The sequence below is a fragment of the Asticcacaulis sp. genome (genome assembly GCF_035497195.1).
GTDB lineage: Bacteria > Pseudomonadota > Alphaproteobacteria > Caulobacterales > Caulobacteraceae > Asticcacaulis.
Genome location: NZ_DATJDZ010000014.1, coordinates 57,363 through 172,315, shown reverse-complemented (window position 1 = coordinate 172,315; position 114,953 = coordinate 57,363). Strand labels below are relative to the sequence as shown.

110 protein-coding genes and 1 riboswitch (2 of these 111 cut by a window edge) are annotated in these 114,953 nt (G+C 59.0%); of the genes, 71 read left to right on the top strand and 39 right to left on the bottom strand.

Annotation, left to right across the window (positions count from 1 at the left end; translation table 11 throughout):
• The 6 genes from VL130_RS04875 to VL130_RS04850 all read left to right on the top strand — a co-directional run.
• Positions 1-522 carry the 3' portion of a DUF3576 domain-containing protein gene (locus tag VL130_RS04875; protein ID WP_325361609.1) on the top strand. Its footprint begins 12 nt before the window's first position, so only the last 522 of its 534 coding nucleotides appear in the window; the start codon falls outside the window, past its left edge; it ends in the stop codon at positions 520-522.
• A 123-nt stretch (positions 523-645) separates the two neighbouring features.
• A complete protein-coding gene (leuS, locus tag VL130_RS04870) occupies positions 646-3,201 on the top strand; it encodes a leucine--tRNA ligase (protein WP_325361608.1) in 2,556 nt (851 codons plus the stop codon).
• Between the two features lie 5 nt (positions 3,202-3,206).
• Positions 3,207-3,806 (top strand): LPS assembly lipoprotein LptE, encoded by a 600-nt coding sequence (locus tag VL130_RS04865; protein WP_325361607.1) that lies wholly within the window; start codon positions 3,207-3,209, stop codon positions 3,804-3,806.
• 9 nt (positions 3,807-3,815) lie between these two features.
• Positions 3,816-4,868 carry a DNA polymerase III subunit delta gene (holA, locus tag VL130_RS04860; protein ID WP_325361606.1) on the top strand — a complete coding sequence of 351 codons (1,053 nt, stop codon included), beginning with the start codon at positions 3,816-3,818 and terminating at the stop codon, positions 4,866-4,868.
• The gene (locus VL130_RS04855) at positions 4,868-5,506 is read left to right on the top strand and encodes a hypothetical protein (protein ID WP_325361605.1); all 639 of its coding nucleotides are present in this window, start codon (positions 4,868-4,870) and stop codon (positions 5,504-5,506) included. The genes holA and VL130_RS04855 overlap by 1 nt, the downstream gene beginning before the upstream one ends.
• Complete coding sequence (locus tag VL130_RS04850; RefSeq protein ID WP_325361604.1) at positions 5,503-5,850, top strand: DUF4031 domain-containing protein; 348 nt, start codon at positions 5,503-5,505, stop codon at positions 5,848-5,850. Before VL130_RS04855 ends, VL130_RS04850 begins: the two co-directional genes overlap by 4 nt.
• A 54-nt stretch (positions 5,851-5,904) precedes the next feature.
• Here the strand turns inward: VL130_RS04850 and VL130_RS04845 are convergent, their stop codons facing one another.
• The 10 genes from VL130_RS04845 to hemE form a co-directional block, all read right to left on the bottom strand.
• Positions 5,905-6,813: a ParB/RepB/Spo0J family partition protein gene (locus VL130_RS04845; RefSeq protein ID WP_325361603.1), complete on the bottom strand. Its 909-nt coding sequence runs from the start codon at positions 6,811-6,813 to the stop codon at positions 5,905-5,907.
• A 20-nt stretch (positions 6,814-6,833) separates the two neighbouring features.
• Positions 6,834-7,670, bottom strand: coding sequence for an AAA family ATPase (locus VL130_RS04840; RefSeq protein WP_325361602.1), 837 nt, complete (start codon positions 7,668-7,670; stop codon positions 6,834-6,836).
• Entirely contained in the window at positions 7,660-8,286 is a 627-nt protein-coding gene (rsmG, locus tag VL130_RS04835) for a 16S rRNA (guanine(527)-N(7))-methyltransferase RsmG (RefSeq protein ID WP_325362369.1), read from the bottom strand. Before rsmG ends, VL130_RS04840 begins: the two co-directional genes overlap by 11 nt.
• A gap of 8 nt (positions 8,287-8,294) precedes the next feature.
• Positions 8,295-10,166, bottom strand: a complete 1,872-nt coding sequence (mnmG, locus tag VL130_RS04830) for a tRNA uridine-5-carboxymethylaminomethyl(34) synthesis enzyme MnmG (RefSeq protein ID WP_325361601.1) — start codon at positions 10,164-10,166, stop codon at positions 8,295-8,297.
• A gap of 56 nt (positions 10,167-10,222) precedes the next feature.
• Entirely contained in the window at positions 10,223-11,551 is a 1,329-nt protein-coding gene (mnmE, locus tag VL130_RS04825; protein WP_325361600.1) for a tRNA uridine-5-carboxymethylaminomethyl(34) synthesis GTPase MnmE, read from the bottom strand.
• Positions 11,552-11,576: 25 nt separating this feature from the next.
• Positions 11,577-11,837: a DUF6489 family protein gene (locus VL130_RS04820; protein WP_325361599.1), complete on the bottom strand. Its 261-nt coding sequence runs from the start codon at positions 11,835-11,837 to the stop codon at positions 11,577-11,579.
• 154 nt (positions 11,838-11,991) lie between these two features.
• Entirely contained in the window at positions 11,992-13,395 is a 1,404-nt protein-coding gene (rho, locus tag VL130_RS04815) for a transcription termination factor Rho (protein WP_325361598.1), read from the bottom strand.
• A gap of 261 nt (positions 13,396-13,656) precedes the next feature.
• Positions 13,657-14,106, bottom strand: a complete 450-nt coding sequence (locus VL130_RS04810) for a CopD family protein (RefSeq protein ID WP_325361597.1) — start codon at positions 14,104-14,106, stop codon at positions 13,657-13,659.
• Positions 14,103-15,125: a ferrochelatase gene (hemH, locus tag VL130_RS04805; protein WP_325361596.1), complete on the bottom strand. Its 1,023-nt coding sequence runs from the start codon at positions 15,123-15,125 to the stop codon at positions 14,103-14,105. The genes VL130_RS04810 and hemH overlap by 4 nt, the downstream gene beginning before the upstream one ends.
• Complete coding sequence (hemE, locus tag VL130_RS04800) at positions 15,126-16,163, bottom strand: uroporphyrinogen decarboxylase (protein WP_325361595.1); 1,038 nt, start codon at positions 16,161-16,163, stop codon at positions 15,126-15,128. It abuts the gene before it with no gap.
• Between the two features lie 465 nt (positions 16,164-16,628).
• Here hemE and VL130_RS04795 point away from each other — a divergent pair, with 465 nt between their 5' ends.
• From VL130_RS04795 to dnaQ, 5 genes are all read left to right on the top strand, one after another.
• Positions 16,629-17,480: a pyruvate, water dikinase regulatory protein gene (locus VL130_RS04795; protein WP_325361594.1), complete on the top strand. Its 852-nt coding sequence runs from the start codon at positions 16,629-16,631 to the stop codon at positions 17,478-17,480.
• A gap of 140 nt (positions 17,481-17,620) precedes the next feature.
• Positions 17,621-18,214 (top strand): Maf family protein, encoded by a 594-nt coding sequence (locus tag VL130_RS04790; RefSeq protein WP_325361593.1) that lies wholly within the window; start codon positions 17,621-17,623, stop codon positions 18,212-18,214.
• Positions 18,211-19,068 (top strand): shikimate dehydrogenase, encoded by an 858-nt coding sequence (locus VL130_RS04785; RefSeq protein WP_325361592.1) that lies wholly within the window; start codon positions 18,211-18,213, stop codon positions 19,066-19,068. The genes VL130_RS04790 and VL130_RS04785 overlap by 4 nt, the downstream gene beginning before the upstream one ends.
• The gene (gene coaE / locus VL130_RS04780; RefSeq protein ID WP_325361591.1) at positions 19,065-19,643 is read left to right on the top strand and encodes a dephospho-CoA kinase; all 579 of its coding nucleotides are present in this window, start codon (positions 19,065-19,067) and stop codon (positions 19,641-19,643) included. The genes VL130_RS04785 and coaE overlap by 4 nt, the downstream gene beginning before the upstream one ends.
• Before the next feature lie 39 nt (positions 19,644-19,682).
• A complete protein-coding gene (dnaQ, locus tag VL130_RS04775) occupies positions 19,683-20,381 on the top strand; it encodes a DNA polymerase III subunit epsilon (RefSeq protein ID WP_325361590.1) in 699 nt (232 codons plus the stop codon).
• On the opposite strand, the gene VL130_RS04770 is transcribed toward dnaQ, so the two are convergent.
• Together VL130_RS04770 and secB are read right to left on the bottom strand one after the other, a co-directional pair.
• A complete protein-coding gene (locus VL130_RS04770) occupies positions 20,378-20,773 on the bottom strand; it encodes a response regulator (RefSeq protein ID WP_325361589.1) in 396 nt (131 codons plus the stop codon). The two genes, dnaQ and VL130_RS04770, sit on opposite strands and share 4 nt — an antisense overlap.
• A 165-nt stretch (positions 20,774-20,938) precedes the next feature.
• On the bottom strand, positions 20,939-21,415 hold the full coding sequence (gene secB, locus VL130_RS04765; RefSeq protein ID WP_325361588.1) for a protein-export chaperone SecB: 477 nt from the start codon (positions 21,413-21,415) through the stop codon (positions 20,939-20,941).
• A gap of 217 nt (positions 21,416-21,632) precedes the next feature.
• Here secB and VL130_RS04760 point away from each other — a divergent pair, with 217 nt between their 5' ends.
• Both VL130_RS04760 and VL130_RS04755 read left to right on the top strand, forming a co-directional pair.
• Entirely contained in the window at positions 21,633-22,304 is a 672-nt protein-coding gene (locus VL130_RS04760; RefSeq protein ID WP_325361587.1) for a Tim44/TimA family putative adaptor protein, read from the top strand.
• Complete coding sequence (locus tag VL130_RS04755; protein WP_325361586.1) at positions 22,301-23,464, top strand: MltA domain-containing protein; 1,164 nt, start codon at positions 22,301-22,303, stop codon at positions 23,462-23,464. Before VL130_RS04760 ends, VL130_RS04755 begins: the two co-directional genes overlap by 4 nt.
• On the opposite strand, the gene VL130_RS04750 is transcribed toward VL130_RS04755, so the two are convergent.
• Complete coding sequence (locus VL130_RS04750; RefSeq protein ID WP_325361585.1) at positions 23,461-23,871, bottom strand: MAPEG family protein; 411 nt, start codon at positions 23,869-23,871, stop codon at positions 23,461-23,463. The genes VL130_RS04755 and VL130_RS04750 overlap by 4 nt on opposite strands.
• Positions 23,872-24,449: 578 nt before the next feature.
• Here VL130_RS04750 and VL130_RS04745 point away from each other — a divergent pair.
• The 19 genes from VL130_RS04745 (at position 24,450) to purU (ending at position 47,890) form a co-directional block, all read left to right on the top strand.
• The gene (locus tag VL130_RS04745) at positions 24,450-29,321 is read left to right on the top strand and encodes an NAD-glutamate dehydrogenase (protein WP_325361584.1); all 4,872 of its coding nucleotides are present in this window, start codon (positions 24,450-24,452) and stop codon (positions 29,319-29,321) included.
• Positions 29,322-29,429: 108 nt separating this feature from the next.
• On the top strand, positions 29,430-29,996 hold the full coding sequence (locus VL130_RS04740; RefSeq protein ID WP_325361583.1) for a NifU family protein: 567 nt from the start codon (positions 29,430-29,432) through the stop codon (positions 29,994-29,996).
• On the top strand, positions 29,997-30,656 hold the full coding sequence (tsaB, locus tag VL130_RS04735; RefSeq protein WP_325361582.1) for a tRNA (adenosine(37)-N6)-threonylcarbamoyltransferase complex dimerization subunit type 1 TsaB: 660 nt from the start codon (positions 29,997-29,999) through the stop codon (positions 30,654-30,656). It abuts the gene before it with no gap.
• 3 nt (positions 30,657-30,659) lie between these two features.
• Positions 30,660-31,103: a ribosomal protein S18-alanine N-acetyltransferase gene (gene rimI, locus VL130_RS04730; RefSeq protein ID WP_325361581.1), complete on the top strand. Its 444-nt coding sequence runs from the start codon at positions 30,660-30,662 to the stop codon at positions 31,101-31,103.
• Positions 31,104-31,155: 52 nt separating this feature from the next.
• Positions 31,156-31,569, top strand: coding sequence for a Fur family transcriptional regulator (locus VL130_RS04725; RefSeq protein ID WP_325361580.1), 414 nt, complete (start codon positions 31,156-31,158; stop codon positions 31,567-31,569).
• A gap of 174 nt (positions 31,570-31,743) precedes the next feature.
• Positions 31,744-33,093: a tRNA (N6-isopentenyl adenosine(37)-C2)-methylthiotransferase MiaB gene (gene miaB / locus VL130_RS04720; RefSeq protein WP_325361579.1), complete on the top strand. Its 1,350-nt coding sequence runs from the start codon at positions 31,744-31,746 to the stop codon at positions 33,091-33,093.
• A complete protein-coding gene (locus tag VL130_RS04715; protein WP_325361578.1) occupies positions 33,093-34,067 on the top strand; it encodes a PhoH family protein in 975 nt (324 codons plus the stop codon). Before miaB ends, VL130_RS04715 begins: the two co-directional genes overlap by 1 nt.
• On the top strand, positions 34,067-34,555 hold the full coding sequence (gene ybeY, locus VL130_RS04710; RefSeq protein ID WP_325361577.1) for an rRNA maturation RNase YbeY: 489 nt from the start codon (positions 34,067-34,069) through the stop codon (positions 34,553-34,555). Before VL130_RS04715 ends, ybeY begins: the two co-directional genes overlap by 1 nt.
• Positions 34,515-35,429: a hemolysin family protein gene (locus VL130_RS04705; RefSeq protein WP_325361576.1), complete on the top strand. Its 915-nt coding sequence runs from the start codon at positions 34,515-34,517 to the stop codon at positions 35,427-35,429. Before ybeY ends, VL130_RS04705 begins: the two co-directional genes overlap by 41 nt.
• A 49-nt stretch (positions 35,430-35,478) precedes the next feature.
• The gene (gene lnt / locus VL130_RS04700; RefSeq protein ID WP_325361575.1) at positions 35,479-37,104 is read left to right on the top strand and encodes an apolipoprotein N-acyltransferase; all 1,626 of its coding nucleotides are present in this window, start codon (positions 35,479-35,481) and stop codon (positions 37,102-37,104) included.
• 90 nt (positions 37,105-37,194) lie between these two features.
• Complete coding sequence (locus VL130_RS04695) at positions 37,195-37,614, top strand: helix-turn-helix transcriptional regulator (protein WP_325361574.1); 420 nt, start codon at positions 37,195-37,197, stop codon at positions 37,612-37,614.
• A gap of 187 nt (positions 37,615-37,801) precedes the next feature.
• Positions 37,802-38,974: a methionine adenosyltransferase gene (metK, locus tag VL130_RS04690; protein WP_325361573.1), complete on the top strand. Its 1,173-nt coding sequence runs from the start codon at positions 37,802-37,804 to the stop codon at positions 38,972-38,974.
• 74 nt (positions 38,975-39,048) lie between these two features.
• Entirely contained in the window at positions 39,049-39,738 is a 690-nt protein-coding gene (trmB, locus tag VL130_RS04685) for a tRNA (guanosine(46)-N7)-methyltransferase TrmB (protein ID WP_325361572.1), read from the top strand.
• An 85-nt stretch (positions 39,739-39,823) separates the two neighbouring features.
• Entirely contained in the window at positions 39,824-40,429 is a 606-nt protein-coding gene (locus VL130_RS04680; RefSeq protein WP_325361571.1) for a hypothetical protein, read from the top strand.
• Between the two features lie 121 nt (positions 40,430-40,550).
• A complete protein-coding gene (gene rimP, locus VL130_RS04675; RefSeq protein WP_325361570.1) occupies positions 40,551-41,171 on the top strand; it encodes a ribosome maturation factor RimP in 621 nt (206 codons plus the stop codon).
• Positions 41,172-41,191: 20 nt separating this feature from the next.
• Positions 41,192-42,895: a transcription termination factor NusA gene (nusA, locus tag VL130_RS04670; RefSeq protein ID WP_325361569.1), complete on the top strand. Its 1,704-nt coding sequence runs from the start codon at positions 41,192-41,194 to the stop codon at positions 42,893-42,895.
• Positions 42,819-43,607, top strand: a complete 789-nt coding sequence (locus tag VL130_RS04665) for an RNA-binding protein (RefSeq protein WP_325361568.1) — start codon at positions 42,819-42,821, stop codon at positions 43,605-43,607. The genes nusA and VL130_RS04665 overlap by 77 nt, the downstream gene beginning before the upstream one ends.
• Positions 43,608-43,788: 181 nt before the next feature.
• The gene (gene infB, locus VL130_RS04660; RefSeq protein WP_325361567.1) at positions 43,789-46,845 is read left to right on the top strand and encodes a translation initiation factor IF-2; all 3,057 of its coding nucleotides are present in this window, start codon (positions 43,789-43,791) and stop codon (positions 46,843-46,845) included.
• Positions 46,846-47,011: 166 nt separating this feature from the next.
• The gene (purU, locus tag VL130_RS04655; protein WP_325361566.1) at positions 47,012-47,890 is read left to right on the top strand and encodes a formyltetrahydrofolate deformylase; all 879 of its coding nucleotides are present in this window, start codon (positions 47,012-47,014) and stop codon (positions 47,888-47,890) included.
• Here purU and VL130_RS04650 read toward each other — a convergent pair whose 3' ends face one another.
• The 3 genes from VL130_RS04650 to VL130_RS04640 form a co-directional block, all read right to left on the bottom strand.
• On the bottom strand, positions 47,891-48,118 hold the full coding sequence (locus tag VL130_RS04650; protein WP_325361565.1) for a hypothetical protein: 228 nt from the start codon (positions 48,116-48,118) through the stop codon (positions 47,891-47,893).
• Positions 48,119-48,308: 190 nt separating this feature from the next.
• The gene (locus VL130_RS04645) at positions 48,309-48,545 is read right to left on the bottom strand and encodes a hypothetical protein (RefSeq protein WP_325361564.1); all 237 of its coding nucleotides are present in this window, start codon (positions 48,543-48,545) and stop codon (positions 48,309-48,311) included.
• A 330-nt stretch (positions 48,546-48,875) separates the two neighbouring features.
• Positions 48,876-50,081 (bottom strand): DUF418 domain-containing protein, encoded by a 1,206-nt coding sequence (locus VL130_RS04640; RefSeq protein ID WP_325361563.1) that lies wholly within the window; start codon positions 50,079-50,081, stop codon positions 48,876-48,878.
• Between the two features lie 93 nt (positions 50,082-50,174).
• Between VL130_RS04640 and rbfA the strand changes: the two genes are divergently transcribed.
• The 6 genes from rbfA to VL130_RS04610 all read left to right on the top strand — a co-directional run bounded on the left by rbfA (position 50,175) and on the right by VL130_RS04610 (position 56,613).
• Positions 50,175-50,651 (top strand): 30S ribosome-binding factor RbfA, encoded by a 477-nt coding sequence (rbfA, locus tag VL130_RS04635; protein WP_325362368.1) that lies wholly within the window; start codon positions 50,175-50,177, stop codon positions 50,649-50,651.
• 192 nt (positions 50,652-50,843) lie between these two features.
• Positions 50,844-51,794: a tRNA pseudouridine(55) synthase TruB gene (gene truB, locus VL130_RS04630; protein ID WP_325361562.1), complete on the top strand. Its 951-nt coding sequence runs from the start codon at positions 50,844-50,846 to the stop codon at positions 51,792-51,794.
• 22 nt (positions 51,795-51,816) lie between these two features.
• Positions 51,817-52,086, top strand: coding sequence for a 30S ribosomal protein S15 (rpsO, locus tag VL130_RS04625; RefSeq protein ID WP_325361561.1), 270 nt, complete (start codon positions 51,817-51,819; stop codon positions 52,084-52,086).
• 247 nt (positions 52,087-52,333) lie between these two features.
• A complete protein-coding gene (gene pnp / locus VL130_RS04620) occupies positions 52,334-54,577 on the top strand; it encodes a polyribonucleotide nucleotidyltransferase (protein ID WP_325361560.1) in 2,244 nt (747 codons plus the stop codon).
• A 252-nt stretch (positions 54,578-54,829) separates the two neighbouring features.
• Entirely contained in the window at positions 54,830-55,852 is a 1,023-nt protein-coding gene (locus VL130_RS04615; RefSeq protein WP_325361559.1) for a ParA family protein, read from the top strand.
• Positions 55,853-55,926: 74 nt separating this feature from the next.
• A complete protein-coding gene (locus VL130_RS04610) occupies positions 55,927-56,613 on the top strand; it encodes a pentapeptide repeat-containing protein (protein ID WP_325361558.1) in 687 nt (228 codons plus the stop codon).
• On the opposite strand, the gene VL130_RS04605 is transcribed toward VL130_RS04610, so the two are convergent.
• Both VL130_RS04605 and VL130_RS04600 read right to left on the bottom strand, forming a co-directional pair.
• Positions 56,610-56,894, bottom strand: coding sequence for an antibiotic biosynthesis monooxygenase (locus tag VL130_RS04605; protein ID WP_325361557.1), 285 nt, complete (start codon positions 56,892-56,894; stop codon positions 56,610-56,612). The two genes, VL130_RS04610 and VL130_RS04605, sit on opposite strands and share 4 nt — an antisense overlap.
• Positions 56,891-58,039 carry a sterol desaturase family protein gene (locus tag VL130_RS04600; protein WP_325361556.1) on the bottom strand — a complete coding sequence of 383 codons (1,149 nt, stop codon included), beginning with the start codon at positions 58,037-58,039 and terminating at the stop codon, positions 56,891-56,893. The genes VL130_RS04605 and VL130_RS04600 overlap by 4 nt, the downstream gene beginning before the upstream one ends.
• A gap of 284 nt (positions 58,040-58,323) precedes the next feature.
• Between VL130_RS04600 and VL130_RS04595 the strand changes: the two genes are divergently transcribed.
• From VL130_RS04595 to VL130_RS04575, 5 genes are all read left to right on the top strand, one after another.
• Entirely contained in the window at positions 58,324-60,672 is a 2,349-nt protein-coding gene (locus VL130_RS04595; protein ID WP_325361555.1) for a TonB-dependent receptor, read from the top strand.
• A gap of 63 nt (positions 60,673-60,735) precedes the next feature.
• A complete protein-coding gene (gene nrtS / locus VL130_RS04590; RefSeq protein ID WP_325361554.1) occupies positions 60,736-60,960 on the top strand; it encodes a nitrate/nitrite transporter NrtS in 225 nt (74 codons plus the stop codon).
• A 31-nt stretch (positions 60,961-60,991) separates the two neighbouring features.
• Positions 60,992-61,714: a tRNA (guanosine(37)-N1)-methyltransferase TrmD gene (trmD, locus tag VL130_RS04585; RefSeq protein ID WP_325361553.1), complete on the top strand. Its 723-nt coding sequence runs from the start codon at positions 60,992-60,994 to the stop codon at positions 61,712-61,714.
• A gap of 43 nt (positions 61,715-61,757) precedes the next feature.
• The gene (gene rplS / locus VL130_RS04580) at positions 61,758-62,201 is read left to right on the top strand and encodes a 50S ribosomal protein L19 (protein WP_325361552.1); all 444 of its coding nucleotides are present in this window, start codon (positions 61,758-61,760) and stop codon (positions 62,199-62,201) included.
• 168 nt (positions 62,202-62,369) lie between these two features.
• Entirely contained in the window at positions 62,370-63,629 is a 1,260-nt protein-coding gene (locus tag VL130_RS04575) for a hypothetical protein (RefSeq protein WP_325361551.1), read from the top strand.
• Here VL130_RS04575 and VL130_RS04570 read toward each other — a convergent pair whose 3' ends face one another.
• The 12 genes from VL130_RS04570 to rplU form a co-directional block, all read right to left on the bottom strand.
• The gene (locus tag VL130_RS04570) at positions 63,630-63,992 is read right to left on the bottom strand and encodes a DUF1428 domain-containing protein (RefSeq protein WP_325361550.1); all 363 of its coding nucleotides are present in this window, start codon (positions 63,990-63,992) and stop codon (positions 63,630-63,632) included. It lies immediately after the preceding gene.
• A gap of 108 nt (positions 63,993-64,100) precedes the next feature.
• Positions 64,101-64,592 carry an RNA pyrophosphohydrolase gene (locus tag VL130_RS04565; protein ID WP_325361549.1) on the bottom strand — a complete coding sequence of 164 codons (492 nt, stop codon included), beginning with the start codon at positions 64,590-64,592 and terminating at the stop codon, positions 64,101-64,103.
• Positions 64,589-65,818, bottom strand: a complete 1,230-nt coding sequence (locus VL130_RS04560) for a divergent polysaccharide deacetylase family protein (RefSeq protein ID WP_325361548.1) — start codon at positions 65,816-65,818, stop codon at positions 64,589-64,591. The genes VL130_RS04565 and VL130_RS04560 overlap by 4 nt, the downstream gene beginning before the upstream one ends.
• A gap of 134 nt (positions 65,819-65,952) precedes the next feature.
• Positions 65,953-67,431, bottom strand: a complete 1,479-nt coding sequence (locus VL130_RS04555; RefSeq protein WP_325361547.1) for a S41 family peptidase — start codon at positions 67,429-67,431, stop codon at positions 65,953-65,955.
• 133 nt (positions 67,432-67,564) lie between these two features.
• Entirely contained in the window at positions 67,565-68,704 is a 1,140-nt protein-coding gene (locus VL130_RS04550; RefSeq protein WP_325361546.1) for a murein hydrolase activator EnvC family protein, read from the bottom strand.
• A 140-nt stretch (positions 68,705-68,844) separates the two neighbouring features.
• Positions 68,845-69,336 carry a 23S rRNA (pseudouridine(1915)-N(3))-methyltransferase RlmH gene (rlmH, locus tag VL130_RS04545; protein WP_325361545.1) on the bottom strand — a complete coding sequence of 164 codons (492 nt, stop codon included), beginning with the start codon at positions 69,334-69,336 and terminating at the stop codon, positions 68,845-68,847.
• The gene (gene rsfS, locus VL130_RS04540) at positions 69,337-69,810 is read right to left on the bottom strand and encodes a ribosome silencing factor (RefSeq protein ID WP_325361544.1); all 474 of its coding nucleotides are present in this window, start codon (positions 69,808-69,810) and stop codon (positions 69,337-69,339) included.
• A gap of 142 nt (positions 69,811-69,952) precedes the next feature.
• Entirely contained in the window at positions 69,953-70,579 is a 627-nt protein-coding gene (locus VL130_RS04535; protein WP_325361543.1) for a nicotinate-nucleotide adenylyltransferase, read from the bottom strand.
• A 27-nt stretch (positions 70,580-70,606) separates the two neighbouring features.
• Complete coding sequence (gene obgE, locus VL130_RS04530) at positions 70,607-71,662, bottom strand: GTPase ObgE (RefSeq protein ID WP_325361542.1); 1,056 nt, start codon at positions 71,660-71,662, stop codon at positions 70,607-70,609.
• A 74-nt stretch (positions 71,663-71,736) separates the two neighbouring features.
• Positions 71,737-72,315 carry a GNAT family N-acetyltransferase gene (locus tag VL130_RS04525; RefSeq protein WP_325361541.1) on the bottom strand — a complete coding sequence of 193 codons (579 nt, stop codon included), beginning with the start codon at positions 72,313-72,315 and terminating at the stop codon, positions 71,737-71,739.
• Positions 72,316-72,545: 230 nt separating this feature from the next.
• The gene (gene rpmA / locus VL130_RS04520; protein WP_325361540.1) at positions 72,546-72,815 is read right to left on the bottom strand and encodes a 50S ribosomal protein L27; all 270 of its coding nucleotides are present in this window, start codon (positions 72,813-72,815) and stop codon (positions 72,546-72,548) included.
• A gap of 27 nt (positions 72,816-72,842) precedes the next feature.
• Positions 72,843-73,361, bottom strand: a complete 519-nt coding sequence (rplU, locus tag VL130_RS04515; RefSeq protein ID WP_325361539.1) for a 50S ribosomal protein L21 — start codon at positions 73,359-73,361, stop codon at positions 72,843-72,845.
• A 273-nt stretch (positions 73,362-73,634) separates the two neighbouring features.
• Between rplU and VL130_RS04510 the strand changes: the two genes are divergently transcribed.
• The 5 genes from VL130_RS04510 (at position 73,635) to VL130_RS04490 (ending at position 79,308) form a co-directional block, all read left to right on the top strand.
• The gene (locus tag VL130_RS04510) at positions 73,635-74,786 is read left to right on the top strand and encodes a GTP-binding protein (RefSeq protein WP_325361538.1); all 1,152 of its coding nucleotides are present in this window, start codon (positions 73,635-73,637) and stop codon (positions 74,784-74,786) included.
• Between the two features lie 206 nt (positions 74,787-74,992).
• Positions 74,993-75,985 (top strand): WD40 repeat domain-containing protein, encoded by a 993-nt coding sequence (locus VL130_RS04505; protein ID WP_325361537.1) that lies wholly within the window; start codon positions 74,993-74,995, stop codon positions 75,983-75,985.
• A gap of 117 nt (positions 75,986-76,102) precedes the next feature.
• The gene (gene mtgA / locus VL130_RS04500) at positions 76,103-76,786 is read left to right on the top strand and encodes a monofunctional biosynthetic peptidoglycan transglycosylase (protein WP_414636239.1); all 684 of its coding nucleotides are present in this window, start codon (positions 76,103-76,105) and stop codon (positions 76,784-76,786) included.
• A 16-nt stretch (positions 76,787-76,802) separates the two neighbouring features.
• Complete coding sequence (locus tag VL130_RS04495; RefSeq protein ID WP_325361535.1) at positions 76,803-77,357, top strand: hypothetical protein; 555 nt, start codon at positions 76,803-76,805, stop codon at positions 77,355-77,357.
• A 55-nt stretch (positions 77,358-77,412) separates the two neighbouring features.
• Positions 77,413-79,308 carry a M2 family metallopeptidase gene (locus VL130_RS04490; protein ID WP_325361534.1) on the top strand — a complete coding sequence of 632 codons (1,896 nt, stop codon included), beginning with the start codon at positions 77,413-77,415 and terminating at the stop codon, positions 79,306-79,308.
• 127 nt (positions 79,309-79,435) lie between these two features.
• Here VL130_RS04490 and VL130_RS04485 read toward each other — a convergent pair whose 3' ends face one another.
• Entirely contained in the window at positions 79,436-80,434 is a 999-nt protein-coding gene (locus tag VL130_RS04485; protein WP_325361533.1) for an alpha/beta hydrolase, read from the bottom strand.
• A gap of 91 nt (positions 80,435-80,525) precedes the next feature.
• Between VL130_RS04485 and VL130_RS04480 the strand changes: the two genes are divergently transcribed.
• The gene (locus VL130_RS04480; protein WP_325361532.1) at positions 80,526-81,290 is read left to right on the top strand and encodes a LytTR family DNA-binding domain-containing protein; all 765 of its coding nucleotides are present in this window, start codon (positions 80,526-80,528) and stop codon (positions 81,288-81,290) included.
• 66 nt (positions 81,291-81,356) lie between these two features.
• Positions 81,357-81,683 carry a hypothetical protein gene (locus tag VL130_RS04475; protein ID WP_325361531.1) on the top strand — a complete coding sequence of 109 codons (327 nt, stop codon included), beginning with the start codon at positions 81,357-81,359 and terminating at the stop codon, positions 81,681-81,683.
• On the opposite strand, the gene VL130_RS04470 is transcribed toward VL130_RS04475, so the two are convergent.
• Positions 81,680-82,633, bottom strand: a complete 954-nt coding sequence (locus VL130_RS04470) for an isopenicillin N synthase family dioxygenase (protein WP_325361530.1) — start codon at positions 82,631-82,633, stop codon at positions 81,680-81,682. The genes VL130_RS04475 and VL130_RS04470 overlap by 4 nt on opposite strands.
• Positions 82,634-82,836: 203 nt before the next feature.
• Between VL130_RS04470 and VL130_RS04465 the strand changes: the two genes are divergently transcribed.
• The 8 genes from VL130_RS04465 (at position 82,837) to pseI (ending at position 91,814) form a co-directional block, all read left to right on the top strand.
• Positions 82,837-84,636: a serine protease gene (locus tag VL130_RS04465; RefSeq protein ID WP_325361529.1), complete on the top strand. Its 1,800-nt coding sequence runs from the start codon at positions 82,837-82,839 to the stop codon at positions 84,634-84,636.
• Between the two features lie 231 nt (positions 84,637-84,867).
• A complete protein-coding gene (locus VL130_RS04460; protein WP_325361528.1) occupies positions 84,868-85,542 on the top strand; it encodes an OmpA family protein in 675 nt (224 codons plus the stop codon).
• A 52-nt stretch (positions 85,543-85,594) separates the two neighbouring features.
• Complete coding sequence (locus VL130_RS04455) at positions 85,595-86,377, top strand: WecB/TagA/CpsF family glycosyltransferase (RefSeq protein ID WP_325361527.1); 783 nt, start codon at positions 85,595-85,597, stop codon at positions 86,375-86,377.
• Between the two features lie 77 nt (positions 86,378-86,454).
• A complete protein-coding gene (locus VL130_RS04450) occupies positions 86,455-87,438 on the top strand; it encodes an SDR family oxidoreductase (RefSeq protein ID WP_325361526.1) in 984 nt (327 codons plus the stop codon).
• Positions 87,439-87,444: 6 nt separating this feature from the next.
• Complete coding sequence (locus VL130_RS04445; RefSeq protein WP_325361525.1) at positions 87,445-88,245, top strand: FkbM family methyltransferase; 801 nt, start codon at positions 87,445-87,447, stop codon at positions 88,243-88,245.
• Positions 88,246-88,334: 89 nt separating this feature from the next.
• Positions 88,335-89,387, top strand: coding sequence for a UDP-N-acetylglucosamine 4,6-dehydratase (inverting) (gene pseB, locus VL130_RS04440; protein WP_325361524.1), 1,053 nt, complete (start codon positions 88,335-88,337; stop codon positions 89,385-89,387).
• 196 nt (positions 89,388-89,583) lie between these two features.
• The gene (gene pseC, locus VL130_RS04435) at positions 89,584-90,768 is read left to right on the top strand and encodes a UDP-4-amino-4,6-dideoxy-N-acetyl-beta-L-altrosamine transaminase (RefSeq protein ID WP_325361523.1); all 1,185 of its coding nucleotides are present in this window, start codon (positions 89,584-89,586) and stop codon (positions 90,766-90,768) included.
• Positions 90,765-91,814 (top strand): pseudaminic acid synthase, encoded by a 1,050-nt coding sequence (gene pseI / locus VL130_RS04430; protein ID WP_325361522.1) that lies wholly within the window; start codon positions 90,765-90,767, stop codon positions 91,812-91,814. The genes pseC and pseI overlap by 4 nt, the downstream gene beginning before the upstream one ends.
• On the opposite strand, the gene VL130_RS04425 is transcribed toward pseI, so the two are convergent.
• Positions 91,811-92,431, bottom strand: coding sequence for a hypothetical protein (locus tag VL130_RS04425; protein WP_325361521.1), 621 nt, complete (start codon positions 92,429-92,431; stop codon positions 91,811-91,813). The two genes, pseI and VL130_RS04425, sit on opposite strands and share 4 nt — an antisense overlap.
• Positions 92,431-93,282, bottom strand: a complete 852-nt coding sequence (locus VL130_RS04420) for a pirin family protein (protein WP_325361520.1) — start codon at positions 93,280-93,282, stop codon at positions 92,431-92,433. The genes VL130_RS04425 and VL130_RS04420 overlap by 1 nt, the downstream gene beginning before the upstream one ends.
• A gap of 122 nt (positions 93,283-93,404) precedes the next feature.
• On the opposite strand from VL130_RS04420, the gene VL130_RS04415 reads away from it, so the two are divergent.
• Together VL130_RS04415 and VL130_RS04410 are read left to right on the top strand one after the other, a co-directional pair.
• Positions 93,405-93,956, top strand: coding sequence for a glycine zipper 2TM domain-containing protein (locus tag VL130_RS04415; RefSeq protein WP_325361519.1), 552 nt, complete (start codon positions 93,405-93,407; stop codon positions 93,954-93,956).
• A gap of 19 nt (positions 93,957-93,975) precedes the next feature.
• Positions 93,976-94,620 (top strand): trimeric intracellular cation channel family protein, encoded by a 645-nt coding sequence (locus tag VL130_RS04410; RefSeq protein WP_325361518.1) that lies wholly within the window; start codon positions 93,976-93,978, stop codon positions 94,618-94,620.
• Here VL130_RS04410 and pseF read toward each other — a convergent pair.
• The 3 genes from pseF to VL130_RS04395 are packed head-to-tail and all read right to left on the bottom strand — an operon-like array spanning position 94,617 to position 96,438.
• Positions 94,617-95,300, bottom strand: coding sequence for a pseudaminic acid cytidylyltransferase (pseF, locus tag VL130_RS04405; protein ID WP_325361517.1), 684 nt, complete (start codon positions 95,298-95,300; stop codon positions 94,617-94,619). The two genes, VL130_RS04410 and pseF, sit on opposite strands and share 4 nt — an antisense overlap.
• Positions 95,297-96,217, bottom strand: a complete 921-nt coding sequence (locus VL130_RS04400) for a phytanoyl-CoA dioxygenase (protein WP_325361516.1) — start codon at positions 96,215-96,217, stop codon at positions 95,297-95,299. The genes pseF and VL130_RS04400 overlap by 4 nt, the downstream gene beginning before the upstream one ends.
• Positions 96,217-96,438: a phosphopantetheine-binding protein gene (locus VL130_RS04395; RefSeq protein ID WP_325361515.1), complete on the bottom strand. Its 222-nt coding sequence runs from the start codon at positions 96,436-96,438 to the stop codon at positions 96,217-96,219. Before VL130_RS04395 ends, VL130_RS04400 begins: the two co-directional genes overlap by 1 nt.
• 180 nt (positions 96,439-96,618) lie before the next feature.
• Between VL130_RS04395 and VL130_RS04390 the strand changes: the two genes are divergently transcribed.
• From VL130_RS04390 to VL130_RS04360, 7 genes are all read left to right on the top strand, one after another.
• Positions 96,619-97,683, top strand: a complete 1,065-nt coding sequence (locus VL130_RS04390) for a ketoacyl-ACP synthase III (protein ID WP_325361514.1) — start codon at positions 96,619-96,621, stop codon at positions 97,681-97,683.
• Positions 97,670-98,806, top strand: coding sequence for an aromatic ring-hydroxylating dioxygenase subunit alpha (locus VL130_RS04385; RefSeq protein ID WP_325362367.1), 1,137 nt, complete (start codon positions 97,670-97,672; stop codon positions 98,804-98,806). Before VL130_RS04390 ends, VL130_RS04385 begins: the two co-directional genes overlap by 14 nt.
• Positions 98,803-99,573: an SDR family oxidoreductase gene (locus VL130_RS04380; protein ID WP_325361513.1), complete on the top strand. Its 771-nt coding sequence runs from the start codon at positions 98,803-98,805 to the stop codon at positions 99,571-99,573. The genes VL130_RS04385 and VL130_RS04380 overlap by 4 nt, the downstream gene beginning before the upstream one ends.
• Before the next feature lie 13 nt (positions 99,574-99,586).
• Complete coding sequence (pseG, locus tag VL130_RS04375) at positions 99,587-100,576, top strand: UDP-2,4-diacetamido-2,4,6-trideoxy-beta-L-altropyranose hydrolase (protein ID WP_325361512.1); 990 nt, start codon at positions 99,587-99,589, stop codon at positions 100,574-100,576.
• The gene (locus tag VL130_RS04370) at positions 100,569-101,141 is read left to right on the top strand and encodes a GNAT family protein (protein WP_325361511.1); all 573 of its coding nucleotides are present in this window, start codon (positions 100,569-100,571) and stop codon (positions 101,139-101,141) included. The genes pseG and VL130_RS04370 overlap by 8 nt, the downstream gene beginning before the upstream one ends.
• A gap of 78 nt (positions 101,142-101,219) precedes the next feature.
• Complete coding sequence (gene msrB / locus VL130_RS04365; RefSeq protein ID WP_325361510.1) at positions 101,220-101,711, top strand: peptide-methionine (R)-S-oxide reductase MsrB; 492 nt, start codon at positions 101,220-101,222, stop codon at positions 101,709-101,711.
• Positions 101,712-101,764: 53 nt separating this feature from the next.
• Positions 101,765-103,936, top strand: a complete 2,172-nt coding sequence (locus VL130_RS04360) for a putative bifunctional diguanylate cyclase/phosphodiesterase (protein WP_325361509.1) — start codon at positions 101,765-101,767, stop codon at positions 103,934-103,936.
• A gap of 69 nt (positions 103,937-104,005) precedes the next feature.
• Here VL130_RS04360 and VL130_RS04355 read toward each other — a convergent pair whose 3' ends face one another.
• Together VL130_RS04355 and VL130_RS04350 are read right to left on the bottom strand one after the other, a co-directional pair.
• The gene (locus VL130_RS04355) at positions 104,006-105,439 is read right to left on the bottom strand and encodes an aldehyde dehydrogenase family protein (RefSeq protein ID WP_325361508.1); all 1,434 of its coding nucleotides are present in this window, start codon (positions 105,437-105,439) and stop codon (positions 104,006-104,008) included.
• A 161-nt stretch (positions 105,440-105,600) separates the two neighbouring features.
• Positions 105,601-105,888 (bottom strand): hypothetical protein, encoded by a 288-nt coding sequence (locus VL130_RS04350; protein WP_325361507.1) that lies wholly within the window; start codon positions 105,886-105,888, stop codon positions 105,601-105,603.
• 42 nt (positions 105,889-105,930) lie between these two features.
• A riboswitch (SAM-I-IV-variant riboswitch) is annotated at positions 105,931-106,036 on the bottom strand.
• A gap of 165 nt (positions 106,037-106,201) precedes the next feature.
• Here VL130_RS04350 and VL130_RS04345 point away from each other — a divergent pair.
• From VL130_RS04345 to gltB, 4 genes are all read left to right on the top strand, one after another.
• The gene (locus VL130_RS04345) at positions 106,202-107,362 is read left to right on the top strand and encodes a DegT/DnrJ/EryC1/StrS aminotransferase family protein (RefSeq protein ID WP_325361506.1); all 1,161 of its coding nucleotides are present in this window, start codon (positions 106,202-106,204) and stop codon (positions 107,360-107,362) included.
• Between the two features lie 244 nt (positions 107,363-107,606).
• The gene (locus VL130_RS04340) at positions 107,607-108,911 is read left to right on the top strand and encodes an ammonium transporter (protein WP_325361505.1); all 1,305 of its coding nucleotides are present in this window, start codon (positions 107,607-107,609) and stop codon (positions 108,909-108,911) included.
• A 294-nt stretch (positions 108,912-109,205) separates the two neighbouring features.
• The gene (locus tag VL130_RS04335; RefSeq protein WP_325361504.1) at positions 109,206-110,678 is read left to right on the top strand and encodes an NAD(P)-dependent oxidoreductase; all 1,473 of its coding nucleotides are present in this window, start codon (positions 109,206-109,208) and stop codon (positions 110,676-110,678) included.
• A gap of 2 nt (positions 110,679-110,680) precedes the next feature.
• Positions 110,681-114,953: the 5' portion of a glutamate synthase large subunit gene (gltB, locus tag VL130_RS04330; RefSeq protein WP_325361503.1), read on the top strand. The gene runs 242 nt beyond the window's last position; 4,273 of the gene's 4,515 nt are visible here — the first part of the coding sequence; its start codon is at positions 110,681-110,683; the stop codon falls past the right edge of the window.

Here is a 114,953-nt window from a genome sequence, read left to right as displayed (position 1 = left end):
CGGAAATCCGGTCTGATGCGTTCCGGGCTGGCCCTGGCTGCGCTTGGCCTTTGCCTGTCCTTCAGCGCCTGCGCCAGCCTTGGCAGCAAGGGCGGCGCGGCCTCCGCCAACACCACCGCGCCTTCCGATGATGACAAGATCAGTCTCGGCAGCCTCTTCGGCGGCGGCAAGAAGCAATCGACCTATAACGAACAGGCCGGTATCGGCGTCAACGCCTATCTGTGGCGCGCCTCGCTCGACACCATCTCCTTCATGCCCCTGACCTCGGCCGACCCGTGGGGCGGCGTGATCATCACCGACTGGTACGCTAATCCGCAAACCCCGGACGAGCATTTCAAGGTCACCGTCTTCATCCTGGATTCGCGTTTGCGCGCCGATGCGTTGAATGTCTCGATCCAGAAGGAAGTCCGCGCCGGCGATCGCTGGGTGCCTGCCGATGTCTCACAGCAGACCCAGCTTGATATCGAAAACGCCATCCTGACCCGCGCTCGCGAGCTGCGCCTGTCCAACGTCAAGAACTAGGCATCATCACTGCTCTTTAAAAAGCCGTTGTGGTCGTCCACAACGGCTTTTTCTATGGTTTTGCGCCGCAACGCGCCTTATAAGCAGCCATCCCCTGTTTTCGCACACTCCGCACAAAGTTTTATGGCCCGTTATAATCCCAAAGAGACCGAACCCCGCCAGTTGCAGCGCTGGGACGAAGCGAACGTATTCCTGACCAAGCAGGATGCCGGTAAACCCAAATATTATGTGCTGGAGATGTTCCCCTACCCCTCCGGCCGTATCCATATGGGCCATGTGCGCAACTACGCGATGGGCGACCTGGTGGCGCGCTTCAAGCGGGCGCGCGGCTTCAATGTGCTGCACCCCATGGGCTGGGACGCCTTCGGGATGCCGGCGGAAAACGCCGCCATGGAACGCAAGATCCACCCCAAGGGCTGGACCTACGACAATATCGCCTCGATGCGCGCCGAGCTGAAGCGCCTAGGCCTCAGCATCGACTGGTCGCGTGAATTCGCCACCTGCGATCCGGACTATTACGGCCAGCAGCAAAAATGGTTCAACGCCCTGCTGAAGAACGATCTTGTCTATCGCCGCGAAAGCCAGGTCAACTGGGACCCGGTGGACATGACCGTGCTGGCTAATGAGCAGGTCATCGATGGCAAGGGCTGGCGTTCCGGCGCCGTGGTCGAGAAGAAGAAGCTGACCCAGTGGTTCATGCGGATCACCCGCTTCGCCGACGACCTGATCGAGGGCCTGACCGAGCTGGAACGCTGGCCGGAAAAGGTCCGGCTGATGCAGTCCAACTGGATCGGCAAGTCGCGCGGCCTGAAGATGACCTTCCCCTTCGCCGATAGTGACGGTGGAGTCGAAGTCTATACCACGCGCCCGGACACCCTGTTTGGCGCGTCGTTTATCGCCATCGCCGCCGATCATCCGCTGGCCCAGCAAGCCGCCGCGGCCGATCCGGAACTGGCCGCCTTCATCAAGTCCATCGCCAAGGGCGGCACCACCCAGGCCGAGATCGATACCGGCGAGAAGCAGGGCTTTAATACCGGCATCAAGGTCAAGCACCCCTTCAAGCCGGGCGATACGCTTGATGTCTGGGTGGCCAATTTCGTGCTGATGGATTATGGCACCGGCGCGATTTTCGGCTGCCCGGCGCACGACCAGCGCGACCTCGATTTCGCCCGTAAATATGATTTATCCGTCACCGAAGTCGTGCTGCCGCAAGGTGCTGATCCCGAAGCGTTCACAGTCGGCAACGAGGCCTATACCGGTCCGGGCCATATCTTTAACTCGGCGTTCCTCGATGGCCTGGACATCGAAGCCGCCAAGAACGCCGCGATCGACAAGATCGAAGCCATGGGCCAAGGCGAAGGCGCCACCGTCTTCCGCCTTCGTGACTGGGGCGTCTCCCGTCAACGCTACTGGGGCTGCCCAATCCCGATCATCCATTGCGACGACTGCGGCGTGGTGCCGGTGCCGGACGATCAGTTGCCGGTGGTCCTGCCGGAAGACGTCACCTTCGATATTCCCGGCAATCCCCTGGAACGTCACCCGACCTGGAAGCACGTCAAGTGCCCGCATTGCGACAAGAACGCGACGCGCGAAACCGACACGCTCGATACCTTCGTCGATTCCTCGTGGTATTTCGCCCGTTTCACCGATCCGAAATCGCCGACCCCGATCAACAAACAGGCCGCCGACTACTGGCTGCCGGTCGATCAGTATATTGGCGGCATCGAACACGCCGTCCTCCACCTGCTCTATGCCCGCTTCATCACCCGCGCCCTGAACCATTGCGGCTATCTGGAGGTCAAGGAACCGTTCGCCGGTTTGTTCACCCAGGGCATGTTGACGCATGAAACCTATAAGAACGCTGCCGGCCAATGGGTCGAACCCGCCGATGTCGAGGTCGCCAGCGAAGGCGGCGCCCGCAAGGCGACTCAGGTTTCCACCGGCGAAACCCTGTCGATCGGCGATATCGAAAAGATGTCAAAGTCGAAGAAGAACACCGTGGCGCCGGAAGATATTTTCAATACCTATGGCGTTGATTCGGCTCGTCTTTTTGTGCTGTCCGATTCCCCACCTGAACGCGATGTCCAGTGGTCGACCTCCGGCGTCGAAGGCTCTTGGCGCTTTACGCACCGCGTCTGGGATCAGTTCGATACCCTGCCGGAGGGCGATATTGCCTGCACCGATGAAACCGCCGCCGCCGACCTGCTGAAGGCCGCGCACAAGGCCGTCAAGTTCGTCACCGAAGGCTTCGAAGGCTTCCGTTTCAACGCGGCCATCGCCAAACTGTACGAATTCGTCACCATCGTCCGCAATGCCGATATCGAAAAGACCGGCTCCAAGGTCCGCCGCGAAGCCTTGACCCTCCTGGCCGGACTGATCGCGCCGGTGACCCCTCACCTCGCCGAAGAATGTTGGACGCGCCTGGGCCATGACGGCCTGATCGCCAATGCGCCGTGGCCGAAATTCGACCCGGCCCTGGCTCAGGATGACGCCTACATCATGCCGGTTCAGGTCAACGGTAAGAAGCGCGGCGAGATTTCGATCCCGGTCGGCGCTTCCGAAGAGCGGATCCGCGAGATGGCGCTTGCGGACGAGGGGGTTAAGCGGCATCTTGACGGCGTATCCATCCGCAAGATCATCATCGTGCCGAACCGGATTCTCAACTTCGTGGTGGGATAAGCGCAATGTCTAAAGTCTTTGGGCGTAAAGTTCTTGGAGTGCTTGCCGTCAGCGCCGTTATCGGCCTCTCCGCCGTCAGCCTGAGCGGTTGCGGGTTTGCGCCGCTTTACGCAAAGACAGGCCTGACCGCCAACCTGTCGCAGGTGGCGATCGAGGTCCCGCAAACGCGGACCGGCTATTTCCTTGAGCAGGACCTGCGCAATGGCCTCGGTGGCGATGACGCCTCACCCAAAGCCTTTCTGCTGACCATCGGCATGAAGGAACGGCATTACAGCGTCGGCTATAAGGTCGATGACACCTCGACGCGTTCCGAAATAACCTCAAATGTTGTCTACACGTTCAAAGACATGACAACCGGCAAGGTGCTTTATACAGACAGGTTCAGTGAAACCGTCACCTACGATACGTCGAAATCGCCCTTCACCGGCGTGATCTCGCAACAGGACGCGCAGAAACGCATCGCCACCAGCATATCGCAGCAGATTCAGCGTGATTTGGCGCTCTACTTCCATGGCGATCTGTTGCCGTCAGCTACACCGGACGCAAACGCCGCCGCCGATGCGGAGCTTTCCGCCGATTCTGAAACGGCTGCCTCCAGCCAATGAAACTGGCCCATGAAATTAGGTAAGCGCGCCGAGATCGATGCTTTCTTCGCCAGGCAACCCGCCAATGTGGTCGGTGCGCTGGTCTACGGCAAGGATCGCAGCCAGGTTATCGAACGCTGCACGGTGCTGGCCAAAAAGATCGTGCCGGATATCACCGATCCGTTCAATGTGTCGCTCCTCACCGATACCGACGTTGAGGGTGACGGCGGGCTGCTCGAAGGTGAACTTCAATCCCTGTCATTGATGGGCGGCAAGCGACTGATCCGGCTGAAGTTTTTCTCGGAAAAGGCCGCTTTGGACAAGGCGGTCGCCGCCACCTTGAAGGCCCATGCCGCCGGTGACTTCAACAAGGATGCCTTCATCATCATCGAGGCCGGTGGGCTGGGATCGGATTCTGCCCTGCGCCGGCTGGCCGACGCCGACAAGAACCTTGTCAGCATCGCCTGCTATGAAGACGAAACCGGCGATGTCGTTCGCATGGCGCGAGAGGCCCTGGCGGCCGATGGCGTTTCCCTCAGCAATGCCGCTATGGATATCTTCGCCCAGCGCCTGCCCAAGGAACGCGGTATCGCCCGGCAAGAGATCGAACGGCTGATCCTGTTTATCGGTCCGGGTTCACACAAAACGCTGAACGAGGTCGAGCTTCAGGAATTTCTCGGTGTCGAACCGGAAGCCTCTCTCTTCAAGGCGGCATCCGATGCCTTCGGCGGCCGCATGAAGCAGGCTCAGGCGGGTTTGCGCCGGGCCTTTGCCGAAGGTGAAGGCGGGCCTGATGCCCTGCGCGCCCTCAGTATGCAATATAACAAACTGAAATTACTCAAGAGTTATCTCGAAAAGGGTCTCGGCACCAAGGAGGCGACACGCAACGCCGGCGTCTTCTGGAAGGATGAGGACGATATGCTGCGTCAGGCGCGCACCTGGAATTTTCCGGCGCTGGACGCTTTGGCGCGCGATCTGATCGAGGCCGATAAGCAATGCAAATCGACCGGGATGCCGGACCTGCTGGTCGCCGAGCGCCTCTATTTGCAAATCGCCGGACGTGCCGCCAGGGCCGGCGCCTGATGCCGCCCGCCGGCGTCTTCGCGGCGGAATGGCGCGATCTGGCGCAGAGCCTGACCTTGCCGGCAACCTTATCGGAATCCATTCTGACCGAACTGCAAACCGGCTATGGCGACCCAGCCCGGCATTACCATACTCAGAAACACATCGTCAGTATGTTGAAACAGGCTGCGGACCTTGAACTAAAAGACCGTGATGTGGCGCGTCTCGCCATCTTTTTTCACGATCTCGTCTATGATCCGACTCGCAGCGACAATGAGCAGCGCAGCGCGGACCTGCTGAAACAGAGGCTGTCCGGTTTCATCCCGGCTGAGCGGCGCGAGCGGGCCGCCGCCATCATCGAAGCCACAGCCGGCCATCAGGCGACGGGTGATCACGATGCTGATCTGGTGCTTGACCTCGACATGGCCATACTGGGGCAAGCCTGGCCGGTATATCAGGCCTATGCCAAAAGTGTCATGGCGGAATACCTGCCCCATATTGGCGAGACGGCGTGGCGGCAGGGACGGATCAGCCTGTTTCTCGACCCCACCCTCGCCCGTGGTAAAATCTTTCTGACCGATCGTTTCAAGCCACTCAATGATCGCGCCATGGAAAATCTTCGGCGGGAAAAAGTCTGGCTGATCGGCGATAAATCATGACCGTTTATATCGACGACATGTATCGCTACGCCATTGGCCAGTTCAAGGGCATGAAGATGTCGCACATGATCTCGGACGATGAGGACGAGCTTCACGACATGGCTATGCGTCTGAGTCTGCGCCGCGCCTGGCATCAGGGCGATCATTACGATGTGCCGCTCGATGCGCGGGAAAAAGCGATCCGGTTCGGCGCAATCGTAATCAGCTACCGGCAGGCTTCGGCCATGCGTCGCCGGCAAGTTGTGGAGGGCGCTTGCGGTGATCCAGCGGAGGCGGTTGCCTGGCTCAGACGCTGGTTTGCCACCCGAAATTCGGGCCTCTCAGCCGCACCAGAACGTCCCTGAGTCCGACGTTTCGGGTCAAATTCGCGTGAGACGCCGTTCTTTGAAAATATTCAATTATTTCATCAACTTACGACACAGCTCATCGAGCTGTTCGAGGCTGGCATAGGCCAAACGCAGCTCGCCCTTGCCGCCGCGGTCATCGAGCTTCACCATCAGGCCCAGAGCTTCCTGTAAGTCCTGCTCAAGCGACAGAGTGTCGGCATTTTGCTGCGGCCGGGCTTTTGGCGCTGGCGACGTCTTCGGACCCGCTATTTCTTCACGCACCAGGGCTTCGGTCTGGCGCACCGACAAGCCCTTGGCGATAACCTCTTCGGCCAGGGCCTCGGCCTTGTCGGACGTAATCAGGGCCCGGGCATGGCCGGCAGACAGGCGGCTATGCAAGACGTGATCCTGCACACTTTCAGGCAAACCCAAAAGTCGCAGCATGTTGGCAATATGCGGGCGTGACTTTCCGACCACCTGCGCCAGGGCATCCTGGGTGCGGCCGAAGCGATCCTGCAAGACCTTGTAGCCACGCGCCTCTTCGATCGGGTTCAGATCGGCGCGCTGGACGTTTTCAATAATGCCGATTTCCAGCACATCGAGGTCGTCCATCTCGCGGATGATCACCGGTACGGTATGCAGGCCGGCTTTTTGCGCCGCCCGCCAACGGCGTTCGCCGGCAACGATTTGGTAATGCCCCGGCTGACCGGGGGCAGACCGGACGAGGATCGGCTGCAAGATCCCCTTCTCGCGGATCGATCCCGCCAGCTCATCAATATCGGCTTCCACGAATAAGCGACGCGGTTGATCCGGATTGCGCACCAGCAATTCGATTGGTTGTTCAAGACCGCGCCCGGTGTCAGGCCCGCGTTCAGCCGCGCGCGCCTCGGCGGCTTCGGCGCCGGTTCTGGGGCTGTTGGTATCCTGATCGCCGAGTAATGCGGCCAAGCCGCGACCCAAACCTCTTTGTTTTTCAGACATTTATCGCTTCTTTTCTTCTCTTATGCCGGAATTTTGGCCGCTTGCTTGCGGCGAGTACGCTCGCGCGTCACCAGTTCCTTAGCAAGCTTGATATAGGCCTGGCTGCCGGAACATTTCATATCGTAAATCAGGGCCGGTTTGCCAAACGACGGCGCTTCGGACACCCGCACATTGCGCGGTATGACCGTATCATAAACCAGTTGGCCAAAATGCGAACGGACATCACGCTCGACATGACCAGACAGGGCATTGCGCTTGTCAAACATGGTCAGAACGATACCCTGAAGGCTAAGCTTGGGGTTCAGGCTGCCCCGCACCAGATCGATGGTCCGCATCAACTGGCTCAGGCCTTCGAGCGCGAAAAACTCACATTGTAGCGGCACCAGAACGGCATCGGCCGCGCTCATCGAATTGACGGTCAGCAGGTTCAGCGACGGCGGGCAATCGATCAGGATATAGTCATAAGGCGGCTTGTTTTGATCCAGGCCATCCAGCGCATCGCGCAAACGGTAGGAGCGGCGCTCCGCCTGGCCCAGTTCGATCTCGACTCCCGACAGATCCGGGTCTGAAGGCAGCAACCAAAGCCCCGGCACCGCCGTACTAACAGCCGTATCACCAATGGGCCGGCGATCGACAATCACGTCATAAAGCGAGTTTTCGCGCTGCTTTTTCGGCACACCCAGACCTGTCGAGGCATTGCCCTGCGGGTCAAGATCAATCAACAGGACGCGCTCGCCGATAGCGGCCAGGGCGGTGCCGAGGTTGATCGCCGTCGTGGTCTTGCCGACGCCACCTTTTTGGTTGGCGATGGCCAGGACGCGGACCTTTTTATCGGGTGAAAAGGCATTATCGGGCACGGCGCAGCCTCCGGACATGGATCACGCGACCGCGCGGATCGCTAATGGACTCGTACTGTTCTACGTCAAATTTCCAGACTTTTCCAGCGTCCGCCAGTTCACTTTCCACGTTTTCCCCCTTTAAAAACCACGCATCGGCGCCTTTGTGGATAAAGCCTTCGGCAAAACCCAGAAGCTTCGTCATCGGCGCGACAGCACGGGCGGTGACCACATCAACCTTGAGGCGGACATTTTCGGCACGATCATTAATCACGGTCGCCGGCAGACCGAGATCGTCAACCACGGTTTGGAGAAAGCGGCATCGTTTAGCCAGGGATTCGACCAAATAAACTTGAGGCACCAGCCCCTCGGAGTGCTTTAAAAGAATACTGAGGACGATACCCGGAAAGCCGGCCCCCGCCCCCAGATCGGCCCAGGTTCGGGCATCCGGCCGGCGATCAAGCAATTGCGCGCTATCGAGCACATGGCGCGACCAGTAATCCGGCAAGGTGGCTGGGCCGACAAGGTTCATTACCTCGTTCTGGGTAGCCAAAACCTCGTAGAATTTTTGCAGGTCAGCGATCGCCTCGTGTTTCACGTGAAACATCAGCCTGGCGGACATTTCGTCAGCCGTCATAAATTCGGTCATGCGGTTAGTTTGGCCTGATTGCGCACATAGAACAGAAGCGTCGTCAGCGCCCCTTGCGTCATACCCTCGATACGGCCCGCCTGCCCCAGGGTTAGCGGACGAATACGGTGCAGTTTCTCCCGCGCCTCGTTCGACAAGCCGGGGATCGTCAGATAGTCGATATCAGCCGACAGAGCGAGTTTTTCATCCTTGCGGAAGCTTTCGATCTCGGCTTTTTGGCGCGGCATATAGCCGGCATAGAGGGCGTCGATCTCGACCTGCTCGTAAAGCGCATCCGGCCATTGTGTAATTTCCGGCCACAGGGTTTCCAGTCGCTCACGACTGCAGGAATCATAGGCCATAAGCTGGGTCACATTGCGCCGCTGGCCATCCCCATTGACCTGAATGCCCTGCGCCAAGGCCTCTTTCGGGGTGGCGATCAATTCAGCCGAACGGCCACGAATAGCTTCCAAGGCAGATTTCTTATCCCGCCAGGCCGTTTTACGTGTTTCACCGACAACGCCAAGCCCCAAACCCTTGTCGGTCAGGCGCTGATCGGCATTGTCCGTGCGCAGAGACAGGCGAAATTCGGCGCGGCTGGTGAACATGCGATAGGGTTCGGTCACGCCACGCGTCACCAGATCATCGATCATGACGCCGATATAGGCCTCATCCCGGCCGAGGACGGTCGGCGAATACCCCCCTGCCCGCGCGGCGGCATTGATGCCAGCCATCAGACCCTGGGCGCCGGCCTCTTCATAGCCGGTCGTGCCGTTAATCTGTCCGGCGAGAAACAGGCCCGGCAGAGATTTGAGTTCAAGCGTTGGGTGCAGTTCGCGCGGATCGACATAATCATATTCGATGGCATAGGCGTAACGCTTGATCACCACATCTTCGAGACCGACGATGGTGCGGATAAAAGCTTCCTGGGTTTCTTCCGAAACACTGGTGGAAATGCCATTGGGATAGACGGTATCGTCATCATAGCCTTCCGGCTCCAGAAAGATCTGGTGCGAGGTCTTGTCGGCGAACTTGACCACCTTGTCTTCGATGGATGGACAATAGCGCGGCCCCCTGCCCGACAGGTGACCACCATAGACGGCAGACTCATTCAGCCGATCAGCGATGATCTGGTGCGTCTTTTCGTTGGTGAAGGTGATGCCGCAGGCGATTTGCGCACGGTCGATCGATGGCGTCAGCATGGAAAACGGCTGGATCGGATCATCACCCAACTGTTGTTCGAGGCGATTCCAATGGATGGTTTTGCCATCAAGACGCGCCGGTGTGCCCGTTTTCAGGCGGCCCATATCCAGTTTGAGATCATAAAGCCGTTGCCCCAGGCCATTGGCCGGCGCATCGCCCCAGCGACCGGCCGCCATGCGCTTTTCACCAATATGGATGACGCCACGGAGGAAAGTGCCGGTTGTCAGAACGACAGCCTTGGTCAGGTAGGACTGACCCGTCCCATCAATTACGCCGGTGACGAGGCCATTATCGACGATCAGATCTTCGACCGCCGCTTCGATAATGGTCAGATTGGGAGTTTGAAACAGTTCCGCCTGAACGGCTTCACGATAAAGCCTGCGGTCGATTTGGGCGCGCGGACCCCGCACCGCCGGACCCTTGGACTTGTTCAACACTTTGAACTGCATCCCGCCGATATCGGCCATGCGCCCCATAATGCCATCGAGCGCATCGATCTCACGCACCAGATGCCCCTTGCCCAGGCCACCAATGGCCGGATTGCACGACATTTCGCCGAGCGTCTCCTTGCGATGGGTCAATAAAAGGGTTTTGGCGCCCATGCGTGCGGAGGCGGTCGCGGCTTCACAGCCGGCATGACCGCCACCAACGACGATGACATCCCACAATGTTTTGGGTTCAGACATTACAGCTCTCTAATTGGAAGGCGTGGCTATAACAGATCGACGCTAGCAGGTCGATTCTATTTGCCGATGCAGAAGCTGGAAAAGATCACATCCAGAACGCCCTCGACATCATAACGGCCAAAAAGTTGCTCGAAGCTATTGACCGCAGAGCGAATGTTTTCGGCTGACAATTCCGGTACAGCCAAATTAGAACGCGCAGCTATAGCCAATTGATCGCGGGCTTCAGTCAGGCGTTCGATATGGCGCAGACGCGTGGCAGCCGGAAAAGTTTGGGCGGAGAGTTGTTCGCCGACAGTATGCTCGACCGTTGCTACCATATCTGCCACTCCTTCACCCGTGGCTACACTTACAGCGAAGACGGATGTTTCACGTGAAACACGCAAGGCGGACACAGCTTGGCGCTCGGACTCTCCCGCCTCATCGATCTTATTAAAGACCATCAAATCGCCCTCGCGGAAATCTTCCGGCAAGGCGGGTGCGGTCGAGTCGATGACCCAGATACGCAGATCCGCTTCATCGGCCTTGGCGCGGGCGCGACGGATACCCTCAGCTTCCACGACTTCGTTGGTTTCCCGCAGACCGGCGGTGTCGTAGAGCAGAACCGAATAGGGGCCGATGCGTAATTGCGCTTCGATGATGTCGCGCGTCGTGCCGGCGATCGGCGTCACGATGGCGGCTTCGGCTTTCAGGAGCGCATTGAACAAACTCGACTTGCCAGCATTCGGTTCACCCAGAATGACAATCCGATAGCCTTCGCGGATTTGCCGGCCACGATGAGAATCGGCAATGGCCGCGTTAAGTTGTGCTTCCAATGCGCGGATACGGCCAAGAATGGAGTCGGTCAATTCCACTGGCAGGTCTTCATCCGGAAAATCGATATAGACTTCCAGCCGAGCCAGAATATCGATCAAGTCCGATCGCCAAGTTTCGTATTGTTGTTTCAGCCCGCCGCCCAATTGAGTCAGGGCCTGGCGTCGTTGAGCTTCGGATTCGGCATCGACCAGATCGGCGATGGCCTCCGCCTGGGTCAGGTCGAGCTTGCCATGCTCCAACGCCCGGCGTGAAAACTCACCCGGCGCCGCCAGTTGCAAACCCAGTTCGACCAGAATGAGATAGAGGCGATCGAGAATGGCTTTCGACCCGTGGACATGCAACTCAAGGCAGTCCTCGCCGGTGAAGCTATTCGGCGTCTTGAACCAGACAACCACCGCTTCATCGATCAGTTCATCCTGCCAGGTCAGCGACGTATAGGTCGCCACCCGGGGCGTCAGTGATTTCGATGTGAGTTGCTGGACTGCCCATAGCGCCTGGTCACCAGAAAGGCGGATGATCGACACCCCTGCCCGGCCCTGCGCCGAAGCCAGAGCGAAAATCGTGTGTTTCACGTGAAACACTCCTTAATACCTGGCTTTACTTTTTGTCGTTTTTACCGAAGGAACTCATGCTGGCCTGAGCCGCCGACTGCATCAGTTTGAAGAACTGATCCTGCGCCGTAACGCCCAGGCTCGACCAGTTTTTCATCATTTCTTCCGGCTGCATCGAATGGATATTCTGCGCCATCCGCTCTTTCATGGCGTTCATCATATAATCGTTCAACGGCTGAACATCGGGCAGGCCAAGAAAGGTGCGGGCCTCTTCCGGCGTGCATTCGACATTGACCGTGACTTTCATGATGATCTCCTAAACGAACCAACCCGATATGATCCTCTCATATCGGGTTGGCAAGAGCTAGAATAGATTGAACATTCCAAACACATAGTGTTTGGCTAGGCCAGGGGCCGCCGCGCACGTTTTGCGCGTAAGCCCTGCGGCGCTTGAGCACATATTAAGTGTTCATCGACTGGAAGAACTCAGCATTATTCTTCGTCTGGCGTAGTTTGTCGCTGAGGAACTCGATCGCATCCTGGGCGCCCATCGGGTTGAGGATACGGCGCAGGACATAGGTCTTTTGCAGATTCGACTTGTCGGTGAGCAGTTCTTCCTTGCGGGTGCCGGACTTGAGGACATCCATGGCCGGGAAGACGCGCTTGTCAGCGACCTTGCGATCAAGGACGATTTCCGAGTTACCCGTGCCCTTGAATTCTTCGAAGATGACTTCATCCATCCGCGAACCGGTATCGATCAGGGCGGTGGCGATGATGGTCAGCGAGCCGCCTTCTTCGATATTACGCGCGGCGCCGAAGAAGCGTTTCGGCCGTTGCAAGGCGTTGGCGTCGACACCACCGGTCAGCACCTTGCCCGATGACGGGACGACCGTGTTGTAGGCGCGGCCAAGACGGGTGATCGAGTCGAGCAGGATGACGACATCGCGTTTGTGTTCGACCAAGCGCTTGGCCTTTTCGATAACCATTTCGGCGACCTGGACGTGGCGGGTGGCCGGCTCATCGAAGGTCGAGGAAATGACTTCACCGCGCACGGTGCGCTGCATGTCGGTGACTTCTTCCGGGCGTTCATCGATCAGCAGGACGATCAGATAGCAATCCGGATGGTTGGCGGCGACCGATTTGGCGATGTTTTGCAGCATGACGGTCTTGCCGACGCGCGGCGGGGCGACGATCAGGCAGCGCTGGCCCTTGCCGAGCGGCGCCACGATATCGATGATGCGGCCCGAGCGATCCTTCAGGGTCGGGTCTTCGATTTCCATCCACAAACGCTGATCGGGATAGAGCGGCGTCAGGTTGTCGAAGTGGACCTTATGACGGATATTTTCCGGGTCTTCGAAATTGATGGTCTGGATCTTGAGAATGGCGAAATAGCGCTCGCCTTCACGCGGCGAACGGATCGGTCCTTCGACCGTATCGCCGGTGCGCAGGCCATGACGACGGATCTGCTGGGGCGAGACATAGATATCGTCTGGGCCAGGCAGATAGTTGGCTTCGGGCGAGCGCAGAAAACCGAAGCCATCTTGCAGGACTTCCATAACGCCGGAACCGGTGATTTCGACACCTTCTTCGGCCAGCGCTTTCAGCACGGCGAACAGCATGTCCTGCTTACGCATGTTGCTGGCGTTCTCGACACCCAGCGATTCTGCAAAGGTCAGCAGATCTGTCGGGGTCTTGTCCTTCAGGGTCTGGAGGGACATTTTCTGGCCGGTCATCGAGCCTTCAAGAACGTCCTCATCACCGTCTTCGTTTTCGAGATCGGCATCAAGCGTGTCTTCAGTCAGGTTTTCCACTGGCTGAATTTCGTTCTGGATTTCAGGCTCTGGCGTTTCGGTTTCATCGGTCATGGTAATCTCTTTGGTGAGTATGAGATACGCGCAAAGGGATTGCCGGGGCTTCTGGCCCTTAAGCAATTGCGATCGTATCCCCTGCCCCTTTTAGCTTAAACGCTTGAAAAGGCTGATAAATGTCTTTTGGAATGGCAATTCCACAGAACGTGGCGCCAACAGGAATGCCGCTTGGGCATATCTGGCGCGACCCTACACCAAGGAAATACGCGGTCAAGAATTTTTATGGGGTGTGGGGCCACGGACCCCATACCCCATAAATTATCGTGATCCGTATTCCAGCGTGACAGACAGCACCATGATGATCGCCAGAACGAACGGCACCTCGTTCATCTTGCGCCAGAAGCTCTCGGTGCCAATCGGTTCGCCACGTTGCAGCTTCTTGAAACGCACCGCCAGAAAATGGTGATACCCCGTCAGCAAAGCAACCCCGGCCAGCTTGACCAGAATCCATGTGCTCAACAACGACGCCCAGTGCTCATGAAAACGCAGCCAGATCAGGGTCAGACCAAACACATAGGCGGCGATCATCGCCGGATTCATGATGAGGCGCAGCAGATTGCGTTCCATCACATTGAACACGCTGGTTACGGCCGGTGTATCGGCGTTCTTGATATGATAGATAAATAATCGCGGCAGGTACAAAAGTCCGGCCATCCAGGCGATTACCGCCAGGATATGTAGCCCCCTTACCAAATCATACCAGTTCATGCGGCGCTCCTTGGACAAAAGCTGTGACATTTGGCGCAGTCATGATCGCCGATCACCGGCGCCTTCGAGCCGATCGCTTTCAGCACCTCGTCATTCAGCGCCTTGATATAACTTGGATTGACGCCCAATGCCGGCAAGCGAATATAATCCTTTACGCCCGCACTCGCCGCCAGATGGGCATATTCGATATCGAGTTCCACCAGGGTCTCGATATGTTCGGAGACGAAGGCGATGGGCACCAGGATGATCGACTTGCCATCCTTGCCGGCTTTCTGGATGCTGGCGTCCGTCGAAGGCCCGATCCATTTCATCGGCCCGACCCGGCTTTGATAACAGATGGCGTGTTCAATCGGATTGCCGAGCAAAGCCATGATTTTCGCCACGCCGCTCTCGACCTGTTCTTTATAAGGGTCACCGCGCGCGATGATGCTTTCCGGCAGGCCATGTGCAGAAAACAGCAGGCGATAACCGGCTGGGTCTTTCAGGGTTTTGATCCTGGCGGCAATGGCGTCCACATGCGCCTTGATGAAATGGTCATTATCCGAATAGCAGCAAACGCGTGTGACCTTTGCCCGCCCCCGATAAGCCTTCTCGAAAGCCTGGAAGGATGACAGGGTGGTGGTTGAGGAAAACTGCGGATAGAGCGGCAACAGCACGATCTCATCCGGCGCGTAGGCTTCAATCTCCCTGACCGCCGCCTCGATAAAGGGATGCCAGTAGCGCATACCGATAAAGACCCTTGCCTCGATTCCCTTGGTATTGGCGGCGATATAGGCTTGCAGTGCGTCAGCCTGCGCCTGCGTTTCCTTCAGGATCGGCGAACCACCGCCCATATAGGCATAGTTCTTTTTGGCCGAGGGCGCCCGCCGGCTAGAAATCAGCGAGGCTACGCCCTGGCGAAAGCCGAACGGCAGGTTGATGATATTCTTGTCAGCGAAGAGATTATAGAGAAACCCCTGCACATCTTCGGGATTTTTCGGCCCACCGAGATTGAATAACAATACCGCAACGCGCTTCATTTAAGCTCTGATCCGTTTCAGCGCCTGCTCGACATGAGGCATCGGCGTATCGGGGAAGATGCCGTGGCCCAGATTGAAGATCAAGGGCCCCTGCCCCCAGTTCTCCAGAATCAGATCAATCGCCTGATCGAGAGCCTTGCCGCCGGATCGCAGAACCACCGGATCAAGCGCGCCCTGGATCGGCGCCTTTTTCTGCAATTCGACGCCCAATTTCATCGGTGTCGCCGTGCCAAGCCCCATGCCCTGCACCGGCACATGGTCGATATAGTCATGGCAGCGGGCTTCGGCGCCGCGCGGAAAACCGATGATCGGGAGGGTGACGCCCAGTTCCCTCACCCGCTGGATCAGGCGAATATGCGGCTGGATGATCAGGCTGTTGAAATAGGGATCAGGAAAGCCTTCCGCCCAGCTCTCGAATATCTTCAGAACCTGCGCGCCATTATCGGCCTGCATTTTCAGATAGTGCGCCGAGGCCTCGATAACGATATCGATCAGGTCGAGCACCTTCTGATAGTCTTCATAGACGAAAGTGCGAATGAGACTGCGGTCGTGCGCCTTCTTGCCGTTGAGCATATAGGTCATTACCGTCCACGGCCCGCCACAAAAACCGATTAATGTGGTCTCCGGTGACAACTCCGCCTTCACGCGGGCAACGGTCTCACCCACATTCCTTAGCGCTTCCCCTGCTGAGCTAGCTTTTTCCCGCATGGCATCCAGCGCCGGTAATTCACCCAGGATCGGCCCTTCACCTACCGCAAAGGTCAGGTCCTGACCCAGGGCCAGGGGAATCATCAATATATCGGAAAAGAGGATGGCGGCGTCGTAACCAAAACGCCTGATTGGCTGCAAGGTGGCCTCGGCCGCCTTCTCCGGTGTGAGACAGAAATCAACGAACCCCTTGGTTGTAGCCCGAAGCTCCCGGTATTCCGGCAGGTAGCGCCCCGCCTGACGCATGAACCATACCGGAGGCACCTTGAGCGTCTGACCCTGGAGGACTGCCAGGATCGATGGATTGATGGGTGCCTGAATGGTGGTCATGAGTCAACCTGTGTGAAAGCGCCCCTTCCTTTGACCTACTCTAAAAGAAAAGAAAAGAGTTTGTAGAGGTTTATAGAGGCGGGGACAGTGCGCAAAAGTGTCGCAGATTTCGCCGGATTCACCGGTTCTTCACATCCCGTTAAGGATGATTAAGACTTCATTAACAGCCCTGTGAATGGCTTGGATAATTAATCAAACGTTAGGAAAGATTAAAACTTTCTTAAGTCGTATTTATGGATTCGTGTGAATGGTTAATGAAGAATTAACTTACACACAGAGAGCGATAATAATTTCATACAGAAACGCCAGGAGTCGATAAGCTGCGAGTAAAAACAGGTCTTTTGCAGCCTTATCCCCGGCCTTGCGGGGTCTGGCGAAATATCGGATGATTGTCCCCGGCCGGACCCGACTTATACAGTTGGCTTATCCCCGATTCGGCACACAGATTTATTTAACAGGCTATTCATGTCCTCGACATCCTTAAAGATCGGCAGCTACTTCCACGTTCATCTGGTATCGGACTCGACCGGTGAAACCCTGAACGCCCTGGCCAAGGCGGCGGCGGCCCGTTTTGAAGGTATTCTGCCGATTGAACATATCTATGTGTTAATCCGCTCCGAAAAGCAGCTTGAGCGCGCCCTGCTGGAAATGGAAAGTTTTCCGGGGATCGTGCTGCATACGATGGTCGATATGGAATTGCGTACCATGCTGGAAGCGCGCTGCCGTGAACTGGATATGCCGGCAATCGGAGTGCTTGATCCGCTGGTGGTGGCATTTTCGCGGCATCTGGGCGCGGCGGTTTCCAAGCGGGTTGGCGCCCAGCATAATCTCGATAATGAGTATTTCGAGCGTATCGAAGCGCTGAACTACGCCATCGCTCATGATGATGGCGCGGCGGCTGACCGGGTGAAGAACGCCGATGTGGTGTTGGTCGGCGTCAGCCGGACCTCGAAGACGCCGACCTGCATCTATCTGGCGCACCGGGGCATCAAGGCGGCCAATATTCCACTGGTGCCAGGCCGTGATCCGCCGGATGAACTGGACGATATGAATATTCCGCTGGTGGTCGGCCTGATCGCGTCGCCGGAGCGGTTGATTTCTATCCGCAAAAACCGTCTGCTGACGCTGAATGATGACCGGCCGTCTTCTTATACCGATCAGGAAGCGGTGCGGCAGGAGGTTATTCGTGCGCGCCGGTTGTTCGAGAAAAAAGGCTGGCCGGTGATCGATGTGACGCGGCGGTCGATCGAGGAGACCTCGGCGACTATTATCAGTCTGTTAAATGAAAAGCGGACCGGCAGGTTAGGCGGGATTTAAGACGCGGGGTCCCAAAGACGTTCTTTGGCCCCCGCACCCCATAACTCGACGGAGTTTAATCTCTAATAGTATTATGTAATTACTCGCTATCGTGTATCGGGGTGCAGGGGCCCCCGCCCCTGCAACTTACAAAGACCTAAATGACCCAGCTTATTCTCGCGTCCGCTTCCGCTTCCCGTTCCGCGCTGTTGACCGGCGCAGGTCTGACGCACACCAAGATCCCGGCCCATCTCGATGAAGACGCCATCAAGGACGAGTGCCTGCTGTGCGGGCACAGCCCGAAATCCGTGGCGCTGAAATTGGCCGAGGCCAAGGCGCTGCATGTATCCTCGCGGAATCCGGGTCTGGTGCTCGGTGGCGACCAGGTGCTGCAACTCGAAAAAGACCTGATCAGCAAGTCGCACAATATGGACGAGGCCCGCGTCTTGCTGAAACGCATGAGCGGCAAAACTCACTATCTTCACGCTGGCATGGCCCTGGCGGAAAACGGCATGATCGTCTGGTCCCAGGTCGAAACCGCCGAAATGACCGTCCGCACGCTGTCTGACGCCTTTATCGACAATTATCTGGCGCAAACCGGCAACAAAATCCTCTCCAGCGTGGGTTGCTACCAACTGGAAGGTGAAGGGGTTCACCTGTTCGAGGCGATCCGTGGCGACTATTTCACCGTTCTTGGCCTGCCCCTTCTCCCGCTTCTGGCACAGCTGCGTAATCTCAAGGTAGTAATGGCATGAGTGATCTTCCCATTGGTCTTCCTACAGGTGCGGCCATGGTCGCCGGCGTGGTCGGCCAGCCGATCCACCACTCCTTAAGTCCGTTTCTGCATACGGCCTGGCTGCGCGATCTCGGTTTGAATGGCGTCTATGCCCCGTTCGGCCCGAAGGACGAACATGGCTTCGACCGCCTGATCCTCTCTTGCCGCTCCAATGGCATTAAAGGCCTGAATGTCACCGCGCCTTTCAAGGAACAGGCCCTGGCCTTGGCCGACACGGTATCCGATACGGCGAAAAAGGCCGGTTCCGCCAACCTGCTGACCTTTGATGAGGAAGGCTATCTCCATGCCGATTCCACCGATGGCCACGGTCTGATCCGGGCCTTTGAACTTCAGGCGCCGGACTGCGACCTGTCATCGGCGCCGGTGGCGATCATGGGCGCCGGCGGGGCGTCACGCGCGGTCGTCGCCGCCTTACTCGACAAGGGTTGCCCGGAGGTGCGGATCATAAACCGGACAATCGCCCGTGCCGAAGAACTGGTGTTCGCCTTCAAGATCGGCGTCACCGCCTTTGACCTGACCCAGGTTGATCGGGCGTTTTCCGGCGCCATTGCCATTATCAACGCGGCCTCCGGTGGGCCGCACCCGTTGTTCGAAAACCTGACCGAAAACGCGGCGGTGATGGATATGACCTATCGGCCGCTGAAAACCGCCTGGTTGCAGGCGGCCGAAGCCAGGGGCCTGAAAACCGTCGATGGCCTGAACATGCTGATCGAACAGGCGCGGCCTAGTTTCAAGGCGTTTTACGGTATCGAGCCACGGCCTGATTATGATATCCGCAAACTGGCTCTGGATTTCCTGGGTGAAACAGCGTGATCAAGCTCGGCCTGACCGGTTCCATCGGCATGGGAAAGTCGACCATCGCGGCGATGTTCGCTGATGAGGGCGTGCCGGTGTGGGATGCCGATCAGGCCGTGCATCGCCTCTATGCCGAATTCGGCCCCCTCAAGGCAAAACTCGTCGAAACCTTCGGCGATATCCTGACGGACGGTGTGGTTGATCGCGTCAAACTATCGGTGGCATTGAAGGGCGAAGCGGCGAATTTCGAGACGCTTAACGCCATCGTCCATCCGGCCACGGTCGATGACCGCAATCGCTATCTGGCCGAACATGCCAGTGCGCCTCTGGTTGTCGCCGATATTCCGCTGCTCTATGAAACCGGTGCCGAAAACCAGCTCGACAAGGTTCTGGTGGTCAGCGCACCGGCCGATGTGCAGGCCGCCCGTGTCCTGGCGCGCGCCGGCATGACCGAGGCAAAGTTCGAGGCGATCCTGGCGCGCCAGATGCCGGATGCGGAAAAGCGGGCGCGGGCGGATTTCATCATCGATACTTCGAAAAGCCTCGATGATTGCCGCGACGCCGTGCGGGCGTTGATCGAAAAATTGCGCTGACCACTTTACAAATCACGCGCATCTCCGCACTTAAGAAACATGGCATTAGAAATCGTACTCGACACGGAAACCACCGGCATTGACCATAAAAAGGGTCACCGCCTGATTGAAGTCGGCTGCATCGAGATCGAGGACTTGTTGCCGACCGGCCGGACCTTCCATCGTTTTATCGATCCGGAGCGCGAGATCGAGCCTGACGCCATACGGGTTCACGGCATCACCAATGAAATGGTGCGTGGCAAGCCGAAGATGGAAGCGATCTGCGACGAGTTGATCGAGTTTCTCGGCGACCGTAAGATCATCGCGCACAATGCGTCGTTCGACCGGGGTTTCATCAATATGGAACTGGAGCGGCATAACCGCATCGCGCCGCCCACCGAACAGTGGATCGATACGCTGGAAATGGCGCGTTTGAAATTCCCAGGCGCGGCCAATTCGCTTGACGCTCTGTGCCGGCGCTTCAATATCTCACTGGCCGAACGCGACCTGCACGGCGCGCTGATCGACGCCCGTTTGCTCGCCAGTGTTTACCTGGAATTGCTCGGCGGCAAGGAACGTGGGCTTGATCTCGAAATGGTCGGTGCGCGTGCGGCGGCGGCGCAGACGGCCAATCATGTCAGCTACGGCGCGCGTCCGCGTCCGTTGGTTTCGCGCATCACGGCCGATGAAGCCGAGGCGCATGAAGCGTTTGTGAAAAAATACCTGAAAGAAAAGTCACTCTGGCCAACTGGTTCTTAAGCGGCTTGCCGGCCTGAACGCAGCAGCCACAGCATATCTTCGAGCACACGCGGATCGACGGGCTTGACCAGATGCAGGTCGAAGCCGGCGGAGGCCGTTTTCAGGCGCATCTGTTCGTCGCCCCAGCCGGTCTGGGCGATGATTTTCATCTGGCCCAGTTCGGGCATGGCGCGCAAGGCCTGGCAAACCTGAAGACCGTCCATGCCGGGCATACCTATATCAAGCAAAACAACGTCGGGTTTGAAGTCGGCAGCCAGTTTCAGCGCGCTTTGACCGTCATGGCAACTTTTCACTTCATCGCCGAACAGTTCGACTGTCCAGTGCAGGGTATCGGCGGAGGCCTGGTTGTCATCGACGACCAGAACGCGCAGGGAGGATTTTAGAGGCACCATTACACAAGCGAGCTTTAACAGGCGGGCGGATTTTCCGTAGGGCCGTTCTCCTAGCCGAGACGATATAAAAAATCGCTGTGGCTTTGCTTTGGATGCAAAAAGCCCGGCGTCACCACCGGGCTTCTTCAAATTTACGCGTGCAGAGGTTGTGCCTCTGCAACTTGCTTAAGCTTGCCCCACCGTCTGCTGCGACTGGATATTGCCTTTTTGCTGCATGTACAGCGCACCGAAATCGATCGGCTCCAGGAAGAAGGGCGGGGTGAAGCCGCCGTCGGCGGTCGCATCGGCGATGATGCGGCGGGCGAACGGGAAGAGATAGCGCGGGCATTCGACGAGCAGGGTCGGCTCGATCATCTGCTCAGGGATATTACCGAGCTGGAACAGACCGCCATAGACCAGTTCGATGGCGAACATCGCGCCTTCAGGCGTCGAAGCCTTCACGGTCAGCTTGATATCGACCTCGAACATGCCGTCCGGGCGGCCCTTGGCGCTCATTTCAACGCCGAGATCGACTTCCGGGCGCGAATCCATGCGCAGGGAATTGGGCGCGCGGGGATTTTCGAACGAGAAATCGCGGATAAATTGCGCCAGGACCTGCATTTGCGGGACGGGCGGTTGTTCGGGGGTAAAGGCGTCAGACATGAAAACAGGCTCCGGTAATTCATATTTGTAAGGCGGCGGAAACAGCCGCACCGACATGTGTGGAAATGCGACTATCAGATAAGAAAATTTTAAGCAATCAAACGAAGAGTTCCGTTTCCTTAAACTTATCCTATATAGTTACTGTGGCGGGCGTTCAAAGACGCCCAAAAATGACCTGCGGCCCGAAAGCCAGACTCGAAAACAGAAGAGACATTCCGTGAATACCCAAGTGATAGCCCTTATTGTTTTTGCCGTGCTGGCCGTGGTGATCCTGTTGCAGCTCTATAATGTGCTGGGCCGCAAGGCGGGTTTCCGCCCCGAAGAGAAGCCGGCCGGACCGAAAGGCGAGGAACTGGATGCCGCTGTGCGCGCCGAGCGCGTGCCGGAAGCCATGCGTATGCCCAATCTGGAAACGCTGAAAACCCGCGACACCAACTTCAACGAGATCAATTTTCTCGAAAAGGCCCGCGAAACCTATGAGCAGGTCGTGATTGCCTTTCACAAGGGTGAACTGGACGCCATTAAGGATAAGCTGTCAGAACGTGTCATGAGCAGTTTCAGCCAGGCGGTCAGCCAGCGCGCCAGCGCGTCGAAGGATACGGTCAGCTTCGTCGATGCGCCGAAGGCCGATCTCGACCTGATCGATTTCAAGGAAGACCTGGCGCAGATTCGTGTCCGTTTCCTGTCGGAACTGGCCTATGAAGACGTTGTTGTGCCCGGCGAAACGGCGGAAGCAGCGGTTCCCGTGACCGCTTCGGATAAAAAAGCGGAGCCTGTCAGGCCGCACCGCACCTATAAGCGGACCGCTGAATACTGGACCTTCCAGAAGGCGATGAAAAACCCTGCCAACCCCTGGTTGCTTACAAAGGTAGAGGCGGCCAAGGCGTGAGGTTGAGGCTTGGTTTTGCGCTTGTTCTGACGTTGCTGGTTGCGGCCTGCGCCGAAAGGCCCGCCACGCCGCCGGTGGTGACCCCGCCGAAGACGCCAACCGAAACAGGCCAGCCGCCGGTCTATTTGCCGACGCCGGTGCCGGAAGGCGCGCGCCTGTCTGATCTGCCGGGCTGGGAGAAAGCCGATCCGTTTATCGCCATCGAAGCCCTGCGCGCCACCTGCCAGTACAAGAAGGGCCGTCAGTACGCCGATATCTGCGCGGCCATGACCCGGCAGGATTTCGAGACGCCGCACCAGATTATGGCCTTTCTTAATGCGCATTTCCGTGTTGAGAAGGTAGAAGGTCAGGGTTTGCTGACTGGCTATTTCGTGCCGGACTACGAGGCGCAATTGGCGCCGGACGCGGAATTTTCGCAGGTCGTGCGCACCAGGCCCGCTGATCTTGTCACCGTGCCGGGTTCGCAGATGACGCCAGCCTCATCGGCGCCGAAAGCGGCGGCCCGCCGGCTGGGTGATCTTTATGTGCCCTATTTTACCCGCGCCGAAATTGAGCAAATGTCCGCATATAACGTTTCCGGGACGCAATATTACATGCGGCCGGAAGACTATTTCTTTATGCAGATTCAAGGGTCGGGCTTTCTCGACCTGCCGGATGGAAAGCGTGTCTATGCCGCTTATGCCGCCGATAATGGCTGGCCTTTTACCGGCATCGCCAAAACCCTGACCGATCGCGGCATCCTCGACAAGACCCAGACATCGGGCGATAATATCCATGCCTGGCTGGCGGCGCATCGCGGGGCGGAAGCCACCGAGATCATGAACACCAATGCGCGTTATATCTTCTTCGTCATTCAGCCTGAGCAATCCGAACCGGTCGGCGCGTCGGGCCTGGCCCTGCCGCCGGGGTCAGCCATCGCCGTTGATCCGTTACTGAATGATATGGGCGATCTGTTCTGGATCGACGCCGACGCCGGCGCATTGAAAGAGTCGTTCCCGACCTACCAGCGGATGGTGGCGGCGCTCGATACCGGCGGTGCGATCAAGGGCCAAATCCGTGCCGATCTTTATGTCGGTCACGGCCAGCGCGCTGGATCGGAAGCCGGCCGGATCAAGCATAGCCTGCGGATGTGGCGGATCGTGCCCTATATTGGGCATTAAAACCTAAACGTTATTCGCAACGCGTCAAAACACAACAGCCCCAATACGCCCGAACTCGCCAGGAACAGGCAGAAGCGGATGGTGGTGATATTGGCGGTCGATTGCACGACGGAGTGAATGATGCGCAGGGCCACATAGAGCCACGCCAGGTATTCGAGGCCGGGATTGGACAGGCCGCTGAGAAAGATGCCGAGACAGAGCGCGTAAAACAGCGTCGGCTGCTGCATCAGGTTGTTGTAATTGTCGGCGGCCCATTGCGCCTGCGGCGGCATCTGGCGGATCGCCTCACCGCTTTGCAGGCGCGCTTCCGATATGGCGTAACGGACAAGCGCCGGCAGCCTGCGGACATAAAGCCAGACAAGCATGATCATCGACCAGGCAACAAGCGCGAGTACGGGTTGTATCATAGTGCCTGCAACCTAACCGGCAAAAGCTAAATTAAGACTGAATAACGAGTCATTAGTCATGTTTTTTAACAATGACGAACACGCATTTCACACGTTTTCCGCACACAAAGTTGATGGTCGGGCCACTAGCTATGCAGGGTATGCAATGTTAAAAGTAGAGCCGTTGCTCAGGTTCGCCTGAGTGGCCCGCTGGAGCTAGGCTATGCCCCGCCCGGTCCGTGCGGAAAGGTCGAAAACGAGATGCGGCGCGCCATCCCCCGGCGCGTCAGCATCGAACCCGGGACGCAGGAGCCACTTCCCCCCCATAAAGAGGCTTTTACGCCCAAGCCGCCAATCCCCCGCCGGATTGGCGGCTTTTTATTGGGCGATAGTCCGGGCTTCTTTAAAAATGCGCGCCACCAGAACGGCAATAAAGTGATCACAAAATCGGTTTCGGAGGCAAGTTTGTAGTGAAACCGTTGCGCACTTTTGTTAAAGATTGTGTCACATACGCCAGTCCCATATTTCGGGACTCATAATAACGAACCGCGAACCGGCGCCACCCCGACACTCGCGGTCAGGATCAAGTGGAAATACGCATGGACACGCTCACGCCTGGCGAAAGCCAATCCCCCTCCAAGGACGCCCTGACAAAGGCTTTCATAACGAGCCGGGGGGCCAGGGATTTTCTCAGGCTCGATGAGTGCGAAAAAAACTTCCTGACCCAGATACTTGAGGATTTCGACGCCGATGAACTGGCCGACCTGACCGCCGGCGACCTTAATCGCGTTATTGCCGGCTTCTGGCAATATGGTGGTCAGCGAGACGGCGCCCAGACCTTGCGGCGCATAACGCCTGTACTGGATGATAAGGGCCAGCCGACCCCTTACGATGTGGTCGAGCTCATACAGGGCGACTCGCCGTTTATCGTCGAAACCGTCATGGGCGAACTGATCGATCAAGGCGTTTCCATCCGGTCGATGTTTCATCCGGTTGTCACCCCGCACCGTGATTCCGACGGCAACCGCGTCAAGACCGGTGAACCTTTGAAGGTCGGGGAAACCAGGGAATCGATGATGCTGGTCTTCATCGAGCGCCAAAGTGCCGAGCGCCATAAGCAGATTACTGAGGGCATCGACCAGAGCCTGAACGACCTCAAGCTGGCGGTGCGCGATTTTCCGCGTATGCAGAAGCTGCTGGCCGAAGAAATCGAAGCGCTCGATCGCCAGCGCGGCAATCCCGCCATCGATGCGGCGGCGCTGGACGAAAACCTCGCCTTCCTGCGCTGGGTCGATGAAAACCACTTTGTTTTCCTGGGCGCGCGCGGCTATGCCTATCCGCGCGAAAGCGACGGCGCCTATGCCCGCGAAGAGCCGCTGAACCAGATGCAGGAAGGCTTCGGTGTCCTGCGTGACTCTGGCCGCGCCGTGTTGCGCCGGTCCAGCGAGCCGGCGGTGCTCAGCAAGCAACTGATGTCGCAGCTTCAGAATTCGGAACCGGTGACGGTGGCCAAGGCCAATCTCAAATCCCGTGTCCACCGCCGCGTCTACATGGATTATATCGGCGTCAAACGTTATGGCGCCGATGGCAAGCCTTCGGGCGAGGTCCGTTTCGTCGGCCTGTTCACCAGCGAAGCCTACGATCGCCCGGCTTTCGAGGTGCCACTGATCCGAAAGAAGGCGGAGCATGTGCTGCATGAGGCGGCGGCGCTCGGCCTTCAGGGTGGATATAATGAAAAGCGCCTGAAGAATATTGTCGAAACCTATCCGCGCGATGAACTGTTCCAGATGACCGAGCAGGAATTGCTGCGCATCGCGCGTGGCATCCTGCACCTGTCCGATCGTCCGCGTGTGCGGCTGTTCACCCGCGTCGATCCGTTCGATCGCTTCATTTCGGTGATGCTGTATATTCCGCGCGAAATCTATCAGTCGCAGATGCAGAAACAGGCCGGCGAAATTCTTGCGGCCGCCTGGTGCGGCCGTGTTTCGGCGTCCTATTCCTACATCACGGAATCGCTGCTTTCCTGCATCCATTATATTATCGGCGTCACGCCCGGCGATCACTTCGATCCGAACATCGCTGATGTCGAAGCCGATATCGAGAACATCACCCGTTCCTGGCCCCAAAAGGTCGAGGCGCAGGTCGAAAGGCTCGACCAGACGCCGAAGGGCATCGACTGGATGACTTGGGCGGCGGCCTTCCCCGCCGGCTATCAGGAGCGTTACACTACCAATGAAGCGGTCATAGATACGGTCTGCCTGCAAGGGCTTTCCGCCGATGCGCCGGTCAATGTCAGGGCCTATCAGCGGCTGGAAGACGACGAAAACCACTTCTGTTTCAAGCTCTATACCCGCGCCGAAAAGGCCATTCCGCTATCGGATATCCTGCCTGTGCTCGGTAATATGGGTCTGAAAACGTTGGAGGAATACGGCTATCACGTCCGCTCCACGACGATCGGCACCTATTGGGTCCATGAGTTCATTCTCAAAATGCCCCGCGGTCACGTCAGCGCCTTTGCTGATTTCCGCGATGAGTTTGAGCAGACCCTGCTGGCCCTGTGGTACGGCAAGACGGAAGATGACGGTTTCAACGCCCTGGCCCTGACCGGCCAGTCGTGGCGCGAAGTGGCTTTGCTGCGCGCCTTCTGCCGTTATCGTGTCCAGTCCGGCCTCGATCCGAGCGCCGATATCCAGCAAGCCGCCCTGCGTGACAATCCGGCAGTAGTTAAAGCGCTGCTCGGCCTGTTCAATATCAAGTTCGCGCAGAAAGGTGGTAATGCCTCTGCGCGTGAAACGGCGGTCGAAGCGGCCACGGCTGATATCGAAACCCTGCTGCAAAAGGTCGCCAGTCTCGATCATGACCGCGTGCTGCGGCGGCTTTCGGCCCTGATCGGCGCAACGCTTAGGACAAACTATTTCCAGAAGGACAGCGCGGGCAACGACAAGGCCTATATCTCCTTCAAGATCGCCAGCCGCGAACTGGCCGACCTGCCTGAACCCAAGCCCTACCGCGAAATCTTCATCTGGTCGCCGGGCGTCGAAGGCGTCCACCTGCGCTTCGGCCCGGTGGCGCGGGGCGGCCTGCGCTGGTCGGACCGCAAGGATGATTTCCGCACCGAGGTGCTGGGGCTGGTCAAGGCGCAGCAGGTGAAGAACGCTGTCATTGTGCCGGTCGGGTCGAAAGGCGGTTTCTTCCCGAAGAAACTGCCGAAAAACGGCACACCCGATGAGGTGAAAAGCGCCGCCATCGTCGCTTACAAAACCTTCCTCTCAGGCCTGCTTGACCTGACGGACAATCTCGACGCCAAGGGTCATATCGTCCCGCCGGCCGATGTCGTCTGCTGGGATGATCCCGATCCGTATCTGGTGGTTGCGGCGGATAAAGGCACGGCCACTTTCTCCGATATCGCCAATGGCGTTTCGGCCGATTATAATTTCTGGCTGGGTGACGCCTTCGCCTCCGGCGGCTCGGTGGGCTATGATCACAAGGCCATGGGCATCACGGCGCGCGGCGCCTGGGAAGCGGTCAAGCGCCACTTCCGCGAAATCGGCAAGGATATCCAGACGCAATCTTTCACTGCCGCCGGTGTCGGTGATATGTCGGGCGACGTCTTCGGCAACGGTATGTTGCTGTCGAAGGAAACCCTGCTGGTCGCCGCCTTCGATCACCGCGATATCTTCATTGACCCCAATCCCGACGCGGCCAAATCCTTCGCCGAGCGTGAGCGCATGTTCGCCCTGCCCCGCTCTTCCTGGCAGGATTACAATAAGGAATTGATCTCGAAGGGCGGCGGCATTTTTCCGCGCAGTCAGAAATCGATCCCGCTGTCGCCGGAAATCAAGGCTTTGCTGGATCTGGAAGCCAATGAAGTGTCACCATTCGAGCTGATGCAGGCCATCCTCAGGGCACGCGTCGAGCTGCTCTATTTCGGCGGCATCGGCACCTATATCAAATCGCCGGCGCAAGGGCATCTCGATGTCGGTGACAAGGCGAATGACGCCATCCGTATCAATGGTTCTGAAGTGCGCGCGAAAGTGATCGGCGAAGGCGCCAATCTCGGCATTACCCAGGCCGGACGGATTGCCTGCGCCGAATCCGGCGTGCGGCTCAATACCGACGCCATAGATAATTCCGCTGGCGTCGATTGCTCCGACCACGAGGTCAATATCAAGATCCTGCTTAGCCAGGTGATCGCCTCCGGCAAACTGAGGGCCGAGGCCCGTGACGACCTGCTGGCGAGCATGACTGATGATGTGGCGCGGCATGTGCTGAAACACAATTACGACCAGACCCTGGCGCTTTCGCTTCAGGAAGCCACCTCGGCGGAAGATAATTCCGCGCAGCAGGCCTTTATGTCGGGTCTGGAAAAACGCGGTCGCCTCGATCGCAAGGTCGAAGGGCTGCCGTCCAATTCGGTGCTCGAAGCGCGCAAGGTTGGCAATCACGGGCTTTTCCGGCCGGAACTGGCGGTCATTACCGCCTATGCCAAGCTGGTCCTGTTTGATGATATTGTGGCCGGGACGGCGCCGGATGATGCCGGGCTTGCGCCGGTGCTGGTGCGGTATTTCCCGCCGGCGCTGCATGATTACAGGGACGCTATCCGCAAGCACCGTCTGCATCGTGAAATCATCGCTACGGTGGTGAGCAACGAGATCGTCAATGTGTGCGGACCGAGCTTCGCCATGCGGGTGACGCGCGGGGCCGGGGTTGATACGTCTGCGCTGGTCCGGGCATTCGAGGCCACGCGCCAGTTGTTCGATATCAATGCCCTGTGGAGCGAGGTCAATGCGCTCGATAACATGATACCGGCCGAAGCGCAGACGGCGCTTTACAGCGATCTGGCCAGCTTTGTCCGCCACCAGACCTACTGGATCATGCGGCGTAATGCCGGCCAAACCGTTGATCTCGCCGCCATGCTGAAGCCTTATGCAGAGGGTGTTTCTAGTCTGCTCGCCCAGGGTGATGCGGCCTTTACCGGCTTGGCGAAGGCGCGTCTCGCCGATCGCGTGGCCGAACGGGAAGCCCTGGGTTGTCCCGCCGATCTGGCGGCGCGAATTACCCGCCTGAGCGCTTTCCATCATGCTGCCGATATTATCGACCTGGCGTCCGAAAAAAAGAAGCCGCTCGACAAGACGGCGGAACTCTATTTCCTCACCGGCGCGCATTTCGGCTTCGATGGCCTGCAAGCGGGGGCTGGCGATCTGGCCTCCAGCGATCCGTGGGACCGTATGGCGACCCGTCGCCTGATCGAGGATGTGCTGTCTGAACAGAAGACGGTGGTGAAAACCATGATGGCCCGTATGTCGCCATCGGAAAGCCCGGCGGAAATTATCGAAAACTGGGAAGCCGAAAACAAGACCTTGATCGAGCCGTTGCAGCAGATGATGACAGACATGGAAACGGGCGGCTGGAGTTTCGCCAAGCTGACGATTGTGAATGCGCTGATCCGGGAGTGGGCGGGTAAGTTGTAATAGCTCTCCTCCCCATTTAAGAAATGGGGAGGAGAGGTTGTAACATGCCTCTTGTCTTGGAACTGCTTTAGGCCCATTTACAGCGCAGTTACAGTTTAAGGCGCTGCCATGTTTATCCAGACCGAATCCACCCCGAACCCCGATGTCATCAAGTTCATTCCCGGTCAGGAGGTGCTTGATACCGGTACGAAGGAATTCCGCACGGCGGAAGAAGCGCAGGTCTCTCCGCTGGCTGAGAGCTTGTTCGCGCTCGATGGCGTGGCTGGGCTGTTCTTCGGTAATGATTTCCTGACTGTCCGCCGTTCGCCGGATTCGGACCTGATCTGGGCGCAACTCAAGCCGCCAATCCTGGCCGCCATCATGGATTTTTATTCCAGTGGCCAACCCATCCTGCGCGAAGCGGAAGTCAAAAACGACATCGTTTATGAAGGCGAACTCGGTCAGATCGTGGCCGAGATCAAGGATCTGCTTGATACCCGTGTCCGTCCGGCCGTGGCCCAGGATGGCGGCGATATCGAATTCGACAGCTTCGACATGGATAGCGGCACGCTCTATCTGCATATGCGCGGCGCCTGTTCAGGTTGCCCGTCGTCTTCGGCCACCTTGCGCCAGGGCGTCGAAAGCCTGATGAAGCACTATGTGCCGGAAGTGAAATCCATCGAGCAGGTTCTCTAGTTGAGCCTGCGTCTGGTCATTGATACCTCCCTGAACGCCTGTGGTCTGGGGCTGTTCGATGGCGAAACCTGTCTGTTTCAGATCACTGAAGGTATGACGCGCGGTCAGCAGGAACGCCTGCCGGTCATGGCGCTGGAAGCCTTTCAGGCGACAGGGATCAAGCCGAAAGCCCTTGATATTATTGGCACCACACTGGGGCCGGGTTCCTTTACGGGTGTGCGGGTCGGCTTGTCCTTCGCCAAGGGTCTGGCGGCGGGCGCCGGTGTGCCATTGAAGGGGATCGGTACGCTGGAAGCCCTTGGCCATCATGCGGAATTGCTCAATAAAAGCCGCCTGGCGGTGGTGAATGGCGGTCGTGGCCAGATTTACGTTCAGCCTTTTCCCGGCGGATCAGCCGTGACCCTCGATGTGAACATGCCGGAAGCCATAACCGAATTTGCGTCGGCCAATCCGGTTGAAATCCTGACCGGCCCGGCCGCGGCGCTCCTTGCCGGCTATTGGCCTGATGCCAGCGAATTCCCCCAAACGTGGCCAGCGCTTGACGCGCTTTCCAGGCTGACCGTAGATGTGGGTCACGATGATTTGACCCCGCTCTATATGCGCGAAGCCGATGCCATTGCCTCGACCCGCGGTATTATCAGCCTGAACGAGCCTGCCTGACCCATGCCCCTGATCCGCCAGCTCGACACGCCTTCCATGCAGCTTGAGCACATCCATACGCGGTGCTTCGATTATGGCTGGAGTGAAGGGGTTTTCGCCGATCTGCTGATCAAGCCGCACCACCGCACCTATGTGTTCGAGGTCGAGGGCGAGATTGTCAGCTTCGTGGTGATGACGGTGGTGGCCGGCGAGGGCGAGATTCTGACCATCTGCACCGATCCGGACTTCCAGAAGCGCGGCCTGGCGCGGATGCTGCTGGAGCAGGTCATCAAGGCCCTGCGCGGCGAGGGCGCGGAATCGCTGTTTCTGGAGGTGGCCATCGATAATCCGGCAGCGCTGCGGCTGTATGAAAGTGTAGGCTTTAAAAAGACCGGACGGCGCAAGGCCTATTACAGTCGCAAGGGCAAGCCGCCGGCGGACGCCTACATCTTGAGGCTTGCACTCTGAGGCGCAACACCATACATTTGCGGGACTTTTTGCCTATACCGGAGTGCAGGTCATGGATCGCATAGAACAACAATGTATCGAAAAAGGTATGCGGATGACTGACCAGCGCCGGGTTGTGGCGCGTGTCCTGTCGGCGGCCGAGGATCATCCGGATGTAGAAGAACTGTACCACCGGGCCGCGGCGGTCGATCCCAATATCTCGCTGGCGACGGTATATCGCACTGTGCGCCTGTTTGAAGAGGCCGGTGTGGTCGAGCGCCATGATTTCGGTGATGGCCGATCGCGCTATGAACAGGCGGGAGACGATCACCACGATCACCTGATCAATATCAAGACCGGTCAGGTTGTTGAATTCTTCGATGAGGAAATCGAGAAACTGAAGGAGAGCCTGGCGGAAAAGCTGGGCTACAAGCTGGTCGGTCACAAGCTGGAGCTTTATGGCGTGCCGCTTGGGGAAGAGAAATAAAGGTTTTGCAGGGGACACAGTCCCCTGCACCCCGGAACATGTCCTTCATAATAACAAAAGACCGGACCCCTAAGGGCCCGGTTTTTGTTATTTTCAAAGAATAGTTATGAGGTGCAGGAGGCTGTGCCTCCTGCATACCTTGAATTTCTGTCCACAAACGACCATAACCGCCTGATGAACGATCACGTCCCCCTAAAGAAGCTCCATATCAAGACTTACGGCTGTCAGATGAACGTCTATGACAGCGAACGCATGGTCGATATCCTGCGTCCGCTGGGTTATGAGGTGTCTGACAAGGCCGAAGGGGCCGATCTGGTTCTGCTCAATACCTGCCATATCCGCGAAAAGGCGGCCGAAAAGGTCTATTCCGAGATCGGCCGGCTCAAGGAGATGCGCGAGGAAAAGGAAGCGCGTGGCGAAGGCCGGATGACCATCGCCGTGGCCGGTTGCGTGGCGCAGGCCGAGGGCAAGGAAATCATGAACCGCGCCCCGGCTGTCGATCTGGTTGTCGGGCCGCAGGCCTATCACCAGCTTCCCGAACTGATCGCCCGCACCCACCGTTCCAAGGGTGAGCGCCTGTCCGCCGATTTCGCGCCTGAAGCCAAGTTCGATGCGCTGACTATGGATCGTGCCGTTTCCGGGCCGACCGCCTTCCTCACCGTGCAGGAAGGCTGCGACAAGTTCTGCACTTTCTGCGTCGTGCCCTATACGCGTGGCGCCGAATGGTCGCGCCCGGTCAAATCGATCCTGGATGAAGCCCGCGCCCTCGCCGCCAAGGGCGTGCGTGAACTGACCCTGCTCGGCCAGAACGTCAACGCTTACAATGGCCTGGATGCTGATGGCCTGGAATCGACCCTGGCTAAACTGATGTATGCTTTGGCCGATATCCAAGGCATGGATCGTCTGCGCTATACCACCTCGCACCCCAACGATATGGGCCAGGACCTGATCGACGCGCACCGCGACCTGCCCGCCGTCATGCCCTACCTGCACCTGCCCGTGCAGTCCGGTTCTGACAAGATCCTGCGCGCCATGAACCGCAAGCATGGCCGGCAAGCCTATTTCGACCTGATCGAGCGCATCAAGGCGGTGCGGCCGGATCTGGCGATTTCCGGCGATTTCATCGTCGGCTTCCCCGGTGAGACCGACAAGGATTTCGAGGACACGCTCGATCTGATTCGCCGGGTCGGCTATGCCTCGGCCTTCTCGTTCAAATATTCGCCGCGTCCGGGTACGCCGGCTGCTGGTATGCCCGGTCAGGTGCCTGACGACGTGGCCGATGCTCGCCTGCAAACCCTGCAAGCCCTGATCATCGAACAACAGCAGGCCTTCAAGGAAAAGCTGATCGGCCAGACGCTCGATATTCTGTTTGAAAAGCCGGGCCGTCTGGTGGGTCAGGCCATTGGCCGCTCGCCTTACCTGCAATCGGTCTTCGTTGAAGACGCCGCCCATTTGATTGGTCAGATTCACAAAGTGAAAATCATCGCCAACAGCAATAATAGTCTCAAGGGCGAGTTAGCCTGATGGCCGCTGTAAAAGACGACTTTATCAACCTGACGGACCCGTGCGTTATGGCTGTGGTCGGACCTTCCGAACGCTATCTCGCCATGATCGAGGGGGCGTTCAAGGTGCTGGTTGAGATGCCGGGCGGTGGTCTGGTGATCTCCGGTGATGCCCGTGCGCGTCAGAAAGCCAGGGCCGTGATTGTTACCCTGGCTGATATGTACGACCAGGGCGTCGATATCGCCGAGGCCGATGTCCGACGCCTGATCAATGAGCCACATCTGACGGGTGGAAAGGCGGAAAAAGCGAAGACGGCCGTACCGCTCGACCAGCGCAACACCATCGTCATGGGCCGGCATGGCGCCATCGCCGCGAAAACGGCCGGCCAGGCCGCCTATATCCATGAACTGGCATCGAACGACCTCGTTTTCGCGTTGGGGCCGGCAGGCTCCGGCAAGACCTTCCTGGCCGTGGCGCATGGCGTTTCCCTTTTGCTCAAGGGCGCGGTCGACAAGCTGATCATCACCCGTCCGGCGGTCGAAGCGGGTGAACGGCTGGGCTTTCTGCCGGGTGATCTCAATGAAAAGATCGATCCGTATCTGACGCCGATCTGGGGCGCGCTCGATGATATCCTGGGGCCGCAACTGCTTGCCAAGAAGCGCGAAACCAGGGAGATCGAGGTCGCGCCGCTCGCCTATATGCGCGGTCGCACCCTCTCCTATGCCTATGTCATTATCGATGAAGCGCAGAACACCACGCGGATGCAGATGAAGATGATCCTCACCCGCCTCGGCGAAGGCTCGAAAATGGTCGTCACCGGCGATCCGTCGCAGATCGACCTGCCCAATCGTGGCGACTGCGGTCTGGTCCATGCCGTCCATCTGCTCGATAAGGTCGAGGGCGTCGGCAAGGCGGAACTCAAGGCCGAGGATATTGTGCGTCACGAACTGGTGGCGCGCATCGTCCGGGCCTACGACAATGAGTTCAAAAGCTGATGGCGCACGAAGACACGCATCTTATTGATATCGAGGTCGAGGCAGAGGGTTGGCTGGATGCCCTGCCGGACGTGCAGGCAGTCGTTCAAACCGGTATATTGGCAGCGCTTAAAGCCGCCGATGTGACGGAGCAGGCGGATATTGTCGTGCTGTTGTGCGACGATGCCGAGATGAAATCGCTCAACACCGAATACCGCCAGAAGAACGCCCCGACCAATGTGCTGTCCTTCCCGGCGCCGAAAATGCAGGGCATGGCGCACCTCGGCGATATCGCGCTTGGGCTGGAAACCTGCGTCCGTGAAGCCGCCGAACAGCAGAAGACACTGAAAAATCATGTCCTTCATCTGTCTGTGCATGGCGCTTTGCATTTATTGGGTTATGATCACATGACCGACGAAGAGGCGGAAGAGATGGAAAATCTCGAACGCGATATTCTGAAAAGCCTCAATGTCGCCGATCCTTATGGACCTGAACACACCCATGGCTGAGCCAGACGACGCGCCCCGCAAGTCTTTTCTATCCTTCTTCGGATTCAAGCCGAAACCGGCGGAAAAATCCGGACCCGACTCTCATGACGCCGAGGATGGCGCGGCGGCGGCAGCCAACCTGATTGACCACGCCCGCGCTTTCCAATCTTTAAGCGTCGCCGATGTCATGACGCCGCGGGTCGATATCGTCGCGGTCGAACTGTCGAGCACCCTTGCCGATGTCGTGCGCATCTGCGTCGAAAGCGAACATTCGCGCCTGCCGATCTATCGTGATGGGCTGGATGATCCGGTTGGCGTGGTTCACATCAAGGATATCCTCAAGCTGCTGTCACCGGAGCCGGGCCGCGCCGCGCCGAACTGGGCCGAACCGGTGCTGCACCGTATCCGCCGCGAACTGCTTTACGTCCCCTCCTCCATGACCACTTCCGACCTGATGCTGCGGATGCAGGCCCAGCGCATCCATATGGCGCTGGTGATCGATGAATTCGGCGGCACCGATGGCCTGGTGACCCTGGAAGACCTGATCGAGGCGGTGGTCGGTAATATCGACGATGAATACGATGAAGCCGGCGACGAGGAAATGCGTGAACTACCGAATGGTCAGTATGAAATCGATGGTCGCGTCGAGCTGACCACACTGGAGGAAAAGCTCGGCCTCAAGCTCTATCCGGAGGAATCCGAAGAGGAAATCGACACCCTGGCTGGTCTGGTCTCGGTGCTGGCGGGACGTGTGCCCCAGCGCGGCGAGGTGGTGCCCTACGCCGATGCCGGTTTCGATATCGAAGTGCTTGATGCCGATGCCCGCCGCATAAAGCGCCTGCGTCTGCATCGCCGGACTCCGGAGCTGGCGGATATCACGGCCGCCGATGACTAATCTGGCAGGATTTCTGAAACACCCGCTTCTGGCGCCGGTGGTGACCTTCATGGGTGACCCCCGTAAGCGCCCGCGTATGCTGGCGGCTATATCCGGGCTGCTGATCGCTTTCGCCCAACCGCCATTCGGCTTCCTGCCGGGCCTGCTTGGCTATGGCCTGTTGCTCTATGCGTTGGAATGTCACCTGGGCAACTGGCCAAAGCGGACCGCCTTCTTCATGGGCTGGCTGGCGGGTTTTTGCTACTTTCTTGTTTCATGTTTCTGGGTGGCGGAGGCCTTTCTGGTCGATGCGGAAACCTATGGCTGGATGGCGATTCCGGCCGCCACCCTGCTGCCCGCCGGCATTGGTTTGTTCTGGGGCGGGTTCGGGGTGCTTTATTTGAAACTGGCCCCCAAGGGCTGGGTTCGCTTCGTTTTCTTCGCCGCGCTGTTTTCTTTGTTTGAAATAACGCGAGGCTCGGTGCTCTCCGGTTTCCCATGGAATCCGGCGGGCTCGACCTGGAAGGCCGGCAGCGCCTTGTCGCAGATGGCGGCTTATGTTGGAGTCTATGGCCTCGGTTTCGTTACCGTACTGGCCTTTTGCAGCACGGGCGTTATCCGGCGGGGAAAAGGCGTGGCGGGCTATGCGCCGGCGATTTTTGGAGTCTTGACGCTTCTCGGCTGTTTCATCGTCGGAGAAACGCGATTGCAGACAACACATATCGCCGATACCGGCTATGCCATCCGTTACGTGCAACCGGCGATCAGTCAGGAAGCCAAGTGGGACAGCAACAATTTCAGCCACCTGTTCTTTTCATATATCGGTCTCAGCAAGGCGCCGCCGAAGCCCGGCCATCGCGCCCCCGACCTGATTATCTGGCCGGAAGGCGCTCTGCCGATCATGTGGGAGCAATTGATGGACCCGCGGACCGGCACGGTCGAGGACATGGCCGATCTGCTGACTGATAACCAGTCCCTGCTCATTGGCACCTCTCGCGAGGAAGGCAAAACCTCGGCAGGCAAGCCGATCTATCGTAATTCGATGCTGGCCCTGCACCGCCAGGACGGCCAGACGCGGATTATCGGCGCCTATAACAAGTTCAAGCTGGTGCCGTTCGGCGAATTCACGCCCTATCAGGATATTCTCAACCCGCTCGGCATGTCGGCCCTGACGCATTTCGATGACAGCTTCACGCCCGGCGAACGGACACGCCCGCACAGCTTTCCCGGCATTCCACGGGTTTTGCCACTGATCTGCTATGAGGGCATATTCCCCGCTCTGGACATGACCAGTTACGGACCACATGACACATTAAGGCCCAAATGGATTATTAATATTTCAAATGACGCCTGGTTTGGCCCAACGACCGGTCCGGTGCAGCATCTCAACCTCGCCAGCTTTCGCGCGATAGAGGAAGGGTTGCCCATGGTCAGATCAACCCCCACGGGAATATCCGGCGTCATTGATCCCCTGGGACGCGTTGTTCCAGGCACGGAAATAGGTTTAGGCGTAGCTGGATACATGGACGTAACTTTACCGGGCGAGGCATATGTTACCGCCTTCGCACAACAGAGATACGCTTATCTTGTGTTTGTTATCTTGCTTTGCTTCGGACTAATTGTCGTTGGCAGGGGCTATTCTGTCAAAAACTGGCTTTTTCTGCGAAAAAACAGGCCTGTTTTCAAAAAAATGTAGCCCAATGTGAACAGTTTCGCTATTCGATAACGTATAATATACAGTTCGGCCGGTTTTCCCCCACCGGCCTGTAAAAGTAAGAGGCATAAGTTGGACGATAATTTGAAGGCTGAACGCGGCCCAAACCCCGTCGATCTGCACGTCGGCGCCCGCGTCAGAATGCGCCGCAAGTTCCTGGGCATGAGTCAGGAAGGCCTTGCCGAGACCATCGCACTGACATTCCAGCAGGTACAGAAATACGAGCGCGGTTCCAACCGGATCAGCGCCTCGAAGCTGTACGAAATTTCCAAGGCCCTCAAGGCGCCGGTGGCCTACTTCTTTGAAGGCTATGGCGAAAACGAAGCAGTCGAGGGTTTTTCGGAATCGGAATCGGAGCAGTTCGTCCACGGTTTCCTGATGACGACCGAGGGCATCGAGCTTGCCGAAGCCTTCCCGCGCATCAAGAACGCCAAGCATCGCCGCCGTATCCTCGAACTGGTGCGCGCACTGGCCGAAGACGACGACGCGTAAGCTTTTCTGATCTGATTAAATTCAAAGGCCCTGCTTTTCCGGAAGCGGGGCTTTTTGCTCTTTTTGGTGCGTCATTCGGCCCAAATGACGTATACGCCAATGCAAGACACAAAAAGTCACTTGATCATATAAACATATCTTTATATGGTTATGGGGAAGCCGATTAAGTTTGCGAAAGTTCCAAACCATGCGCCCCAACTATATCTTCACCAGCGAAAGCGTTTCCGAAGGCCATCCCGATAAGGTGGCCGATCGTATTTCGGACGTCGTTGTCGACGCCTTTCTGGCGCGTGACCCGGAAGCGCGCGTGGCGTGCGAAACCCTGGTGACGACCAATCGTATTGTCCTGGCCGGTGAAGTCCGCGCCGGCGATGATCAGATCGAGGAAATCATCAGCGGCCTGGAAGAAAAAGTTCGCCATGCCGTCAAGGATATCGGCTACGCGCAAAAAGGCTTCCACTGGGCCTTGGCCGATTACGCCTGCCACCTTCATGCCCAGTCGGCGGATATCGCCCAGGGTGTCGATTCCGGTGACAACAAGGACGAAGGCGCCGGCGACCAGGGCATCATGTTCGGCTACGCCACCGATGAAACCGCCGAACTGACCCCTGCTCCGCTGCAATGGTCGCACAACATTCTGCACCGTCTGGCGCAGGCGCGTCATGGTGGTGAGCATCGCCTGGAGCCGGACGCCAAGTCGCAGGTGACCGTTCAATACGAAAATGGCGTACCGTCGCGTATCCTGAAAATCCTTGTGTCTCACCAGCACCAGGACGGTCTGACGCCTTCCGAGGTTGAGGCCATCATCAAGCCCTACGCCCTCGAAGTCCTGCCCGCCGGCATGGTGACGGCTGACACCGAATGGCTGGTCAACCCGACCGGCAATTTCGTCATCGGCGGTCCGGATGGTGACGCCGGACTGACCGGCCGCAAGATCATCGTCGACACCTACGGCGGCGCGGCGCCCCACGGTGGCGGCGCCTTCTCCGGCAAGGACCCGACCAAGGTGGACCGTTCGGCGGCTTACGCCCTGCGCTATCTGGCGAAGAACGTCGTGGCCGCCGGTCTGGCGAAAAAATGTACGCTCCAGGTCTCCTACGCCATCGGCGTGTCGCGTCCGCTGAGCTTCTATGTCGATACCCACGGCACCGGCCTGGTCGATGAAGAAAAGCTGGAGGCCATCCTGCCGGAACTGATCGGCGGTCTGACGCCGAAGGCGATCCGCCTGCACCTTGGCCTTAACAAGCCAATCTATGAACGCACCACGGCCTATGGCCACTTCGGCCGCGCGCCGGACGCCGAGGGCGGTTTCTCGTGGGAAAACACCGACCTGGTTGAGGCGCTCAAGGGCGAATTCTGATCAATTTGCTTTGGCAAAAATAAAGAGGGGGTTATACGGCGCGTATAATCTCCTCTTTTGCATTTCAGAGCACCATGTCCGAAGAAAATTCCACCGTGCCCGTCGAATGGGGGCCTATGCGCTCTTTCGGGCGGATCAAGTCGCGCAAGCTGAAACCCTTGCAGGCGACTCTGTTCGATACGCTTTTGCCTGAAATCGAAGCGACCGGCGCGCGCGTAGACGCGGCCCTGGCCTCCGGGCGTGAGCTGTGGCTGGAAATCGGCTTCGGGGGTGGCGAACATCTGGCGGCGCAGGCGGCTAAAAATCCGGACGTTACCTTTATCGGCTGCGAACCTTTCCTCAATGGTGTCGGTTCGGCCCTGCGTCATATCGAAGATGGTGGGCTGAAAAACGTGCTGATCCTGCCCGGCGATGCGCGGCCCTTGCTCGATAATCTGCCCGAGGCGGTTTTGAACCGGATATTCATCCTGTTCGCTGATCCGTGGCCCAAGGCGCGGCACAACAAGCGCCGGTTTATCCAGCCGGAAACCATCGCAGCCTTCGCCCGTGCGCTCAAGCCGGGCGGCACGGTCCGCTTCGCCACCGACTGGGCGGACTATGCCGACTGGGCCTTGGAACGTTTTCTCGCCAGTCCGGACTTTGACTGGCCGGCGCTAAGCCAGTCCGACTGGAATACGCCGCCGGCGGATCACATTACCACGCGCTACGAAACCAAGGGCCTGGGCGACTGCGAGCCGGTGTTTTTCGATTTCGTACGTAAATAGGCCCCTTCACAACCGTGTGATGTGCGCTCTGGTCAAACGCCAAAAAGTAAGACATGGTTAACCCCTTCACCGGGGGGCGTTGTGTATGGAGCGTTTGCATAAGGTATCGGCGGGCTTTGTTTTCGCCTTTCTGTGTCTGCATTTTGCCAATCATTTTGTCGGTTTGCTGGGTGTCGAGGCTCATGCGCAGTTCATGGATGCGGCGCGTCTGGTCTATCGCCACCCCATTGTCGAAATGGCGGTGATGCTGGCCTTCTTCGTGCAGATCCTGACCGGCATCCCGCTGATCATCGAAATCTGGACACAGAAAAAAGATTTCATCCATCAGCTTCAGGCGCTGTCCGGCCTGATCATGGTGGTATTCATTTGTGTCCATGTCGGCTGGATCGTGGTGGCGCGGATGGTCTTCAGTCTCGACACCAATTTCGCCTTTGCCGCCTCGGCTTTTGTCGTGCCTTTCACCTATGCCGCCTATGGCTTTTACGGCGCTGGCGTTTTCGCCCTGTTCACCCACATGGGCTGCATTGTTTATGATATCTTCAAGAAGACCAATAAACCGGTTGGCTGGCTGTTGTTGCTGGCAACGCTGGGCGTTGGCGGCTATGCGACCTATTTGCTGCTGATGATGTATGCCGGCCATTTGTACCCGGTCATCATTCCGCAAGAATATCTGCATTTGCAGCGACTCTAGATTCTCCTTGGCAAACGGATATTGCGGGACTATATAGCTTGCCAACATGTCCGATTGCCGCCAGGCAACGGCGGCGGCCACCAAGGCCCGCCGCCTTTTTTATTGCTTAAAGAAGTGAAAATTGCGCGCCAAGACCCCTGAAGAACGCAAGCTGCTGGAAGTTTTCGATGCGATCGCCGAAACGATGGCGCTCAATATCGTACGCGTACGCCTGCAAGGCTCGCGGCAGCCCGGCGGTTCGCGCTTTTTGCAGATCATGGCCGAGCGCAAGACGGACGGCGAGATCAACGTTACCCAGTGCGCCCGCCTGTCGCGCGCCATTTCGGCCTATATCGACGAGGCCGACCCTATCGAAGGCGAATTCACTCTTGAAGTCTCCTCGCCCGGTATCGACCGGCCGCTGACGCGCCTGTCGGATTTCGTAACCTATGAAGGCCTTGAAGCCCGCATCGAGCTGGATCGCCTGGCAGAGGGCCGCAAGCGTTTCCGCGGCATCCTCGCCGGTATCGAGGATGATCACATCGCCATCGACCTTGAAGGCGAGGCCGAAACCGCCCTCATGCCGTTCGACTGGGTGATCGACGCCAAGCTGATCCTCAATGACGAACTTCTGAAACGCGGCGCCGAGGCCAAGGCCGCGCGCGGTGAAGAAGAAGACGATGAGGAAGACGAAGATTTTGACGACGCCGAATTCGAGGATGAAGATGACCTCGACGACGATGCCGCCAACGACGACAAATAAATAAACAGAAGGACTCACCAATGAGCTTCACCGGAATCAGCGCCAACCGTCAGGAACTGCTGCAAATCGCAGAGGCTGTCGCGCGCGAAAAGTCGATCGACAAGTCCGTGGTCATCGCCTCCATCGAGGAAGCGATCCAGAAGGCGGCCCGTTCGCGTTACGGCGCCGACCACGACATCCGCGTCTTCATCGATCCGCGCACCGGCGAAATGGCCATCACTCGCCACGTCACCGTCGTGCCGGACGAAGAGCTGGAAAACGAATACGCCCACAAGAGCCTGACCGAAGCCCTCAAGGAGGACAAGGAAGCTTTTGTCGGCAAGGAATATTCCGAAATCCTGCCGCCGTTCGAGCTGGGCCGCGTCCAGACTCAGATGGCCCGCCAGGTGGTGACGCACAAGGTACGCGAAGCGGAGCGTGAAAAGCAGTTTGACGAGTACAAGGACCGGGTTGGCGAAATCGTCAGCGGCACCGTCCGTCGCGTCGAATACGGCAATGTTATCGTCGATCTCGGCAAGGGCGAAGGCATTATGCGCCGCGACCAGTCGATCCCGCGCGAAGCCTTCCAGGTCAACGACCGCATCCGCGCCTATATCTATGACGTCCGCCGCGAAACCAAGGGGCCGCAGATCATGCTTTCCCGCGCCCACGGCGGCTTCATGGCCAAGCTGTTCGCCCAGGAAGTGCCGGAAATCTATGACGGCGTGATCGAAATCAAGTCGGTCGCCCGCGATCCGGGTTCGCGCGCCAAGATGGCCGTGCTGTCGAATGACAACTCGATCGATCCGGTTGGCGCCTGCGTCGGTATGCGCGGCTCGCGCGTTCAGGCCGTCGTCGCCGAACTGCAAAACGAAAAGATCGACATCATCCAGTGGTCGCCCGATGAGGCCACCTTTATCGTCAACGCCCTGGCGCCGGCCGAAGTGTCCAAGGTCGTGCTCGACGAAGAAGAAGACCGCGTCGAAGTGGTGGTGCCCGACGAACAGCTGTCGCTGGCCATTGGCCGTCGCGGCCAGAACGTCCGCCTCGCCTCGCAACTGACCGGCTGGCAGGTTGATATCATCACGGAATCGCAGGACTCCGAGCGCCGCCAGAAGGAATTCGCCGAACGCACCGCCCTGTTCCAGGAAGCGCTCGACGTCGATGAAGTCATCGCCCAGCTGCTAGTCACCGAAGGCTTCACCTCGATCGAAGACCTGGCCTTCGTCGATGAAAACGAAATCGCCGTCATCGAAGGCTTCGACGAAGACACCGCTTCGGAACTGCAAGCCCGGGCCCGTGACTATCTGGAACGCGAAACGGCCGAACAGGACCGCAAGCGTACTGAGCTTGGCGTTGAAGATGCAGTGCTCGACATCCAGGGCGTCACCATGCCGATGGCGGTTGCCTTAGGTCAGGCCGGCGTCAAGACGGTCGAAGATCTCGCCGACCTGGCTACCGATGAAATCCGTGGCGGTTTCGAACAAAAGGGCGGCGAACGCGTTCGCGTCCCTGGCGCGCTGGAATCGTTCAACCTGTCGGTGCCCGACGCCGAGGCCTTGATCCTCAATGCCCGCGTCGCCGCCGGCTGGATCGAGGCGCCGGTTGTCGAGGAAGCCGAGGAAGAGGCTTACGAAGAAGCCGGTCTCGAAGACCTGGCTGAAGACGATGTGGCTGAAGATGAAGCGGCCGGCCTTGAAACGGAAGGGGGCGAAGCTGATGCAGACGCCACCACAGAACAATGAGTTCGCGCCGTTAATCCATAACGACCCTATCGCTGCTGACTCTGCCTCGGATATCGAGGCAGAGAATGCGATCCTGTGTGAAGATTCCAGGGGTCGCCTCCAGCGCCGGGATATTTCCAGCGGTGAAACCGTCTCTTCGGACGGCCTCATCCGCTTTGTCGTGTCTCCCGAAGGCATGCTGACACCGGATATCGCCCACAAGCTGCCCGGTCGTGGCCTGTGGATCGCTTCCGAGCGCGCCGCTCTTGAAATCGCGCTGAAAAAGAACATATTCAGTCGGGCGGCCAAGCGGCAGGTCAAGACTGATCCAAATCTCATTCCTCTGGTGCATGATCTGCTGCGCCGCCGCTGCCTCGATCTTCTCGGTCTGGCGCGGCGCGAAGGCGGCATCGTCAACGGCTTCGAAAAAGCGCTGGCATCCGTCAAATCGGGCAAGGCTGGCTGGATCATCGAAGCCTCGGATGGCTCGGAAGACGGCCGCAAGCGCATTTTATACGCTGGCAACCAGCAAACCCCCTCGCCAAACGTCTGCGGAAGCTTTAGTAACGCCGAATTAAGTTTGGCTTTGGGCACAGAAAATGCCATACACGTCGCACTCCTGTCGGGGCGGCGCGTGAAGCGTTGGTCTTTAGAGATGAAAAGACTGTCGGGATTCGAACCCCTTGTGCCGCAAGGCTGGGGACGAAGACCGGAGCCTGAGGCGTCTGGCTAGTTATGGGCGCGTGACTGTGAGTGTTGGTTCTTCTGCCTTGACTGTATACGGCCACGGTAATGATCGAGCGCTCGATTAAGACGGCTGATCTGTGATTGGACGTTTAAAGACGACGATATATTTTTGAAACAGAAGGCTGGCACTAGGGTCAGGCTTCGCAAAAGGTTAGTAGACAAGCCGGATGAGCGACGGAAAAGACGACAAGAATAACGACCAGCCAGCCAACCGTGAGCGCGCGCCGCTGACGCTGAAGCCGCGTGTCGGTGGCAATGTTTCGACGGGCACCGTCAAGCAGAGCTTCAGCCACGGCCGTTCCAAGACGGTGGTGGTGGAAACCAAGCGCCGCATCGGTGCGCCGCCCGCCGGCGCGCCCGGACATGTGCGCCCCGCAGCCCCTGAGATCAATCGCCCGCAGCCATCCCAGGCTCCGCGTCCGGCGCAAGGCGCCCAGCGTTCGCAAGGCGCCGGTGGCAACCTGCGTCAGGAAGAGCAGGACGCCCGCCAGCGCGCTATCGCCGCCGCCCTCGCCGATCAGGAACGCAAGGCCGCCGACGCCCGTGCGGCTGCCCAGAGCGCCGCCGCTCAACCCGCGCCCGCACCGGTCGTGCCACAAGCGCCGCAACCTGCCGCCGCTCCGGCCACCGAGGCCCGCGTCGAGGCTGCACCTCAGCCCGCCGTGACGCCTTCGGCGCCGCAGCCCGCTCCGACCCCTGCTCCGGCCCCGGTTCGTGAAGCCGCGCCGCAGCAACCGGCCTTCCGCAACGAACGCGCCCCGCGCTTTGAAGCGCGTCCTGCCAGCGACCGTCCCCGGACCGAAGGGTCTTCGGGTGGCTATCAAGGCCAGCGCAGCGATGCCCCGCGCGGTGATCGCCCCCCCTATCCGACGCGCGATCCGAATACCGCCCGCGCGCCTTACCCACCCCGTGATGGCGCGCCTCGTGGCGATCGTCCGCAAGGTGACCGCCCGTCCTATCCGCCGCGTGATCCGAATGCGCCGCCGCGTCCGCCGCGCGATCCCAATCGTCCGTTCACGCCGCGCGACCCGAACGCCCCGCGCACCCCGCGTGATCCGAATGCGCCGCCGCGCGCTGATCGTGGCGAAACCGTTCGCTACAACGTCAATTCGCCGCGTCCGCCGCGTCCCGGTCAGGGCGTTTCGGCCAATGCACCGGCGGCACCGGAAGTTGATCGTATCCGCTCGACCCGTGGTGCCACCGGCGTCACCAGCAAGGCAGCCGACACCCGCAAGGCGGATGACGATGATCGTGGCAACAAGCGCGGCAAGGCCGGCGCGCCGGTCAAGGCCGTGTCGCAAACGCGTGGCGAGCCCAAGCGCCGCGAAGGCCGCCTGACCCTGCAAGCCGTTGTCGGTGACGACGAGGGCACCGCCGACCGTATGCGTTCGCTGGCTTCGGTGAAGCGCGCCCGTGAACGTGAACGCGAAAAGCGCAAGGGCAACACGACCGAGCAGGCGCGCACCGCCCGTGAAGTCATTATTCCCGACATCATCACCGTGCAGGAACTGTCCAACCGGATGGCCGTGCGTGCCGTCGATATTATCAAGTTCCTGATGCGTCAGGGCCTGATGCTGAAGATCAACGACGTAATCGATACCGATACCGCCGAACTGGTAGCCTCGGAATTCGGTCATACCGTCAGGCGCGTGTCGGAATCCGACGTTCTGGAAGGCTTTATCGACGCCGAGGATCACAGCGACGATACGCAGTCGCGTCCGCCGGTCGTGGCCGTCATGGGTCACGTCGATCACGGCAAGACCTCGCTGCTCGACGCCCTGCGTTCGGCTGACGTGGCTTCCGGTGAAGCCGGCGGCATCACCCAGCACATCGGCGCCTATCAGGTTCGCCTGCCGGCCGGTGAAAAGGTCACCTTCCTCGATACGCCAGGCCACGCCGCCTTCTCGGCCATGCGTGCCCGCGGCGCCAATGTCACGGATATCGTGGTGCTGGTGGTGGCGGCGGATGACGGCGTGATGCCGCAGACGATCGAAGCCATCAACCACGCCCGTGCGGCTCATACGCCGATCATCGTGGCCATCAACAAGATGGACAAGCCGGGCGCCAAGCCTGAGCGCATCATCAACGAGCTGCTGCAACACGAGATCGTCGTGGAAGCGCTTGGCGGCGATACGCAGGTGATTGAGGTTTCGGCCAAGACCAAGGCGGGCCTCGATAACCTGATCGAAGCCATTCTGCTGCAAGCCGAAGTGCTCGACCTGCGCGCCAATCCGGATCGTACGGCCGAGGGCATCGTCATCGAAGCCAAGCTCGACAAGGGCCGTGGTCCCGTGGCGACTGTCCTGGTCAAACGCGGCACCTTGAAGCGTGGCGACATTGTCGTCGCCGGTTCGTCGTTCGGTCGCGTTCGCGCTCTGATCAACGAGCGTGACGAGCAACTGAACGAAGCCGGCCCTTCGGAGCCGGTTGAGATCCTTGGTCTCAATGGCGCTCCCGATCCTGGCGAAGCCTTCGCCGTGGTCGAAAGCGACGCCCGTGCCCGTGAGATCACCGAGTACCGCGAACGTGTCCGTCGTGAAAAGACGCTGGCCCCGGTCGGCGCTGTTTCGCTCACCGACATGATGAGCAAACTGGCCGACAAGAAGGTCAAGGAACTGCCGCTTATCCTTAAGTCAGACGTTCAGGGTTCGGGCGAAGCCATTGTCGGCTCGCTGGACAAGCTGGCCACCGATGAAGTCCGTGCGCGGATCATTCACTCGGCGGCCGGCGCGATCACCGAATCCGACGTGCAACTGGCCAAGGGTTCCGGCTCGCCGATCATCGGATTCAACGTTCGTGCGTCCAAGCAGGCGCGTGACCTTGCCGAGCGTGAAGGCGTCGAAATTCGCTACTACGCGATCATTTACGACCTGATCGATGACATCAAGGGCGTGCTTTCGGGCATGCTGGCACCGATCCAGCGCGAAACCTTCCTCGGCAATGCCGAAATCCTCGAAGTCTTCGATATCTCGAAGGTCGGCAAGGTGGCGGGGTGTATCGTCAAGGAAGGCAAGATGCAGAAGGGCGCCCGCATCCGGATTATCCGCGACGACGTGGTTATTCAGGAAATGGGCCTTCTGTCAACGCTCAAGCGCTTCAAGGACGAAGTCAACGAGGTCCAGGTGTCGCAGGAATGTGGCATGGCGTTCAACGGCTTCCACGACCTCAAGAAGGGCGATTTCATCGAGTGCTTCACGGTCGAGGAAATCAAACGGACCCTCTAATCTCCAAACGCTTTTGGCCCGGATCATTCCGGGCCAAATTCGTTTTAGGGTTTGAGTTTGTTTGAATGCCTGAGACTGTTACGGGGTGTGGGGTCTGCGACCCCACGCCTTTTCTTTCTTTTGAAACCTTTGACTTTTTGCAAGGTTTATCGCCTATAACCTCCCCATGCTCGACACCACAGACTTCGACCCCGCCCATTATGTCCTGATCATCAAGTGCCCCGATACACGCGGTATTGTGGCCGCCGTTTCCGGCTATCTGTATGACAACGACATTTCGATCGTTGAATCGAACCAGTTCAACGATGCGATGGGCGATATGTTTTATGTCCGGGTCGTCTTCAAGCAAGCCGGTTCGCGGATGCCGCCGATGGCTATATTGCGCGAAGGCTTTCACCCGATCGCGCACCGCTTCTCGATGGACTGGGACATTTATAGTTTGTCCGACAAGCCGAAGGTGCTGATCGCCGTTTCCAAATTCGGCCATTGCCTCAATGAACTGCTTTACCGCTGGCGTTCGGGCCTGTTGCCGGTTGATATCGCCTGCGTCATGTCGAACCACGAGGACATGCGTTCGCTGGTCGAATGGAGCGGCATTCCTTACGTCTATTTGCCGGTCACGAAAGACAACAAGGCCGAACAGGAGGCGCAATTCCTCGGCCTGATCGATGAACACGGGATCGATCTGGTCGTGCTGGCGCGCTATATGCAGATTCTGTCGGATGAGCTGTCGGCCAAGGTGTCAGGCAAGTGCATCAACATCCACCATTCCTTCCTGCCGAGCTTCAAGGGCGCCAAGCCCTATCACCAGGCCCATGCGCGCGGCGTGAAGATCATCGGCGCCACGGCGCACTATGTCACGTCGGATCTGGATGAGGGGCCGATCATCGAGCAGGACGTCCAGCGCGTCCATCATGGCCTGACGCCGGAGCAGTTGGTGGCCATCGGCCAGGATATTGAAGCGCGGGTGCTGGCGCGCGCGGTGACCTGGCACGCCGAGCGCCGGGTGATTATCAACGGCACAAAGACGGTGGTTTTTAGCTGATCAGAAGATGATTTTGAAGACCGCGACCCAGAAGATCGAGCAGTAGACGGTCAGGCTGGCCAGCGTATAGATAAAGGGCATCTTGCGGTTATCGGCGACTGACTCACGGGTTTCCGCCGGGCGCAGACCAAAGAGGCGCTCAAAATCCTGCCGTGCCATGAAGCCGGAGATATAGGGCGCGGGAACGTAGCAAGCAACAGCTATAGATTGGCTGGACGAAGATTGCATGGTGCTATTGGCTCTATGAAAAAAGGGAGCAGCAACGAATATGCCCATAAAAGCTGCGGAATCCGGCTTTTTTGGGTTAAAAAAAGAAATTCTTCATAAGAACCTATAGCTACGCGCTGGTAAACCGCTGATCGTGGCCTGACTTAATCTTAAATATACTGAAGCGGGCTTTCCGGGAAAATGGCCCGGATCAATGACCCAGAAGCTTAAAGATAATGAAGGCGATTCCGGCCCAGGCCGCGCTGCACACGATAAACATGCCAGCGAGCGTGACGGCGAAGGGGATTTTCTTTTCGGTCGAGTCGGCCGGGCCTGTGTCTGCTTCGGATTGCGAAGGCAGGGGCGTGTAGCTTACCAGGTATGACGCTTCATTTTTCTTAACTGTATCGTCAAAAACGAAGGTGTCGTTCGGGACATATTTAGCCAAAACAGGTACTCCACTGATACTATAATACACCAAATACGCTAATTTTTCCCGAAAGTCAAAAAATTAACCCTATGAAAGCCGTTTTTCGGTAAATTTTGTCTTAACGGGTCGTGATGTCTGCGTAGGATAGTGGGTACTGATTCTGTGCGTTTCTGCTTAGACCTGTCCATGCACCAGCATCACTTTTTTGTGCATGGTAAACGCCGGTTGCGCTGCAATAAAGATCAGAAGCTCTTTATAATGCAGGCATTTTAAATACTATGACACTGCCGGAACGGGCAGGTTGATACTCAGATTATCGCAAAGCAACAGAATTTTTCACGTCGAAATTCAGACGACGGGCGCCTTGCGGATAAACGGCACCTTAACCGTGAGATAGGTTGCGGCGCGCCACAGCCATTCCAGCGGCCCATAGAGGAAAGCCCGGAACCATAGGTGAGCGAAAATGACCTGCGCGATAAAGGCCGGTATGGCGATCAGCACGGCAGTCGATTGCAGCATGGTGGCGTGCAGACCGAGACCGAAGCTGTAAAACACCGGCACGAAGATGATCGACTGCGCCACGTAAAGCGTCAGGGTCATGCGGCCAACCGGCGCCAGCAGGTTGAGCAGGCCGTGGGCGAAACTGTAATAGAGCGCCAGGAAGCCAAGCATCAGCACGGTCATCAGGCTGAGATCGAACCAGCCGGAAAGCATGGTGTCCCACAGGCTGCGCGGCATAAACATCGCTTCTGATGTGGGCATCAGCGCCACCAGCGCCGGCTTGCCGAACCACAGGCCGAGCGCAGCCACTGCTGCAATGACGAGACCGATCAGGCGGAACTGGATAAAGCGTTGCGGCTGGCCGAAGAAATGAACGCGGCCAAGCACCATGCCGATCAGCGACAGACCGAGGATTTGGCTCAGGCGGCCGGATTCATACATGAAGGACCATTTGAACGGGTGGCCATCGACCCAGTTCATGCGGATGGTTTCCAGCAGGCTCTTGCCGGTGAGATAGGCGTCCGGCGTGGTGGCGGTCCAGAATCCGGGCGCTTTATTGGCCCAGTCGGCGCCATTCAGCGCGCTGAATATCTGAAAGATCTGGAGCGGCTGGAGCAGGAAAAAGACGCCGAGCACGATCAGCAGGGTGTTCGATTTCAGGCGATAGAAAGGCACGAGGAAGACGCCCATCAGGGCTAGCACTTCGAGCACATCGCCGCGATACCACAGGCCGTGAATAATGCCGATCAGGCCGAGCAGGGCCAGCCGCCACAGGAAGCGGACAGTGAAATCGACCCCGCGTTTGGCGGCGCGGTCCATGATGATGAAGAAGGAGACGCCGAAGCACAAAGCCAGCAGGGAAAAGGACTTGCCGGCGAAGGTGATGAACATGGCGTTGTGCCACAGGAGCTGGGTCGGGTCGGTCGTCGGGTGCGCCCAGTAGAGTTCATAAAGTTCCGGCATATGCACCAGGAACAGGCCCATCAGGGCGAAGCCGCGCAGGGCGTCAAGCCCCTCCATGCGAGGGATGAAATCCGGTTTGAACGTCGCCATGTTTACCCCTGTTTATTGTAGGCTTTTACTCTGCATAGCGTACTCGTCGTATTTTTGAATAGAAAAATTATCAGAAACGCCTATATGGACCGGATGAAACAGAACTCTTTTAAAGGTAAAACCCACGGCCGGGCGCCGGCGGAGCTTGGCCCGACGCAGCGCCAGTTGCGCGCCGGTGAGCTGGTGCGCCACGCCCTGGTCGAAATCCTGCGCGAGGAAGACATTCACGACGAGGCTTTGGCGGGCGTTTCGATCACGGTCACCGAAGTGCGCTGCTCAAATGATCTGCGCCACGCCACCGTGTTTGTTGAACCGCTGGGGGCGGGACTCGCCAAGGGCGAAAGCGCCGTCACAATCACCCAGGCGCAGATTGGCCCGGCGATCGATGCGCTCAACCGGCATTCGAAATTCCTGCGCGGCGTTCTGGGCCGCCATATCGTGATGAAATTCACGCCGGAACTGCGTTTCCTGCATGATGAAAGCTTCAATGAGGCGGCGCGCATCGATGCGCTGTTCATGCGTCCGGATATCGCCCGCGACCTGCATCGTGATGATGAGGACGAAGAGTAGTTAAGTAAGAAACCCCACCGCCACGTCCTTTGGCGCGGTCCCCCTCCTCAAAAATCAAAGATTTTCAGGGAGGTATAAGAAGTCGTGTTTTCTTATACCTCCCTGAATTTGTCTTTAAATTTGGGGAGGGGGACCGCGAGTGAAACGAGTGGTGGTGGGGTATCTTGCTTGTTTTTCATATTAGGAAGCCGAATGGCCCGAAAGAAAAAAGGCGAAGCGATCCACGGCTGGATCTGTTTCGACAAACCCCTCGAAATGACCTCGACCTCGGCGGTCGGGAAAATCCGCTGGCTGTTCCAGGCGCAGAAAGCCGGCCATGCCGGTACGCTCGATCCGCTGGCGACCGGTATCCTGCCAATCGCGCTGGGCGAAGCGACCAAGACCGTGCCCTACCTGATGGAGGCCGACAAGGTCTACAGTTTCACCATCACCTTCGGCAAAACCACCGACAGTTACGACGCCGAAGGCCGCGTCACCGCTGAATCCGATGCCCGCCCCACGAAGGAAGCCATCGAAACCCTGCTGCCCAAGTTCATCGGCCTGATCGAACAGGTGCCGCCGGCCTTTTCCGCCATCAAGGTCGATGGCAAGCGCGCCTATGACCTGGCCCGCGCCGGCGTCGAGGTCGAGCTGAAGGCCCGTGAAATCGAGGTTTTTGACCTGACGCTGGATGCTTTCGATACCGAGACCGCCAGCTTCACGCTGCATTGCGGCAAGGGCACCTATGTCCGCTCGATCGCCCGCGACCTGTGCCTGGAGTTGGGCGTCTGCGGGCACGTCACCAGGCTTCGCCGGGAAGCGGTGGGCGCCTTTGAAACAAAAGACTCAATAACACTGGAAAAGCTTGAGGAATTAGTGCATAGGAACGCCCATCTTGAGGCTTTGCTTAGCGTAGAGACGGCACTGGACGACATCCCGGGCCTGCCTGTAACGCAAGATGAGGCCGCAAGATTGAAGCAGGGACGCGACCTTGCCCTTCTGCCCCGCCAGATTGAACCCCTGAAAGCGGCTCTGAAAGCCCGTCTCGATGACGGCTATCTTGAGTTTCCGGATACGGTTCAGGCGGTGTTTAACGGCCAGGTTCTCGCTCTGTGCGAACTGCGCGGCGGGATACTTCATCCCTCGCGTCTATTGAACCTATAGCTTCTCAATAAGGAGAAACCCGATGTCGATTACCGCTGATCGCAAGACAGAAGTCATCAAGACCCACGCCCGTACCGAAGGTGATACGGGCGGCGCAGAAGTGCAAATCGCAATCCTCACGGAACGCATTGCCAACCTGACCGAACACTTCAAGGAACACAAGAAGGACAACCACAGCCGTCGCGGCCTCCTGAAAATGGTGTCGCAACGTCGTCGTCTTCTCGACTACCTGAAGAACCGTCACGCTGACCGCTACACCGCTATCCTCGCCACGCTCAATCTGCGCCGCTAGGTTTCGGAAACTAAAAAGGGCTTGGGGTTTCACTCCAGGCCCTTCTACGCATTTAGACTACTCGCCATTCCGGCGGTTTTATACACCCCGGCCGAAGCTTTCGGCCTGCTTATACACCCCGCGAGGTGACTGCATCTCGCTTATACGCTGGGCTTGAACCGATAGCCCCTTACACGCGCCGCTTAAACATAAGCGGCCACCTCCCGAACGGCATGGGGCCGCTCCGGAGCCGAATGAAAGAAAACACATGTTTGATATCAAAAGAAAATCCATCGATTGGGCTGGTCGCAAGTTCACGCTGGAAACGGGCCGCGTTGCCCGTCAGGCCGACTCGGCCGTGCTGGCTACCTACGGTGAGACCACCGTCCTGGCCACCGTCGTTTACGCCCGCAAGCCGAAGCCCGGTCAGGACTTCTTCCCGCTGACCGTCAACTATCAGGAAAAGACCTTCGCCGCCGGCAAGATCCCCGGTGGTTACTTCAAGCGCGAAGGCCGCCCTTCGGAAAAAGAAACCCTGGTTTCGCGCCTGATCGACCGTCCGATCCGCCCGCTGTTCGTCAAGGGCTTTAAGAACGAAGTGCAGGTTGTCTGCACCGTCCTGTCGCACGACATGGAAAATGATCCCGATATCGTCGCCATGGTTGCCGCTTCGGCAGCCCTGACCTTCTCCGGCGTGCCTTTCATGGGCCCCATCGGCGGTGCTCGCGTTGGCCTGATCGATGGCGAATACGTGCTGAACCCGACCGTTGACCAGATCAAGGAATCGGATCTCGACCTCGTGGTCGCCGGCACGCAGGACGCCATCATGATGGTGGAATCGGAAGCCAAGGAACTGTCGGAAGACACCATGCTCGGCGCTCTGATGTTCGCGCATCGCGGCATGCAGCCGGTGATCGACGCCATCATCGAGATGGCCGAACACGTCGCCAAGGAACCCTTCGCGTTTGAAGCCGAAGATTTCTCCGCCGTCGTCACGAAGATCAAGGGCCTGGTTGGTCAGGATATCCGCGACGCCTACACCATCCAGGAAAAGCACCCGCGCCACGAAGCCGTTGGCGCTGCCAAATCCAAGGCCGCCGTTTCGCTGGTCAAGACCGAAGAAAATCCTGACGGCGTAGACGCTGCTATCTTCGGCGCCGCCTTCAAGGAATGTGAAGCCGACGTCCTGCGCCGCGACATCATCGAGCACGGCAAGCGTGTTGACGGCCGCGCCGTCGATAAGGTCCGTTCGATCGTGTCCGAAGTCGGCATCCTGCCACGCACCCATGGTTCGGCCCTGTTCACCCGCGGTGAAACCCAGGCGCTGGTCGTTGCCACACTCGGTACCGGCGATGATGAGCAGTTCATCGACAGCCTGGAAGGCACCTACAAGGAGAAGTTCCTTCTCCACTACAACTTCCCTCCGTACTCCGTCGGTGAAACCGGCCGCATGGGTTCGCCCGGCCGCCGCGAAATCGGCCACGGCAAGCTGGCCTGGCGCGCGGTGCGCCCGATGCTCCCGGCCCCGGAAGATTTCCCCTACACGATCCGTCTGGTCTCGGAAATCACCGAGTCGAACGGCTCGTCCTCGATGGCGACCGTCTGTGGCTCGTCGCTGGCCCTTATGGACGCCGGCGTGCCGCTGAAGTCGCCGGTTTCGGGTATTGCCATGGGCCTCATCCTTGAGCCGTCCGGCGAATACGCCATCCTGTCCGACATCCTGGGTGACGAAGATCACCTCGGCGACATGGACTTCAAGGTGGCGGGTTCGATCAACGGCATCACGTCCCTGCAAATGGACATCAAGGTGGCCGGCATCACCGAAGAGATCATGACCAAGGCACTTCGCCAGGCCAGCGCAGGCCGTCTGCACATCCTGGAAGAAATGAACAAGGCGATCTCCGGTGCGCGTGAAGAACTGGGCGAATTTGCACCCAAGATCGAAACCATCAAGATCCCGACCGACAAGATCCGTGAAGTGATTGGCACCGGCGGCAAGGTCATCCGCGAAATCGTCGAAAAGACGGGCGCCAAGATCGACATTGCCGACGACGGCACCATCAAGATCTCGGCTTCGGAACAATCGAAGATCGATGCCGCCCGCGATTGGGTGAAGTCGATCGCCTCGGAGCCGGAGGTCGGCGCCATCTACAAGGGCAAGGTTGTGAAGGTCGTCGATTTCGGCGCGTTCGTGAACTTCTTCGGCGCCAAGGACGGCCTCGTCCACATCTCGCAGATCAAGAACGAAAAGGTCGGCAAGACCTCGGACGTTCTTAATGAAGGCGACGAAGTGAAGGTGAAGTTCTTAGGGTTTGACGATCGCGGCAAGACGAAGCTGTCCATGAAGGTGGTCGATCAGGAAACTGGCGAAGACCTGACGGAAAAGCTGGCCGCAGAACGCGCTGCCCGCATCGCTTCGGGTGATGAGCCTGAGCTGGAAACGGCTGAAGGCGGCGATCGTCCGGACCGTGGCGAGCGTTCGAGCCGTCCGCGCCGTCCGCGCCGCGACTAGGTATGGGGTGAAGGGGCCTGTGGCCCCTTCGTCTTCTCTGAATAAAGAAAAAGGCGATCCCATTTATGGGGTCGCCTTTTTCTTTCTCAGGACAAGGTGAGGGGGCTCGGACCCCTCAACCCCATAACTCGACAGCGTGTGCGGTGATATAAAGCTAAAATTAGCCAACGGTCCTAAAAAGACTTGCAAAAGTCTAAAATAGACATTAAGCTGTCTAATTATGCCGTTTTTGGCAATTTAAGGAAATCAATCATGAAGCCTATATATGCTTTTTGGAATAATAAGGGAGGTACGGGCAAAACAAGCTTAGCCTTTCAATCCATCACTCTATATGCGGAAACTCATCCAAACAGTCGGATATTAGTTATAGATGTATGCCCTCAAGCAAATTTATCCGAACTTTTACTGGGCGGACTGCACAATAAGGGCAGTGAAAAATTGCTTTCACAACAAGGATTGACCCCACGTAGTAGTATTGGTGGTTATTTTCAGCTTCGTTTACCATCTCCATATAGCCCGCCTATATTCAGTGCTGTGGATTTTATAACTAAGCCTAGTAAGCACAACAAAAATATTTCTAACAACATAGATTTAGTGTGCGGAGACCCTTTGCTAGAACTGCAAGCAAACGCGGTTAATACGCTGGCAAACAATCAAATTCCTGGCTCGAATCCATGGATCGCAGTTGTAGATTGGATAAAAGATTTTATCGATCAAGTTAAAGACAATTACGATATTATATTTATGGATTGTAACCCCAGCTTTTCCCTTTACACGCAAATTGCACTTGCAGCATGTAATCGGATAATTTTACCGGTTATGGCGGACGATTCTTCTAGAAGAGCAATCCAAAATGCGTTCTCTTTGGTATATGGTTTAAAGCTACCTTCTGAAATTTATGCTGCCTATGCTTTTGCGACTAAGCTAAAATCTGCGGGAAGACCTTTGCCAAAAGTTCATTTAATTGCAAAGAATCGGATCACTCAATATATGGGGGCTGCGTCTGCATATGCAGCTGTCTTGGCCGAAATTGAAGACGATGTTGAAAAACTTTTGACATCAAACCCTGAAATCTTCAACTTTTCGACGACAGCACAAGGCTTTGTTGAAGTACGAGACTTTCAAACTACCGGTGTTATTGCATTTGCAAAGGGTTTGCCATTTTCGAAAGTGCAGGTTGGAAAGCAGTCAATTAATGGTCATCGCGTACAAGTAAAGTTGGATTACCTTACAAATGCGCGTACAACAATGGCATCTTTAGTGGCAAAACTGTAAAATTAAATATTATACTCGTTAAAGGGTGATTTCAGAAATGAACTCACCCTTTCCTCTATTGGGTGTAACCGTACATGACCACTGAACTCACCACCATCACTGACCAAATCCTTGACCGTAATGCCGTGCTGTTGCTGGCCAATAAGGGTGAACCTGTCACCCTGATCGGCTGCGAACTGGATGAGGTTGACTTGTCCGATATGATCCTCAATGGCTGGGTGTTCGATCAGTGTCTGTTCCGCAAGGCGAAATTCGTCAGCGCCAGGCTGGAGGGCGCGCAGTTTATCTCATGCAAAGGGCCGCACGCCGATTTCACTAGCGCCGATCTGGTCGAATCCCGCTTTACCGGCTGTGACTTCAACAACAGCCGCTTTCGTGGCGCCACGGTCTCCCAGGCGCAGTTCCGCCGCTGCAAGCTGACCGGCGCCAATTTCAATGACGCGAAGGCGCTCGATGTCATGTTTGAGGAAACGCGCCTGAATGACGCCAAGCTGCGCAATTTCGCCTTCAACAAACAGACGCTCAAGTCACTCGACATGACCAATAGTGAACTGCAACGCTGCGATTTTCGCGGCGTGGTCTTCGAGGATTGCAGCTTGCGTGACGCTATCCTGACCGATGCGCGTTTTGAAGGCGCTGATCTGCGCGGCACCGATATCGGCGGCGTCCGGCTGGAGGATGCCCGACGGTTCAAGGGCGCGACCATTTCTCGCGCCCAGGCGGCGGAATTGCTGTCAGAATTAGGACTGCACGTTCGTTAAAGACTGCCGCGCTCAATTTCTTCCAGATAGATGAAATCCGGCGCCTTTACGCCTGCCGCTTTTCGGATTTCCACCAGTTCCGGCGATTCAAAGAACTGACGCGCATCGGCCAGTGATGACCAGGCCGAGAAGTGAACGATCCGGTTGGCGTCGGTATCGTAGCGCAGCACCTGATAGCGGGTCTCGCCCGCTGCCTTGCGGATGCCGCCCGCCTGATCAAAAATGACTTTCCATGCCCGATAATCGGCGACCTCATGAATGATCAGGACATAGGGCGTCACTGGGCGCGATCCTTGCGGAACGGATAGATGAGCTGCCGCCAGTACCCCTTCGGCACCGGATGGCCGCCGATGCCGTAACCCGATGGCCAATGGCCGTCCTTCGGCAGGTAGTGCGTGCCGAAAATCTTGTCGATCCACGGGAAATGAACGGCGAAATTGACGTCGATCGCCTCTTTCTCGATTCCGTGATGCCAGTGATGGAAGCGCGGCGTCACCACGAAGGGCGCCAGCCATTTGTCATTGAAGCGCAGATTAGCATGGACATAGGCGGAGACGAGATAGACGAAGAAGATATAGGAATAGAGCGCGCCCTGGCTAAATCCGAGCAGGTACATAGGAATAATGGTAAAGCCGCGCAGCAGCAGGATTTCGATCAGGTGCATCCGCGAACCAGCCATCCAGTCCATAGCCTGCGCCGAATGGTGAACGGCATGAAAGCGCCACAGGAAAGGCACGGCATGGAACGAGCGGTGGAAGGCATATTGCATGAAATCCGAAATGATCATCAGTTCGATGACCTGGATAAGGAAGGGCTGGCTGGCCACCCCGGCGCGGAAGCCGGCCCAACCGCCGGTCTGTTCCATCAGCGCAAGGGTCGGCGCCAGTGACAGGAAGGCCATAGACTGTACGAACAGGCTGGAGATCAGGAAGTAGAACAGGTCCTCGCGCCATTCCGTGCGAAAAAGCGGTTGTTTGTGCGCCCCGCTGAACAGCTTTTCCAGCGGCACGAACAACATGCCCTTGAGCAGCAGATTGAGCACGAACCAGTCGATGCCGAGATTGAGCGCGGCCGCCGTTCCCGGCTGGCGGCTGCCCAGCGCGCCGATTGACAGAGTGGCCAGCACAAGGATGATCGCTGTAAAGCCAAGGATTTTATTGCGCCGCAGGACGAGGTTCAGGCAGGCGAGGCCGAAGCCCAGAAGCGTCAGGACCTGTACGACCGCCATATAGAAAGGGTGTTTGTGAACCGCGTCGAGTTCATTGACCGAGAACCACGCCGGATACTGTTGGCTAAGCAGCAGGAGCAGCGCCGCCCCACTGAGCGCCAGGCCGAGCACGCCGCTGATCCAGCCAGAACCAAAGGCGCGGGCCTCTTCGGCGGCTTCCAGGTCGTTACGGATAGCGAGGCGCAATTTGCTGATCATGTGATTTCCCCCTTTGGTCACAACCCTGGCCCGCAATTTGGCAAGCATAGCTTAACTTAAGGTTTCGGCAGGCGTTCGGTAACAGGACTGTCTTTTCCGGACAACAGTCGCGGAAAACCGTCTTTTTCGTTTAAAGCGCGATTCCTGTATGCGCAAGGTTTTGCAAACTTACCTAACGTAAAGAAATAGAGAGCACACTTTTATGCGCTTGCGAAGGCATCGCAAAAGGCTTAGGGCGGCGGGGCAATAGACCCCAAAAATGGGGCTATCAAAAGAGGCCAAATATGATTTCAACATTATCGTGCCGTCTCCTGACGGGCACGGCGCTCGCCGGCGTACTGCTGGCGGGGCTGAGTTTCCCTGCGTTTTCACAAGAGTCCGAACCCGAACCTACCGAAATAATCGTCACCGCGCAAAAGAAGGCCGAGCCTTTGAGCCGCGCCCCCATCGCCATGTCGGTGGTTTCCGGCGATCAGATACAAAAGGCTGGCGCGCATGACCTGAGGGACATGCAGACCCTGACGCCTTCGCTGCTGATTACCTCGACCGCCAATGAGGCCCAGACCACGGCCCGTCTGCGCGGCGTCGGCACGGTGGGCGATAATCCCGGTCTCGATTCTTCGGTCGGTGTGGTGATCGACGGCGTGTCGCGCGCGCGCACGGCGACAGCGATGAGCGATCTCGGCGTACTCGACCGCATTGAAATCCTGAAAGGTCCGCAATCGGATATCTATGGCAAGGGCGCGTCGGCCGGCGTGATCCAGGTGGTCAGCAAGCTGCCGTCGTTCACGCCCTATTCGTCACTTGAACTGACCGCCGGTGACCAGGGCACGCTTGGCGCTAGCGGATACATCACCGGCAAGCTGGCCGATAAATGGGCTGGCTCGCTGTCGCTGGTGAAGCGTCAGCGCGACGGCCAGTACAAGGTCCATGTCGGCGACGGGCCGCGCACTCAAACTGACGACGGCGACCAGAACTACTGGTCGGCTCGCGGTCAGCTTCTGTATGACGGCGATGGCTGGTCGCGCCTGCGCATCATCGGCGATTACACGAAGCGCGATGAATCGTGCTGCGTCGGTACGGCCATCGCCATCGGCGGCACCCGCCCCTATATCGATCAACTGGCGTCCGATGACGGCACGGCTCCGGTGGTCGATCCGAAAGGCCGAGAAGCCTGGTCCAACCGCCGGACCGACCAGAAACTGGTCGATTCCGGCCTGTCGGCGCAATGGGACCTGCGCCTGGCCAATAATGTCCAACTCACCTCGATCACCGCCTATCGTCACTGGGATCACACCAATGGTTATGACGGCGATTTCACCTCGGCAGATGTCTATTACCGCGATCCCAACGGTGGTTTCGGCAACCGGATCGATACCTGGTCGCAGGAAATCCGCCTGAACGGCAAGAGTGAGCGGTTCGAATGGATGGCCGGCTTGTACGCCAATTCGGAAGACCTGACGCGCCATGACGAAACCCTCTATGGCGCCGATTATGAATCCTATCTTGGCCTGCTGCTGAGCGCCGGCGCCAATATCAACCGCGTGTCGGAACTGACCGGTCTGCCGGTGGGGCAATCCTTCGTGCAAGGGCAGGGCAATCACGACACCTACCGCCAGCGTGAACGCAACACGGCGATTTTCGGTCATGCCGAATGGTTCATCAGCAATACCGTCTCCCTGCTGGGTGGCCTGCGCTATAACCACCAGACCAAGAACCTGACTTCGGTCTTCACCAACAGCGATGATGGCGTCGCCTGCGCCAACACAACGGGATCGAAAAGCGTCATCTGCCAGCCGTGGTCGAACCCCGCCTTCAACGACCTGACCCTGGCCCAGAAGAACAGCGATGACGCCACCACCGGCTCGCTCAAGCTGAAATGGCAGGCGACGCCGACCATCATGACCTATGCCTCTTACAGCACGGGCTGGAAAGGCGCCGGCTTCAATCTCGACCGCGAACAGAAGGCCGATTTCACGGCCGATACGGATTCGTCGTTCAGGCGCGAAACCTCGCAATCGGTCGAGATCGGTTTCAAGGGCCGGTTTTTGGCGAAGCGTCTGGCGATTGATGTGGCGGCCTTCGACGAAAGCTTCCGCAACTTCCAGCTCAATACCTTCCTGGGCACCAATTTCGTCGTCAACTCCGTGCCGCACCTGAAAAGCCAGGGGGTCGAAGCCGAGGGCCGCTATCTGGTCGGTGATTTCAAGCTGAACGCCGGCCTGACCTATGACGAAGCCGTCTTCGGTCCGGAAGCCGTATCCGGCGTGCCCTTGCTGGCCAATGGCACGGCGTCTTTCGCGCCGCGCTGGTCGGGCGTTTATGGTCTCGACTACATGCGGGAAATCGGCGGCTATCGTTTTGCTGCCACGTTCAGCGCCAAGTATAACAGTGATTATAACACCGGCTCCGACTTGGCGCCGATCAAGGTTCAGCCGGCCTACACGCTCTATAATGGCCGCCTCAGCATCGGCGCACCGGATGAGAGCTGGGCGCTGGAATTATGGGGCCAGAACCTTACGGATGAACTTTATTATCAGGTTGCCTTCTCGGCGCCCTTCCAGGCCGGCAGCTACAAGGCCTTCCTTGGTCAGCCGCGCACCGTGGGCTTGACCCTGCGCCTCAAGCGGTAATACACCTCTTGGATCCCTCCCTGCCTGCGGTGGGGAGGGTTTCCGGCTTTTTGGGGCGATAGGATGAATGAATTCTGGCGGGTGGCTTTCAGCCGGCGTATCGCGGTTAATGCCCTTAAGGTGTCGCTGACGATCGGCACCCTTCTCAATATCATCAATCAGGGCGAAAATGTCCTGCATGGCCTGCCGGTCGCCTGGGCGCATGTCTTCCTGAATTACTTCACGCCCTATTGCGTGGCGACGTGGAGCGCGGCGAAAAACGAACTGGATCGCCGCCGGGCCGGGTGACTCTTGCCCGCGTTGCGGTTATAGAGCGCGCATGTCCGAAGCCAAGCCCTATGAAGTCACCGTCCTGACCATGTTCCCCGAAGCCTTTCCGGGGCCGCTCGGCGTGTCGCTGATCGGCACGGCGTGGAAAGAATCTGCGCGCTGGGCCTTGGAAACACTGGACATTCGTAATTTTTCAAGCGATAAGCGCGGCTTTCTTGACGATACCCCCGCGGGCGGTGGCCCCGGCCAGGTCCTCAAAGCGGATGTGATCGCACAAGCTCTTGATTCGATGGAGCTTAATGATCGCCCTCTCGTCTATATGAGCGCACGCGGCAGGCCCCTGACGCAGGCGAAGGTCAAGGAATGGGCCACTCGCCCAGGGCTGATTGTCCTGTGCGGACGGTTTGAAGGGGTGGATCAGCGGGTGCTTGATAGCCGCGGGTTCGAAGAAATCAGCGTCGGCGATGCCGTCCTTGCGGGCGGGGAAGCGGCGGCGATGGTGACAATCGAGGCGGTGGTGCGGCTTATTCCGGGGGTTCTCGGCGCACAGGCCAGTCTCGATAATGAGAGCTTTGAGGATGGACTCCTGGAGCAGCCGCAGTTCACAAGACCGCGGACGTTCGAGGGCCTCGACATCCCCGAAGTGCTGCTGAACGGCGATCACAAGAAAGCTGCGAAGTGGCGTCAGGCGCAAAGAGAGGCAACCACGAAGGAACGGCGTCCCGATCTCTGGGCCGCTTATCTTTCCAAATCACAGCTAAAAGGCAAATAAGCCTCAACGAACGTGAAGCGTTCATAATATTAGGAGGGTTCACATGAACCTGTTGCAAAAGATCGAGGCCGAAGAAGTCGCAAAAATGCGCGGCTCCAAGACCTTCCCCGAATTCCAGCCCGGCGACACCCTGCGCGTCAGCGTCAAGATCAAGGAAGGCGAGCGCGAGCGCGTCCAGGCCTTTGAAGGCGTCTGCATCGCCCGTTCCGGCGCCGGCATCAATGAAACCTTCACGGTCCGCAAGATCTCGTTCGGCGAAGGCGTTGAGCGCAAGTTCCCGCTGCTGTCGCCGCTGATCGAAGGCATTGAAGTCAAGCGCCGCGGTGTTGTCCGTCGCGCCAAGCTGTATTACCTGCGCGATCGCCGTGGCAAGTCGGCCCGTATCGTCGAGCGTTCGATGAACTCGACGCGCGGTTCCAAGGGCGCCGAACTGCGCGCCGCCATGGCCGCCGCTGAATCGTCCGGCAATGCCGACGCCGAAAGCTAAGACCTGGCTGAAAAGCTGAAAACGAACCCGCTCTGGCAACAGAGCGGGTTTTTTTTATTGCTTCAACGTGGCCGTTTTTATGGGGTGACGGTACGCCCGACATTCGCTCTCTGACAGGTAAAAACTAGACGCACTGCCGTTCCGGCTGCTACCTGTTGGGACATGGGCATGTGGCGGGATATGATCATCGGGGCGGTATGTGGTGCGGCGGTCGTTTCCGCCAGCGCCGCAGTGGCGGAAACCTATGTGCCTTTGCGGGCGGAGGCGGTGCGGCAATCCGTCGGCGTCAATACCCATATTCGCTACACAGATGGCGCTTACCGGCGCATTGCCGATGTGATCCGCGCGCTCGACTATCTCGATATTCGTCATGTCCGGGATAGTGTTCCGCGAGTCGCGCTTGGCCGGCCGTTGCCGCTGGCCGAATATATCTGGCTGAACAAGGCGGGGGTGCGTTTCAACCTGATAATCGGCGGCGGTGTCTATCATCCGGCAGATCCAATTATTGGTCTTGAAAAGCTCGAAGCGGCCCGGCCCGGAGCGATTGAATCGATCGAAGGCTTCAATGAAGTCAATAACGAGCCAGTGACCTATAACGGTGACACGAGCCTGGAGGCCGCCCTCGCGGCGCACGCGGCGACGGTCAGCTTGCTGCGGACGCACCCGACGCTAGGTCACATTCCCATCCTCGACCTGACGGGCAATGATATACCGAATACGCTCGGAGACCGGGGTGATTACCATAATACGCACGTCTATGCGCAAAACGGCAATCAGCCGGGCGGCTGGATGGGCAAAAAGAACCTATGGGCGGACGGCAAGCCCTGGGTCATCACCGAATTCGGCTATGCCAGCAATCCGCAGAGCGGCTGGCTGGTGATCGGCGTCGGCGAAGCGGAACAGGCGAAGGGCATACTCAACGGCATTCTGGACGCCGCGCAATATGGCGTGTCGCGCATCTATCTTTATGAACTGCTCGATGAAAAGCCCGATCCGGAAGGCAAATCGAACTGGCTGCATTTGGGGCTGTTTACGGTCGATAGCCAGCCGAAGCCCGCAGCGAAGGCCCTGCGCAATCTGCTGCGGATCATCGGTGATCCTGATCCAGCCGCATTGACCTTCATGCCGCAGCCGCTTGATGTGGAAATACAAGGCGCGCCCAAAACGCTCCGTGTGCTGACGATCCAGAAAGCATCTGGTGAAACCGGAATCCTGTTATGGAATGAGATTGCTTTTTGGGATCGTGAACACGGCAAGCCAATCCAAAATGTGCCGGTGCCGGTGAAGCTGACCTTGCCGTCCGGTGCCAGGGCAACGGCGCTGTATGATCCGATGAAGCAGGAAGCCGCCATCCGTCAGCTTGCCGGTGAGGGCGAACTGACGATTGAGGTGCCTGATTATCCGGTCATTGTTGAAATCGCGCGCTGATCAGCCGGCATTGAGCAGGGAAAAGCCGCCGAAGATCAGTCGTTTGCCGTCAAATGGCATCTCTTCCGGCTTCATCTGCATTCGCGGATCGGCCATGACCTTCTCATTGCCGGCGTCCCGCGCCTCTTTAGATGGCCAGCGGACCCAGGAAAATACGACGACCTCATCCAGCTCGGCCTTTACTGCCAGGGGAAAGGACGTGACCTTGCCTTCGGGCACATCATCGCCCCAGCATTCGATGATTTCCAGCGCGCCGTGATCGCGCCAGATTTCGGCGGCCATCTTCGCCATTTTCAGATAGGCGTCTTTATTGTCCTTGTGGACCGGGATGACAAAGCCATCGATATAGGTGGAGTCTGACATGATTTCCTCGCCTGATGAATAACGGCGATATTATTGGCGTATCACGCGTCAGAAACAGGCAGTAAGTTCGTCGCGGCGGACACAAGCGCGTGACTTCGCAACGATAAGTTATTTGGTCAGCAGCGTCCGCAATTCGGCGATAACCTTGCGGTAGCTGTCACGCTTGAAATGGACCACGCGGTCGATGATTGTATCGAGATCGCACCATTCCCAGCGCGAAAACTCCTGTTCGCCGTGAGTCGTCAGGTCGATTTCAGAATCCGCGCCGGTGAAACGATAGGCGAACCATATCTGTTTCTGGCCCTTGAAATTCTTGCCGATCCGTTTGTTGGCCAGCACTTCCGGGGGGAAGTCATAGACGATCCAGTCCTTTGTCCGGCCGATCGGCTCGACCGAACGGATGCCGGTTTCCTCATAAAGCTCGCGCAGGGCGGCGGCGTCGAGTTCTTCGCCTTCATCGACTCCGCCTTGCGGAAACTGCCAGGCGTGGTTGCCATTGACACCGAAACGATGCCCGATCCACACCTTGCCGGTGCTATTGAAAACGACAAGCCCGACATTGGGGCGATAGCCTTCCGGCCCCTTGGCGGTAGTGGTCATTGATGCGTAATCGCCGAGGCGGGCGCGAGCTGAATGCCCTTGGCGTCTAGGCCTTGCGTCCATTTGAGCGCCACGGCCAGGGTGACGGGATAGGCGAAGCCGGTGCCAAGCGCCGAGCCACGGCTCTTGGCGGTGGCTTCCAGGCCACCCAGTTGGGCATAGATGGCGGTTGAATTGATCTGGTTGTCGATGATGCGGTCGGCCGAGGCGCGGCCCCAGGCGCCTTGCAGGGCGCGCGCCTGGCCATCATCGATAAAGGCGACGCCACGTGTCTTGAGGTTTTGCAGGAAGACCGTCGTGCCGGCCTTGTCCCGGAAGAAGGCGCCGCCCTGATAGTTGGAGACGGCGAAATAACCGGTGGCGCGCGAAAGCACCCAGTTCAGGTGGCCGATCAGGTCGTCGGTGCGGGCATTGGCCAGCAGGGTTTGCGGGCCGGGGTCATTGTCCGGGTAGTTGGTTGGTTGCATCGGCACCTCGATCATCACCTCATGACCGCTGGCGCGGGCCAGATCTATCCAGCCTTGCAGGCCGGAGACATAGGGTACGAAGGAGAGCGTCACCTGCGGCGGCAGTTGCTCGATGGCCTGTTTGGTGGTGGCCGGATTGAGGCCCAGTCCGCCGACGACAAGCGCCACCATCGGTCGTCCGTCACCTTTGAACGGGCGGGCATAGGCCGAGGCCGGCGTCTGGCCATTGGGGGCGATGACCGGTAACGGGCCGGCATCGGCGGCCTGAACGAGGCCGCTGATTGGCGCTTGAGCTAGCGGCGAGGGGGTGAATTTCGGCGCGGGCCCTGCCGTGCCATCGTCACCCGGCATGGTGATAACGGCGGTGCCCTGGATCGGTGCGGCGTTGGGGTCGTTGAAGGTATCCGCGCTGGCGTCGCCGAACATGCCGAGGCTGTCGAGCGTGAAGGCCTGCATCCCCGCCTGACCGTCAGCGGCGGCTACATGCGCGGCAGGGGCGGCGGCCTTGTCCTTGGCGAGATTTATCCGGACGGACGGCGAGCCGGCATTGGGGTCACCGGCCAGGTTCAGAAAGGCGAAGGCCGCGACGGCGAACACCGCCAGCGCCGATACCGGTGCGACATAGGGCTTCCTGCAGGTTTCGACGATCCGGCCGGCCCACACGTTCGGCAGTTCGCGCAGGTGCGGACGCGCGCCACGCGGCGGATCGAAGCGCGGACGGCGTGGTAAGTTTGACGAGGGTTTGGGCTTGGCGAACATGGTCCGTCTGAACTGGAAATATGACAGTTCGGATAGTGCCGGATTAGGGTTAACAAAGCCTAACGGAAGCTGAATCGGGCGAGGAAAACACTGCTCTGTAAAGAAAAAGCCTCCCGGTAAGGGGAGGCCTGTTCCTATTTCTTTTCGGCTGACGAAGATGACGCCGAGCTGGAAGACGACGAACTTGAAGACGCCGAGGATGAACTGGCTCCAGAAACCGTGCCTGCCGGTGTGGCCGCCTTGGCCTTGGCGTCGAACTTGGCGCCCGGCTTGTCGACCAGGTCGGCATCAGCCAGCTTGGCGCCGCGCGGGTGCGCCGCGGCCAGTTTGACGTCGCCGTTGTATTTCAGCACGTCGAGCGCGCGGGTCAGTTCGAAATCACCGGTCTTGGTGTCGAAATCTTCCGGCGGCACTTCCTGGACGGCGTGAGCCGAGCGTCTGGCCTTGCCTTCGTCGGCATTCAGCGCATTGCCATAGGCGGCCTCGGTATACTGCATGGCCGAGGTGGCGATGTATTTCGCCTGCTCCTTCGATTGCGCCACTTCGAGATCGGGTTCGATGCCGGTCTTCTGGATGGAGCGGCCCGAAGGCGTATAGTAGCGGGCGGTGGTCAGCTTGACGGCGCGGTTATCGCCGAGATCGATAACGCTTTGCACCGAGCCTTTACCGAAGGTGGTCAGGCCGACGATGGTGGCGCGCTTCTGATCCTGCAAGGCGCCGGAGACGATTTCCGCCGCCGAGGCCGTACCCGGATTGGTGAGCACGACGATTGGCTTGCCGTTCAGCATGTCGCCCTTTTTCGCCTGATACCGGATGATGTCCTTCGGATCGCGGCCGCGCTGGCTGACGATTTCGCCGCCATCGAGGAAGAGATCCGCGACGCCGACCGATTGCTCCAGCAGGCCGCCGGGATTGTTACGCAGGTCGAGCACAAGACCCTTCATCTTCGGGTTCTTGGCCATCAGGTCGGCCAGTTGCGTTTTGGTGTCGTTGGCGGTGGTTTCCGAGAAGGAAGCGATGCGCAGATAACCGTAGTCACCTTCCATGCGCGTCTTGACCGACTTCACGACGATGATTTCACGCGTCAGCGGCACATCGAACGGTTCGGTCTTGCCGGTGCGGACGATGGTGACGATAAGCTTGGTGTTCGGATCGCCCTTCATCTTGGTAATGGCGTCATTGAGCGGCAGGCCCAGTATGCTGGTGCCATCGATGGCGGTGATGTAGTCGCCGGACTGGATGCCGGCCTTCTGGGCGGGGGTGTCGTCAATAGGCGTCACGACCTTGACCGCGCCGTCTTCGCTGGTCACTTCCAGGCCGATGCCGCCGTAGGAGCCGCGCGTCTTTTCCTTCAGGTCGTTGTAATCATCATCCGACAGATAGTTGGAATGGGGATCGAGCGAACCCAGCATCCCTTCGAGAGCGGCGTTGATCAGCTTCTTCGAATCGACCGGAACCACATAGTCCTGCTGGACGATGGCCAGCACATTGCCGAACAATTCCAGCTGCTTGTAGGTATCAGAGCGCGGCGAGAATGCCGGCTGGCTGGCATAGGCCACGGCCCCGATACTCAGGGCGACAGCGGCGGCGCCGGCAAGATAAATGTTCTTCATTAGATCCTCGAAGGGCATACAATCAGGTTAGCATATAAGAGTGCGAACATGGCGTAAACGGGGCGCTCTTATTTAGTTTGGATGGGGGGCGCCGTCTGCCGGGCAAAGGCCTCATAAACGGCCATTATCGGACTTATTTGCTGGAAATCTGGAGGGTTGTCGCCGGATTGACCGGCGTTTCGCCCTTGCGCAACTCCATATAGAGAATGGCTTTTTTCTCCGAGAGATTCGGCATCCGGCCGAGCGGTTCGTGGCGGCTGACGGTTTGGCCCTGCTGGACGTAGATCCGGCCGATTCCGGTGATCACCACGCGAAACTCATGGCCGATGCTAAGGACGACGACCTGGCCATAGGAGTCAAGCGGGCCGGCGTATTCGACCTCGCCTTCCGCTGGCGCCGTCACCTGGCTGCCGGGCAGGGCGGCATAGGAGGTGCCGCGATTGGACGGACCGTTGCCGTCGAGCTGGCCGAAATTGCGCGTGATGTCGCCGACGACGGGCGGGAGCAGGTGCGTATTATCTATGGCTGGCGAGCCGAAGAATTTCAGCGGCAGGTCGCCGGTCAGGCGGTTCTCGTGCGCCTTCAGTTCGGCGGCGCGGACATCCATCTGATCGGCCTGATTGAGAAGCTGGTCTTCCAGATCCATCTTCTGCTGGATCAACCGCTCGATCTCGCTGCGCTGCTCGGAAACCTCGCTTTCGGAGATGAAGATGGCCTCGTTTTGCAGGGCCGCCTGCCGGCGCAGATTGACGAGTTGGCTATTTTGCCGGACCAGTCCGTCGGTGCGTTTTTGCAGTTCAGGCGTGATGGCGCGCATGATGATGGCGGCCAGCACGGCGTCGTTGGCCTTACGCGGGGTGACGAAAAGCGCCGGCGGCGGGTTACGCGAATAGATTTGCAAGGCCGAAAGCAGGCGCGATTGCTTGTCGCGCTCGGCCGTCAGCCGGCGGGTGATGTCGGTTTCCTGCTGGTTGATGGTCTCCAGCCGGGCGCGATAGATGGCCGATCGTGTTTCGCCGGTGCCCTGCTTGCGCGAAATCTCGATGATCTGCTCACGCAGGGCTTCGACCTCCTGGGCGATCTGACGGGCGGAGCGGCGTTGGCTGTCGCTCTTACGCTCCTCGGCGCGGCGCTGGGCTGACAAGGTGTCAAGCGTGGCGCGGTCGGCTTCGGAAAGGTCATGCGTCCGCTGTTGCGCATCGGTCTGCGCCGCCCCTGTGAGGGCGAGGACGGCAAGGCCGGTCAACAGCAGATGGCGCGAGGAAGCGAGCATATCCTTGAGATAAGGTGGTTCGGCTTAATTCTCAATAAACGGTTTTTCAGCTCAAGCGCCGGACTAGGCGTCCCCCATGCCTCCTCGCATCAGCTCGGGCGGGCACTTGCCCTGGTCAGATCGCATAGGGGCGATCTGATTTAATCCCGATGGTAAGGCAATCCCGCCAGGATGGTAGTGGCGCGGTACATCTGCTCCGCCAGCATGACGCGGACGAGGGCGTGCGGCCAGGTTTGCGGACCGAAGGCCAGCGAAAAGGCCGAGGCCTTCAGCAGGGCCGGATCGAGACCATCGGCCCCACCGATCAGGAAAGTCACCCGACGCTCGCCGCGATCCTTGTAGGTATTGAGGCGCGTGGCGATCTGGCGTGAGGTCAGTTGTTCGCCGTGCTCATCGCAGGTGATCAGTATCCCGCCTTCACTTAAGGCCGCCTTGATCGCTTCCATCTCCTGGGCTTTCAGCAGCGCCGAGGTGGCGGCCTTCGCGCCCTTTTTGGCTTCGACCTCCAGCAGATCAACCGGCGAAATGCCTAAACCGCGCCCGGTTAAATTGGCGCGGTTCAGATAGTCTTTGACGAGATTGTTTTCGACCGTCGCGCCGAGCTTGCCGACCGCGCAGAGCGTCAGTTTCATTTAAGCAGAAACGGTATGACCGGTGCCATCCGGCGACAGCGACCAGATCTTCTCGATATTGTAGAAGCTGCGGACTTCCGGGCGGAAGATATGCACGACGACATCGCCGGCATCGATCAGCACCCAGTCGCAGGCCGGCAGGCCTTCGATCTTGGCCTTGCCGAAGCCGGCTTCCTTGAGCGCGCGAACGACGTGATCGGCCAGCGCGCCGACATGGCGGTGCGAGCGTCCGGAGGCGATGATCAGGGTGTCGGCGACCGAGGACTTGCCCTTCAGGTCGATACAAACGATATCCTGCGCCTTGTCGTCATCGAGTTTGTTGACGATCAGGGTTTCCAGAGGCAGCAAGCCTTCGGTGGAGGGAGCTTCATCGTGGGAGGTCTGACCTTGGTCAGGCGTAGCCTCAGACTGAGGGGTTTCGGGCGCAGTTTGCGCGGGTTGGCGAGACAGGGTTTCAGTTCCTTTATGATCCACAATAGAGACTGCATAGCACAAAATGTGCGGGCGGTCACCCTTTGATGGAATTTTTGAAAAATCTCCAAAACCGTCCTCGGTTTTGGCAAGGGCGACCACCCGCCGCCCCTTATGGGGCGAGCCTTCGCGGCCTGTGAACGAATTAAAACCTCGTCTTCAATTTCAAGCGCAAGGCCGTTGAAGAATGCCCATGTAACGGACCTTTGATATAGGTCCAGGCGGGCAGCTTCAAAAACGGCAGGGTGCGGGCGGCGTGTTCATCTATACGATAGCGGGCGAAGCGCTGGGTAGCGGGGGAAAAACGCGCCTTCATCAGCGCGCCGGGGCGCGAAACCACGGCGATCGGCACCATGTGCATGAGTTGCACCCAGCCGCGCCAGTTATGAAAACCGGCCAGGCTGTCGCCGCCCATGATCCACACGAAATGAACGCCGGGATAGCGTGCCCTCAGGGCGCGCAGGGTATCGAGCGTATAGGTGGCGTGGATGCGCGTCTCGAAATCTGAGATCACATCCTTCGGGCCGGTAAAGGGGTAGAGCTGTGCGATGCGCTCGGCCAGCGGCGCGGTCTCCGTCTTCGATTTCAGCGGGTTCTGCGGCGACACCAGCCAGATTATCTTGTCCAGCCCCAGCTTCTGCCGTGCCGTTTCGGCGACATGGCGATGGCCCTCGTGCGCCGGATTGAACGATCCGCCGAACAGGCCGACCGTCATCCCGCGTTCGAGGTGGAAGCCGCTGCGCAAGGCGCCTGAGGGAACGGCCGGTGACATGGGGGCAAGACCGGCGCGCAACATGCCCTAGCGATTATCCATCGGATTATAGGCAGGGGCGATTTCGGGCACCGGATTGGCCTCCAGATGCTTCTCGCCGGTGATGGTTTCCAGCGCGGCGAACAACAGGTCGCGCACGCCTTCACCGGTGACGCCGGAGATCAGGAAGGGCGTCTGGCCGCAGGCTTTCTTGATTTTCGCCGCCAGCTTCTTGCGGGCGTCGGCATCGAGCGAATCGACCTTGTTGATGGCGACGAGTTCGGTTTTGGAGCCGAGGATTTCGTCGTAGGCGTTCAGTTCCTTGCGGATCACCTTGTACGATTTCACCGGGTCTTCCGAGGTGCCGTCGATCAGGTGGATCAGCACCTTGGTGCGCTCGACGTGGCCGAGGAACTTGGTGCCGAGGCCGGCCCCTTCCGATGCGCCCTCGATCAGGCCGGGAATATCGGCCATAACGACGCGTTGTTCAGGGCCCAGGTCGATGACGCCGAGATTGGGCACCAGCGTGGTGAAGGGATAGTCGGCGATCTTCGGCTTGGCGGCGCTCGATGCCGCCAGGAAGGTCGATTTGCCGGCATTGGGCAACCCCACCAGACCGGCATCGGCGATCAGTTTGAGGCGCAGCCAGATCCATTTTTCTTCGCCATCCTGACCAGGCAGGGCGAATTTCGGCGCTTGATTGATCGGCCCCTTGAAGCGCGTATTGCCCCAGCCGCCATTGCCGCCCCTGGCCAGTTGGTAACGCTTGCCGGCTTCATCGAGATCGACGATCAGTGTTTCATGATCTTCTTCAAAGACTTCCGTGCCGACCGGCACATACATCACGATATCCTCGGCATTGGCGCCGTGCATCTGGCGACCCATGCCGTGAGTGCCGGTCTTGGCCTTGAAGTGCTGCTGATAGCGATAATCGATCAGCGTGTTGAGGCCGTCCCTGGCCTCGATCCATACATCGCCGCCATTGCCGCCGTCGCCGCCGTCGGGTCCGCCGTTGGGGATGAACTTTTCACGGCGGAACGAAACGGCGCCGGCGCCGCCGTTACCGGAACGGATATAGATTTTACACTGATCGAGGAATTTCATCGGAGTTCTTTGAACTAAAATGCGCGCAAGATCAATGATCTTGCGCGCACACAAGGGTTTGCGGCGGGGCCGGGTTATAGAATACGGATCATATGGAGCGCCAGGTGCTCGCCTTCGCGGGCCAGCGAGGTCTCCATAGTGCGGCGGCCGGTATAGAGGAAATCGGCCTTGATCAGCGCCGACGCCGAGGCTTCATTATCGGCGAAGTGCGCCGCATGGATGATGCGGTGAAGCTTCCGCTTCTTACACCAGCGCAGCAGGCCATCGGTCGCCTCTATGGCATAGCCCTGGCCCTGATATGCCGGCGCGATGAAGACGCTCAGGTTCGGGCCGAACGAATGGATGCCGCCCGATGTGCCGCAGGCCGACTTGGTCAGGCTGATGATGCCGATCAGGTGTTCGTCATCCAGCCGGATCGCCCAGTGGGTGAAAGGCGTGGCCGACATCTGGGTCAGCAGGGCCTCGGCTTCACCCCGTTCCAGCGGATGCGGGATGGCGTGGGTCATCCGGGCTGAATTCTTGTCGGCGAAGACGGCCATGACCGCATCGAGATCAGCGTCTTTAAGCGCCGTCAGGCTCAGGCGGGTCGTCTCGACACTAATATGCTCTGGCCTTTGGGGGGCAATGAATGCCCTTTGGGGTTCGTTGTGCATAATCATTCTCTCGCTCTGACCTTATGCCCCGGACAATACTGGCAGGCTAAGGTCTATTTAGGGTCGAACTGTGTCAGTTCCACCACAGGTCTGAAAGAGCGGGATCACGATTGGTTTATGTTAAAACCAAAAACGAAAACGGGAGCCCGGTGAAAATCCGGACTCCCGCTCTAAACTCGGTCCGGATCGGCTTAAAAACATAAGCACGATCCGAAAATATCGAATGGTGCCTATTCGGCGGCCGCAGCCACCGGCAGGATCGACACGTAACAACGGTCGTCGCGCTTGGTGGTAAACTTCACATTGCCTGTCGCCGTGGCGAAAAGGGTGTGGTCGCGGCCGAGGCCGACGTTTTCACCAGCGAAGAACTTGGTGCCGCGCTGACGGACAAGGATGTTGCCCGAAAGGACAAGCTCGCCGCCGTACTTCTTGACGCCAAGACGCTTGGATTGTGAGTCGCGGCCGTTGCGTGACGAGCCGCCAGATTTTTTGTGTGCCATGGGAGGGTGTCCTCTTAAACTTTAATCTTAAGCTTCGTCAGAAGCGGCTTCGGCCTTGGCCTTCTTAGGGGCGGCCTTCTTCTTGGGAGCGTCCTCGGCAATAACCGGAACCGAAACCACTTCCGGTGTTTCGATGGCGGCGGCCAGATTACGCGGCGCCAGGTTACGGGCGCGGGCGTCGAGTTCGGCCTTGGTGGTCAGCGAAACGGTGCCTTCCCACTTCGCCGACTTGCCGGCGCCGAGGATCGAGGTGATGCGCAGAACCGACTGCAACTGGCGATGGCCGCGGGTACGGCGATAGCCCTGACGGCGGGTCTTCTTGAAGATGCGAACCTTCTCGCCCTTGCGGGTTTCGATCAGGGTGGCTTCGACGACGGCGCCATCAACGAGCGGTGCGCCGACAACGGCACCGGCCGCATCGCCGAGCATCAGCACTTCGTTGAACTTCATAGCCGCGCCGGCTTCGCCTTCGAGCTTTTCGACAACGATCAGATCGCCAGCCGATACACGGTATTGCTTACCGCCTGTTTTGATGACCGCGTACATGGTCAAGAACCTTTGCGTAGGCACGGGGCTTTATAGAGAAAAGTCCTGCGCGGGAGAATGGAAAAACGCCCCAGGAACCAGAAGGCTCCGGGCGAGAGGCGGCGACTTATACAAGGATATCTCAGTGAGTCAACGGGTTTTAAAGCCGTAATGGGCTATTTTATTCCGCAAACAAACCGCCTGGGCCTTTCTATATAACTCAAGGCTTGATTTCAATGCGCGAAGGCTTAACTAAGCGCCAGACCCACTTTCCCTTTATAAAGTAACACCCTCATGGCCGATACTGCTTCCGTTACCGCAAAGACCCCCGTCACCGTCCTGACCGGCTATCTGGGCGCCGGTAAGACGACCCTGCTCAACCGCATCCTCTCGGAAAACCACGGCAAGAAATATGCCGTCATCGTCAATGAGTTCGGCGAGATCGGCATCGACAACGACCTGATCGTCGGCGCCGATGAAGAAGTGTTTGAGATGAACAATGGCTGCGTCTGCTGCACGGTGCGCGGCGACCTGATCCGCATCTTGTCGCAACTGATGAAGCGCAAGGGCCGGTTCGATGCCATCATCGTGGAAACAACCGGCCTGGCCGATCCCGGCCCGGTGGCGCAGACCTTCTTTGTCGATGAAGACATCAAGGCGAAGACCTATCTTGATTCGGTGACGGCGCTGGTCGATGCCCTGCATTTCGATGAGGCGCTGAAGACCGACCGCGTGGTCAAGGAACAGATCGCCTTTGCCGACCACATCATCCTCAACAAGACCGATCTGGTCGATGACGCCAAGCTCGACGAGATCGAAGGCCGCCTGAAGGGGCTGAATCCGCTGGCTACCATCACCCGCGCCCAGCGCTCGTTCGTCGATATCGCATCGCTGCTGAACCAGCATCGCTTTGATCTGACAAAGCTGGAAGATGTCGGCCACGACGATCATGATCACCACCATCATGATCATGACCACAATCCGGCGCACGGTGAAGCCGGCCATGTGCATGATGAGCATTGCGGCCACGATCATGATCACGGGCATCACCATCATGACCACGGTCATAGCCATGGCCCGGCGCATGGCGAGGCCGGCCACGTCCATGACGAGCATTGCAGTCACACCATCAATCCGATCCACGACGAAGAGATCAAGAGCATTTCCCTCAGCACCGACAAGCCGATCGATGGCGCCCGCTTCACTCAGTGGCTGGATAAGCTGCTGGCGGAAAAGGGCCAGGATATCCTGCGTGCCAAGGGCATTCTCGACGTTAAGGGCGAGAACAAGCGTCTGGTTTTCCAGGCGGTTCACATGATCCTTGAGGGCGACCTGCAACGCGAATGGCAGGCGGATGAAAAGCGTATCTCGCGCGCCGTGTTTATCGGCCGCCATTTGGATACAGCGGCGATCAAGGCGGGTTTTGAGTCGACGATTGCGGCTTAATACCTTTTCCTCCTCCCCTGTAGCGTAGCGTTCGGGGGAGGTGTCACGGCGTAGTTCGTGACGGAGGGGGCAACCCCGAAGTGAATAAAAGCGGCCCCCTCCGTCAACGACACCAGCCCTTTGGGCTTCGCGCTGCCACCTCCCCCGCTTTGCAGGGGAGGAGAAGTGGCCTTCCCAAATTCTTTTCATGCACCTATAAGCCCCCCATGACCTTTGCTTACCAAAAATCCTTCGACACCTATGTGGTCGCCGCCCTGTTCGATGCGCTTGACGAGCCTGTAGTGGCGCTCGGTGATGGCCGTATCGTCTTTCCGGATTCGGAAAAAGAATACGAGGCCCATCCGAACGCTGGAATCCTGACCGCTGTCATCCACCCGACCGGGCTTGGCGTCATCACCGGTGGCGACGATGGCCGCGTGGTCTGGACCTCGAAGGATGCCGGCCCGATCGAACTTGCCGTGCACACCGGCGCCTGGATCGACGTCATCGCCGTGGCGCCCGAAGGCCAGGTCATCGCCTATGCCACCGCCAAGAAGGTGCATGTGCTCGACCTGCTCAAGAAAGAGAGCAAAATCTTCACGCACGAGCATTCGGTTTCGGATCTCGTATTTGATCCCAAGGCGCGCAAGCTGTATTGCGCCACCTATAATGGCGTCGTCGTGTGGTTTGCCCGCATCGATGAAAAGCAGAAGCCGACCAAGCTGTTCTGGGCCGGGTCGCACACCAAGATCGCCATGGCGCCTTCGGGTGAATTCGTTATCACCGCCATGCAGGAAAATGCCCTGCACGGCTGGCGCCTGAAAGATTCAAAAGACATGCGCATGGGCGGCTATCCGGCCAAGATCAAGTCGCTCGATTTCTTCGCCAAGGGCAAGCTGCTGGCCACCTCCGGCGCCAATGGCGCGGTGGTCTGGCCCTTTCTGCGCCCGAATGGTCCGATGGGCGAGGAGGCTTCCGAGATCAATCCGCTGGAAAGCAGCATGGTCAGTTGTGTGGCCGGGGCGGCCGAGGAAACCATCCTCAGCGCCGGCACCGAAGACGGCCGCGTCTGGCTGGCCGAACTGCAGTCAACCCATGTCGAGTGGATCAAGGGCGAAAAGGGTGCGCCGATCACCGCGCTTGCCATCTCCGGCGAGGCCAATCGTATTCTGTTTGGCGATGAGGACGGCGTGGTTTATATCTTCGAACACGCGGAGTAGGTCCGCTTTGGCGCTGGGGGCGTTATGAGTGAGCGTGACGATGAGCCGGAAGATATTGTTCCGGGCCTGAGTGAAGAAACCATCTATGACGCCCCGCCGGAGTCGTCCCTCAAACCCATGCCAGTAAGTGTAAAGCGTAAATTTCGCCCCCTGCGTTTTCTGGGCGCCTGTATCGTTGGCTTTTTTGCCTTTTCGATCCTGTCCGTCGCCATCCACCGCTTCGTGCCGGTGCCGATCACCGTGCTGATGATCGAGAAACTGGCCCAGGGCAATGGCCTCGACCACCGCTGGGTGCCAGCCTATCAGATCAGCGATAACCTCAAACGCGCGGTCATCGCCTCGGAAGACGCCAAGTTCTGCACCCATGACGGCTTCGATATCCAGGCCATCCAGAAAGCCGAGCGCTATAACGCGACCCACAAAAGAAAGCGCGGCGCCTCGACCATTTCGCAGCAGACCGCCAAGAATGTCTTCCTGTGGCCGGACCGTTCGTGGGTGCGCAAGGGTTTCGAGGTCTATTACACCTTCCTGATCGAGCATATGTGGTCGAAGGACCGGATCATGGAGGTCTATCTCAATTCGATCGAGATGGGACCGGGCATCTATGGTGCAGAAGCCGCCTCGCAATACTGGTTCGGCCATAGCGCGAAGACGCTGTCCCGCGCCGAGGCGGCGCAACTGGCGGCTATCCTTCCCAATCCGATCAAGCGCAAGGCGAAGGGCAGCAAGCGCTCCGGCCGCATCGCCGCCAATGCGCGGACGGTGGTCAATCAGGGGCTGGATGCCTGCGCGGCGGAATAGCTTTTTAGAGGGGGAAATGATGGGTCTTATAGAACGTTACGGGGTTTTCCTTGCTATACCTGTGCTGTTTATTGTCGTTGGCATCAGCATGTTCGTCAATATTGCTTGGGGTTTGCTGACGGGCGGGCCAAGGGCTTTTAGAGAGCCGGGCGCGCCATATCTTTACGACCGATTTTATTATCTGCTTTTCCTCGTTGCCATGATCGGCTGGACTTTCGCACTTTTGTCTTTCTCATCAGGCATCGAAACAGGCGAAGCGGGTTTTGGCTTCTTACTGGGCTGGGGCGTTTGCGCCATTGGTATTGGCGGCGTTTTTTTCCTGCGCGGGGATATGATGCTCCGGGGCGCACGCTATCTGGCTGATAATGGGTTCTGGCCATTTCGCATCTTTCACCGCATGCAAGTCATGCAGTTTGAGCGCCAATCCTCGATTGTTCTCAAGCTTGTGCCTGTAGTCTTCGTTGTTGTCGGTATCGGCGTGATACTATTCAGCCTGTTCCATATACCGGCAGCACTTTCAGACGTTAAAACCGGCACGCAGATTCTCGTTAATGCTGTAACCGCCTCTTGACGCCTGCAACCAAATAGCCTTCCCTTCGATTGTTAACTATTTGGGAGGACTGGCCATGAAGTATCTGCTGACATCGGCGGCGTGTATTGCCTTGCTTACCGGGTGCGCGACGGCGCCGACGGACTCTTCCGTGGTGCTGGGGGCGGGAAGTGGGCCGGGGGCCTATACTGTGCCTGTCGCACCCGCCCTGGCTGGTCCGGTCGCCCCAGCCAAACCGACTGCCGAAGAGGCGAAGGCCTTTGTCGATGACGCCGAAAAGAAGCTGGCCGATCTCGGTGAATATGACGCCCATGTGCAGTGGGTCGGGGCCACCTTCATCAATTACGACACAGAATGGCTGCAAACCCGCGCCGATGCCGCGTTGAACGAGGCGACGGTCAAGTACGCCATGGAATCCGCGCAGTATAACGATGTCGATGCCGATCCGGTGACGCGCCGCAAGTTGAATCTGCTGCGTATTTCCCAGACCCTGCCGGCGGCCGCTGAACCCGGTGCGGCCGAGGAACTCTCCGCCGTGGCCGCCAAATTGGGTTCGACCTATTCCACCGGCAAGTTCGACTGGAAGGGCAAGACCTATAATCTTGACGACGCCTCGGACGTGATGGCCAAGACGCGTGATCCGGTCACCACGCGCGCCATGTGGGAAGGCTGGATGAGCATTGCAGCGCCCATGAAGGACGATTACGCCAAGCTGACCACCCTTTCCAACGCCGGCGCGCAAGGCCTGGGCTTCAAGGACACCGGCGCCCTGTGGCGCTCCGGCTATGACATGGATCCCGACGCCTTCGCCGCCGAGACCGACAAGCTGTGGAACCAGGTCGCGCCCTTCTACAAGAACCTGCACTGCTACACGCGCCGCAAGCTCAATGAGAAGTATGGCGATGCCGTCCAGCCGAAGACCGGCCCGATCCGTGCTGACCTGCTCGGCAATATGTGGGCGCAGGACTGGTCGAACATCTATGACGTGGTGGCGCCGAAAGGCATCAAATCGAGCTACAGCCTCGACAAGCTGTTGGTGAAAAAAAAGTACGATCCGCTGAAAATGGTCAAGACCGGCGAGAGCTTCTATACCTCGCTCGGCTTCAAGGGCCTGCCGTCTACCTTCTGGGAGCGCTCGCAGTTTACCCGGCCGCGTGACCGCGAAGTCGTCTGCCACGCCTCAGCCTGGGACGTCGATAATGTCGATGACCTGCGCATCAAGATGTGTACGAAGGTCAATGGCGAGGATTTCTATACGGTCCACCATGAACTGGGGCATAACTTCTATCAGCGCGCCTATGCCGATCAGCCCTATCTGTTCAAGAACGGCGCCAATGACGGCTTCCACGAGGCGATCGGCGATTTCGTTGGCCTCTCTTCGGTGACGCCGACCTATCTTAACCAGATCGGCCTGCTCGCCAAGGTGCCGAGCGATTCCGAGGATATTCCCTACCTGCTCAAGATGGCCTTGCAAAAAATCGCCTTCCTGCCGTTCGGACTGGAAATCGACCGCTGGCGCTGGGAGGTCTTCTCCGGCCAGATCACCGAGGCGCAGTATAATCAGCGCTGGTGGGAACTGGTGCGCAAGTATCAGGGGCTGGAAGCGCCGGGCGTGCGGCCGGATTCGGCCTTCGATCCGGGGGCGAAATATCACGTGGCGGCCAGCGTGCCATATACGCGCTATTTCCTGGCCGATATCCTGCAATTCCAGTTCCAGCGCGCGGCATGTGAACAGGCCGGCTGGAAAGGACCGCTGCACCGCTGTTCGGTCTATGGCGAACGGGCGGTTGGCGAGAAGCTGAACGCCATGCTGGAGATGGGGCAGTCGCAGCCCTGGCCGGACGCGCTGGAAACCTTCACCGGCCAGCGCGACATGGACGCCACGGCGATCATGGACTATTTCGCGCCGCTGAATGCCTGGCTGGAAGAGCAGAACGCAGGCCAGACCTGCGGCTGGGATGGCGAGATATAATTTATGGGGCGTGGGGTCTGTGACCCCACAAACCTTGCCTTATTCTAAAGAAAAACCCGATCCTAAAGACCGGGTTTTTCTTTAGAAAGAAAGAAGACTTGGGGCCATTGGCCCCAACCCCCATAAGTCATTTCAGCATTTCCACGGCTGCGTCCGTTTCGGCGGTTATCGCCTTCTGGTCGAACATCATCGTCATGTGTCCCTGATCGGGCAGGATGGTTACGGGGATTTTCGGATTGGCCTTGCCGATTGCCGCAGGATAGGCTGAAGCGACGAAAAGCTCGTCATTGGCGCCGATCAGTATGCGGGTGGGTTGCCTTATTCGGGCCAGGGCGCCTTGCCAGTCCCGTTGCAGGTTTGATGACGCCAGCAGGGCATGGCTATAGGTGCGGGGGCGCTGTAAATCATTCTTCGGTACAGCCATCGCCAGAACATTCAGGTGATCGAGCGCCGAAATGCCGAAACGGTTCAGGATGGTGAGCACGACGATGCGTGGCACACTGACCACCGTCCAGCCGCCCTGCGCTGGCTGGTCCATGGGTGTATTGGGGGCGATAAAGGGCGACAGGGCCAGATACCCGTTGAAATTGCCGGCATAACGACTGGCAGCGGTACGCAGAATAATGGCGCCGCCCATCGAATGTCCGGCCAGCAGTCGCTTTTCATCGGGATGCTCGCGGGCGACGAGCTTTGCCAGATCGTCGAGATCATCTTCATACTGACCGCGATAACTGACATCGCCCAGTCGATGATTGGGACCGGGACTCAGGCCGTGGCCCCGCAGGTCAGGCGCATAAACGGTGATGCCACGGGCGGCATAGGCCTTGGCGAGTCCATGAACGGCCAGTGAAGAGCCCGAGGAGCCGTGGATCAGGACCGCCACGCCGCCGCCGGGCTTGCCGGCATAGTAATGATAGGCCAGTTTCTCCCCATCGCGTGCCGTCATGTAATGATAGTCCGGTAGTTCGCGGCTAAAGCGCGCGAACGGATCATTGGCCTTTTCGACTGCGGCGATGAGGGGCGGTGGCTTTGGCGCCGTGAAGAGCAGTATGCTGCCGGCGACGCTGACCATGACGATCGGTGTGATGATCAGGCCGCGAAGGATATGTTTGAGGACGGGATGCAATGGAGGTCTCCTGTTGAATGACCCCGCTTGCTTATGGCCGCGCCGCCCCCTAGTCTCGCCGTCTTTCGTGGATGGTCGCCAGATTTCGCCAATGGATTCGTTTCGCTTTCTGAAATTTCGCTATGCGCCGCATCGGTCGTGGAAAGCAGTGGCGATTCTGCCGCTGATGGGGTTGGCCCTGGCGCTGGCGGGGCCGTTCGGCAGCTATGTCAGCATGAATATCTGGGAGCGATGCGCGCATTTCGCCCTGTGTTTCACGGCCATCGGAGGGCTGATCCTGGAAAGCGCCTACCGTCTGGCGCGGCGGTATTTCGCTGGCAATTGGCCGCTATGGGCGGCGCTCAGTCTTGATGCCGCGCTTGTCGTGCCGGCGGCGACGATCGTCTGGGGATCGCTGCATGTCTTTGGTCCGGCGGCGCTGGCGGCGGTGCCTTTCACGACCCTGCTGTGGCAAAACCTGTTCATTATTCTTGTCGTCCAGGCGAGCATTACGCTGGCTGCCTGGGTGCAGCACAGCCGTTTGCCGCCGCCCGCCCCATCGGTTGAGGATTTCCCGCTGGCGCATTGCTTGCCGTTTGCCCTGAAACGTAGTCCCGTTCTGGCCCTGACTTCGGAAGATCATTACCTGCGTGTCTACACAGCGCGGGGGGAGGCGCTGATCCATATGACCCTGGCCGAGGCGATTGAGCTATTGAAGGATGGGTTTCAGATCCATCGCTCACATTGGGTTCATGATGGGGCTGTCAAGGATTATCGCAAGGTGCAGGTCGAACTGATCACCGGCCTGAAGCTGCCGTTGAGCCGCCACCGCCGAAAGGCGTTCGAGGACTGGCTGAAAACCGTTGGGCTGGCATGACAAGACATTGCTGGACGAGAACCGTCAGGTGTGCGCATGAGAGCGCACCCGATTGGAGCGTCCGTCATGCAGATTGTTGAAACCCTGGGCCTGAGCCTGCTCACCCTGATCCTTTGCGGCGGAGGTGCGATTCTGGGCCTGATCATCGTCGCCTGGAAGGGTATAAAGCCGGGCGTCCTGATCTGCGCGGCAACCGGCGTAATCGTCGCCGTTCTCAGCCTGCTGATCGTGCTGAACTGGTCGCACACCGCCCTGATCGCCTCAACGGCGGTTATCAGCACCTATCTGACCGTCCTGGCCAATGACCTGATCGTTTGGATGACGGTTTCAGCCATCGGGCTTGGCATGGGCTACGGCCTCTATATCCTGCGCACGCAAGGCTTCAAGCGTTAAGCCAGCTTGATCTCGCGCAGGCGCTGCATCAGGAAATCCTGTGCGGTGATCGGTTCCGCGCCGAGGTCCGGATGCGCGTCCGTAATGCAGTTCGGCAAGGTTTCGATCACATAGGGCGGTTCAAAATGCAGGAAGAACGGCGTTGAATAGCGGGCGAAATCCTTGCGCCCCTCCGCCGGATTGATGACGCGGTGCTGGGTTGACGGCAGGACGCCATTGGTCAGGCGCGACAACATGTCGCCAATATTGCAGACGATGCAGTCCTCCGGCGGGGTAATCGGCAGCCACTGACCGTCGCGGTCGAGCAGTTGCAGCCCGGGTTCCTCGGCGCCGAGCAGAAGCGTAATGACATTGATATCGCCGTGCGCTCCGGCGCGGACAGATTCGCCCGGCGTCGTCACCGGCGGATAATGCAAAAGGCGCAGGATGCTGTTGCCCTCTTTCACCGGCGCTTCGAAGAAATCCGCATCAAGCTTCAGATAGACAGCGATGGCGCGCAGCACTTTTTTACCCAAGGCATCCAGCGCTTCATATAACGCGTAGGTACTGGCACGGAAGTCGGCGATCTCGGCCGGCCAGACGTTTTCCGCCATATATTCCGTGTACGGATGACCAGCCGGCAGTTCGCGGCCGATGTGCCAGAATTCCTTGAGGTCGTGGTGCGTGGCGCCCTTGGCGGTCTCGATGCCGAAGGGGGTATAGCCGCGCGCCCCGCCGATGCCGGTCTTATAACGTCGCTTGACCTCTTCCGCCAGGGCGAAGAAGGCTTTGGTGGCAGAAAGCGCGCGTTCCAGGAGCGCCGGGTCAAGTCCGTGGCCGCCCAGAACCGCGAAGCCATAACGTTCGAAAGCCGTGCCCAATCCTTGCGAAAAAGCCGTGAAATCAGCGTCATAAAGCGCCATAGGCACGGGCGGAATGGCGGAAACGGGCGGCTTTGATGAATCGGGCATGGCGGCGGCTTTGGTCAATCGAAAAACAAGCGCCAAGCATAGTCCGCGCCGCCCTTTCCAGGCAATTCGTTTCTTAAATCCCACAACCACGAATAAGCGCTGCGGCAGGGGTGATTTTTGTAACAAACTCGGCTATGAACCCTACAGGGTAACGCGACTCGCAAGAGAGCGCGGGTTTTGTGTCGGCTAAAGGCGGGATTTCAGTGTTTGCGGGTATAGGCGAAGATCGCCGAATACGAAAATGGGTGATGGGAACGGCGGGGCTGCTCGCCGCTGCTGTGGCGCTGTTGTGTTTTTATCCGCACCCGGCGCCGGCGCAGGAGTCCTCCGCCAACCAATCGTTATCCGATCTCGTCGATTCCGATCTTCAACCGGTCAATTCCACCAAGGCGCTGAAAACCTCCGAGCAATCGGTGGTGCGTGTCCTGGTCGTCTATCGCGGCTATGGCGGCGTGCCGCTCGATACGGTCGGAATGGGGTCGGGCTTCGTGGTGGCGCCTGGTTATGTCGTCACCAATTACCATGTCGTCGAAGTCCCGCCCGAAGCATCCAGCGCCGATATCTATATCGTGCCGCACAAGGATTCCGGCGCAGGCTACCAGCCGGTGCAACTGGTCAAGCCGTGGGTCGAGGGCGACCTGGCGCTGCTGTCGGCGCCGGGTCTCAAGGTGCCACCGCTCAAGCTTTACCTGACCCCCTACAAGAATGAACGCGTCGTTTCGATGGGCTATCCGGACGTCACGGATCACCTGTTGAACCGCTCCGGCACGGCCCTGCTCGAACCAGCCGACGCCTACGTGACCCAAGGCTCGATCGCCCTGTTCGCCTCGACCAACCCCGATGGCAGCCGCGTCGAAACCCTGTTCCATACCGCGCCTATCAATCACGGCAATTCCGGCGGACCGCTGCTCAATGAGTGCGGCCAGGTGGTCGGCGTCAATACCTGGACAGCGCCGTCGTCGATGTCAGCCGGCGGCAATCTCGATGTCTCGGCCGGGCAATATGTCGCCACGCACGTTTCGGCGCTCAATACCTTCCTGAGTTCGGCGGGCATTACCCCCACCGTGGTCAGCACGCCCTGTTATGCCAAGAGCGAGGACGAGATCGTCAAGGACGACGCCTTGTCGCGCGTCCTGGCCGCTGCCGCCGAAGCGCAGGTCCAGCGCCTGACCGAGCAGAAGAAGGCCGAGGCTGAACGCGCCGTCATGGAGGTCTGGCAACTGGGCGCGATGATCGTGCTGTCCGTGCTGGTCCTGATCCTGATCGGCCTGATCATCCGCCGTGAAATTCGTCACCGTACCGAAATCCACAGCAAGGAACCACTCGCCCCCACGGCTTTCGACGAGACGCCGCTTAAGCCGGAGAAGGTCAAGCCGCCTAAGCCTGAAAAGGCAAAGGCGGAGTGGGTGCCGCATGATCGTGTCAAGCTGCCGGGCCTCAAGCATCCGATCCCGTGGGGCTGGATCGCTCTGGCGCTGATTATCGTCGTGGCCGTCGTTGGCTTCCTGATCAAGGAGCGCGAAATCGACAGCCGCCTGAGCAAGCCGAAGGTGGCCGCGCCTGTGGCCGTGGCGGCCATCCAGCACATGTCGTGCGATGTCGATAAGGCGGCCTCCGCCAATCCGCTGGCCGATGCCGGCCATATCGAGTTCGATCTGGATCTGGTCCATGCCTGCGTTAATGGCCGCACGCCCTATGAACGCCAGGCCGACGGCACCTTGCTGCGCTTCACCACGGGTGACGCCAATCCGGTGGCCGCGCGCATGGAACTTTCGGCCGATGGCGCCCTGTTCACGCGCTACGATTACCGGCTCGATCCGGCGTCCTACAAAACCTTCGTGTCACAAAAAACAGCCCTTGGCTCTTTCCGCTGTTCGGCCAATGCCGACGCCGGGGCGCTGGCGGCGCTCGGTGAAAATCTCGCGCGTGTCCGCACCCTGTCGCTGTCCTACCTGACCATGCCGGCGGAAACCAAGACGGTGTGGCGCTGTAAGGCCAGTTAGGTTAACGGTACTGCACAGCTGCCTTCATGCTGTGTTCAGTTGGCGACCCGTAGAGCTTACGTGTGATCTTTGACGCTTTAAGGCCCTGATGGCTTTACAGGTTTCTAATGAGATTACGCGGTGTTTCATTCAACCTCCTTATCCCGGCTATGGCATGGATAAGGAGCAATCCTGAGTTCGCGCCCGAAAAGCGGGATATCAGGCTCTAATTCATCTGAGGAGTTTTAATCTATGCGCACTCTTAATTTATCCGGCCGCAATATGGTCCTGGCCCTGACTGGCGTGGCTTTCCTGATGGCCGGTTGTAGCACTATCGACACCAGCAATGGTGTCCGGACGAGCAGCAAGACCAAATCCGGCGCCCTGATCGGTGCGGGTGCGGGCGCCGTGCTGGGCGCTCTGTCCAACAAGAACGACCGTCGCAAGAACGCCGTCATCGGCGCCGGGATCGGCGCCCTGGCCGGTGCGGGCGTTGGCGCCTATATGGATCGCCAGTCCAAGGATCTGCGCGCCCAGTTGGAAACCCGCGGCGTCTACGTCACGCGTTCGGGCGACAACATCATCCTCAACCTGCCGAGCGACGTGACCTTCTCGTCGGGCAGCGCCGATATCGCCGGCTCCTTTCTGCCGGTGCTTGATGATGTCGCCATCATCCTGAACCAGTATCCCTCGACCTATATCGATGTGGTGGGTCATGCCGACAGTTCCGGCAATGCCGCCAGCAACCTGACACTTTCCGAGCGTCGCGCCAACGCCACGGCCGGTTATCTGGTGGCGCGCAAGGTCAAGTCCGAGCGCATCTATGTGGCCGGCGTGGGCGACACTCAGCCGATCGCCACCAACGCCACACCGGAAGGCCGCGCCAAGAACCGCCGCGTCGAAATTACCCTGCGTCCGGTGGAATAATTAACCCTCTATTTTGAGGGAATATCAAAGTTAAGCCTGTAAGAAAGGCGGCATGGATAAACCCTGCCGCCTTTCTATATTAGGAGCCGAGGTCGATGTGATCACCCAGGCCTGTGTGATGGATTTCGTCGGCCGCAAGGTGGCCGCGAAAGAACGCGCCATCGTGGCCAATCACAATTTGCACAGCCTGTATCTCTTCCAGAAGCGTCCGGACATGCGCGCTTTCTATGAAAAGGCCGACCTGATCGAGATCGATTCAACGCCGATGATCGCCTGGGCGAAACTGATGGGCCATCCGGTTTTGCGCGCCCATCGGTGCACCTATCTCGATTTCCGCGAGGATTTCTGGGCGCGAGCACAGAGTAATGGCTGGCGCGTCTATCATATCGGCGGCGAAGCGGCGCACAATGACGTGTCGAAAACCGCCATACTGGCACGCTATCCGAAGGTGCATCTCGACCTGCACACCGGCTTTTTCGATATGAATGGCGCGGCCAATGCACTTTTGCTCGCTGACCTCAAGACAAAGCGTCCCGATGTTCTGCTCGTCGGCATGGGGATGCCACGCCAGGAGACGTGGATTCTCGCCAATCTCGATCGCCTGCCGGATTGCGTCATCCTGCCGGTCGGTGCGGCCTTCGATTACGAGGCCGGCGTCATGTACACGCCGCCGCGCTGGACCGGGCAACTCGGCATCGAATGGCTGGTGCGTTTCTTTCATGAGCCGAAGCGCCTGTTCGAGCGCTACTTCATCGAGCCGTGGTGGCTGATTCCCCCAGCCTTCAAAGACATAAAGTCTTTACGTGATGTATGGCGGCGCCAAAAAACGGCCTAAGCGCACTGCCTAATCGATTTTTGATATTCACCAGGTCTTAATCGACGGCGGGCCGGGGCCTCAGCCAGGTGATAACCATGACACCCCTCGACTATCAGGAAGAGGCGGAAGATACAGCCGCCGTCCAGCGCGCCTTGCAGGCGGAGCGCCGCCAGACCGACAGGAAATCCGAGAAAAATCCGGAGAAAGCCATGCAGGCGGGCGCGCGGCCTTATCCCGAACCGCCGCTGCCGATGCAGACGCTCGACAAGCCGGGCCTTGAAGCCGACATGGCGCTGAAACCGCTCTATGACGCTCCCTATTATAAAGGTTCCGGAAAACTAGAAGGAAAGGTGGCGCTAATCACCGGCGGTGATTCCGGCATCGGCCGTTCGGTCGCTATCCTCTATGCCCGCGAAGGCGCTGATGTCGCCATTGTTTTCCTCGATGAGCACGAAGACGCCGAACTGACCCGCAGCCTGGTTGAGGCCGAAGGGCAAAGCTGCCTGCTGATCGCCGGCGACGTGTCGGATCGCGCCTTTACCCGCGATGCCGTGGCGCAAACCGTGGCGACGCTCGGCAAACTGGATATCCTGGTCAATAACGCCGCTTTCCAGCTTCATGCGAAGTTCGAGGACATCAGCGAGGCGCAGTTCGACAAGACGCTGAAAACCAATCTCTATGGCTATTTCCAGATGGCCCAGGCGGCGGTAGAACACATGCCCTATGGCGGCGCGATCGTGAATACCGGTTCGGTTACCGGCATCGAGGGCAGCCCCACGCTGGTTGATTATTCGATGACCAAGGGCGGCATCCACGCCTTTACGCGCGCATTGTCCGGCCAGTTGATCGATCGGGGCATCCGCGTCAATGCGGTGGCGCCGGGACCGGTATGGACGCCGCTCAATCCGGCCGATAAACGGGCCGGGCAGGTAGCGCAGTTTGGCGCGCAGACCGCTATGAAGCGCCCGGCTCAGCCGGAGGAACTGGCGCCCGCCTATGTGTTTCTGGCGTCGGCGCAGATGTCGTCCTACATCACAGGAGAGATTCTGCCGGTCATCGGTGGCTACGGCGGCGCTTAGGCGCTATTGCAACCCTTGCATGTGGTTTATGATTGTCATGTAACATATTGCCGTCATAGTGTGTCTGACCATGGGGAGGGCAGTATGGGATTAAGCCGTGAGATAGCGCGTTTATTTGGTTACGACCTGATGCGCTACAAAAAATCATTTCGCTTTGAGGCGACGCTAGACAGACTGTTAAAGCGTCACACTTTCAATTGCGTGCTGGATATCGGCGCAAACAATGGCTGGTTTTCCGGTCACTGCATTAAATCGCTTGGCGCTGTACCGGTCTATTCTTTTGAACCGGCGGGTGAACTGGCGCAGGCCCTGCGTCAGAAAGCGAAGGATAATCCAAAATGGCATATTGTTCAGGCGGCCCTGGGCGATCAGGCAGGCGAGGCCAGCCTGAACCTGTCTGGCGGCAGCGGTGTTTTTAATTCCCTGAATGCGGCAAACCCCGACTTTATCGACCGGTTTTCCGAGTTGAAATTTGTCGGCAGTGAAACAGTGGCCGTCACCACGCTGGATAGGTTCGCTGAAGAAAATGATCTCTCAAACCATGATCAAATGCTGGTCAAGATCGACACGCAAGGCCATGATTTCAAAGTCCTGAGAGGCGGGGCTAAAACCCTTTCCGCCGCGAAAGCCGTCATCATCGAACTGCCTTTCCAGAATATCTACGACACGACCGAAAGCTATCGCGATATTCTCGATTTCATGGATGAGGCCGGGTTTGACATCTATAGCCTGGCGCCTATATCGCCGGATCAGGACGGCGCCCTTATCGAAGCGGATGGCTTCTTTCTGAGGCGCGGCGTGTCTTGAATTTATAGTTAACGCGACTTTAACCGGCTTTGCGCAGAGTGTCGCCCACAGGCGAATTGGCGCCTGGATTTCAGTTCCACGGGCCTTTGATGACCGACCTCATTCATCGTGATTTTTTGCCGCAGACCGATCCGGTCAAGAACAAGGTCGTATTGATCACCGGCGGCACCGGTTCCTTTGGCCGGCGCATGGTCCAGACCCTGCTGGAGCGCTATGACCCGCGCAAGGTGATCATCCTGTCGCGCGATGAACTCAAGCAATACGAGATGAAAAATGAGCTGGAGGAGCGCTTCGACAAGCTGCAGCTCTCCAAGCTGCGCTTCTTTCTGGGCGATGTGCGTGACCGTGAACGCCTGGTCATGGCCTTCCGCGGGGTCGATATCGTCATCCATGCCGCCGCGCTGAAACAGGTGCCGGCGGCCGAATATAACCCTTCGGAATGTATCGCTACCAATATCAATGGCGCGGAAAATGTCGTGGCGGCCGCCTTCGCCACCCACGTCAAACAGGTGGTGGCGCTCTCCACCGACAAGGCCTGTTCGCCGATCAATCTCTATGGTGCCACCAAGCTGGCCTCGGACAAGATCTTTGTCGCCGCCAACAATATGTCGGGCGATATCGGCACGCGCTTCTGCGTGGTGCGCTATGGCAATGTCGTTGGTTCACGCGGATCGGTGGTGCCGTTCTTCAGGCGCCTGCTGGAAAAGGGCGCGACCGAACTGCCGATCACCGATCCGCGCATGACGCGCTTCTGGATATCGCTCGATCAGGGCGTGGCCTTTGTGCTGTCCTGCATGGAGCTGACACAAGGCGGCGAGATTTTCGTGCCGAAGATTCCGGCGACGCTCGTCACTGATCTCGCTACAGCCATGTCCCCGAAAGCCAAACAGACGGTTATCGGCATCCGCCCCGGTGAAAAATTGCACGAGATGATGATCTCGGCCGACGATGCGCGCTCTACCTTTGAACTCGATGATCGCTATGTCATCGAGCCAGAATTTGCCGAATATACCCGTAAAGGTTTCGCCAAGGTGCGCGGCATCAAAAAGGTTCCGGAAGGCTTTTCCTATGCCTCGGACAACAATGAAGAGCGTCTGGACGCCGACGGTATCAGGGCTATGATGAAGGCGTATTTGGCATGATGATGTGCTTTAGCTTCTCCTCCCATGCGAGCCTCTTGGCGAAGCGGGGGAGGTGGCAGCGCGAGGCTCGCAGAGCCGGTGTCGCTGACGGAGGGGGCATAACAGGCGGCAAAATTGCCCCCTCCGTCTCGACGCGCTGCGCTTGCTCGACACCTCACTCGGAACGAAGGTTCCCGCTTGCGCAGGGGAGGAGAAAGTGAAATTTCTCCCCTATGGCCGCCAGTCGATCAGTGAGGCCGATATCGAGGCCGTGGTCGAGACCCTGCGCTCCGATTTTCTGACCACTGGCCCGATGGTCGACCGCTTTGAAACCGCCCTGGCCGAGACGGTCGGCGCCAGGGAGGCCGTGGTGGTCGCCAATGGCACGGCGGCCCTGCACCTGGCGGTGATGAGCGAGGAACTGTCGCCGCGCTGCGCCGTTATCGTGCCGGCCATTACGTTTGCCGCCTCCGCCAACTGCGTCGCCTATTGCGGCGCGCCGGTGATCTTCGCCGACGTCGATCCGGTCACTGGCCTGATCACCGATGAAACCTTCGATGACGCGCTCAAGACGCTGGAGCGTGACTATCACGGCCATCGCCTTGGCGGGGTCATTCCGGTCCATTATGCCGGCCGGCCGGTCGATCTGTCTCATATTCGGGAAGTATGTGAGGAGCATGGCTCCTTCGTTATTGAGGATGCCTGCCACGCCATCGGCACGGTGGGGCCACAAGGGCCGGTCGGGTCGTGCCAAAGCTCGACGGCCGCCTGTTTCTCCTTCCATCCGGTCAAGACCCTGACCACCGGTGAGGGCGGGGCGATCACGACCAATGATCCGGTGCTGGCGCGACGGCTGCGCGCCTTACGGTCTCATGGAATTGAGCGCGATCCGGCGCACTTTGTCGGCCTGCGCTACGATGGCGAGGGCGATACCGGCCCCTGGGTCTATGAGCAGCAGTGCCTGGGTTATAATTATCGCCTGCCGGATATCAATTGCGCGCTTGGCCTGTCGCAACTGAAGCGCCTGCCGGAATTTGCGGCGCGCCGGAAAGCGCTGGTGAAAACCTATCAGGCGGCATTAGCGGCGGAAAATATTCCGGTAAACTGGAAATATTCGGAACATGATGCCCTCTTCCATCTGTTCGCGGTCAATATCGATTTTGCGGCGCTCGGCACTACCCGTGCCGCCGTCATGGCTGGCCTGCGTGAGCGCGGCATCGGTACGCAGGTGCATTACGCGCCGGTGCATCGCCAGCCTTACTGGCAGACCCGTGCCCTGGCGCAGCGTGAACTGCCCGGCGCCGATCGCTTCTACCAGAACACACTCTCTTTACCGCTCTATGCTGATATGGCGGATGACGACCCCGCGCGGGTCATTAAAGCCCTGAGCGAAGTATTATGAGTTTGGAAGTCACCATAGCCGGCCAGAAGATCGGCGCCGATCATCCGCCCTATATTATCTGCGAACTGTCGGGTAATCATAATGGTTCACTCGATCGGGCGCTGACCATGATCGATGCGGCGGCGGAAACCGGCTGTGACGCCATCAAGCTCCAGACCTATACTGCCGACACCATCACCATGAAATCCGACCGGCCGGAATTCCAGCTCAAGGGCGGGCTGTGGGATGGCTATTCACTCTATGACCTCTATCAGGAAGCGCACACGCCGTGGGACTGGCATCCGGCCTTGTTCGAGCGAGCAAAGAAGCGCGGTGTGACGCTGTTTTCCTCGCCGTTCGACAACACCGCCGTCGACCTGCTGGAAAGCCTTGGTGCGCCGGCCTACAAGATCGCCTCGTTCGAGCTGGTCGACCTGCCGCTGGTCGCCTATGTGGCGCAGCAGGGCAAGCCGATGATCATGTCGACCGGCATGGCCAATGCCGACGAGATCGACGCGGCGGTGCAGACGGCGCGTAAGTTCGGTTCCGGCGAGATCATCCTGCTGCACTGCGTATCGGAATACCCGGCCAATATCGCCGACGCCAATGTCCGTACCGTGCCCGACCTTGGTCGCAAGTTCGGCTGCGTGTCGGGTCTGTCCGATCATACCTTCGGCACGGCGGCGTCCTTGGCGGCGGTGGCGCTGGGCGGCTGCGTGATCGAGAAGCATTTTACACTGGCCCGCGCCGATGGTGGACCGGATTCCGGCTTCTCGCTGGAGCCGGCCGAATTCACTGCCTTGGTGCGTGATTGCAAGGCTGCCTGGAAGGCGCTGGGTCGCGTCCATTACGAGACACTGGGCACGGAGCAGGGCTCAAAAACCTTCCGCCGCTCGCTCTATGTGGTCAAGGATATCAAGGCCGGTGAGGTTTTGACGACCGACAATATCCGCTCTATACGTCCGGGTCTGGGCCTGCCGCCCGCGCATCTGTGGAACGTGCTCGGCAAGACCGCCAGCCGCGATATTGCGCGGGGTGAACCGCTGGCGTCGGATATGATTGGCTAATTAAATTCTGCGAATGCGCCCTCGCATTCAAAAACTGAGCCTAACCAGTGAACGAGTACACCATTTCTGCGTGTGGCAGTTTTTTCACCGTAATAGTAGTTCACGCCCTGTTCGTCGAGTTCACGGACGATAATATCACAGACTGCGCCCGGCCCGCGCGCAATCAAATACGCGGAGGACTGTGAAATTTGAGCAAAACCTGTCGCTCCATCACCATTTAAAAAATCACTGGGCCTCTTATAGGTGTACAGTTTTCTCAGATAGTCATCCAGTTTCAGATATAGGGCTTGAGGGGCCGGTATAGGCGAACTGCCGTACAAGGTCAGAATTGGATAGTCTGATAATCCTCCGGATTCAGTAGTGGAAATTAAGAAGTCTTCCAGAATTTCATCTGCTTCACCGTCACCGCATTCTGAGAAAATATCTGCATTAAGTGCGCCGGAGTTAGGACGGGTGAAAATAAAAGTAATCTGACCTTCATCATTGACATTGTCTTTCCACCAAACGTATCCGTGAAAAATTATACGCAATTCTCCTTTAGCTGCAGAAATGGCCATAAGGCGTGTTGGATGACAAACTTGTCTTTCAGAAAGCAGATTTTGAAGCTTAACGCGCATTACTTAGGTGCTCCAAACTTCCCTGCCTGATAATCGGCATAGGCCTGATGGATTTCGGGCACCGTATTCATCACGAACGGCCCATGCGCCACGATTGGCTCATCGATCGGTTCTGCATGACCGAATAACACCACACTGTCCTTTACCGCCTCGATATCGATCAGCCCGCCCTCACCGAACTGCACCAGATTCCAGTGCGGCACATCGGCGCCATTGACCGCCAGATCGCCGCGTACGACATACAAAAACACATCGCGGCCTTCGAGACCCTCAAAGCTGATCCGGCCGCCGGCTTTCATCTCCAGAGTGGTCATGAAAACACCGGTCAGCGAGGCAATCGGCCCATCCAGACCGCGCCAGTGACCGGAAATCAGGTTGAGCGTCACGTCGTCGGCTTCAATGGTCGGGATTTCGCGCTTCTGCACACCGGTATAGCGCGGCGCGGTCATTTTCAGCCGCGCCGGCAGATTGACCCACAACTGCAAAATCTCCGTCGGCCCGCCGGCGCGCTTGAAAGCGTCGGGCGACACCTCCTCATGCACCAGGCCACTGCCCGCCGTCATCCACTGCACGCCGCCGGCATGAATGATGCTCTCATGGCCGCCGGTATCGCGGTGGGCCAGGTCGCCTTCAAGGATAAAGGTCACGGTCTCGAAGCCGCGATGCGGATGCGGGCCAAACGGTAGCCCGCGATTATTCGGCGCATAGGTCTGCGGCCCGTGGTGATTGAGAAACAGAAAGGCGCCTATATTATTCAGCCGCTGCGAGGGCACCGGCCGGCGCGTCACCAGATCGCCGATATCGTCACGATAGGCAGAATGAACGGCGATGACGGGTTTCATTTCGGGCATAATGCGACACTCCTGGTAGGGATGCAGGCTTGAACCCATGTGATCTTTCGGTCAAGCCTTCGGCCATGCGCCGGACATAATTTTAGGGTATAGAAGAACCCATAAAGCGGAGTAAGGCGTAGATGAAATCCCTGATCACACAGACCGGCCTTTTGGCGGGCGCGGCCCTGATGCTGACCCAGCCGGTTCTGGCGCAAACGCCTGAAGCGGCGCCCAATTTGCGTCCCTATAGCCAGGTCGAACTGCGCCGGGCCTACGAGCAGGGCCGCGCCGATCAGGCCAAAGACATGGCAAGAGATAGCGGCTATCCGTCGCCGGTGCGCGAAGGCCGTGAACCCGCCGGCTACTGCTACCAGCGTCAGGCCAGCGCCCGCGCCACCGGCACGATTGTCGGCGCCGTGCTGGGTGGCGTGGTCGGCAATGGCCTGTCCAATCGCTGGAACCGCGGCGGCAATACCGTAGGCGGCGCGCTGGTCGGCGGGATGCTGGGTAATGCGGTCGGTTCGGACAGCGTGCAATGCTACCAGAACGCCTGGTATGCCTATGATGACGGCTATTACGCTCCGCCGTCTCCGCCGCGCGGCTATGTCACTGTCTTTTTCTCCAGCAGTCCCGGCTATCGTTACGGCTACCATCATTATCATGGCCGTCCTTACTATGGGCGTCACTGGTAAGATATGATAAGGCGAGGTCATGGATACCCTGACCTCACCTGTTTCCCTGGCTCTCTTCTGGCTCGACTATGCCGCCGTGGCCGTCTTCGCCATGACTGGTGCGCTGGCGGCGGCGCGCTCGCGTCAGGATATCGTCACCTTCGGCTTCTTCGCCGCCATCACCGGCGTTGGCGGCGGCACCATGCGCGACCTGCTGATTGGCGCGCCGGTCTTCTGGGTGCAGCGGCCGGGTTATATCGTCGCCTGCCTGGTGGCGGCCGTGGCGGTATGGATCTTCGCCAAACGCGGCTGGCGGTTTCGCGCGCTGTTGTGGCTCGATGCGGTGGGGTTGGCGGCCTATGCGGTGGTGGGTACGGCCAAGGCGCTGAGCCTCGGCGTCCATCCGTTTTCGGCGATCATTATGGGCGTCCTGACCTCGTGCTTCGGCGGCATTATCCGTGATGTGCTGGCGGGTGAGCCGAACCTGCTGCTGAGCCGTGAAATCTACATCACGGCGGCGCTTCTGGGCGCGGGCGTCTTTGCCGGCCTGAAGCTGATGGGGGGCGATTTCTGGCTGGCGGCGATCGTCGGCTTCTTCGCCGCCTTTACCCTGCGCGCCTGTGCCATCAAATACAATCTGCGCCTGCCGGGCTTTGCCCAGGGCGGTGGTGAGACGGAATATTAGCCTTTGAGCACCCGATAGGTGACTTCGGCCACTTCCCAGTCTTCCGGCGTATCGATATCGACCACCTGGGTGCGCGGTAAAATAACCGGCGCGGAGATCGGCGAAAAGGCGATCTCACCATTCAGCCAGGCGTCCGTCCAGCCCCAATAAAACTGCGCGGCGTCATGATAGGCCGGTTCCAGATCCTGCGAGCGCGTCATCAGGTTTTCCGGCCAGAACATATCGACGCTGCCGTCGGCGGTCTGTCTGAGCGCCCGCTGGATCGGAAAGGCGTAGGAGGTGACGCTGAACGCAAAGCGCTTGCCTTGCAGCTTTTCCCAACCTTCTTTCAGGCGTTCCGGATCGAGCAGGGGGGCGGTGGCGTAGATACAGCAGGCGGCGTCATAGGCCATACCGTGCCCGGCGAACCATTGCAGGGCGTGGATGACGACCGCTCCGGTGCCGGCATGGTCATTGGCCAGGTCCGCCGGGCGCATGAAGGGAATATCGGCGCCGAAGGACCGCGCCACGTCGGCGATCTCTTCGTCATCAGTCGAGACCACGATATGATCGAAGATGCCGGACTCTAAAGCCGCTCGGATCGAATAGCTGATCATCGGTTGGCCGAAGAATGGCTTGATGTTCTTGCGCGGAATGCGTTTCGAGCCGCCGCGGGCGGGTATGATGGCGACGCGTTTCATTTCAGGAAGAGCTTGTTAATATAAGAGTCATATTGCGGCTCGCGCGTTATCAGCGGCGCTTTGGGCGATAGCGGTGACGGATAGAGATTATATTCGATGGCCAGCAGCAGGCGCGGCCGATCAACCGGCAATTGCCCCTTGTGGAAACCATAGACATCCTCCAGAAACCATGATCCGGCCGGGGCAGTGATGGTCTCGATGGCTTCGGCGCCAAAGGTTTCAATAATGGCGTCATCTATCTGAGCCTTGCCGCTTTCCAGCCGACGGTCCTGATGCGAGCCTTTGACATATTTATGCGGGCCTGAAGTCGCATCAATATTGGTCAGGTAATAGAAGGCCTTGAAGCATCGTGAACAGTCGAAGTCGCGATGAAAACGCTGGACACCTTTGGCGATGTCGCGGCCGGGATAGGCCCAGGCGGCGCCGATATTATCGATCACCGGCTTACACCCCAGATAGGCTTCGGCCACGGCGAGGATATCCGGATTGTTCATGACCGCGATCATATGCGGGGCGCGCAGCACCTGTTCCCAGTTGTAGTAGCCGATATTGGTCTCAATCGAGACGGGCGCGTCCCATGGAAAAGTGCCGAGATGGGCGCGATACGGATCATGGCACGGGGTGGCCTTGAAATAGGCCAGCAGATCGCCCAGCACATGCGCGGGCAGCGGGGTTTGCCGGGCGGTCAGGCCGTCATGGCGCAACTGGTCATGCAGGACAGCCTGCTTTTCCGTCAGTTTGAAACCCGGCGTCTTCGGTGAAAAGGCAGCCAGCGTTTTTGAGAAGGCGTTGCGCTGGTCCAGACTCAGCACGGGCAGCAGATCGTAGGCCGGGTTGCGGCCATCCGCGCGGACGCGTTCGAAGAAGCGCTGCCAACTTGGCACACGCGTCTTCAACCGCTCCGAGAAAGTGGCCATTACAGGCCGACGAGCGCGGCGAGATCGTTCAGGGTATGGGCGTCCTTCAGTCTTTCGGCGTCGACGATCTTGTCCATGTCGGCATCCGCCATGGCGACGAAAGTGATGACCGACAGGCTGTCCCAGTTGCCGATGTCGCTGATGGCCTCATTGCCTGTCAGACCCGTGGGATCGGCTTCGAGAATTTCGGCGACGGCGGTGATGAAGGCGGGTTTGTCCATGCTATCGGTCCTTGAATGACAGTCGAAACGAGATGAAATATTATAAATCAGAAAACGGCGATTCCATGAATTATTCCTTAAACCGCAACGTGCTTTTAGCGCTTATTAACGCTATCGTTCTTAAGTCGTAAGGTGGATCGCACCTGAAATCGGGAAGTGATTCGCCTTAAGGAGCCTATCATGACGCAAGCCACGCTTGAGGGTGTTGCCATCCGCGGAATCCGCGCCTGTGTGCCCAAACAAAGCCGCACCCTGGCCGACGATGACCTGATCCCCGAAGCTGAGCGCGAGCGTCTGATGAAGTCCATCGGCGTTTATTCGCGTCGGGTGGCGCCTGCGGGTGTCCTTACCTCCGATCTGTGTCAGGTGGCGGCCAATGGTTTGCTTGAGCAACTGGACTGGGCGCGCGATACGGTCGACGTGCTGATTTTTGTGACGCAAAATCCTGACTATGTTGCGCCAGCCACTGCCTGCACCTTGCAAACGCGACTGGAGCTGGGTTCATGTCTGGCGTTCGATATCAATCTGGGCTGCTCTGGCTATACCTACGGTTTGTGGGTGGCCGCCTCCCTGCTCAAGACCATCAGCGCATCCGGGCGTCCGGCGCGGGCGCTGTTGCTGGCGGGTGATGTCAGCGGTCCGCGTTTGTTAAATACAGATCGTGGCACCCTGCCGCTGTTCGGTGACGCCGGTACGGCCACCGCGCTCGAAGCCGATCCGGCGGCGGGGGCCATGACGGGCGTTTTTGGCACGGACGGCGAAGGCGCCGCGCACATCATGATCGAGGCGGGCGGCGCGAAAATGCCGCTGATGCCCGATGTCGAACCGTGGGACGCAGCCACCCATGCAGCACTCTACAAGGCCTCCCGCCTCCATCTCAACGGGCCGGAAGTCTTCACCTTTACCCTGAAAAACGTTCCGGCGTTGGTTAAGGCTATTTTCGACGCGTCCGGCACGACGGTCGATGATGTCGATTACGTCGTCTTCCATCAGGCCAACGCCTTCATGCTGGATCACCTGCGTAAAAAAGCCGGTCTGCCGCCGGAGAAGGTGCCGGTGGCGATGGAAACCTATGGCAACACGTCTTCGGCATCCATCCCCCTGACGATAGCGGCGCGCCTGTCCAATGCTTTCCGCACACCGAGGCCGGTGGTGCTGGTCGGCTTTGGCATCGGCTGGTCGTGGGCGGCGCTGAAGCTCGATCTGGGAGCGATGCCCGAGTGTGTCGTCGATGAATATGGATGAGGCCGTGGCGGCTGATGAAGAGACCCTGACTCAGAGGCGAGGCAGCATTTCGCCGGACGCTTACTACCGTCAGGACGTACTTGAACAGGAAATCGACGCCATTTTCAGACCTTCGTGGCTTTGCGTCGGTTTCAAACAGGATCTGGTCCAGCCGCAGGATTTTATCACCACGCAGATCGGCCCGCACAGTATCGTGGTGCAGAATTTCGAAGGTGAGTTGCGGGCTTTTCGCAATGTCTGCGCGCATCGTTTCGCGCGTATTCAATGCGCGGCGAAAGGCAACCGGCCCCTGACGTGCCCCTATCACGGCTGGACATATGACGCGCGCGGACGCCCGGCCGGCATTCCCATGAATCGCCAAAGCTTTGGCCTTAACGATGCCGATAAGGACGCGCTTGCGCTTGAAGCCTATGCGCTGGAGGTGGTGGGGCACTTCGTCTTTGTACGGATGCAGGCTGAAGGCTGCGATCTGAAGACATTTCTCGGCGGCTTTTACGACGATCTGCTGCATCTGTCGCAGATGTGCCCGGATCGTATCGAGGCCGAAAGTTTCGAATGGGAAGCCAACTGGAAGCTGGGCATGGATAATGCCGCTGAGGCCTATCATGTGCCTATGGTGCATCCCGACAGCTTTGGGGCCATCCTGTCGATGGACCTCGACCTGACCACCGAAGGCGACCATAGCCGCTATACGGGCGGCTTACGCGACCGTTCGCTGAAATGGTGGGGCGCCGTCGCCAAGGCAGTTGAGTTACAACGCAGCGATATCTATCCGCAGTATGGCAACTTCCTGATCTTTCCCAATATCATCGCCACTTTTTCCTATGGCGCTTTCCTGACCTTCCAGACGATCGAGCCGGTGGGGCCGCAGACCCTGCGCCTGAATAATTCAAGCTGGCTGGCGCACAATAACGGACGCGCCGCGCGCGATATGGTAGCTGAAACCCTGACAGGCTTCACGCGGCAGGTGCGTGAGGAAGATCAGGCTATCTGCAAGGTGGCGCAGGCGGGCACCCGCGCCGCCGCCTTGAGCCAGCGGCCCGTCCTGGGCGATATGGAAGCCCGTATAAAACATTTTCAACAGGCCTATGTCCGTCATATGCCACCCCGGAGAGCCACATGACAGCCACTGACCCCTTCAACCCGCTCTCCCTGACCGGACGTACCATTCTGGTTACCGGCGCCAGCAGCGGTATCGGGCAGGCCACGGCGGTCTATCTGTCGAAACTCGGTGCGCGCATCGTCGTCACGGGTCGGAATGTTGAGCGGCTTGAGGTCACGCTTGGCCTGTTGCATGGCAGCGATCACATCGCCCGCAGCTTCGATCTGGCCGATACGCCGGGCATCGTCGGATGGCTCAAGGCGTTGTGTGCAGAGATCGGCCCCCTGAACGGTATCGCCCATTGCGCGGGTATTCAGAACACGCTGCCGATCCAGGCCATTTCACCGGCCTTCGTTCAGGACGTCCTGTCGCAGAATCTGGCCGCCACCCTGATGCTGGCGCAGGCTTTCCGTCTGCGGGCCTGCCATACGCCCAGCGCCGCTCTGGTGCTGGTGGCATCCTCTGCGGCGATCCGGTCGGCGCCGGGCAATGTGGTGTATGCAGCCTCGAAAGGCGGCATGATTTCTGCGGCAAAGGGGCTGGGGGTGGAATTGCTGCGTGACGGCATACGGGTGAACGCCGTGGCCCCCGGCATGGTGGAAACGCCGATGTCGGAGCAGTTCAAGATCAAGATTTCCGAGGAAAGATTCCAGAAAGTCATCGATATGCACCCGCTGGGACTGGGACGGCCGGATGATGTGGCGGCGGCTATCGCTTTTCTTTTGGCCGACACGTCACGCTGGATCACCGGCGCCGTGTTGTCCGTTGACGGCGGTTTTACGGCGTGAGCAGGGCGTTGTCATGCGCCTGTTGATCCGCACCGAGGCCTCGTCACGGATCGGCATGGGCCATTTCATGCGTTGTTTCGCCATTGCCGAGATGGCACGGGCACAGGGTATCAAGGTGATTTTCTTGCTCAACGAACTGGGCGAGGCGGCGATGGCGCGGCTGGCGGTCATTGGTGCGCAGGGTGTGCAAGTCGATGGACCACTGGGTGGCGCCGGCGATTTTCTGGCCCTGACGGCGCTCAACCCGACGCGGGATGACTGGTTGCTGATCGATAGTTATCAGGCGACGGAAGACTACATCGCCTTGCAAAAAAACACCGTGCGGGTGGCGGTTCTGGACGATCTAAATGCGCTGGATCGCTTCGATTGCGATCTGATTATCAATCCGGCGCCGGCGGCGCGCGCGGTTGATTATGAACGTAAAAGCCGGGCGCGGCTGGCGCTGGGAGCAGACTACGCCCTGATCCGTAAGGAATTCACGCAAACCTATCCCGCGCCAAACGATGCGTCCTTTATCACGATTATGTTCGGCGGCAGCGATCCAACGCAATTCACCGCCCGTTGCGCGCAAAACCTGCATGAGGCACTGCCGGACGTGCTGATCCGGGTGATCGTCGGGCCTGCCAATGTTCATACGGATGAGCTGGCGGGGTTGGAGCGAAAGCTGGACCGCATGCGTGTCTTCACATCGCCGGACAGCGTGGCGCGGGTTCTGGCGGGCAGCCAACTGGTGATCACGGCGGCGGGCGGTAGTGTCGGCGAAGTGGCGGCGATGGGGCTGCCGGCCCTGGTTCTGGTGGTTTACGATAATCAGGCGGCGGCGTTGAAGGCCTGCCCCTATCCGGCGATCGACGCCCGTACAGGCCTGCCCGAAGATCTGGGCGTGCGTGTCAAGGCGCTGATGGACGATGCCGCCGGGCGAGCGGCTATGGCTCTTAAGGCGCAGGCCGTGGTCGATGGCCGCGGAGCGGAACGGATCGTGGAGATCATGCAATATGTATAAATTCCTGTCCTATCGCCCGGTCGTGCCTGACGACGCCAAAATGCTGCTCGATTGGCGCACCGCCCCGCATGTCACGCAATATATGCTGACCGATGTGCCCTACGATATCGAGCGTCAGGCGGCCTGGATCGAACGCTGCAATGCCCGTGACGACTATCAGCACTGCATCATTCAAATCGAAGGCCGAGATGTCGGCTATTCCTCGATCACCCTCACCGACAAGCGTTCGCAGATCGGCGAAATCGGCGTCTATATCGGCGATCAATCGGCACCTCATGCCCTGACCGCTTATAATTTTGCCGGCACGCTCAACCATGCCTTTTTCAGCATGGGCCTGCACAAACTGGTCAATCATGTCGTCGATTGGAACAGCCGCACCATCCGCACCCAAACCTTTATCGGTTACAGGCATGTAGGGGTGCTGGAAGGCCATGTTTTGAAGGACGGCGCGCGTCACGACCTGCATATTTTCGAGCAATCGGCGGCCCACTGGGCGGAATTTCGTAAAAAATTTGCCCATACAACTAACTGGTGGGGCGAAGAGACCGTATATAGGGGAAGGTAAGAACCTCCACCACCACGCCCTAAGAAGGGCGCCGCCCCCCTTCCCGACAAGCGGGGAGGTACAAGAAAAGGCCTTGTGATGACCAAATCCGCCCTCGGCTTCGACCTTACGCCCCCTACGGCCGAACAGATCAATGAACTGGCCGCTCGCCTCGATCCGGAAGCCCGCCATATTCTGCTCGATCACGGCACCGAACCGGCCTTCTGCGGCAAGTTCGACGAATACGAGGCAGAGGGCACCTATGTCTGCAATCTGTGCGACCTGCCGCTGTTCGACAGCCGCGCCAAGTTCCATTCCGGCTCCGGCTGGCCGAGCTTCTATCAGGGCATCGACAAGGACCATATCCGAAATATCGTCGATCGCTCCCACGGCATGACACGGATCGAGATCCGTTGCGCCCGATGCGACTCGCACCTCGGCCATGTGTTCGAGGATGGCCCGCGCCCCACGGGTCTGCGCTATTGCCTCAATTCGGTGGCGATGGAATTTGTGCCCGAAGGCCAGCCCCTGCCCGACCGCCTGCACCGCGGCGCGCCGGAGGGCGAGGTGCTGATTTTACCGTCCGTGTAAGGAAGAAATTCACGATTTTACCGTAGGGTGCGCCGCTCAAGGGAGGGGCGCACATGCAGAAGCTGTTGCACGGACTACTGAATCTGAAAGCGCGGGCGTTGTTCGGCCTGGTGTTTGCGGCGGGTTTTGCTCTGCTGCTGGCGGTTTTGATTCTGCTGCATTCGTCGCTTGCCATGATCGCCGAAAAGACCAACGAACTGGATAATCAACGCGCCGGCGAAACGGCGCGGGCAGCGATCACCACCTCGATTGAAAACCTGGAAGCGACGGTGACCGACAATGCCGTCTGGAATGGCGCCGCCGAGCAGATGTACATCCACAATATCGACAGCGACTGGCTGTATTCGACCTGGGGCGTGGTGGCGGATGACAGCCATCCCTATGACGGCGCCTTCGTTCTCGATGAAAATGACCGCATCCTGTGGGGCTATCTGCGTGGCCAGCGTTATTCCGATGCCGATCCCAAAGTCTTCGGACCGGGTTTCAGCGCCATGGTTGCCGCCAACCGGCGCCGGCTGGAAAACGGCGAAGGCGCGGTTTCAGGCCTGAGCCAGATGGCCGGTGGACCGGCGATCATCGCCATCAGTCTGATGCGGCGGTCGGATGCCGGTATAGCCGGCCTTGGTGCGAAACGCCGCTACCTGGTCATGACGCGTCATCTGACCGACTCCAAACTGCACGATATCAGCACCAACTTCGGCCTGGCTGGTCTGCGGCTGGTGCCGCCGGGCACACGGGCAGAACCGGCCGAAACCCTGAAAAGCGCGGCCGGCAGCATCGGCCAACTGACCTGGACGCCACGCAAGGTCGGCATGGAAGCGGCGCGCGCGGCATCTGGCGGCATTCGCAAGGTCGCCGGCGTGGCGGCCCTGATTATCCTGCTGTTCACCGCCGCCAGTGCCTTCGGCCTTTACCGGCTGGCGAAAAGCGAGAAACTGGCGCGGTCCTTCGCCCTGACCGACGGTCTGAGCGGCCTGCCGAACCGGCGCGCCCTGTTCGAACTGGTGCAGAAAGCAAAGTCCGGCCGTGGTCCGGTTTACAAGACCGTGGTCTATCTCGATCTCGATGGTTTCAAGGAGGTCAATGACATTTACGGCCACGCCACCGGCGACAAGTTGATCATGATTGTGGCGGCCATGCTAAAGGGCATATTGCCGGAAGGCGCCATGCTGGCGCGCATGGGCGGCGACGAATTCGCCATGGTGGTGACAGGGCCGGAAGCCATGAAGCCGTGCCTCGATTTCGCTCAGGCCATACTTGATTTCTTCGCCAGGCCGGTGCGGATCGGTGAGCGTAGTTTGCAGGTCGGCGCCAGTATCGGCATCGCCGCGGCGGATATCAAACAGGTGCGCAGCCAGGAGCTTTTCCGGCGCGCCGATATGGCCATGTACGAATCCAAGAGCGCCGGCAAGAACCGCATCACCCTCTATGACGCCGCGCTCGACGCCGAACGCCTGCGCAAGGCAGGCATAGAGGCCGGTATTCGCAAGGGGCTGGAGGCGGGTGAGTTCGATGTTGTCTATCAGCCGATCGTCGATGCCCGCACCGGCGTGATCAGCAGTGTCGAGGCGCTGGTGCGCTGGCCGCGCCGTCCGGAAGGACCGATGATGCCGGATCAGTTCATCGATGTGGCGGAATCGAGTGGCCTGATTCATCCGCTCGGCCAGTTTGTGCTGAAAAAGGCGTGCCTCGATCTGGGGTCTGTGCCCGGCCTGCGCCTGAACGTCAACCTGTCCCCGGCGCAGTTCCGCGATCCGGAGCTTGAGGCCAAGGTGGCGAAGACGCTGGAAGAAACCGGCTTCCCGACCGACCGCCTCGAACTGGAAGTCACCGAGGGCTATCTGATCGAAAATCCGGACCGCGCCATAGCCGCCATCGGCAATCTCAAGGCGCTGGGCGTTTCGATGGCGCTCGATGATTTCGGCACGGGTTATTCGAGTATCGGCTATCTGCGCCGCTATGCGTTCGACAAGATCAAGATCGACAAATCGCTGGCCGGCATGGTCGACCGCGATCCGCAGGCGGCCGCCCTGGTGGCCGGTACGGTGGCCATCGCCCAGGCGCTGCATATCTCAGTGACGGCCGAGGGCGTCGAGACCGAGGACCAAGCGCGACTGCTCAGGTTGGCGGGCTGTCAGTATCTGCAGGGCTATCTCTATAGCCGCCCGAAGCCGCTGGCGGAGGTGCTGGAACTGGATATATGCCAGGCATGCGAAGTGGCCTGACCCAATAAAAAACGCCCCCTTGCATTTAAGTGCAAGGGGGCGTTTTCCATTTATCCGTGTTCGGATGGTTTATCCGGCGAACTGGTAGGCCGTCTTGACGATGGTGTAGAATTCCTTCGCATAAGCGCCTTGTTCGCGCGGGCCGAAGCTCGAACCCTTACGGCCACCGAACGGGACGTGATAGTCAACGCCGGCGGTCGGCAGGTTGACCATGACCATGCCGGCTTCCGAACGGCGCTTGAAGGTCTCGGCCGATTTCAGCGACGAGGTGCAGATGCCCGCCGACAGGCCGAATTCGGTGTCGTTGGCGACCTTGATGGCTTCTTCCAGGTCCTTGACGCGGATGACCGAAGCTACGGGTCCGAAGACCTCTTCCTTGTTTATCGACATGTCCGGTGTGGTCTTGTCGATCAGGGTCGGGGCGTAATAGTAGCCGGGGGTGCCAAAGGTCAGGTCTTCGCCGCCGGAGAGCACGACGCCGCCTTCAGCCTTGGCCTTGGCGACCGCGTCACGGGCGATGGTGAGTTGTTCCTGCGAAGCGATCGGGCCCATCTGGACGCCGTCAGCGCGCGAATCGCCGACCTTGATGGCCTTGGCGGCTTCGGCAAGCTTGGCGACGAACTGGTCGGCGATGCCTTCGGTGACGATGATGCGTGACGAGGCCGTGCAGCGGTGACCGGAGGAGAAGAAGGACGAGTTCAGCACCGAATTGACGGCGATGTTGAGGTCGGCGTCATCAAGCACGACGACGGGGTTCTTGCCGCCCATTTCGCACTGGACGCGCTTGCCCTTGGCGACCGCCTGATCGCGGACGCGGGTGCCGGTCGGCACGGAGCCGGTGAAGGAGATGGCGTCACAGCCGTCGATCAGCAGTGGGCCGGCGACAGAACCGCGGGCGAAGACCACGTTCAGCACGCCCTTGGGCAGGCCGGCGCGGTTAAGGATGTCGGCCAGTTCCCAGGCGCAGCCGGGGGTCAGTTCGGCGGGCTTGCAGACGACCGTGTTGCCGAAGGCGATGGCCGGGGCCATCTTCCAGGCCGGGATGGCGATGGGGAAGTTCCACGGGCAGATCAGGCCGACGACGCCGACCGGCTCACGGGTGATTTCCACCTTGACGCCCGGACGGACGGAATCGAGCACTTCGCCGTGGGCGCGCAGGGCTTCACCGGCGAAATATTTGAAGATGTGACCGGCGCGGGTGACTTCGCCGATACCTTCCGGCAGGGTCTTGCCTTCTTCGCGCGACAGAAGCGCGCCGAGTTCGGCCTTGCGGGCGAGGATTTCGGTGCCGGCGTTGTCGAGCACGTCGAAACGCTGTTGCGGCGTCGAGAACTGCCAGGTCTTGAAAGCTTCGCGGGCGGCGGCGATGGCGGCGTTGACTTCGGCTTCGCCAGCGGTCGAATAGGTGCCGATGATGTCGTTGGTGTCGGACGGGTTGATGTCGTTGAAGGTCTTGTCGATGACGACCCATTCGCCGTTGATCAGATTGCCTTTAGTGGTCATGGCCGAAGCTCTCCTGAGGGATGTGTGTGGCATTATAAACAAGCACTGGGACGGCTCTATAGGCCGTTATGGTAGCGCTCACAAGGGAATGTTGTGCGCCTCTATATAGTCAGACAATAGCGCTTTGTCACCGGCGTGAGGCCCCGATTTTGAAATAATTCTCATAAGCGGCTGATCATGTGTTCGACCTGTACGCCCATGACGTCCGGCAAGGCGGCAAGCCTGTCCGTCATGCGGCGCGCCTCCCCCGGAGTCAAGCCCGTCAACCGGACGCGATACTGGAATGTATCGGCCAAGCGCGATTGCTTATACCCGCTGATAGGGCTGTCGATCCATGCAGCAATATCAAACGGCACAAACGTGGTCAGGGTGATAATGTGATGAAGTGTGCCGGCCAGTTCGGCGGTCATCAGGTCATCGGGTTCAGTAAAAAGAGTACGCGCGTTCAAGTCTCAAGCCCTTAAAGCTCAGGTCTCGAAAGGGAAATAAAGACAGTCCCGTTTCGTTGCCGGTCATCGGCCACATCGCTCGGTGAGGAGCCGCCACCTTGCCGGGGAAGGCAGGTTGGCGCGGAAGGGTCCGCTCTTGATGCGTGGTCTCTATATCGCCGCCCTGTGACGGCTTCAAGTAAAATCGTATACGTTTTTGTTAACGGCCATTTTATTGAAACCTTGGGAAACGCCTTTTGAGGTGCATTGCGTCCATATGCTGGTAAAGCGCATGTGACGCCGAACTGGGCGCAACTGTTGAAGGCTTATCCCCATGGCTATTCCGTTTATCGACCTTGGCATCCAGCGCGAACGTATCGGCGCGAAGATCGAGGACGCCGTTCTCAAGGTGATCAAGCACGGCGCCTATATCATGGGGCCGGAAGTCAAGGCGTTCGAAGCTGACATGGCGAAATTCGCTGGCGCCAAGCACGCGCTTTCGTGCGCCAACGGCACCGACGCCATCGAACTGATCCTGCTGGGCCTGGGTGTTGGCAAGGGGGACACGGTGTTTGTGCCGGCCTTTACCTTCGTCGCCACCGCCGAGGTGGTGCCGATGACCGGCGCCGAGCCGGTGTTCGTCGATATTCAGGCTGATACCTACAATATCGATCCGGTGAAGCTGGAAGCCGCCATCGAGGCCGTGCTCAAGGAGGGTCGCCTCAAGCCGGCCGCCATTATCGCCGTTGACCTGTTCGGCCAGCCGGCCGATTACCCGGCCCTGTCGGTCATTGCCAAAAAATACGGCATCCATCTTATCTGTGACTCAGCCCAAGGCTTCGGCTGTACCATCGATGGTAAACAGCCGCTGGAATGGGCTGTGGCGACGGCAACCAGCTTCTACCCGGCCAAGCCGCTCGGCTGTTATGGCGATGGCGGCGCGGTGGTGACCAATGATGATGCCCTGCTGGAGCGCCTGATCTCGTTCCGTGTCCACGGCGGCGCCACGCCGACCGATGCGGCGACCATGAACTACACCCACGAAGCCAAGTATCTCAATGTGCGTATCGGCATGAATTCGCGCCTTGATACCATTCAGGCGGCGGTGCTGGTCGAGAAGCTGGCGATCTTTGGTGAGGAAATCGCCCTGCGCCAGAAAGTGGCCGCCCGTTATAATGAGCTGCTCGGTGGCAAGGTGATCTCGGTGCCGCATGTCCGGTCCGGCTATGTCTCGACCTGGGCGCAATATACCATCGAGCACGCCAATCGCGACGCCCTGCAACTGCATTTGCGCGAAAAAGGCGTGCCGTCGGCGGTCTATTACCCGATCCCGCTGCACCAGCAACCGGGCTACAGCATGTTCACCTCCGGCTCCGGCGATCTGGCGGTATCAGAGGCCAAGTCGAAGACTGTGATCAGCCTGCCGTTCAGTCCGTATCTCGATGAAGCGACGCAGGATGAGATCGTGGCGGCGGTGTTGTCTTTTAAGGGCTAGGAAACAAACTGACTCCCGCCTTAAACAATATGACGGAGCGATGCGGTATTTTGCTATTGGGTCGGAAAATTTCCCAAAATTAGCGAGAACGTTGATAAATTTTTTCTTTCCAAGCCGATAATCTTCCGCTATGGACAAAAAAATACCCTCTATCTCGCGTGTGCACACACACACGGACTATTGTCCGTGCCCGGAAAGCGGCGTGTCGGGTAAGCTTTGAATTTCTAAGGAGACGAAAAACCAGATGGCGTTCATTCAGGTCAGTGCAGCGGCGGCAACGGCAGAAGCGGCGAAGCCCGTTCTGCTGGCGCATCAGGCTGCGCTCGAACTGAACGGCGGCGATGCCGGCTGGATGCTGGTCGCCACCTGTCTGGTCCTGTTCATGACCCTCCCGGGCCTGGCGCTGTTTTACGGCGGCATGGTGCGCAAGAAGAACCTGTTATCGACGCTGGCGCAATCGGTCGCCGTGTCGGTAATCGCCTCGGTCATCTGGATTTTCATCGGCTACAGCCTGGCTTTCGGTGTCGGCGGTGGTGACGCGGGCAGCTTTCTCAACAAGATTATCGGTGGTTTCGATATCGCCCTGCTGAACGGCGTGCGGCTCGATACGGCTTACAAGGCCGCGCCGAACCTGCCGGAATATCTGTGGGTCGCCTATCAGATGACCTTCGCCATCATCACGCCGGCCCTGATCATCGGTTCGATCGTCGAGCGCATGAAGTTTTCGGCCTTCTGCGTCTTCATCGCCCTGTGGAGTCTTCTGGTCTATGCGCCTATCTGTCACTGGGTCTGGGGCGGCGGTTTCCTCGGCCAGATGGGCGTGCTCGATTTCGCCGGCGGCGCCGTTGTCCACGTCAATTCCGGGGTCGCCGGTCTCGTCGCCTGTCTGGTCATCGGCAAGCGCAAGGGCTTCGGCCGTGACAACATGGCCCCGCATAATCTCGGCTATACCATGATCGGCGCCTCGATGCTGCTGGTCGGCTGGATCGGCTTCAACGCCGGTTCGGAATGGGCGGCGGACAGCCGCGCCGCGGTCGCCATGCTCAACACCATCGTCGCCGCCATGACCGGCGCGATCGGCTGGATCATCCCGGAATGGATCGAGCGCAAGCAGCCGACCCTGCTCGGCATGGTTTCGGGCATTATCGCCGGCCTGGTCGCCATAACGCCGGCGGCCGGTTTCGTCACGCCGGGCGGCGCGCTGCTGATCGGCCTGATCACCGGCCCGGTCTGTTACCTCGGCTCGACCTATGTGAAGAACATGTTCCGATACGACGACAGCCTCGACGCGTTTGGCGTCCATGCGGTCGGCGGCTTTACCGGCGCGCTGCTGACGGCGGTTTTCGCCAATACAGACATAAATCCGGCGGGCGCCGGCGCCAGCGTACTCAAACAGTTGCTTGGCCTCATCGTGGTCATCGGCTGGAGCGCGGTGATAACCTTCCTTATCCTCATGGTCTGCAAATACACAACAGGCCTTCGCGTAACAGAGGAAGAGGAGATCGAGGGCCTCGATCAATCGCAGCATGGGGAGACCCTGCACGGATAAAATCAAAAGGCTGAAAAGCTGGACTGAAATTCCCCCCTTGCGATTGACCTCAAGGCCACCCGATACGGGCGCTCAGAGATCAGCCGAGGGGGTTTGCATGTCGGGTATCAGGCAGGCAAACAAATTACAAATGATACAATAACGGCAAATATGTCATCTGTGGTAAAAAAGCTGACAGACATGGGCGCCGGAATGGATTTGAACTTTTCTTTGTGAGGGTTTTGCGCTTTTTGCAACCCTTGCTGAGAGTATCGGGCCTTAGCGGGTCGCTTCGAGTAAGAAGAAGGTAGTGAGATGGATACGAACCGTTTCGTGATTGAAGTCAAGAAGACGCCGGCGAAGTCCGATGCGAAGACACGCACCGGCAACTTCAATGAAATCTATGCCGACTTCAAACCGACACAGGCGGCGCATCAGGCGTCTCGCTGTGCGCAGTGCGGCGTCCCTTTCTGCCAGCACGGCTGCCCGCTGTCGAACAACATCCCCGACTGGCTGCGTCTGACCGCCGAAGGCCGTCCGCAGGAGGCCTGGGAACTGTCGTCGGCTACCTCGACCCTGCCGGAAATCTGCGGCCGCATCTGTCCTCAGGACCGCCTGTGCGAAGGCTCGTGCGTGCTGGAGCAGTCCGGCTGGCAGAATGTCACGATTGGTTCCGTAGAGCGATATCTTGGCGATATGGCGTTTGAGAACGGCTGGATCGAACCGATCAAACCGGAAGTCGAACGTGCGCAATCGATCGGCATCATCGGCTCCGGCCCGGCCGGCATAGCCGCCGCCGACCGCCTGCGCACGCTCGGTTACAAGGTCACCATCTATGACCGCCATGACCGCGCCGGCGGCCTGCTGGTTTACGGCATTCCGTCGTTCAAGCTGGAAAAGCACGTCGTCGCCCGCCGTACCGACCGCCTGGCCGATTCAGGCGTCGAATATGTGCTGAACTGCGATATCGGCAACGATGTCAGCTTCGATGATCTGCGCGAAAAGCACGACGCCATCCTGATCGCCACCGGCGTCTACAAGGGCCGCGCCCTCAGCGTGCCCGGCTGCGGCTCCAGGGGCGTGGTCGCCGCGCTCGACTACCTCACCATGTCCAACCGCCAGGGCTTCGGCTACGAGGTCGATCCGTCCGCCGAGGCGCACCTCGACGCCAAGGGCAAGACCGTCGTCGTCATCGGCGGCGGCGACACGGCTATGGACTGCGTGCGCACCGCTATCCGTCAGGGGGCGAAATCGGTGTCCTGCGTCTATCGCCGTGATCGCGCCAACATGCCGGGTTCCGACCGCGAAGTCGCCAATGCCGAGGAAGAGGGCATCCGTTTTGAATGGCTGTCGGCTCCCAAGGCCGTGCTCGGTGACGCCGAAAAGGTCACCGGCCTGAAAATCCAGCGGATGCGCCTGACAACACCTGACGCGCAAGGCCGCCAGGGTATCGAGGACATCGCCGGCGCTGAAACCGACCTGCCGGCCGATCTGATCATCGAGGCCCTGGGTTTCGAGCCGGAAAACATGCCGGTGATGTTCAACGAGCCGCGCCTGGAAGTCACCCGCTGGGGCACAATCCAGGTCCATGCCGGCGAGTTTCGCACCATGGTCGATGGCGTTTTCGCGGCGGGCGATATCGTCCGCGGCGCGTCGCTGGTCGTCTGGGCGGTGCGCGAAGGTCAGGATGCGGCCGCCGACATCCATCACTATTTGCAAACTGAATTACTTGTGACGGCCAACGCCAATGGCGAGCCTTCCTCCTATGAACTGGGAGCCGCGGAATAATCATGACCTCTTTTGACTCGTACAAGCACTACAAGGATCAACGCCAGCGCCTGATCGACGGCCACGCCTACGATCCGGAATCCGAAATCTCGGCCTGCGGCGTCGGCGTTGTCTGTTCCATCGACGGCTCGCAAAAGCGCGAAGTCGTCGAACTGGCCGTCAAGGCGCTGAAAGCCCTGTTCCACCGGGGCGCGGTCGATGCCGACGGCAAGTCGGGCGATGGCGCCGGCATCATGATCAATGTGCCGCAGGCCTTCTTCCGCAAGCAGGTCGAAAATATCGGCCACAAGCCGCGCTCCGGCCCGATCCTCGTCGGCCAGGTCTTCCTGCCGCGCACGGATCTCGGCGCCCAGGAAACCGCCCGGACCATCGTTGAATCCGAAGTCCTGCGCTCCGGCTTCTTCCTCTATGGCTGGCGTCAGGCGCCGGTCGATGTGACTCAGCTTGGCGAACGCGCCATGGCGACGCGTCCGGAAATCGAGCAGGTCATGATGGCGGCGCCCGAAGGGCTGGAAGGCGAGGCGCTGGAACGCGCCATGTTCCTCTGCCGCCGCCGCATCGAAAAGCGCGTCGATGAAGCGCATCTCGGTGATTTCTATCTCTGTTCGTTCTCGGCCAAGACCCTGATCTACAAGGGCATGTTCCGCGCCGAGTCGGTCGATGACTTCTATCTCGACCTGAAGGACCCGGACTTCGTGTCGAGCGTCGCCATCTTCCACCAGCGTTTCTCGACCAACACCTTCCCCGAATGGCGTCTGGCCCAGCCCTTCCGTATGCTGGCGCACAACGGTGAAATCAACACCCTGCGCGGCAACATCAACTGGATGAAGTCGCACGAGATCCGCATGGCCGCCACCACCTTTGGCGGTGAAGCGCATGACGTGAAGCCGGTGATTCAACCGCGCGGCTCCGATTCCGCCGCGCTCGACAATGTGTTCGAACTGCTGGTCCGCGCCGGCCGTTCGGCCCCGATGGCCAAGGCCCTGCTGATCCCCGAAGCGGTCGGCAAGGACGATAATGTCTCCGAAGCCAACAAGGCGCTCTACGCCTATTGCAATGCCGTGATGGAGCCGTGGGACGGTCCTGCCGCCATCTGCGCCACCGATGGCCGCTGGGTCATCGCCGGCAAGGACCGCAACGGCCTGCGTCCCTTGCGCGTCACCGAAACCAAGGACGGCCTGCTGATCGTCGGTTCCGAAGCCGGCATGACCGGCGTGGCTGAGGAACGCGTTGCGCGCCGCATCCATATCGCGCCGGGCCGCATGATCGCCGTCGATCTCGAAGGCGGCAAGCTCTATGGCGAGGATGAAATCATCGACGCCCTGGCTCAGAAGCACAACTATTCGGGCTGGCTGGAAAACATGGTCAATCTCGAACCGCTGATCATGCCTGGGCCGGAACCGCGCGCCTATCACGGCGAGGAACTGCACCGCCGCCAGATCGCCGCCGGCTTTACGCTCGAAGACCTCGATACGGTTCTCGATGCGATGGTCAAGGACGGCAAGGAGGCCATCGGCTCGATGGGCGACGATACGCCGCTGGCCGTGCTGTCTGAGCAATGGCGTCCGATCGCGCACTATTTCCGCCAGAACTTCGCCCAGGTCACCAATCCGCCGATCGATCCCCTGCGTGAAGCGCAGGGCATGTCGCTCAAGACGCGCTTCAAGAATCTCGGCAATATCTTGGCCGAGGATGAGGCCCAGACCGATGTCTTCGTGCTGGAAAGTCCGTTCCTCAGTACGCTGATGTACCAGCGCATGATCACCTTCGAGAATGTCGGTCATGTCGCCAAGCTCGACTGTAGCTTCGCGGTGCCGGCGGAAGACGCGTTGCCGGGCGCTGGCCTGAAAGCCGCCCTGGAACGCCTGCGCGATGAGGCCGTCAAGGCCGTCAGCGAGGACAAGGCCAGCATGATCGTCCTCAGTGATGAGGCCTTGTCCGCCGGCCTGATGGGGGTGCCGATGATCCTGGCCGCCGCCGCAGTCCATTCGCGGCTGGTGCAGAAGGGCCTGCGCTCTTTCGTCTCGATCATCGTCCGCACCTCGGAAGCGATGGACCCGCACACCTTCGCGGTGCTGGTCGGCGTCGGCGCCACGGCGATCAACCCTTATCTGTCGCTGGAAATCCTGCAAGAGCGCCTCGCGCAAGGGCGTTACGAAGGCTTCAACGAGCATAAGGCCTTTTCGAACTACAAGAAGGCCATCGAGGCCGGCCTGATGAAGATCCTGGCCAAGAAGGGCATTTCGGTCATCTCCTCCTATCGCGGCGGCTATGAATTTGAAGCGCTCGGTCTGTCGCGCGCACTGGTGGCGGAATATTTCCCCGGCGTGACCTCGCGTATCTCCGGCATCGGCCTCAGCGGCATCGAACAAAAGCTGACCAAGCTGCACCTCAATGCCTGGGCGAAAAAGCCGGTCACGGCCATCGGCGGCTTCTACAAGATGCGCGCCGCCGGCGAGACCCACTATTACCAGCCGAAGCTCATCCACCTGTTGCAGGACGCCACGACGCGCGACGATTACGAGGTCTTCAAGAAATATTCCGGCCTGATCGCCGGCATGTCGAAGACGGCCCCGACCAGTCCGCGCGACCTGCTGGCCTGGGAATCGAAGCTGCCGCCGATCGCCATCGAGGAAGTCGAAAGCGTCAACGAGATCCGCAAGCGTTTCGTCACGCCCGGCATGTCGCTCGGCGCGCTCAGCCCCGAAGCGCACGAAACCCTCAACATCGCCATGAACCGCATCGGTGCGCGATCGGTTTCAGGCGAAGGCGGGGAAGACCCGGAGCGCTATCACCGCCGTCCGAACGGCGACAACCCGAATTCGCAGATCAAGCAGATCGCCTCGGGCCGTTTCGGCGTCACCGCGGAATATCTCAACCAGTGCCGCGAAATCGAAATCAAGGTGGCCCAGGGCGCCAAGCCCGGCGAAGGCGGGCAACTGCCCGGCTTCAAGGTCACCGAGTTCATCGCCCGTATGCGTCACTCGACGCCGGGCGTGGGCCTGATCTCACCGCCGCCGCACCACGACATCTATTCGATCGAAGACCTGGCCCAGCTCATCTATGACCTGAAACAGATCAATCCGCGCGCCCGCGTCACCGTCAAGCTGGTGTCGCAATCGGGTATCGGCGCGGTGGCCGCCGGCGTGGCCAAGGCCAAGGCCGACGCGATCCTTGTCTCCGGCAATGTCGGCGGCACCGGCGCTTCGCCGCTGACCTCGGTCAAGTTCGCCGGCCTGCCGTTCGAACTCGGCCTGTCGGAAGCCCATCAGGTGCTGACGCTCAATAATCTGCGCGGCCAGATCCGCCTGCGGGCCGATGGTGGTATGCGCACCGGCCGTGACATTGTCATCGCCGCCATGCTTGGCGCTGACGAGTTCGGTATCGGTACGGCCTCACTCGTCGCCATGGGCTGTCTGATGGTGCGCCAGTGCCAGTCGAATACCTGCCCGGTCGGGGTCTGCGTGCAGGATGAACGCCTGCGCGCCAAGTTCACCGGCACGCCGGACAAGGTGATCAACCTGTTCACCTTCATCGCCCGCGAAGTGCGCGAAATTCTGGCCTCGCTCGGCCTGCGTTCGCTGGGTGAAGCGACCGGCCGCACCGACCTGCTCCAGCAGGTGTCACGCGGCGGGGTGCACCTCGATGACCTCGACCTGAACCCGCTGCTGGTCCGTGTCGATCTCGATCCGGGCGCCACCATCACGCGCTATGACGAGATCAACGAGGTTGCCGATACGCTCGACGCCCAGATCGTCCGTGACGCCGCCTACATGCTGGAACGCAAGGAAAAGATGCAGTTGACCTACGATGTGCGCAACACCATGCGCGCCGTCGGCACCCGCACCTCGTCGCACATCGTCAGCAAATACGGCAATTCGCTCGATGAGGGCCACCTCAAGCTCGAATTGCTCGGTTCGGTCGGTCAGTCGCTCGGCGCCTTCGCGGTCAAGGGCCTGTCGATCAACCTGATCGGCGAAGCCAACGACTATGTCGGCAAGGGCCTCTCCGGCGCCACCATCGTCATCCGTCCGAAGGCCTGGCAGGAAAACCAGGCCCTGGCCGGCAACACGATCCTCTATGGCGCGACCTCCGGCCAGCTCTATATCGCGGGCACGGTCGGTGAGCGCTTCGCCGTCCGCAACTCCGGCGCGACCACCGTGGTCGAAGGCGTCGGCGCGCATGGTTGCGAATATATGACCGGTGGCGAAGTCATCATCCTCGGTAAGGTCGGCGCCAATTTCGGCGCGGGCATGACCGGCGGCATCGCCTATG

Excerpts from the sequence above, each read along its gene's own strand:
- leuS (WP_325361608.1), top strand. The coding sequence starts at position 646 with ATGGCCCGTTATAATCCCAAAGAGACCGAACCCCGCCAGTTGCAGCGC.
- VL130_RS04865 (WP_325361607.1), top strand. The coding sequence starts at position 3,207 with ATGTCTAAAGTCTTTGGGCGTAAAGTTCTTGGAGTGCTTGCCGTCAGC.
- holA (WP_325361606.1), top strand. The coding sequence starts at position 3,816 with ATGAAATTAGGTAAGCGCGCCGAGATCGATGCTTTCTTCGCCAGGCAA.
- VL130_RS04855 (WP_325361605.1), top strand. The coding sequence starts at position 4,868 with ATGCCGCCCGCCGGCGTCTTCGCGGCGGAATGGCGCGATCTGGCGCAG.
- VL130_RS04850 (WP_325361604.1), top strand. The coding sequence starts at position 5,503 with ATGACCGTTTATATCGACGACATGTATCGCTACGCCATTGGCCAGTTC.
- VL130_RS04845 (WP_325361603.1), bottom strand. The coding sequence starts at position 6,813 with ATGTCTGAAAAACAAAGAGGTTTGGGTCGCGGCTTGGCCGCATTACTC.
- rsmG (WP_325362369.1), bottom strand. The coding sequence starts at position 8,286 with ATGACGGCTGACGAAATGTCCGCCAGGCTGATGTTTCACGTGAAACAC.
- mnmG (WP_325361601.1), bottom strand. The coding sequence starts at position 10,166 with ATGTCTGAACCCAAAACATTGTGGGATGTCATCGTCGTTGGTGGCGGT.
- VL130_RS04820 (WP_325361599.1), bottom strand. The coding sequence starts at position 11,837 with ATGAAAGTCACGGTCAATGTCGAATGCACGCCGGAAGAGGCCCGCACC.
- rho (WP_325361598.1), bottom strand. The coding sequence starts at position 13,395 with ATGACCGATGAAACCGAAACGCCAGAGCCTGAAATCCAGAACGAAATT.
- VL130_RS04810 (WP_325361597.1), bottom strand. The coding sequence starts at position 14,106 with ATGAACTGGTATGATTTGGTAAGGGGGCTACATATCCTGGCGGTAATC.
- hemH (WP_325361596.1), bottom strand. The coding sequence starts at position 15,125 with ATGAAGCGCGTTGCGGTATTGTTATTCAATCTCGGTGGGCCGAAAAAT.
- hemE (WP_325361595.1), bottom strand. The coding sequence starts at position 16,163 with ATGACCACCATTCAGGCACCCATCAATCCATCGATCCTGGCAGTCCTC.
- VL130_RS04795 (WP_325361594.1), top strand. The coding sequence starts at position 16,629 with ATGTCCTCGACATCCTTAAAGATCGGCAGCTACTTCCACGTTCATCTG.
- VL130_RS04790 (WP_325361593.1), top strand. The coding sequence starts at position 17,621 with ATGACCCAGCTTATTCTCGCGTCCGCTTCCGCTTCCCGTTCCGCGCTG.
- VL130_RS04785 (WP_325361592.1), top strand. The coding sequence starts at position 18,211 with ATGAGTGATCTTCCCATTGGTCTTCCTACAGGTGCGGCCATGGTCGCC.
- dnaQ (WP_325361590.1), top strand. The coding sequence starts at position 19,683 with ATGGCATTAGAAATCGTACTCGACACGGAAACCACCGGCATTGACCAT.
- VL130_RS04770 (WP_325361589.1), bottom strand. The coding sequence starts at position 20,773 with ATGGTGCCTCTAAAATCCTCCCTGCGCGTTCTGGTCGTCGATGACAAC.
- secB (WP_325361588.1), bottom strand. The coding sequence starts at position 21,415 with ATGTCTGACGCCTTTACCCCCGAACAACCGCCCGTCCCGCAAATGCAG.
- VL130_RS04750 (WP_325361585.1), bottom strand. The coding sequence starts at position 23,871 with ATGATACAACCCGTACTCGCGCTTGTTGCCTGGTCGATGATCATGCTT.
- VL130_RS04745 (WP_325361584.1), top strand. The coding sequence starts at position 24,450 with ATGGACACGCTCACGCCTGGCGAAAGCCAATCCCCCTCCAAGGACGCC.
- VL130_RS04740 (WP_325361583.1), top strand. The coding sequence starts at position 29,430 with ATGTTTATCCAGACCGAATCCACCCCGAACCCCGATGTCATCAAGTTC.
- rimI (WP_325361581.1), top strand. The coding sequence starts at position 30,660 with ATGCCCCTGATCCGCCAGCTCGACACGCCTTCCATGCAGCTTGAGCAC.
- VL130_RS04725 (WP_325361580.1), top strand. The coding sequence starts at position 31,156 with ATGGATCGCATAGAACAACAATGTATCGAAAAAGGTATGCGGATGACT.
- miaB (WP_325361579.1), top strand. The coding sequence starts at position 31,744 with ATGAACGATCACGTCCCCCTAAAGAAGCTCCATATCAAGACTTACGGC.
- VL130_RS04715 (WP_325361578.1), top strand. The coding sequence starts at position 33,093 with ATGGCCGCTGTAAAAGACGACTTTATCAACCTGACGGACCCGTGCGTT.
- ybeY (WP_325361577.1), top strand. The coding sequence starts at position 34,067 with ATGGCGCACGAAGACACGCATCTTATTGATATCGAGGTCGAGGCAGAG.
- VL130_RS04705 (WP_325361576.1), top strand. The coding sequence starts at position 34,515 with ATGTCGCCGATCCTTATGGACCTGAACACACCCATGGCTGAGCCAGAC.
- lnt (WP_325361575.1), top strand. The coding sequence starts at position 35,479 with ATGGGTGACCCCCGTAAGCGCCCGCGTATGCTGGCGGCTATATCCGGG.
- metK (WP_325361573.1), top strand. The coding sequence starts at position 37,802 with ATGCGCCCCAACTATATCTTCACCAGCGAAAGCGTTTCCGAAGGCCAT.
- trmB (WP_325361572.1), top strand. The coding sequence starts at position 39,049 with ATGTCCGAAGAAAATTCCACCGTGCCCGTCGAATGGGGGCCTATGCGC.
- VL130_RS04680 (WP_325361571.1), top strand. The coding sequence starts at position 39,824 with ATGGAGCGTTTGCATAAGGTATCGGCGGGCTTTGTTTTCGCCTTTCTG.
- nusA (WP_325361569.1), top strand. The coding sequence starts at position 41,192 with ATGAGCTTCACCGGAATCAGCGCCAACCGTCAGGAACTGCTGCAAATC.
- VL130_RS04665 (WP_325361568.1), top strand. The coding sequence starts at position 42,819 with ATGTGGCTGAAGATGAAGCGGCCGGCCTTGAAACGGAAGGGGGCGAAG.
- infB (WP_325361567.1), top strand. The coding sequence starts at position 43,789 with ATGAGCGACGGAAAAGACGACAAGAATAACGACCAGCCAGCCAACCGT.
- purU (WP_325361566.1), top strand. The coding sequence starts at position 47,012 with ATGCTCGACACCACAGACTTCGACCCCGCCCATTATGTCCTGATCATC.
- VL130_RS04650 (WP_325361565.1), bottom strand. The coding sequence starts at position 48,118 with ATGCAATCTTCGTCCAGCCAATCTATAGCTGTTGCTTGCTACGTTCCC.
- VL130_RS04640 (WP_325361563.1), bottom strand. The coding sequence starts at position 50,081 with ATGGCGACGTTCAAACCGGATTTCATCCCTCGCATGGAGGGGCTTGAC.
- rbfA (WP_325362368.1), top strand. The coding sequence starts at position 50,175 with ATGAAACAGAACTCTTTTAAAGGTAAAACCCACGGCCGGGCGCCGGCG.
- truB (WP_325361562.1), top strand. The coding sequence starts at position 50,844 with ATGGCCCGAAAGAAAAAAGGCGAAGCGATCCACGGCTGGATCTGTTTC.
- rpsO (WP_325361561.1), top strand. The coding sequence starts at position 51,817 with ATGTCGATTACCGCTGATCGCAAGACAGAAGTCATCAAGACCCACGCC.
- pnp (WP_325361560.1), top strand. The coding sequence starts at position 52,334 with ATGTTTGATATCAAAAGAAAATCCATCGATTGGGCTGGTCGCAAGTTC.
- VL130_RS04615 (WP_325361559.1), top strand. The coding sequence starts at position 54,830 with ATGAAGCCTATATATGCTTTTTGGAATAATAAGGGAGGTACGGGCAAA.
- VL130_RS04610 (WP_325361558.1), top strand. The coding sequence starts at position 55,927 with ATGACCACTGAACTCACCACCATCACTGACCAAATCCTTGACCGTAAT.
- VL130_RS04600 (WP_325361556.1), bottom strand. The coding sequence starts at position 58,039 with ATGATCAGCAAATTGCGCCTCGCTATCCGTAACGACCTGGAAGCCGCC.
- VL130_RS04595 (WP_325361555.1), top strand. The coding sequence starts at position 58,324 with ATGATTTCAACATTATCGTGCCGTCTCCTGACGGGCACGGCGCTCGCC.
- nrtS (WP_325361554.1), top strand. The coding sequence starts at position 60,736 with ATGAATGAATTCTGGCGGGTGGCTTTCAGCCGGCGTATCGCGGTTAAT.
- trmD (WP_325361553.1), top strand. The coding sequence starts at position 60,992 with ATGTCCGAAGCCAAGCCCTATGAAGTCACCGTCCTGACCATGTTCCCC.
- rplS (WP_325361552.1), top strand. The coding sequence starts at position 61,758 with ATGAACCTGTTGCAAAAGATCGAGGCCGAAGAAGTCGCAAAAATGCGC.
- VL130_RS04575 (WP_325361551.1), top strand. The coding sequence starts at position 62,370 with ATGTGGCGGGATATGATCATCGGGGCGGTATGTGGTGCGGCGGTCGTT.
- VL130_RS04570 (WP_325361550.1), bottom strand. The coding sequence starts at position 63,992 with ATGTCAGACTCCACCTATATCGATGGCTTTGTCATCCCGGTCCACAAG.
- VL130_RS04565 (WP_325361549.1), bottom strand. The coding sequence starts at position 64,592 with ATGACCACTACCGCCAAGGGGCCGGAAGGCTATCGCCCCAATGTCGGG.
- VL130_RS04560 (WP_325361548.1), bottom strand. The coding sequence starts at position 65,818 with ATGTTCGCCAAGCCCAAACCCTCGTCAAACTTACCACGCCGTCCGCGC.
- VL130_RS04555 (WP_325361547.1), bottom strand. The coding sequence starts at position 67,431 with ATGAAGAACATTTATCTTGCCGGCGCCGCCGCTGTCGCCCTGAGTATC.
- VL130_RS04550 (WP_325361546.1), bottom strand. The coding sequence starts at position 68,704 with ATGCTCGCTTCCTCGCGCCATCTGCTGTTGACCGGCCTTGCCGTCCTC.
- rlmH (WP_325361545.1), bottom strand. The coding sequence starts at position 69,336 with ATGAAACTGACGCTCTGCGCGGTCGGCAAGCTCGGCGCGACGGTCGAA.
- VL130_RS04535 (WP_325361543.1), bottom strand. The coding sequence starts at position 70,579 with ATGTCACCGGCCGTTCCCTCAGGCGCCTTGCGCAGCGGCTTCCACCTC.
- obgE (WP_325361542.1), bottom strand. The coding sequence starts at position 71,662 with ATGAAATTCCTCGATCAGTGTAAAATCTATATCCGTTCCGGTAACGGC.
- VL130_RS04525 (WP_325361541.1), bottom strand. The coding sequence starts at position 72,315 with ATGCACAACGAACCCCAAAGGGCATTCATTGCCCCCCAAAGGCCAGAG.
- rpmA (WP_325361540.1), bottom strand. The coding sequence starts at position 72,815 with ATGGCACACAAAAAATCTGGCGGCTCGTCACGCAACGGCCGCGACTCA.
- rplU (WP_325361539.1), bottom strand. The coding sequence starts at position 73,361 with ATGTACGCGGTCATCAAAACAGGCGGTAAGCAATACCGTGTATCGGCT.
- VL130_RS04510 (WP_325361538.1), top strand. The coding sequence starts at position 73,635 with ATGGCCGATACTGCTTCCGTTACCGCAAAGACCCCCGTCACCGTCCTG.
- VL130_RS04505 (WP_325361537.1), top strand. The coding sequence starts at position 74,993 with ATGACCTTTGCTTACCAAAAATCCTTCGACACCTATGTGGTCGCCGCC.
- mtgA (WP_414636239.1), top strand. The coding sequence starts at position 76,103 with ATGCCAGTAAGTGTAAAGCGTAAATTTCGCCCCCTGCGTTTTCTGGGC.
- VL130_RS04495 (WP_325361535.1), top strand. The coding sequence starts at position 76,803 with ATGATGGGTCTTATAGAACGTTACGGGGTTTTCCTTGCTATACCTGTG.
- VL130_RS04490 (WP_325361534.1), top strand. The coding sequence starts at position 77,413 with ATGAAGTATCTGCTGACATCGGCGGCGTGTATTGCCTTGCTTACCGGG.
- VL130_RS04480 (WP_325361532.1), top strand. The coding sequence starts at position 80,526 with ATGGATTCGTTTCGCTTTCTGAAATTTCGCTATGCGCCGCATCGGTCG.
- VL130_RS04475 (WP_325361531.1), top strand. The coding sequence starts at position 81,357 with ATGCAGATTGTTGAAACCCTGGGCCTGAGCCTGCTCACCCTGATCCTT.
- VL130_RS04470 (WP_325361530.1), bottom strand. The coding sequence starts at position 82,633 with ATGCCCGATTCATCAAAGCCGCCCGTTTCCGCCATTCCGCCCGTGCCT.
- VL130_RS04460 (WP_325361528.1), top strand. The coding sequence starts at position 84,868 with ATGCGCACTCTTAATTTATCCGGCCGCAATATGGTCCTGGCCCTGACT.
- VL130_RS04455 (WP_325361527.1), top strand. The coding sequence starts at position 85,595 with ATGGATAAACCCTGCCGCCTTTCTATATTAGGAGCCGAGGTCGATGTG.
- VL130_RS04450 (WP_325361526.1), top strand. The coding sequence starts at position 86,455 with ATGACACCCCTCGACTATCAGGAAGAGGCGGAAGATACAGCCGCCGTC.
- pseB (WP_325361524.1), top strand. The coding sequence starts at position 88,335 with ATGACCGACCTCATTCATCGTGATTTTTTGCCGCAGACCGATCCGGTC.
- pseI (WP_325361522.1), top strand. The coding sequence starts at position 90,765 with ATGAGTTTGGAAGTCACCATAGCCGGCCAGAAGATCGGCGCCGATCAT.
- VL130_RS04425 (WP_325361521.1), bottom strand. The coding sequence starts at position 92,431 with ATGCGCGTTAAGCTTCAAAATCTGCTTTCTGAAAGACAAGTTTGTCAT.
- VL130_RS04420 (WP_325361520.1), bottom strand. The coding sequence starts at position 93,282 with ATGCCCGAAATGAAACCCGTCATCGCCGTTCATTCTGCCTATCGTGAC.
- VL130_RS04415 (WP_325361519.1), top strand. The coding sequence starts at position 93,405 with ATGAAATCCCTGATCACACAGACCGGCCTTTTGGCGGGCGCGGCCCTG.
- VL130_RS04410 (WP_325361518.1), top strand. The coding sequence starts at position 93,976 with ATGGATACCCTGACCTCACCTGTTTCCCTGGCTCTCTTCTGGCTCGAC.
- pseF (WP_325361517.1), bottom strand. The coding sequence starts at position 95,300 with ATGAAACGCGTCGCCATCATACCCGCCCGCGGCGGCTCGAAACGCATT.
- VL130_RS04400 (WP_325361516.1), bottom strand. The coding sequence starts at position 96,217 with ATGGCCACTTTCTCGGAGCGGTTGAAGACGCGTGTGCCAAGTTGGCAG.
- VL130_RS04395 (WP_325361515.1), bottom strand. The coding sequence starts at position 96,438 with ATGGACAAACCCGCCTTCATCACCGCCGTCGCCGAAATTCTCGAAGCC.
- VL130_RS04390 (WP_325361514.1), top strand. The coding sequence starts at position 96,619 with ATGACGCAAGCCACGCTTGAGGGTGTTGCCATCCGCGGAATCCGCGCC.
- VL130_RS04385 (WP_325362367.1), top strand. The coding sequence starts at position 97,670 with ATGAATATGGATGAGGCCGTGGCGGCTGATGAAGAGACCCTGACTCAG.
- VL130_RS04380 (WP_325361513.1), top strand. The coding sequence starts at position 98,803 with ATGACAGCCACTGACCCCTTCAACCCGCTCTCCCTGACCGGACGTACC.
- pseG (WP_325361512.1), top strand. The coding sequence starts at position 99,587 with ATGCGCCTGTTGATCCGCACCGAGGCCTCGTCACGGATCGGCATGGGC.
- VL130_RS04370 (WP_325361511.1), top strand. The coding sequence starts at position 100,569 with ATGTATAAATTCCTGTCCTATCGCCCGGTCGTGCCTGACGACGCCAAA.
- msrB (WP_325361510.1), top strand. The coding sequence starts at position 101,220 with ATGACCAAATCCGCCCTCGGCTTCGACCTTACGCCCCCTACGGCCGAA.
- VL130_RS04360 (WP_325361509.1), top strand. The coding sequence starts at position 101,765 with ATGCAGAAGCTGTTGCACGGACTACTGAATCTGAAAGCGCGGGCGTTG.
- VL130_RS04355 (WP_325361508.1), bottom strand. The coding sequence starts at position 105,439 with ATGACCACTAAAGGCAATCTGATCAACGGCGAATGGGTCGTCATCGAC.
- VL130_RS04345 (WP_325361506.1), top strand. The coding sequence starts at position 106,202 with ATGGCTATTCCGTTTATCGACCTTGGCATCCAGCGCGAACGTATCGGC.
- VL130_RS04340 (WP_325361505.1), top strand. The coding sequence starts at position 107,607 with ATGGCGTTCATTCAGGTCAGTGCAGCGGCGGCAACGGCAGAAGCGGCG.
- VL130_RS04335 (WP_325361504.1), top strand. The coding sequence starts at position 109,206 with ATGGATACGAACCGTTTCGTGATTGAAGTCAAGAAGACGCCGGCGAAG.